102 protein-coding genes, 3 rRNA genes and 7 riboswitches (2 of these 112 only partly in view) are annotated in these 115,343 nt (G+C 48.1%); of the genes, 33 read left to right on the top strand and 72 right to left on the bottom strand.

The features are described from left to right. Both K6T22_RS02850 and K6T22_RS02845 read left to right on the top strand, forming a co-directional pair. Positions 1–147 carry the final stretch of a YkyA family protein gene (locus K6T22_RS02850; protein WP_238238814.1) on the top strand. 495 nt of this gene lie to the left of the window's left edge, so only the last 147 of its 642 coding nucleotides appear in the window; its start codon lies off the left edge, out of view; the stop codon is at positions 145–147. Positions 148–247: 100 nt separating this feature from the next. Next, complete coding sequence (locus K6T22_RS02845; RefSeq protein ID WP_238238813.1) at positions 248–1,150, top strand: EamA family transporter; 903 nt, start codon at positions 248–250, stop codon at positions 1,148–1,150. 23 nt (positions 1,151–1,173) lie between these two features. Here the strand turns inward: K6T22_RS02845 and nagE are convergent, their stop codons facing one another. The 3 genes from nagE to K6T22_RS02830 form a co-directional block, all read right to left on the bottom strand. Continuing rightward, a complete protein-coding gene (gene nagE / locus K6T22_RS02840) occupies positions 1,174–2,682 on the bottom strand; it encodes an N-acetylglucosamine-specific PTS transporter subunit IIBC (RefSeq protein WP_238238812.1) in 1,509 nt (502 codons plus the stop codon). Positions 2,683–2,895: 213 nt separating this feature from the next. After that, entirely contained in the window at positions 2,896–3,093 is a 198-nt protein-coding gene (locus K6T22_RS02835) for a CsbD family protein (RefSeq protein ID WP_238238811.1), read from the bottom strand. Between the two features lie 151 nt (positions 3,094–3,244). Next, a complete protein-coding gene (locus K6T22_RS02830) occupies positions 3,245–4,447 on the bottom strand; it encodes an ornithine--oxo-acid transaminase (RefSeq protein ID WP_238238810.1) in 1,203 nt (400 codons plus the stop codon). A gap of 186 nt (positions 4,448–4,633) precedes the next feature. On the opposite strand from K6T22_RS02830, the gene K6T22_RS02825 reads away from it, so the two are divergent. Beyond that, a complete protein-coding gene (locus K6T22_RS02825; protein ID WP_238238809.1) occupies positions 4,634–6,661 on the top strand; it encodes a sensor domain-containing phosphodiesterase in 2,028 nt (675 codons plus the stop codon). 56 nt (positions 6,662–6,717) lie between these two features. Here K6T22_RS02825 and K6T22_RS02820 read toward each other — a convergent pair whose 3' ends face one another. Beyond that, positions 6,718–8,115, bottom strand: a complete 1,398-nt coding sequence (locus K6T22_RS02820) for a basic amino acid/polyamine antiporter (RefSeq protein WP_238240009.1) — start codon at positions 8,113–8,115, stop codon at positions 6,718–6,720. Between the two features lie 111 nt (positions 8,116–8,226). On the opposite strand from K6T22_RS02820, the gene K6T22_RS02815 reads away from it, so the two are divergent. Together K6T22_RS02815 and K6T22_RS02810 are read left to right on the top strand one after the other, a co-directional pair. After that, entirely contained in the window at positions 8,227–8,910 is a 684-nt protein-coding gene (locus K6T22_RS02815; RefSeq protein WP_238238808.1) for an MgtC/SapB family protein, read from the top strand. A 109-nt stretch (positions 8,911–9,019) separates the two neighbouring features. Further along, on the top strand, positions 9,020–10,654 hold the full coding sequence (locus K6T22_RS02810) for a peptide ABC transporter substrate-binding protein (protein ID WP_238238807.1): 1,635 nt from the start codon (positions 9,020–9,022) through the stop codon (positions 10,652–10,654). A gap of 113 nt (positions 10,655–10,767) precedes the next feature. Here the strand turns inward: K6T22_RS02810 and K6T22_RS02805 are convergent, their stop codons facing one another. Beyond that, positions 10,768–11,025 carry a hypothetical protein gene (locus tag K6T22_RS02805; protein ID WP_053452309.1) on the bottom strand — a complete coding sequence of 86 codons (258 nt, stop codon included), beginning with the start codon at positions 11,023–11,025 and terminating at the stop codon, positions 10,768–10,770. Between the two features lie 263 nt (positions 11,026–11,288). After that, positions 11,289–13,022 carry an adenine deaminase gene (gene ade, locus K6T22_RS02800; RefSeq protein WP_238238806.1) on the bottom strand — a complete coding sequence of 578 codons (1,734 nt, stop codon included), beginning with the start codon at positions 13,020–13,022 and terminating at the stop codon, positions 11,289–11,291. Positions 13,023–13,146: 124 nt separating this feature from the next. On the opposite strand from ade, the gene K6T22_RS02795 reads away from it, so the two are divergent. Both K6T22_RS02795 and K6T22_RS02790 read left to right on the top strand, forming a co-directional pair. Continuing rightward, the gene (locus tag K6T22_RS02795; protein ID WP_238238805.1) at positions 13,147–13,686 is read left to right on the top strand and encodes a gamma carbonic anhydrase family protein; all 540 of its coding nucleotides are present in this window, start codon (positions 13,147–13,149) and stop codon (positions 13,684–13,686) included. A gap of 111 nt (positions 13,687–13,797) precedes the next feature. Then, positions 13,798–13,983 carry a hypothetical protein gene (locus K6T22_RS02790; protein ID WP_029340780.1) on the top strand — a complete coding sequence of 62 codons (186 nt, stop codon included), beginning with the start codon at positions 13,798–13,800 and terminating at the stop codon, positions 13,981–13,983. A gap of 145 nt (positions 13,984–14,128) precedes the next feature. Here the strand turns inward: K6T22_RS02790 and K6T22_RS02785 are convergent, their stop codons facing one another. Then, positions 14,129–15,712 carry an ABC transporter permease/substrate-binding protein gene (locus tag K6T22_RS02785; protein ID WP_238238803.1) on the bottom strand — a complete coding sequence of 528 codons (1,584 nt, stop codon included), beginning with the start codon at positions 15,710–15,712 and terminating at the stop codon, positions 14,129–14,131. Next, a complete protein-coding gene (locus K6T22_RS02780; protein ID WP_053452313.1) occupies positions 15,709–16,836 on the bottom strand; it encodes an ABC transporter ATP-binding protein in 1,128 nt (375 codons plus the stop codon). Before K6T22_RS02780 ends, K6T22_RS02785 begins: the two co-directional genes overlap by 4 nt. Before the next feature lie 192 nt (positions 16,837–17,028). Here K6T22_RS02780 and K6T22_RS02775 point away from each other — a divergent pair, with 192 nt between their 5' ends. Further along, complete coding sequence (locus K6T22_RS02775) at positions 17,029–18,024, top strand: LysM peptidoglycan-binding domain-containing protein (protein ID WP_238238801.1); 996 nt, start codon at positions 17,029–17,031, stop codon at positions 18,022–18,024. Positions 18,025–18,133: 109 nt separating this feature from the next. Here K6T22_RS02775 and lysA read toward each other — a convergent pair whose 3' ends face one another. From lysA to K6T22_RS02715, 12 genes are all read right to left on the bottom strand, one after another. Then, on the bottom strand, positions 18,134–19,450 hold the full coding sequence (gene lysA, locus K6T22_RS02770) for a diaminopimelate decarboxylase (RefSeq protein ID WP_238238800.1): 1,317 nt from the start codon (positions 19,448–19,450) through the stop codon (positions 18,134–18,136). Positions 19,451–19,463: 13 nt separating this feature from the next. Beyond that, entirely contained in the window at positions 19,464–20,522 is a 1,059-nt protein-coding gene (alr, locus tag K6T22_RS02765) for an alanine racemase (RefSeq protein WP_238238798.1), read from the bottom strand. Beyond that, positions 20,519–21,451: a branched-chain amino acid transaminase gene (locus K6T22_RS02760; protein ID WP_238238797.1), complete on the bottom strand. Its 933-nt coding sequence runs from the start codon at positions 21,449–21,451 to the stop codon at positions 20,519–20,521. Before K6T22_RS02760 ends, alr begins: the two co-directional genes overlap by 4 nt. Positions 21,452–21,476: 25 nt before the next feature. Then, positions 21,477–22,184, bottom strand: coding sequence for a 2,3,4,5-tetrahydropyridine-2,6-dicarboxylate N-acetyltransferase (gene dapD / locus K6T22_RS02755; protein ID WP_238238796.1), 708 nt, complete (start codon positions 22,182–22,184; stop codon positions 21,477–21,479). After that, positions 22,171–22,917 carry a 4-hydroxy-tetrahydrodipicolinate reductase gene (dapB, locus tag K6T22_RS02750; protein WP_238238795.1) on the bottom strand — a complete coding sequence of 249 codons (747 nt, stop codon included), beginning with the start codon at positions 22,915–22,917 and terminating at the stop codon, positions 22,171–22,173. The genes dapD and dapB overlap by 14 nt, the downstream gene beginning before the upstream one ends. After that, positions 22,914–23,795, bottom strand: a complete 882-nt coding sequence (dapA, locus tag K6T22_RS02745; protein WP_238238794.1) for a 4-hydroxy-tetrahydrodipicolinate synthase — start codon at positions 23,793–23,795, stop codon at positions 22,914–22,916. Before dapA ends, dapB begins: the two co-directional genes overlap by 4 nt. A 17-nt stretch (positions 23,796–23,812) precedes the next feature. Further along, positions 23,813–24,805 carry an aspartate-semialdehyde dehydrogenase gene (locus K6T22_RS02740; RefSeq protein WP_238238793.1) on the bottom strand — a complete coding sequence of 331 codons (993 nt, stop codon included), beginning with the start codon at positions 24,803–24,805 and terminating at the stop codon, positions 23,813–23,815. 13 nt (positions 24,806–24,818) lie between these two features. Next, positions 24,819–26,018: an aspartate kinase gene (locus tag K6T22_RS02735; RefSeq protein ID WP_047395005.1), complete on the bottom strand. Its 1,200-nt coding sequence runs from the start codon at positions 26,016–26,018 to the stop codon at positions 24,819–24,821. A 112-nt stretch (positions 26,019–26,130) separates the two neighbouring features. Then, a riboswitch (Lysine riboswitch) is annotated at positions 26,131–26,308 on the bottom strand. 70 nt (positions 26,309–26,378) lie between these two features. Then, complete coding sequence (gene argH / locus K6T22_RS02730) at positions 26,379–27,749, bottom strand: argininosuccinate lyase (protein ID WP_238238792.1); 1,371 nt, start codon at positions 27,747–27,749, stop codon at positions 26,379–26,381. Then, positions 27,746–28,951, bottom strand: coding sequence for an argininosuccinate synthase (locus K6T22_RS02725; protein ID WP_238238791.1), 1,206 nt, complete (start codon positions 28,949–28,951; stop codon positions 27,746–27,748). Before K6T22_RS02725 ends, argH begins: the two co-directional genes overlap by 4 nt. 118 nt (positions 28,952–29,069) lie before the next feature. After that, positions 29,070–29,498, bottom strand: coding sequence for a GNAT family N-acetyltransferase (locus K6T22_RS02720; RefSeq protein WP_029340768.1), 429 nt, complete (start codon positions 29,496–29,498; stop codon positions 29,070–29,072). Next, positions 29,495–30,643: an alanyl-tRNA editing protein gene (locus K6T22_RS02715; RefSeq protein ID WP_238238790.1), complete on the bottom strand. Its 1,149-nt coding sequence runs from the start codon at positions 30,641–30,643 to the stop codon at positions 29,495–29,497. Before K6T22_RS02715 ends, K6T22_RS02720 begins: the two co-directional genes overlap by 4 nt. Before the next feature lie 128 nt (positions 30,644–30,771). Between K6T22_RS02715 and phnF the strand changes: the two genes are divergently transcribed. Continuing rightward, positions 30,772–31,506: a phosphonate metabolism transcriptional regulator PhnF gene (gene phnF / locus K6T22_RS02710; protein ID WP_238238789.1), complete on the top strand. Its 735-nt coding sequence runs from the start codon at positions 30,772–30,774 to the stop codon at positions 31,504–31,506. Positions 31,507–31,562: 56 nt separating this feature from the next. Here phnF and K6T22_RS02705 read toward each other — a convergent pair whose 3' ends face one another. From K6T22_RS02705 to K6T22_RS02685, 5 genes are all read right to left on the bottom strand, one after another. Then, positions 31,563–32,675 carry an LCP family protein gene (locus tag K6T22_RS02705; RefSeq protein WP_238238787.1) on the bottom strand — a complete coding sequence of 371 codons (1,113 nt, stop codon included), beginning with the start codon at positions 32,673–32,675 and terminating at the stop codon, positions 31,563–31,565. A 299-nt stretch (positions 32,676–32,974) separates the two neighbouring features. Then, positions 32,975–33,736, bottom strand: a complete 762-nt coding sequence (nagB, locus tag K6T22_RS02700) for a glucosamine-6-phosphate deaminase (RefSeq protein WP_238238786.1) — start codon at positions 33,734–33,736, stop codon at positions 32,975–32,977. Then, positions 33,733–34,890 (bottom strand): N-acetylglucosamine-6-phosphate deacetylase, encoded by a 1,158-nt coding sequence (gene nagA / locus K6T22_RS02695; protein WP_238238784.1) that lies wholly within the window; start codon positions 34,888–34,890, stop codon positions 33,733–33,735. The genes nagB and nagA overlap by 4 nt, the downstream gene beginning before the upstream one ends. 184 nt (positions 34,891–35,074) lie before the next feature. Continuing rightward, positions 35,075–37,633, bottom strand: coding sequence for a bifunctional lysylphosphatidylglycerol flippase/synthetase MprF (gene mprF, locus K6T22_RS02690; RefSeq protein WP_238238782.1), 2,559 nt, complete (start codon positions 37,631–37,633; stop codon positions 35,075–35,077). After that, complete coding sequence (locus tag K6T22_RS02685) at positions 37,630–38,985, bottom strand: MATE family efflux transporter (protein WP_238238781.1); 1,356 nt, start codon at positions 38,983–38,985, stop codon at positions 37,630–37,632. The genes mprF and K6T22_RS02685 overlap by 4 nt, the downstream gene beginning before the upstream one ends. Before the next feature lie 92 nt (positions 38,986–39,077). On the opposite strand from K6T22_RS02685, the gene K6T22_RS02680 reads away from it, so the two are divergent. Further along, positions 39,078–39,866: a CHAD domain-containing protein gene (locus K6T22_RS02680; RefSeq protein ID WP_238238780.1), complete on the top strand. Its 789-nt coding sequence runs from the start codon at positions 39,078–39,080 to the stop codon at positions 39,864–39,866. On the opposite strand, the gene glsA is transcribed toward K6T22_RS02680, so the two are convergent. The 3 genes from glsA to K6T22_RS02665 form a co-directional block, all read right to left on the bottom strand. After that, positions 39,857–40,789, bottom strand: coding sequence for a glutaminase A (gene glsA, locus K6T22_RS02675; protein ID WP_023467099.1), 933 nt, complete (start codon positions 40,787–40,789; stop codon positions 39,857–39,859). The two genes, K6T22_RS02680 and glsA, sit on opposite strands and share 10 nt — an antisense overlap. Positions 40,790–40,917: 128 nt before the next feature. Continuing rightward, positions 40,918–43,494, bottom strand: coding sequence for an ATP-dependent chaperone ClpB (clpB, locus tag K6T22_RS02670; RefSeq protein WP_238238779.1), 2,577 nt, complete (start codon positions 43,492–43,494; stop codon positions 40,918–40,920). Between the two features lie 6 nt (positions 43,495–43,500). After that, positions 43,501–44,358, bottom strand: a complete 858-nt coding sequence (locus K6T22_RS02665; protein WP_238238778.1) for a DnaJ C-terminal domain-containing protein — start codon at positions 44,356–44,358, stop codon at positions 43,501–43,503. 195 nt (positions 44,359–44,553) lie between these two features. On the opposite strand from K6T22_RS02665, the gene K6T22_RS02660 reads away from it, so the two are divergent. Next, entirely contained in the window at positions 44,554–44,748 is a 195-nt protein-coding gene (locus K6T22_RS02660) for a YwbE family protein (RefSeq protein ID WP_023467094.1), read from the top strand. 56 nt (positions 44,749–44,804) lie between these two features. Here K6T22_RS02660 and K6T22_RS02655 read toward each other — a convergent pair whose 3' ends face one another. The 3 genes from K6T22_RS02655 to K6T22_RS02645 all read right to left on the bottom strand — a co-directional run bounded on the left by K6T22_RS02655 (position 44,805) and on the right by K6T22_RS02645 (position 48,314). Then, the gene (locus tag K6T22_RS02655; RefSeq protein WP_238238777.1) at positions 44,805–45,980 is read right to left on the bottom strand and encodes a M20 metallopeptidase family protein; all 1,176 of its coding nucleotides are present in this window, start codon (positions 45,978–45,980) and stop codon (positions 44,805–44,807) included. Positions 45,981–45,993: 13 nt separating this feature from the next. After that, positions 45,994–46,848: a MurR/RpiR family transcriptional regulator gene (locus K6T22_RS02650; RefSeq protein ID WP_238238776.1), complete on the bottom strand. Its 855-nt coding sequence runs from the start codon at positions 46,846–46,848 to the stop codon at positions 45,994–45,996. A 287-nt stretch (positions 46,849–47,135) separates the two neighbouring features. Continuing rightward, positions 47,136–48,314, bottom strand: coding sequence for a CamS family sex pheromone protein (locus K6T22_RS02645; protein ID WP_238238775.1), 1,179 nt, complete (start codon positions 48,312–48,314; stop codon positions 47,136–47,138). Positions 48,315–48,448: 134 nt separating this feature from the next. Between K6T22_RS02645 and K6T22_RS02640 the strand changes: the two genes are divergently transcribed. After that, positions 48,449–49,030, top strand: coding sequence for a class D sortase (locus K6T22_RS02640; RefSeq protein WP_238238774.1), 582 nt, complete (start codon positions 48,449–48,451; stop codon positions 49,028–49,030). Between the two features lie 73 nt (positions 49,031–49,103). On the opposite strand, the gene ligA is transcribed toward K6T22_RS02640, so the two are convergent. From ligA to mtnK, 35 genes are all read right to left on the bottom strand, one after another. Next, positions 49,104–51,098, bottom strand: a complete 1,995-nt coding sequence (ligA, locus tag K6T22_RS02635; protein ID WP_238238773.1) for an NAD-dependent DNA ligase LigA — start codon at positions 51,096–51,098, stop codon at positions 49,104–49,106. A gap of 14 nt (positions 51,099–51,112) precedes the next feature. Continuing rightward, entirely contained in the window at positions 51,113–53,338 is a 2,226-nt protein-coding gene (gene pcrA, locus K6T22_RS02630; RefSeq protein WP_238238772.1) for a DNA helicase PcrA, read from the bottom strand. A 45-nt stretch (positions 53,339–53,383) separates the two neighbouring features. Continuing rightward, positions 53,384–54,067: a heptaprenylglyceryl phosphate synthase gene (locus tag K6T22_RS02625; protein ID WP_238238770.1), complete on the bottom strand. Its 684-nt coding sequence runs from the start codon at positions 54,065–54,067 to the stop codon at positions 53,384–53,386. 74 nt (positions 54,068–54,141) lie between these two features. Next, a complete protein-coding gene (locus K6T22_RS02620; protein WP_035398958.1) occupies positions 54,142–54,366 on the bottom strand; it encodes a hypothetical protein in 225 nt (74 codons plus the stop codon). A gap of 13 nt (positions 54,367–54,379) precedes the next feature. Next, the gene (locus K6T22_RS02615) at positions 54,380–55,759 is read right to left on the bottom strand and encodes a TrkH family potassium uptake protein (RefSeq protein ID WP_238238769.1); all 1,380 of its coding nucleotides are present in this window, start codon (positions 55,757–55,759) and stop codon (positions 54,380–54,382) included. Positions 55,760–55,795: 36 nt separating this feature from the next. Further along, the gene (locus K6T22_RS02610) at positions 55,796–56,110 is read right to left on the bottom strand and encodes a YerC/YecD family TrpR-related protein (RefSeq protein WP_238238767.1); all 315 of its coding nucleotides are present in this window, start codon (positions 56,108–56,110) and stop codon (positions 55,796–55,798) included. Between the two features lie 68 nt (positions 56,111–56,178). Continuing rightward, the gene (locus K6T22_RS02605) at positions 56,179–57,918 is read right to left on the bottom strand and encodes an adenine deaminase C-terminal domain-containing protein (protein WP_238238765.1); all 1,740 of its coding nucleotides are present in this window, start codon (positions 57,916–57,918) and stop codon (positions 56,179–56,181) included. Positions 57,919–58,129: 211 nt separating this feature from the next. Continuing rightward, the gene (gene purD, locus K6T22_RS02600) at positions 58,130–59,392 is read right to left on the bottom strand and encodes a phosphoribosylamine--glycine ligase (protein ID WP_238238764.1); all 1,263 of its coding nucleotides are present in this window, start codon (positions 59,390–59,392) and stop codon (positions 58,130–58,132) included. A 15-nt stretch (positions 59,393–59,407) separates the two neighbouring features. After that, positions 59,408–60,928, bottom strand: coding sequence for a bifunctional phosphoribosylaminoimidazolecarboxamide formyltransferase/IMP cyclohydrolase (purH, locus tag K6T22_RS02595; RefSeq protein ID WP_238238762.1), 1,521 nt, complete (start codon positions 60,926–60,928; stop codon positions 59,408–59,410). Then, a complete protein-coding gene (gene purN / locus K6T22_RS02590; protein WP_238238761.1) occupies positions 60,925–61,500 on the bottom strand; it encodes a phosphoribosylglycinamide formyltransferase in 576 nt (191 codons plus the stop codon). The genes purH and purN overlap by 4 nt, the downstream gene beginning before the upstream one ends. After that, positions 61,497–62,531 carry a phosphoribosylformylglycinamidine cyclo-ligase gene (gene purM / locus K6T22_RS02585; protein ID WP_238238759.1) on the bottom strand — a complete coding sequence of 345 codons (1,035 nt, stop codon included), beginning with the start codon at positions 62,529–62,531 and terminating at the stop codon, positions 61,497–61,499. The genes purN and purM overlap by 4 nt, the downstream gene beginning before the upstream one ends. 16 nt (positions 62,532–62,547) lie before the next feature. Next, positions 62,548–63,957 carry an amidophosphoribosyltransferase gene (purF, locus tag K6T22_RS02580; RefSeq protein WP_238238758.1) on the bottom strand — a complete coding sequence of 470 codons (1,410 nt, stop codon included), beginning with the start codon at positions 63,955–63,957 and terminating at the stop codon, positions 62,548–62,550. Next, positions 63,933–66,152 carry a phosphoribosylformylglycinamidine synthase subunit PurL gene (purL, locus tag K6T22_RS02575; protein WP_238238756.1) on the bottom strand — a complete coding sequence of 740 codons (2,220 nt, stop codon included), beginning with the start codon at positions 66,150–66,152 and terminating at the stop codon, positions 63,933–63,935. Before purL ends, purF begins: the two co-directional genes overlap by 25 nt. Next, positions 66,133–66,816, bottom strand: coding sequence for a phosphoribosylformylglycinamidine synthase subunit PurQ (gene purQ / locus K6T22_RS02570; RefSeq protein ID WP_238238755.1), 684 nt, complete (start codon positions 66,814–66,816; stop codon positions 66,133–66,135). The genes purL and purQ overlap by 20 nt, the downstream gene beginning before the upstream one ends. Beyond that, positions 66,813–67,061: a phosphoribosylformylglycinamidine synthase subunit PurS gene (purS, locus tag K6T22_RS02565; RefSeq protein ID WP_238238753.1), complete on the bottom strand. Its 249-nt coding sequence runs from the start codon at positions 67,059–67,061 to the stop codon at positions 66,813–66,815. Before purS ends, purQ begins: the two co-directional genes overlap by 4 nt. Beyond that, complete coding sequence (gene purC, locus K6T22_RS02560; protein WP_238238752.1) at positions 67,058–67,765, bottom strand: phosphoribosylaminoimidazolesuccinocarboxamide synthase; 708 nt, start codon at positions 67,763–67,765, stop codon at positions 67,058–67,060. The genes purS and purC overlap by 4 nt, the downstream gene beginning before the upstream one ends. A 59-nt stretch (positions 67,766–67,824) precedes the next feature. Beyond that, complete coding sequence (purB, locus tag K6T22_RS02555) at positions 67,825–69,120, bottom strand: adenylosuccinate lyase (RefSeq protein ID WP_023467067.1); 1,296 nt, start codon at positions 69,118–69,120, stop codon at positions 67,825–67,827. Next, entirely contained in the window at positions 69,117–70,220 is a 1,104-nt protein-coding gene (purK, locus tag K6T22_RS02550) for a 5-(carboxyamino)imidazole ribonucleotide synthase (protein WP_238238750.1), read from the bottom strand. Before purK ends, purB begins: the two co-directional genes overlap by 4 nt. Then, positions 70,217–70,708, bottom strand: a complete 492-nt coding sequence (purE, locus tag K6T22_RS02545; protein WP_238238748.1) for a 5-(carboxyamino)imidazole ribonucleotide mutase — start codon at positions 70,706–70,708, stop codon at positions 70,217–70,219. Before purE ends, purK begins: the two co-directional genes overlap by 4 nt. Positions 70,709–70,797: 89 nt before the next feature. Continuing rightward, a riboswitch (purine riboswitch) is annotated at positions 70,798–70,899 on the bottom strand. Positions 70,900–71,108: 209 nt separating this feature from the next. After that, a complete protein-coding gene (locus K6T22_RS02540) occupies positions 71,109–71,306 on the bottom strand; it encodes an NETI motif-containing protein (RefSeq protein ID WP_029340738.1) in 198 nt (65 codons plus the stop codon). A gap of 99 nt (positions 71,307–71,405) precedes the next feature. Next, positions 71,406–71,521 (bottom strand): 5S ribosomal RNA (rrf, locus tag K6T22_RS02535). Between the two features lie 47 nt (positions 71,522–71,568). Beyond that, positions 71,569–74,482 (bottom strand): 23S ribosomal RNA (locus tag K6T22_RS02530). Positions 74,483–74,647: 165 nt separating this feature from the next. Next, positions 74,648–76,209, bottom strand: a 16S ribosomal RNA gene (locus K6T22_RS02525). The 16S, 23S and 5S rRNA genes sit together here, the layout of an rRNA operon. Positions 76,210–76,529: 320 nt before the next feature. Then, positions 76,530–77,441 (bottom strand): proline dehydrogenase family protein, encoded by a 912-nt coding sequence (locus tag K6T22_RS02520; protein WP_238238747.1) that lies wholly within the window; start codon positions 77,439–77,441, stop codon positions 76,530–76,532. An 83-nt stretch (positions 77,442–77,524) separates the two neighbouring features. Continuing rightward, a complete protein-coding gene (locus tag K6T22_RS02515) occupies positions 77,525–78,829 on the bottom strand; it encodes an NCS2 family permease (protein ID WP_238240008.1) in 1,305 nt (434 codons plus the stop codon). Positions 78,830–78,964: 135 nt separating this feature from the next. After that, a riboswitch (purine riboswitch) is annotated at positions 78,965–79,066 on the bottom strand. 69 nt (positions 79,067–79,135) lie between these two features. Continuing rightward, complete coding sequence (locus K6T22_RS02510; protein ID WP_238238745.1) at positions 79,136–80,167, bottom strand: acyltransferase family protein; 1,032 nt, start codon at positions 80,165–80,167, stop codon at positions 79,136–79,138. Between the two features lie 107 nt (positions 80,168–80,274). Further along, positions 80,275–81,795, bottom strand: a complete 1,521-nt coding sequence (guaA, locus tag K6T22_RS02505) for a glutamine-hydrolyzing GMP synthase (protein WP_050677135.1) — start codon at positions 81,793–81,795, stop codon at positions 80,275–80,277. Positions 81,796–81,924: 129 nt separating this feature from the next. Then, positions 81,925–82,026: riboswitch (purine riboswitch) on the bottom strand. A 40-nt stretch (positions 82,027–82,066) separates the two neighbouring features. Further along, positions 82,067–84,139 (bottom strand): transglutaminase TgpA family protein, encoded by a 2,073-nt coding sequence (locus K6T22_RS02500; RefSeq protein ID WP_238238743.1) that lies wholly within the window; start codon positions 84,137–84,139, stop codon positions 82,067–82,069. Then, positions 84,136–85,218 carry a DUF58 domain-containing protein gene (locus K6T22_RS02495; RefSeq protein ID WP_053452595.1) on the bottom strand — a complete coding sequence of 361 codons (1,083 nt, stop codon included), beginning with the start codon at positions 85,216–85,218 and terminating at the stop codon, positions 84,136–84,138. Before K6T22_RS02495 ends, K6T22_RS02500 begins: the two co-directional genes overlap by 4 nt. Further along, positions 85,215–86,171: an AAA family ATPase gene (locus K6T22_RS02490; RefSeq protein WP_238238742.1), complete on the bottom strand. Its 957-nt coding sequence runs from the start codon at positions 86,169–86,171 to the stop codon at positions 85,215–85,217. The genes K6T22_RS02495 and K6T22_RS02490 overlap by 4 nt, the downstream gene beginning before the upstream one ends. A 365-nt stretch (positions 86,172–86,536) precedes the next feature. Then, positions 86,537–87,541, bottom strand: coding sequence for an ABC transporter permease (locus tag K6T22_RS02485; protein ID WP_238238740.1), 1,005 nt, complete (start codon positions 87,539–87,541; stop codon positions 86,537–86,539). Beyond that, entirely contained in the window at positions 87,538–88,989 is a 1,452-nt protein-coding gene (locus K6T22_RS02480) for a sugar ABC transporter ATP-binding protein (RefSeq protein WP_337927098.1), read from the bottom strand. Before K6T22_RS02480 ends, K6T22_RS02485 begins: the two co-directional genes overlap by 4 nt. A 53-nt stretch (positions 88,990–89,042) precedes the next feature. Continuing rightward, the gene (locus K6T22_RS02475; RefSeq protein ID WP_029340727.1) at positions 89,043–90,125 is read right to left on the bottom strand and encodes a sugar ABC transporter substrate-binding protein; all 1,083 of its coding nucleotides are present in this window, start codon (positions 90,123–90,125) and stop codon (positions 89,043–89,045) included. 11 nt (positions 90,126–90,136) lie between these two features. Next, on the bottom strand, positions 90,137–91,186 hold the full coding sequence (mtnA, locus tag K6T22_RS02470) for an S-methyl-5-thioribose-1-phosphate isomerase (RefSeq protein WP_238238737.1): 1,050 nt from the start codon (positions 91,184–91,186) through the stop codon (positions 90,137–90,139). Further along, on the bottom strand, positions 91,183–92,349 hold the full coding sequence (gene mtnK / locus K6T22_RS02465) for an S-methyl-5-thioribose kinase (RefSeq protein WP_238238735.1): 1,167 nt from the start codon (positions 92,347–92,349) through the stop codon (positions 91,183–91,185). Before mtnK ends, mtnA begins: the two co-directional genes overlap by 4 nt. A 79-nt stretch (positions 92,350–92,428) precedes the next feature. Next, positions 92,429–92,532, bottom strand: a riboswitch (SAM riboswitch). 205 nt (positions 92,533–92,737) lie between these two features. Continuing rightward, a riboswitch (SAM riboswitch) is annotated at positions 92,738–92,839 on the top strand. Positions 92,840–92,909: 70 nt separating this feature from the next. Here mtnK and K6T22_RS02460 point away from each other — a divergent pair. From K6T22_RS02460 to K6T22_RS02435, 6 genes are all read left to right on the top strand, one after another. Continuing rightward, positions 92,910–94,100 carry a 2,3-diketo-5-methylthiopentyl-1-phosphate enolase gene (locus K6T22_RS02460; RefSeq protein WP_238238733.1) on the top strand — a complete coding sequence of 397 codons (1,191 nt, stop codon included), beginning with the start codon at positions 92,910–92,912 and terminating at the stop codon, positions 94,098–94,100. Further along, a complete protein-coding gene (locus tag K6T22_RS02455) occupies positions 94,097–94,756 on the top strand; it encodes a 2-hydroxy-3-keto-5-methylthiopentenyl-1-phosphate phosphatase (RefSeq protein ID WP_238238731.1) in 660 nt (219 codons plus the stop codon). Before K6T22_RS02460 ends, K6T22_RS02455 begins: the two co-directional genes overlap by 4 nt. After that, positions 94,753–95,373 (top strand): methylthioribulose 1-phosphate dehydratase, encoded by a 621-nt coding sequence (locus K6T22_RS02450; protein ID WP_238238729.1) that lies wholly within the window; start codon positions 94,753–94,755, stop codon positions 95,371–95,373. The genes K6T22_RS02455 and K6T22_RS02450 overlap by 4 nt, the downstream gene beginning before the upstream one ends. A 16-nt stretch (positions 95,374–95,389) precedes the next feature. Beyond that, positions 95,390–95,926: a 1,2-dihydroxy-3-keto-5-methylthiopentene dioxygenase gene (locus K6T22_RS02445; RefSeq protein WP_058703766.1), complete on the top strand. Its 537-nt coding sequence runs from the start codon at positions 95,390–95,392 to the stop codon at positions 95,924–95,926. Positions 95,927–96,052: 126 nt separating this feature from the next. Beyond that, positions 96,053–96,541, top strand: coding sequence for an arsinothricin resistance N-acetyltransferase ArsN1 family A (locus tag K6T22_RS02440; RefSeq protein WP_238238728.1), 489 nt, complete (start codon positions 96,053–96,055; stop codon positions 96,539–96,541). A gap of 60 nt (positions 96,542–96,601) precedes the next feature. After that, positions 96,602–97,357, top strand: a complete 756-nt coding sequence (locus tag K6T22_RS02435) for an MBL fold metallo-hydrolase (RefSeq protein ID WP_238238726.1) — start codon at positions 96,602–96,604, stop codon at positions 97,355–97,357. 63 nt (positions 97,358–97,420) lie between these two features. On the opposite strand, the gene K6T22_RS02430 is transcribed toward K6T22_RS02435, so the two are convergent. Further along, positions 97,421–98,059: a pentapeptide repeat-containing protein gene (locus tag K6T22_RS02430; protein ID WP_238238725.1), complete on the bottom strand. Its 639-nt coding sequence runs from the start codon at positions 98,057–98,059 to the stop codon at positions 97,421–97,423. Between the two features lie 175 nt (positions 98,060–98,234). Here K6T22_RS02430 and K6T22_RS02425 point away from each other — a divergent pair, with 175 nt between their 5' ends. From K6T22_RS02425 to K6T22_RS02390, 8 genes are all read left to right on the top strand, one after another. Beyond that, on the top strand, positions 98,235–99,557 hold the full coding sequence (locus K6T22_RS02425; RefSeq protein ID WP_238238724.1) for a Y-family DNA polymerase: 1,323 nt from the start codon (positions 98,235–98,237) through the stop codon (positions 99,555–99,557). Next, entirely contained in the window at positions 99,541–99,870 is a 330-nt protein-coding gene (locus K6T22_RS02420) for a YolD-like family protein (RefSeq protein ID WP_238238723.1), read from the top strand. The genes K6T22_RS02425 and K6T22_RS02420 overlap by 17 nt, the downstream gene beginning before the upstream one ends. 51 nt (positions 99,871–99,921) lie before the next feature. Then, a complete protein-coding gene (locus K6T22_RS02415; RefSeq protein WP_023467025.1) occupies positions 99,922–100,734 on the top strand; it encodes a ZIP family metal transporter in 813 nt (270 codons plus the stop codon). 337 nt (positions 100,735–101,071) lie between these two features. Beyond that, the gene (locus K6T22_RS02410; protein WP_238238722.1) at positions 101,072–101,908 is read left to right on the top strand and encodes an undecaprenyl-diphosphate phosphatase; all 837 of its coding nucleotides are present in this window, start codon (positions 101,072–101,074) and stop codon (positions 101,906–101,908) included. Between the two features lie 109 nt (positions 101,909–102,017). Next, positions 102,018–102,611, top strand: coding sequence for a LemA family protein (locus K6T22_RS02405; protein ID WP_238238721.1), 594 nt, complete (start codon positions 102,018–102,020; stop codon positions 102,609–102,611). Next, positions 102,608–103,345, top strand: coding sequence for a TPM domain-containing protein (locus tag K6T22_RS02400; RefSeq protein ID WP_238238720.1), 738 nt, complete (start codon positions 102,608–102,610; stop codon positions 103,343–103,345). The genes K6T22_RS02405 and K6T22_RS02400 overlap by 4 nt, the downstream gene beginning before the upstream one ends. A gap of 18 nt (positions 103,346–103,363) precedes the next feature. Next, the gene (locus K6T22_RS02395) at positions 103,364–103,627 is read left to right on the top strand and encodes a DUF1294 domain-containing protein (RefSeq protein ID WP_425293143.1); all 264 of its coding nucleotides are present in this window, start codon (positions 103,364–103,366) and stop codon (positions 103,625–103,627) included. A gap of 179 nt (positions 103,628–103,806) precedes the next feature. Beyond that, on the top strand, positions 103,807–104,769 hold the full coding sequence (locus K6T22_RS02390; protein WP_238238719.1) for an EAL domain-containing protein: 963 nt from the start codon (positions 103,807–103,809) through the stop codon (positions 104,767–104,769). Positions 104,770–104,820: 51 nt separating this feature from the next. Here the strand turns inward: K6T22_RS02390 and K6T22_RS02385 are convergent, their stop codons facing one another. Further along, positions 104,821–105,849, bottom strand: coding sequence for an iron-containing alcohol dehydrogenase family protein (locus K6T22_RS02385; RefSeq protein WP_238238718.1), 1,029 nt, complete (start codon positions 105,847–105,849; stop codon positions 104,821–104,823). Positions 105,850–105,981: 132 nt separating this feature from the next. On the opposite strand from K6T22_RS02385, the gene K6T22_RS02380 reads away from it, so the two are divergent. After that, entirely contained in the window at positions 105,982–106,797 is an 816-nt protein-coding gene (locus K6T22_RS02380; protein WP_238238717.1) for an aldo/keto reductase, read from the top strand. 111 nt (positions 106,798–106,908) lie between these two features. On the opposite strand, the gene K6T22_RS02375 is transcribed toward K6T22_RS02380, so the two are convergent. The 3 genes from K6T22_RS02375 to K6T22_RS02365 all read right to left on the bottom strand — a co-directional run bounded on the left by K6T22_RS02375 (position 106,909) and on the right by K6T22_RS02365 (position 108,424). Then, positions 106,909–107,652 carry a general stress protein gene (locus tag K6T22_RS02375; RefSeq protein ID WP_238238716.1) on the bottom strand — a complete coding sequence of 248 codons (744 nt, stop codon included), beginning with the start codon at positions 107,650–107,652 and terminating at the stop codon, positions 106,909–106,911. 128 nt (positions 107,653–107,780) lie between these two features. After that, entirely contained in the window at positions 107,781–108,098 is a 318-nt protein-coding gene (locus tag K6T22_RS02370; protein WP_238238715.1) for a DMT family transporter, read from the bottom strand. Continuing rightward, positions 108,095–108,424, bottom strand: a complete 330-nt coding sequence (locus K6T22_RS02365; protein WP_238238714.1) for a DMT family transporter — start codon at positions 108,422–108,424, stop codon at positions 108,095–108,097. Before K6T22_RS02365 ends, K6T22_RS02370 begins: the two co-directional genes overlap by 4 nt. A gap of 269 nt (positions 108,425–108,693) precedes the next feature. Here K6T22_RS02365 and K6T22_RS02360 point away from each other — a divergent pair, with 269 nt between their 5' ends. Both K6T22_RS02360 and K6T22_RS02355 read left to right on the top strand, forming a co-directional pair. Continuing rightward, the gene (locus K6T22_RS02360) at positions 108,694–109,248 is read left to right on the top strand and encodes a GNAT family N-acetyltransferase (RefSeq protein WP_238238713.1); all 555 of its coding nucleotides are present in this window, start codon (positions 108,694–108,696) and stop codon (positions 109,246–109,248) included. A 148-nt stretch (positions 109,249–109,396) separates the two neighbouring features. Continuing rightward, on the top strand, positions 109,397–111,952 hold the full coding sequence (locus K6T22_RS02355) for an SH3 domain-containing protein (protein WP_238238712.1): 2,556 nt from the start codon (positions 109,397–109,399) through the stop codon (positions 111,950–111,952). Positions 111,953–112,009: 57 nt separating this feature from the next. Here the strand turns inward: K6T22_RS02355 and K6T22_RS02350 are convergent, their stop codons facing one another. After that, complete coding sequence (locus tag K6T22_RS02350) at positions 112,010–112,303, bottom strand: putative quinol monooxygenase (RefSeq protein ID WP_238238711.1); 294 nt, start codon at positions 112,301–112,303, stop codon at positions 112,010–112,012. Positions 112,304–112,380: 77 nt separating this feature from the next. Here K6T22_RS02350 and K6T22_RS02345 point away from each other — a divergent pair, with 77 nt between their 5' ends. From K6T22_RS02345 to K6T22_RS02330, 4 genes are all read left to right on the top strand, one after another. Further along, complete coding sequence (locus K6T22_RS02345; RefSeq protein WP_238238710.1) at positions 112,381–113,559, top strand: M20 metallopeptidase family protein; 1,179 nt, start codon at positions 112,381–112,383, stop codon at positions 113,557–113,559. Between the two features lie 62 nt (positions 113,560–113,621). Continuing rightward, positions 113,622–113,725, top strand: a riboswitch (SAM riboswitch). Between the two features lie 94 nt (positions 113,726–113,819). Beyond that, on the top strand, positions 113,820–114,350 hold the full coding sequence (gene msrA / locus K6T22_RS02340) for a peptide-methionine (S)-S-oxide reductase MsrA (RefSeq protein WP_056063762.1): 531 nt from the start codon (positions 113,820–113,822) through the stop codon (positions 114,348–114,350). A gap of 237 nt (positions 114,351–114,587) precedes the next feature. Next, on the top strand, positions 114,588–115,184 hold the full coding sequence (locus K6T22_RS02335; protein ID WP_238238709.1) for a winged helix-turn-helix domain-containing protein: 597 nt from the start codon (positions 114,588–114,590) through the stop codon (positions 115,182–115,184). Positions 115,185–115,195: 11 nt separating this feature from the next. After that, positions 115,196–115,343, top strand: partial view of an MFS transporter gene (locus K6T22_RS02330; RefSeq protein WP_337927096.1) — the 5' portion only. It continues 1,076 nt past the right edge of the window; the window shows 148 of its 1,224 coding nt (coding positions 1–148); it begins with the start codon at positions 115,196–115,198; its stop codon lies beyond the right edge, outside the window.

The following is a 115,343-nucleotide window of genomic DNA, read 5'->3' as shown; positions in this document are numbered from 1 at the left end:
TTCGTTAAGATTGATGAGTCAACAGCGGATTTAAATCGTTTAACTCGGAAAGCTACCGCGTCATTAAAGAAGTGGAACACGCTGACCGTCCAGTACAACCAAACGAAAACCCGACTGTATCGTTTGCTCGACACATCAACTCAATAAATCACACAGGTTGCAACCAAACCCTGTCCAAAAAACCTGGACAAGGCCCTGTTGCAACCTTTTTTGTGTGGTTTTTACTAAAAATGGAGGGAATTTATTCATGCATCGTTCAAAAGCAACCTTATTCGTTCTGATTGGCGCTATCAGTTATGGTGTCCTCTCAACGATCGTCAAACTCGCTTATGCCGCTGGATTTAACTCAGCAGCCGTTTCCGGTAGTCAATTTTTCTTCGGCTGGCTCATGATTTTCGGACTTGCCTTGTTCACGAAAAATCTTCGTCTCGATATCAAGACAGCTGGTCTCCTTATGCTAATCGGTATCTCAAGTGGTACAACCGGTTACCTGTATTATCAAAGTCTTCAGACCGTATCCGCATCCGTTGCGATCATTCTCTTATTCCAATTCACTTGGATTGGTGTCATCATTGATGCGCTAGCATTCAAACGTTTACCATCTCGCGCGCACTTCCTGTCCGCGATTCTACTAATTGGCGGAGCAATTCTCGCGAGCGCTGCTTACTCAAGCCCCCTCGACCTACGCGGAACGTTGTTTGGTCTTGGAGCGGCTGTTAGTTTCTCGATTTTCTTACTCGCTAGCGGACGCATTGCTAACCATCTACCCGTCATCAAGAAGAGTTTTTATATGATGACAGGTGGTCTTGCTTTCGTCATGATTATGTACCCACCGACGACGTTTTTATCTTCTGCGAATTTCGAAAATGGTCTTCTCCTGTATGCGATTCCACTCGGTCTATTCGCCTTGATTTTGCCACCGCTCTTATTTGCCGCTGGTGCGCCTCATCTGTCTCCAGCAAGTGTCTCTTTGCTTGGAGCGGCAGAACTACCGACAGCTGTCATCTGTTCCGTGTTAATTTTAGGTGAACATCTGATGAGTTCTCAATGGATTGGGATCGTCATCATCTTGATTGGAATCTTTTATCCGATCTATCGTTCGAGTAAAACAGCACCTATTGCGAACGTACAGCAAAACGACCTTTCCTGAGCTCAGGAAAGGTCGTTTTTTCTTTACTTCTGTCGCTTCATCGCATCTGCAACGAATTCGACATCCGTGCCAATGATGATTTGAACACTTGTTGCCCCCATCTTCATGACACCTTTCGCTCCAGCTGCTTTAATCGCCGCTTCATCAATGATGCTCGGATCTTTGACTTGTAGACGTAAGCGTGTCGCACAGTTGTCGATCGATGTAACATTTTCAGTTCCTTGCAACCCGGCAAAAATTTGAGCTGCTTGTTGCTCATATTTATCGTCTGAATCCGTCAGAACGACTCCCGTGTCTGTGACGAGCGATTCATCTTCACGACCTGGTGTCTTCAAATCGAATTTCGTGATCATGAAGTAGAACAGGAAGTAATAGACGACCGCAAACGCGAGACCAACCGGAATGATGAGCAATGGTTTTTTGGCAATACCGAAATTCAAGGCGTAATCGATGAAACCAGCCGAGAAGGAGAAGCCGTGTAAAATACCGAGCAAGTTGACGATTGCCATCGATAGACCTGTCAATACAGCATGGATGACGTATAAAACAGGTGACAAGAACATGAACGAGAACTCGATGGGTTCCGTGATTCCTGTCAGGAAGGACGTGAGTCCAAGACCAATCATCGCTCCGGCAACCGCTTTGCGATTTTCCTTACGTGCAGCCATGACGATCGCAAATGCTGCAGCAGGTAACGCAAACATCATAATCGGGAAGAATCCCGCTTGATAAATTCCTGCCGTCGGATCTCCAGCGAAGAAGCGCGCAATGTCTCCGTTCGCAACTGTACCATCTGCTTTTTCATATGAACCGAAGACGAACCAGAAAATATTATTCAAGACGTGGTGTAATCCGACAGGAATCAAGAGACGGTTAAAGAATCCAAACAGAGCAGCGCCTCCTGCGCCAAGACCAACCATCCATTCACCAGCACCATTGATGCCTTGCTCGATGAACGGCCAGATATAACCAAAAATGAAAGCTAGTACGAGCATGACTGCTGATGTAATGATCGGAACGAAACGACGACCACCGAAGAAGGCTAACCAATCTGGTAACTTAATGTTATAGAACCGATTGTATAGAAGTCCTGCGACGATACCGGCGATGATTCCACCGAATACTGCCATATTGACGGTCGAACCGAGTGTCGCCTGATTCGCGATCGAACCAAGTGTCGCTCCGTCGACCTTGGTCGAGGAATCATTGACGATCGCAGCGATCGCATCATACTTCGCCTGAATCTGTGCACTCGAATAATCCTTGTTCATCGAGTCGACACCATTCTTTAAGACAAGATACCCAATGGCTCCTGCAAGACCCGCTGCCCCGCTTGCATCAATCGATAGACCAATCGCGACACCGATGGCAAATATTAATGGAAGGTTATCAAAAATAGCCCCTCCTGCTGCTACCATCAACGGAATATCCAGCATATCCGCTGAGCCTAATCGGAGTACGATTCCTGCAGCCGGCAAGACTGCGATTGGTAGCATCAAGGCTTTACCAATTCGTTGTAGAAACTGCAACATACCTTTCACCCTTTCCTGAATAAACGATAATGACAGAACAATGTAAACGCTTTTACGTTTTTTATTATTCCACATAAACAACTAAATGACTAGACCTTTAGACAAATTATTTTTTCATCTTTTTAGTTGATACAAAATTTCATTATAGCAGACACTAAAAACCGGACTAGAGTGATGATCTAGTCCGGTCTTGTTTATTTAATTAGAACATTCTTAACGACGATTCGTATCTTCAAAGTTCTGTTGGACGTTTCCTACTGTTTTCTTCGCGTCACCTTTAACTTGATCTTTTTTACCTTCGCGCTCTGTCGATTTATCACCTGTTGCTTTACCGAGTGTTTCTTTTGCTTTACCGGCTACTTTATCGACGAGACCATCCACTTTTTTATTGAGACCACTGTTATTTGACATACTCATTACCCCCATTTAAAAGTTATTTTTGCGATAGTTGTATGTTCCCTTGTTACTGATTTTCAAACGTTTCTCTCATTAAAATCGATACTTCTCCAAACCAAAACAACAGTGAACGGACTGTCCACTGTTGTTCGATGAATCTATTCATTTACTGGGCGACGGAAACACCTAACACTTGTTCAATCCGTTCGAACGCCCAATCCAACTCTTCTTTTGTGATAACAAGAGGTGGTGCAAAACGAATGACTGTCTCGTGCGTTTCTTTACAAAGTAATCCTTTTTCTTTTAACGCTTCGCAATATGGTCGCGCTGCTTCTGTCAACTCAACACCAATGAATAATCCGCGACCGCGCACTTCTTTAATCATCGGATTGTTGATCTGTTTCAATTTGTCCATAAAGTACGTACCGAGTTCGAGTGAACGCTCCGGAAGTTTTTCCTCTTCTAACACTTCAAGTGAAGCAATCGAGACGGCGCATGCAAGTGGGTTTCCACCAAACGTCGATCCGTGTGATCCTGGATTAAAGACAGAAAGGACATCTTTATTCGCAGCCACACACGAAATCGGGAATACACCACCACCGAGTGCTTTACCGAGAATATACATATCTGGCGTTACTTCATCCCAGTCAGATGCAAACCATTTACCAGAACGACCAAGTCCAGACTGGATCTCATCGGATACAAGAAGGACGTTTTGCGCACGACAAACTTCTTGTGCATCTTTTAGGAAACCATCGTAAGGAATTAAAATCCCTGCTTCTCCTTGAATCGGTTCAAGGATAAAGGCAGCTGTATTTTCAGTGATCGCTTGTTTTAACGCATCGAGATCTCCGTACGGAATCGTTTTGATTCCAGGAAGAAGCGGACCAAACCCCCGTTGATATTCTGCTTCTGTCGACATTGAGACAGCTGTCATTGTCCGACCGTGGAAGTTTCCTTCACAAACAATAATTTCAGCATCACCCGGAATCTGTTTCACTTCGTATGCCCAACGACGTGCTGCTTTAACCGCTGTCTCGACTGCTTCTGCACCCGTGTTCATCGGTAGCACCATGTCTTTTCCAGTCAATTGCGCTACTTTCTCATAGAAAAAGCCGAGTTGATCATTGTGGAAGGCACGTGACGTCAATGTAATCTTATCTGCCTGACGTTTTAGAGCCTCGATGATCTTTGGATGACGATGCCCCTGGTTGACCGCTGAGTAGGCACTCAGCATATCCATATAACGGCGTCCTTCCGGATCCGTGACAAAGACACCTTCTGCTTCTGAGATGACAATCGGGAGTGGATGGTAGTTATGTGCTCCGAACTGTTCTGTCTGTTGAATGATTTTCTCTGTTTGATTCATCGAGATTCCCCCTCATAACTCTTTAGAAAACGCTTTCAATTTTATTATAGCAGATTCTTTCACAGAATCTTCATCTAAAAAATGTCTAATCGAAAGGATTCTAGTGCGTAAGAATTGAATATATTGGGAAAAGACAAGACAAGTGAACCGTCATCTCTTTTCATTATAAAGGAGCGTGCGCACGTAATGGACCGTTCGACCATTGATTCCTATGAAGTCGTCATTCAAGAATTCCCTTTACCCGCTTTCATACTGAATACTGACTTGACCATCCGATCTTGGAATGAGCTAGCCGAACAGCAATGGGGCTGGACACAACAGGAAATCGTGGGTCAGATCGTCCCACTTCTTGAACGGGAAGACATAGCATTCAGCCAACAGATTTGGCATGCCTTCTTGGAGCGCCGTCAATCCGTCCAATTACCGAATGCCTCCTTGTTGCATAAGACGGGCACTTCTGTAACATCAACACTTCTTTTATCTCCTTTACTTGATGATACAGGAACCGTCATCGCTGCTTTCGCCTGCTGTATCCCTTCGGCTGAGCAGCAAACAAATATGAAACCACTCTTTCAAGGATTAATGGATTTGCGTCATGCATTTGATCAGATTGCTTCTGTCGCTGTCTTCGATGCCAGAGGAACGATCACGTACGTGAATGATCAACTCATCGACGTGACAGGATATTGCTCTGAGATGCTTATCAAGCAGCCTTGGTCACTCATTTTAGATAAATCCAGTTCCGTCGTTTCGGAGATTCGTGCACAACTTCGTGAACGAAAAGCCTGGTCTGGTCGCCTTAGCCTCACTTCGCAAACTGGCGAACGAAAACATCTACAAGCGACGCTCATTCCAATCTATGATGCGAACGGTGTTCGCTTCCAACATTTGTTCATTGGGAACGACATTACGGAAACAACAGCACTTGAAGAAGAACTTGATTTTTTAGTGCACCATCATGAGATGACGCATTTATTGAATAAACGTGGATTTTTACGCGAAGGTGAAGCATTATTCCGCTCTGCTGCGTCGCATGATCCGATCGCACTCATCTTGTTCGATATCGACCGCTTTAAAGTCATCAACGACTCGTTCGGAACACATGTCGGCGATCAACTTCTGCAAGCAATGGCGACACGCCTTTTACAACATACGACAGGTGTACTCGCCTTCCATCCGACAAGTGATCTATTCGGTGTCTTGTTACCTGCACCATCGAGTAACCTGCTCTTCCAATATGCTCGAAAATTGCAACAAGCGCTGCAGCGTCCTTATTACATCAACGGTCACTCACTCATCGTTTCTTGTACATTCGGTATCACCGTCTATCCATCCGAAGCGAAAACACTCGAGGACTTATACCGCCGTTCGGAAACAGCTTTATATGCAGGAAAATCAATTGGCACTGGAACGATTCAGTACTTAACACACGAGATGGACACGCAATTCACACGGAAAATTCAACTCGAGCGTTCCCTCTTCACGGCACTTGAAGATCAATCGCTTTACCTTGCTTATCAACCAATCATTGAACTTCAAACACAAGCCGTTAAAGGATTCGAAGCTTTATTGCGCTGGAATCATACGGCGCTTGGGAGTATTCCACCCGATGAGTTCATCCCACTCGCTGAAGAAGCTTCATTGATTACGCCAATCAACAACTGGGTCATTATTGAAGCATGTGAGCAGCTCGCAAGATGGCAACAGACGATTGATCCTGAACTAACGATGGCAATCAACATCTCACCGCATCAGTTCCAAAGCGACTCCTTTATTCGTACGTTGCAGCATATCGTGACAGAACGACTCGTTTCACCCTCTTCAATTACGTTGGAGATGACAGAAAATATTGCGATTCTTCAGACGCAACGAACGGTCGAACGCATGCACCTCATTAAGTCGCTCGGTTTCCGCTTATCGATTGATGATTTCGGAACCGGTTATTCTTCTTTACAGTATCTTAGTGCTTTTCCAATTGATGAATTAAAAATCGATAAAGTCTTTATTGATGGATTGGCAACAAATGATCATGCCTTGCTGGATTCCATCATTCAACTCGGTCACAATCTAGAATTGAATCTAGTTGCTGAAGGAGTCGAGACTGAACACGCGTTAGCTTATCTAAAAACGACATCTTGTCAGCACATGCAAGGATTTATTTTCTCTGAACCACTCTCCGTACAAGATGTAGAAACGCGATTTTTAAAACCTTAATCAAAAAGGAAGTCACGGTAGATTAAAACTACCGTGACTTCCTTTTCGTAGCATTTTTATAATTGAATCTCTCCTACGACCATTCCGTAAACAGCTACTCCAGCTAATACGACAAGAATCATGCTCGCAATCCATTCATACCGTGACATGCCCGTCCGTTGCTGTTCTCGTTCTGCTAGTGCATAAGCGAGAATTCCTGGCGCATAGACTAATGCCGCAATGACGATATACCAGATTCCCGATGCATAGACGAGCCAGATGGAATACGCCGATGCAATGATAGAGAAGAGCAACATTTTTCGATTGTGTTCTTCTCGCGATGTTCGAATGCTGTACAACGCTGATAACAAGTACGGTAACAATGCACAAATCCCAGCGATACTCGATAGGACAAGATACGTTTGTGCTGAGAAGAGTGCGATACCTGCAACAACTTGTGTCGCGATTTGTGTAATCAGTAATGCTCCGACTGGTGCTCCTTTACGGTTCGTCTTAGCGAATGCTTTCGGGAACGCACCGTCTTTGGCAACAAGGTATGAAATCTCTGATGCTAAAATTGTCCATCCAAGAAGGGCACCGGATAGTGAGATAATCAAACCAATCATGATGATTGTCGCTCCAACTGGTCCAATCGCCGCCTCTAATACATACGCCATCGTTGGTTCCTTCAGTCCAGCCAGTTTTTCTTGGCTGAGGACGCCAAGGGATAAGACTGAAATGAGGATATAGATAACTAAAACCCCAACGAGCCCCGTTACCGTTGCCTTACCGACATCACTCCGATTTTTAGCACGACTCGATAAAACGACTGCTCCTTCGATGCCGACGAAAGCCCAAAGTGTAACGAGCATCGTTCCTTTGACTTGGTCGAAAATCGAACCGAGTTCTGTTCCCTCTCCCCAAATATCTAAATTAAACGTCTTTACATTAAAGGCAATTCCAACGAGAAGAATGAAAATCAAGATTGGAACGAGCTTCGCGATTGTCGTAATCAGATTGACGAGTGTCGCTTCCTTAATCCCACTCGAGACAAGCCAGAATAATCCCCAAATGACGACCATACTCATAAGGAGCAGGAATATCCGATTTTCTGCTGCAAAAATCGGGAAGAAATAACTAATCGCATTGAAGACGAGCGTGATATTCGCAACTGTTCCAATCCAGGCTGATACCCAGTAACCCCACGCACTGTTAAACCCGACAAAACGTCCGAATCCTTCACGTGCGTAAGCGTAAATCCCGCCTTCAAGCTCCGGTTTACTATTTGCGAGATGCTGGAAGACGAGCGCGAGCATGATCATCCCAATCCCTGTGATACTCCATCCAATGAGGATAGGTCCTGCACTTGCACTTTGGGCCATTGCACCAGGAAGGTTAAAGGCACCTCCACCGACCATTGAACCGATGACCATTGCAGCAAGCGCAAAGAAACCGATTTTTTGCTGATTCATGATGAGACACTTCCTTTTTTCGTATATCTATTACATCTTACGTATATTCATTCGAAAGACACAAAAGTCATTATAACAAATCACCTTTTAAAGTAAAGAAAGGATTTGAGACGAATGAACTGGATTCATGTATTTCAGCTCGAAGACTTCTTAAAACTCCTATTAGCCGCTATACTTGGAATTTTCATCGGATTCGAGCGTGAAATTAAAAATAAACCGGTCGGTATACGCACTAGCCTCGTAATTACCCTGATCAGTTGTTTGTTAACCATCGTTTCCATCAAATCGGTCTTACTCTACCATGACATGGCGACGAATGTTCAGATGGATCCGATGCGTCTCGTCGCCCAAATCATTACTGGAATCGGTTTTATCGGCGCTGGTGTCATCTTACGTCGACCGCATGATATCGTCAGTGGGCTGACGACTGCCGCCATTATCTGGAGTGCGAGCGGGATTGGGATCGCTGTCGGTGCAGGTTTCATCTGGGAATCGATTTTTCTAGTCCTCTTTCTCTTTTTCTTATTGGAAGGCTTAACTCGGATAATGAGTCGTATCAACAATAGTCGGTTCGAAGCAAATGTCCTCGTTGCGCATCTCTTACTTCCTTCTGGACTTGATCCGACAGACATCGTTCTTGCTCTTGAGCGTAAAGGCGTTCGTATCACGAACATGCGATTACGCGGAGATCCTGTTCGCTTGACTTTACGAATGTATTCCCCGCATACGTTGACCTTATTCCTACTTTATGACTATTTGAAATCGCTTGGAATTGAGAATATAGACCTTGATCAGTAAGAATTATCTGAAAATTTATGTTGCATTTTTAATCACTTTCACTTAAATTAACAATATGTTCACATTTTTCTGAAATATTTAACTCTAACTCTCGGGGGGTCATCGTTCCATGAATAAACCATCGAAAATCGCTTTTGCTGGACTATCCAGCATCGCGCTACTTGCTGTCGCTGCATGCGGGCAAGGAAATGACGATAACACAAGCGGATCGGATTCGAAAAACAAGAAAAAGGAAGTCACGCTCGTTTCGACGACGGATGTACCTCAGTTAGATCCGACGAAAACGACTGACTCGACTTCCATCATCGTCACGAACAACGTCTTTGAAGGACTGTATCGTCTTGATGGCGATAACAAACCAACACCTGGAATCGCGGAAAGTGTTGAAGTGTCAGATGATAAAAAAACATATACGTTCAAACTGCGTAAAGATGCGAAGTGGTCAGATGGATCAGCCGTCACAGCAGATGATTTCATCTATGCTTGGAAACGTGCACTTGATCCAAAGACTGCAGCAGAATACGCATACATTTTACAAGATTTAAAAAATGCCAACAAAATCATGTCTGGAGATGCTGAACTCGATGAGCTCGGTGTTAAAAAGGTCGACGATCAGACACTTGAAGTACAACTCGAAGCTCCAGCCCCTTACTTCCTTGGTCTGACGAGTTTCCCAACATACTTACCACTGAAACAGTCCTTTGTTGAAGATCAAGGTGATAAGTTCGCGACAAGCGTTGATACAATGGTCTTCAACGGACCTTTCGTTCTCGATAAGTGGCAAGCGAACGCTGGTTGGACATATAAGAAAAATCCAGACTACTGGGATAAAGCGAATGTCAAGATGGATAAAATCGATGTCAAGGTCGTCAAAGAGATCTCGACTGGTGTTAACCTCTTTGAAGCGAAAGAAGTCGACTTCGCACCGATTACATCTGAGTTCGTTTCGCAGTATGAAAAATCAGATGATTACAAAACGCGTCCAGATGCTCGGATCAACTTCCTTCGCTTTAACCAAAAGAATAAAGCATTGAAAAACAAAAATATCCGAAAAGCACTCGCGCTTGGCTTTGAGAAGCAAGGGATCACAGATGTCATCCTAAACGATGGATCAAAACCAGCAAACTTCATCGTTGCGAAGGACTTCACGTTTACACCAGATGGAGAAGACTTCCGTGCGAAGTATCCTGATTTACAAAGCTACGATGCTGACGCAGCGAAAAAAGCTTGGGACGCTGGCTTGAAGGAACTCGGTGTTAAGACAGTTGAACTCAGTATGCTCTCACGTGATGAAGATGCCTTCAAGAAAGTCTCTGAGTACTTAAAAGGAGATCTTGAGAAACACCTTCCTGGTTTGACGATCAAAATCAAGCAACAACCATTCAAGAACTTCCTCGAGCTCGAATCGAAGGGAGAATACGATATCTCTGCAGCTGGATGGGGACCTGACTACCAAGATCCAATGACATTCCTCGATATGTGGTTAACGGATGGAAGCTTCAACCGGATGGAATATTCGAACAAAAAATTCGATGACCTCATCAAAGGGGCAAAACAACAAGCAGATGAAGCAAAACGTTGGTCTGACATGCAAGAAGCTGAAAAAATGCTGTTGGCAGAAGACTATGCTATTGCACCAATCTACCAAAAAGGTGAAGCTTACTTACAACGGACAAACATTGATAAACTATACCGTCACCCATTCGGTGCCGATATGAGCTTTAAATGGATGGAAGTAAAGTAAATCTTTAAACGATCATGAACAAGTAGTGGGCATTGTCCCCTACTTGTTTTTTTGTTTTTAGCGCATTCTCCAAAAACAACAAAGACCCCTTCTGACGGAGCCATCGGGGGTCTTTACTGTGCAATTTGTTTGTAAAAAGCAATCTCTTCATCTTGTCCTTCTTCCACAGCTCGGAAGAATTCCGCGAAGTATGCATAGAGTACGGTACGTTCTTCATACGTCGGTCTAGCTTGACGAATGACGGAAAATGCAAGATTTCGTAACTGACGCTTTGTCCGTCGATGTGTCGGTAGTGCATGGAACTGACGAGTGAATGAACGATAGACGTCCGCAATCAAAGCTTCATGTCCTTCAAAATAAGATTTATCCATTAATCATGATCTCCTTTCTAATCTTGTTGTTCTACTATCTTCTACGATATTTCTAGATAAAAGTTTCATCATAAGTGAGGTTTCTCACAAATGATATAGAACATACTATAACAAGCTTTTCAAAATGATTCAATATCCAAACTATTAAGTTTCATTAAGGATTTCTAGTCGTTTTGTAAAGTAGCTTTCCTTGATTTTATCTCAACGCTTCCTGATAAAAAACGGTCTGAGTCCCGGAACGAGACTCAGACTCGCGACGGACATTAATCCGCCTGGACCGAAATATGCTGGAAGTGTTTCACGTCGAATAACCCACTGTCGGTCAGTTTCAACTCTGGAATGACGGGCAAGCAAAGGAAAGACATCGTCAAATACGGATTGAACGAACGATCGGCTTCTAACACATCGAGCGCATCGTTTAACGCTTCGAGTGTATCTCCGACTTCTTGGAACGGACGATTCGTCATCAGCCCAGCGATTTCAAGTGGTAACTCAGCAAGAACCTCTTGACCGTTAACAGCGATGACACCGCCACCTGCTTGAACGAGACGTTCTGCAGCGAGTTGCATCTCTTCGTCCGATGCACCGACGATGACGAGATTATGCGAATCATGAGCAACGGTTGCTGCAATCGCGCCGCGTTTCATCTTAAATCCTTTCACGATACCGACTGCCGAGAAGGCTGTCCCGTGATGACGTTCAATGACAGCGATCTTCAATAGATCCTGCTCTGGGACTGGTACAAAATGTCCGTCTTGAAGCGGGACGTCGAGAATCAAGTGCTCCGTGACGATACTTTTCGGAATAACTCCGATGACATGGGCACGTGATGATTCAAGCGGGAGTGCAAACACTTCTGGCGTAATCGGTTTTGTATTCAATGTTCCACGTAAGGATTCCGGGACATGCGCACGTCGCACTGGTCGGATCGTCTTCCCTGCTCGTGCGACACAGTTCCCTTGAATATAGACCTCGTCAATTACGACGTTATCTGCATCCGATAACAAGACGAAGTCCGCCCGGCGTCCTGGTACGATGGCTCCACGATCGTCTAAACGATACGCATTCGTCGCGTGCAATGATGCCATTGCATATGCTGTCTCGCGTTTAATCCCATGACGGATTGCATAGCGGATATTGTAGTCAATCGTTCCCTCACGTAATGTATCGTCCAGATGCTTATCATCCGTACAGAAGAGGAAACGACTCGCATTGCTTTCTGTCACGGCATCGAGTACTTCTTTTAAGTTTCGGGCTGCCGAACCTTCACGTACCTCAACATATAGACCGCGACGAGCTCGGGCAATCGCATCTTCCTTACTGACGGACTCATGATCCGTTCGAATCCCAGCGACACCATAAATATTGATTTCGCGTGGTCCGAGTCCTGCTGCGTGACCATCGACGAGTTTTCCTGCGTCTTCAATCTGTTTGATTTTTTGAAGCATGTCACGATCAGCTCGTTCAACAGCTGGATAATCCATGACTTCTCCTAAACCATGGACACCCGGGTGATCGACGAACGGCGCAAGTGCTGCCGCGTCAAGTGATGCCCCTGCATGTTCAAACGAAGTCGCTGGTACACAGCTCGGTAACATCATGCGGACATCAAGTGCGAGTCCCTCTGCATCATCTAGCATGAAGGATAATCCTTCCGCGCCTTTAACGTTTGCAATCTCATGCGGATCGGCGATGATCGTCGTCACTCCTAACGGTAAAATTGCTTGCTCATACTCACTCGGTGGTACCATCGATGATTCAATATGGACATGGGCATCGACGAAACTTGGCGCGATAAAGAGACCCTCTCCCGGACGATTCTCGATTCCTTCGTATCCTTCCCCGACAGCAGCGATATAGCCTGAATCAATCGCTACGTCCGCTGTATAGGTCTCACGTGTCATGACATCAATGACTGAAATATTCTGATAGACGATAGCCGCTTTCTCTTTTTTCGCAGCAATCGCTATCAATCGTTCGCGCACTGTTTGTTCCATCCTGTCTCCTCCTGTTGTAAGCGTATTTTTACCATCTTACAATTAGTTTGGAAGCTGTTGCAATTTATTTTTTGTAACGTCAAGATGAAAGAGTATCGATTTAATGTCTGAGGGGGAAAAATGTATGAAATACCGTGTCGGTTCACTTGTTCCAAACATCGATCCATCCGTTTATTTAGCTGACGGATCAAAAGTCATCGGCGAGGTAACGATCGGAAAAGACTCATCCGTCTGGTTCAATACGGTCATCCGGGGCGACGAAGGTCCGATTCACATCGGAGAACGTGTCAACATTCAAGATGGTTCGATGATTCATCAGTATGAAGGGTATCCGACCATCATTGAAGATGAGGTGACGATTGGTCATATGGCAATGATCCATGGTGGAATCATTCGAAAAGGCGCATTGATTGGGATGTCGGCGACGATTCTCGATGAAGCCGAGATCGGAGAAGGTGCATTCGTCGCTGCGGGGAGTCTTGTTCCACCGAAAATGAAAGTCCCAGCAGGCGCGATGGTCATGGGCGTTCCTGCAAAAATCGTCCGCGATATCAGTGATCATGATCGCTTCATCATGGAACGCACGGTGCGAAAATACGTCAAACGAGGTCAGCAGTATGCCGATAGTTGCGAAGTAATGAAAGAGGATTTGACAAGTTTGTGAGAACGTTTACAAAGTTCACGGGTTCTTAACACCTCCCCTCTTCCGTCTTTACAATTCTTCCGTACACTAAAGATGTAAGAGATGAATCAAGACACAGAGAGGGGATTTTATATGATTCCAGTATACGAAGAACGCATCATGTCTGATTTGTTTTCATCTACGAATAACCCAAGTTACGGTTTGCCGACGTTGCCTGAAACGGAAACAGATTGGTTGACAGTCGAGATTCAAGCACGTATCGTTAAAGATGCCGAGCACCGCCTTGGAACATTAAACCGAGAGGAAGAACGTGTATGATTCAGCAACGCACTGTTCGCGCTTGGCTCGCTAGTCGCATCAAAAAATAATTTAATCACTTGATTACGTATTTTCCAAAACGATATAGCGCGTCAGCGCGCATTCAAAAAGAGCCGAAGCGGATTCCCGCCTCGGCTCTTACTCATTATTTTGAAATCAATCCTTCTTCAATCAAGAAATCACGCGCAACTTTTTCCGGGCGCTGTTTCTCAACGTCTGCTTTGTAGTTCAATTCTTGCATCTTCTCATCCGTGATTTTATCCTTCAACGTGTTGAGGACTTTTTCAAGTTCTGGATGTTCTTCAAGTGTTTCTTGACGAACAAGTGGTACCGCATAATATGGCGGGAAGAATTTCTTATCATCTTCTAGTACCGTCAAATCGAATTTTTGCAACAGACCATCTGTCGAGAAACTATCGATGACGTTCGTTCGACCATTCGTCAGTGCTGTATAACGAAGCCCTCCATCGACTGGTTGTACATCTTGGAATTTCATATCTGGATACTTTTTCTTCAGACCAAGATAACCGTCTTCACGATTCGCGAATTCGATTGTTGATCCGAGAATCAAGCGATCACTGACTTTTGACATATCGGACACCGTCTTCAAGTCATATTTTTCGATGTCTTCTTTCGTCATGGCAAGAGCGTACGTATTATTGAATCCGATTGGATCAAGAACGTCGACCTGACTTTTCTCAGGAATCATCTTCCCAACTTTTGCATAGACTGTTTCCGGATCTGTCTCGACATCTTGCTTTAGAACATCGATCAACAAGGTTCCTGTGTACTCGACATACGCATCGATTTCGCCTTTTTCAAGTGCTCCGTAAGCGACTTTCGTCCCCCCGAGATTTAACTGACGTTCGACTTCTAAATCTGTTTTGTCTTCGATTAAATCCGCTAACATATTTCCGAGAATCAATTGTTCCGTAAAGTTCTTCGATCCGATGACAATCTTATCTTCCTTGAGGAAAGAATAAGCGACTGTTCCACCGATCAATAAGAAGACAATACTTGCAATCGCAATCTTACGTCCGGCTGGAATCGCCTTGCGACGCTTACGTGCTTTGTTCTTGATTCGACCATCCGCAAGTGGAATCCCGTTCGGTGCCACCGAATATTCAATCCGACTGACGACGAAGTCGATGACGAGTGCTAAAATACCGGCTGGAATCGCTCCAGCAAGAATCTGATTATTATCGACGGTCTGAATACCCGAGAAGACGAGGTAACCAAGACCACCGGCACCGATGAACGCGGAAATCGTCATTAAACCAACGGCTGTAACCGCTGAAATCCGAATCCCTGCCATCATGATAGGCAAGGCAAGTGGAATCTGAACCTTACTGAGAATTTGACGATCCGTCAAACCAATCCCTTTGGCTGCTTCGAGCGTGTCCCCTGGAATGCTCGACAGACCCGTGTACGTATTTTTAACGATTGGTAAAAGTGAATAGAGCACGACCATGATGATCGCCGGTGTTGATCCGATACCGATGAACGGAATCAAGAAACCGAGTAAAGCAAGACTTGGAACCGCTTGAACAACACTCGTTAATGCGAGGACCGGCTTTGCAAACTTTTGATAACGGGTGATTAATATACCGATCGGAATCCCGAGGACGACAGCGATGACGACGGCAAAAACCGTCAACTGCAAGTGCTCAAGCAATAAGTCACCGATCTGATCGGTGTTGTTTTTTACATAATCAAAGAATCCGTTCATTGGACTTCCTCCTCGTGAATGAATTGCTCACTCAGGACGGAAAGTAAGCTACTACGTGTAATCAATCCTCTTAGTTTTCCAGTCGCATCCGTTACCGGAAGATAGCCTGTCTCTTCCTGATTCATGACCTCAAGGACATCGAGTAACGAATCATGTTCATTGACGGCAATGATTTCGCCTTCCATGACTTCTTCGATCCGTTGACTCTTATCCGGAATCGTCTGGATATTCTTCAACTTAATTAGACCTTGTAAGACGCGGTCACGATCAGTGATCAACAGGCTGTCGACTTTTCGACCGCGCATGATTTCAATTCCCTGTAGCAACGTGCGTTTGCCACTGATTGAAACCGGATCCTCGATCATGATATCCTCTGCCTTGATGAATTCTGGACTACTCCAGATTTTATTTTTCCCAATGAACGATTCGACATATTCATCTTTTGGATGACGGAGAATTTCTTCTGGTGTATCGAACTGAACGATCTCCCCGTCACGCATGATACATATCCGATCCGCTAACTTGATCGCTTCATCCATATCATGGGTGACGAAAACGATCGTCTTTTTCACTTCTTCTTGTAAGTTGAACAGTTCTTCCTGCAGATCGTTTCGAGTAACAGGATCGAGTGCACTGAACGGTTCATCCATCAAAATGACATCTGGATCGTTCATCAAAGCTCGCGCAAAACCGACACGTTGTTGCTGACCACCACTGAGTTCGCTCGGATAACGATCGATGAATTGTTTTGGATCAAGTCCGACCATCGTCAATAATTGTTCTGTCCGTTGATCCATCTCATCGTGGTCTTTCCCTTCAAGTCCCGCAATCAACTGGATGTTTTCTCGAACTGTCATATGAGGGAACAAACCTGTTTGTTGAATGACATATCCCATATGACGTCGTAATTCGATCGTATCCGTCTTCATGATATCTTTCCCATTGACTAAAATCGTACCTGAAGAAGGTTCGATCAAGCGATTAATCATCTTAAGTGACGTCGTTTTCCCACAACCACTCGGTCCGATGAAGACAACGAGTTCACCCTTTTGAATCTCGAGCGATAAGCCTTTCAAGACGACGTTGTCCTTGAACTGCTTACCGACGTTTTTGAATTCGATCATTCCTTCTCACTCCTTTTTACTATTTCCATATATTATGATTTCCCAAAAAGATTACGGTTTAAACAAATTTTCTATAATTCAGTTTTATTTCTTTGCAAAACGGGAATTTCTTAGTTCTTTTTTTAAAATAAAGGGAATACTTTAATAAAGAGTACTTGTAAAGCATGTTTTTGATGAAGGAGGTACTAGACGATGAACATCAAGAAACCCACCATCATGATGATCGGACTGCTTCTCCTCACCCCATTTTCGATTCCTTCACAGGTTGATGCAGCGAGTTCTACGTTTGTGACGAAAGGAACGACGACACAAAAAGTCGTCGCATTGACGTTCGATGACGGTTCAGATGGAACGAACATTGCAAAAATCTTAAGTATCTTAAAAAGTAACCAAGTGAAGGCGACTTTCTTCTTAACAGGCAGTGGCGCAACGAACCATCCCCAATCGATTAAAAACATCACAACCGCTTCTCCTACACACCAAATCGGTAATCACTCGTATTCGCATCCGGATTTCACGACATTAACAGCAAGTCAGATGACGAGTGAATTATCCCGGACGGAGTCGCTCATTCGATCCTTGACCGGAAAAACGACGAAACCGATTTTCCGGGCACCGTTCGGTGCAAGCAACAGTAAAGTGTTAAGTGCCGTCGGAGCCGCAGGATATACGAAAACAATTCAATGGAATATTGACACGACGGATTGGAAGGGCATCTCTTCAACAGCTATCTTGGATCGTGTGTTACCAAAAGTCGTTCCCGGTTCGATCATTCTGATGCATACCGGCGCTGGTGCAAAAGGAACACCGACCGCCTTGCCAACGATGATTTCGAAACTCAAAGCAAAAGGTTATTCGTTCGTCACGATTTCGGAATTACTTCGTTCACCAACTCCGACTGGTACGACGTATACCGTCAAAGCTGGCGATACACTCTATTCGATCGCCCGAAAATATAATGTCACGGTCTCTGCACTTGCGAGTGCAAACAACATCACGAACTGGAATCTGTTGAACGTCGGTCAAGTCTTGAAAATCCCGACAACGACTTATACGGTTAAAGCCGGTGATACACTTTACTCGATTGCGACACGCTACGGCGTCACCGTCACGGCATTGATGCAGGCGAACGGTATCACGAATCCGAATCTCTTACTCATCGGACAAGTCTTAAAAATTCCAAATTAAACACAAAAAGCGACCCTCTCAATGAAGAGAAGAATCGCTATAAATCGTATGCTTGAAACCGACGCGATCGCGTCGGTTTTTTGATCCTCTATCGCTTGACCCCTATCTCTTACGACTCTGACCGAACCCCGTTAATCCCAAGATCACACTGAATCAAATCCGCATACGTTTGCCGGCGGACGACTTCACGAGATTCCCCGTCCCGAACGAAGACAAGCGCCGGACGTAAGAACTGGTTGTAGTTGCTTGCCATCGAGAAGTTATATGCCCCTGTTCCAAACACAGCGAGTGTATCGCCACCGTTCGGTTCAACCAACTGCGCTTTTTCAGCAACCAAATCACCTGATTCACAAGCTGCTCCGACGACTGTCACTTCCGTCGTCTCTCCCTTCATCCGGTTCGCGATGACTGTCTCATAGACAGCCCCATAAAGCGCTGGACGAATGTTGTCCGTCATCCCACCATCGACGGAGAGATACGTCCGGACGCCTTCGATTTCCTTGATTGCGCCGACCGTATAGAGTGTCGTACCTGCATTCGCGACGACCCAGCGTCCTGGTTCGATACCGATTCGTGGACGTTCGATACCAAGTCGCTCCGTTTCCGTCTCGATCACGTCCATGACGCGCGCAATCGTCGCTTCAAAATCAAGCGGCTGATCGTCCAGTGTATAGGCAATTCCGAATCCACCGCCAACGTTGACTTCGCTGACGGTAAAACCATGATGGGCACGAATCGTTTCGACGAAGCCCATCATCGTCCGAGCCGTCTGTTCGAACAGTGACGGATCTTGAATTTGCGAACCGACATGACAATGGATGCCGAGTAGCGACAGATGTTCTGATGCTAAAATCGCTTCGATTGCATCTAAGTAGTCTGATGCATGCGTCGAGAAACCGAATTTCGTATCGACGCCACCTGTTTGGATTTTCGCATGTGCCCCACCGATGACTTGTGGCACGATCCGAATCAAGACATGAACCGTTTGACCGGCTTGTGCCGCGATCGCTTCCAGTTGTGCGATCTCTGCAAAGTGATCTATGACGATTCGTCCGACACCTTCCTCAACGGCATACTGAAGGTCAGCTGTTGATTTATTCGAACCATGGAAATAGATTCGTTCTGCTGGAACACCCGATTGACGGGCGATGAAGAGTTCCCCGCCTGTGACGACGTCAATTCCAAGACCATGACGAACGACTTGTTCATACACCGCACTAACAGTCAGTGCTTTTGAGGCAAAGGAAGCATACGTATTCGGATACTTATCAAGGAAGTGTTCCCGGACGGTCGCCAGTCGATCCGTCAGCTCCCGCTCTGCCATCACGTACAACGGTGTTCCGTACTGTGTTGCAAGATCGGTCGCTGCAACACCATCGATGTGCAACGTATTGTTTTCTTCTGTCAGGTATTGACTTCCATACATAATAAGTTCCTCCTTATAGATACTGATGCGTCAATCGCCACGATCGGGCACACATCTGCTCTGAATTGTTCGCTGCACCCGTCCGAGTGATATCGTCAATTTCAACGCCATCCCCGTATAGCACGACTTCGTCTCCGACCTCAACCGTCCCGTCGACGGCGACGAACGTATGACTCATGAATAATTTATTGATGACCGGATAAGGTTTTTCTTTAATATGAACAGGCAGAGCGGCACGCCCACGGACGACACCGTCTCCATAGCCGACGGGTAAGATAGCGATCCGCATCGGTTCTGTACTCGTGAAGTTCGTCCCGTATCCAACATGCTCACCCGGTCCAATTTCGCGGATTTCAACGACCTCCGTTGTCATCCGGAGCGAAGGAACGAGCCAGTCCATCTTTTCAATCGGTGAATAGCCGAATAAGAAGATTCCCGGACGGACATAATTACAAAATGCGAGACGCGGATCGTGTTTGACGATTGTTGCACTGTTTTCAGAATGGATATACGTGAACGTATGGTGCTTTCGTAACACATCGGCAATGGCGACGAAGCGTTCGACTTGTCCGTCGTGATCCGCATCCGGTTCATCGGCAAGCGGAAAGTGTGTGTATAACCCTGTTAAAGCGAGCGAGTCGGCTTGCACAAGCGCAAGGACAGCTTCTGCTTCTTGAAGCGAACTGACACCAAAACGGTTCATCCCGACGTTGATCTTCAAATGTAACTCGATTCCTTGCAGCTGTTCACTGTGGAGAGCGAGCCATTCTAGCGATGAGACACCGAGTGCAATTCCGAAACGTCGTGCTGTTTCAAAATCCTCCGTCGGATTCATCACCAGTACATAACTGTCTGGAAAATTCGTTTTGATTTCAATGGCTTCGTACAACTCAGCGACAGCAAAATGATGGACATCAGACGCCATCAGCGTCTCGACCATCTCAAGCATACCTAAGTTATACGCATTGTTCTTGACCACGGCAAAAATACGTTTACGTGACCGAGCGAAGACCGATGCGACGTTCTGTCGCACCGCCTTCCGATCGATCGTGACGAGTGTACGCGTCGTCATTCCGCGACGGCTGGTGTCACATACGTCAACCAGTCCGCGTATTGCGGCAATTGACCTGTGACGGCTTGACGGTAAAGACCGAGCAACTCATCAGCGACGTTCCGTGTTCCGCCATTGATCGAGATATGATCGATTTCACCGACACTCGTGATTTCAGCAGCTGTTCCTGTTAAGAAGATCTCATCGGCGACATATAACTCGTCGCGTCCGATATGACGTTCAACGACAGGATAGCCTTGATCTTGTGCCAAGCGGATGATAACTTGGCGTGTAATACCGTCGAGTACCGAACAATCGAGCGACGGTGTATGAATCGTTCCGTTTTTCAGAAGGAAGAGGTTCGCAACACTCGCTTCACTGACGTTTCCGTTCATGTCGAGTGCGATTGCTTCATCAAATCCATCACGGATCGCTTCACCTTTTAATAATTGTGAGTTCATATAGTTCGCAGCCGCTTTCGCTTGCATCGGCATCATCGTTGATGAGACGCGGCGATATGATGCGACTTTGGAACGAATGCCGGCACCTTTATCGAAGTATTCCCCAAGCTCCCAGCAAGAGATTCCGACATGAACTGTCGTATCTTTCGCCATCAATGCTTGCCATGGCGTACCGAGGAACACGAATGGACGGATGTAACACGATTCAAATCCGTTTTTCGCAACCAAATCGATCGTTGCTTGAACAAGTTCGTCGACAGTGTACGGAATCGTGACATGGTAATACGCACAACTGCGGAAGAGACGCTCGATATGTTCCTTCAATTGGAAGATCGCCGGTCCGTCCGGTGTGGCGTACGCACGAATTCCTTCAAAGAATCCACTACCATAGTGAATCGCATGTGACATAACGCTTGTGTTCGCATCTTTCGGATCATGAAAGACTCCATCTAACCAAATTGCTTCTCCATACTGTGTATCCACTGCCATGTGTTTTCCTCCTCTTCGACGTCAATCAGAGTGAACGTAAGTCATCCACCAGTTGCGTCTTCTCTTCTGTTTTCGCATCTTTCTGTTTGATGACACGTGCAGGTGTTCCAGCAACGACGCTTCCAGCAGGTACGTCTTCTGTGACGACACTACCAGCAGCGACGACGGCATCTTTACCTACTTTGACGCCTTCAAGGATGACTGCATTTGCACCAATCAAGACACCGTCTTCAATGATGACAGGTGTTTTTGAAGGTGGTTCGAGGACACCCGCGACCACGGCACCTGCGCCAACATGAACGTTTTTCCCGATCGTCCCACGTGCACCGACGACAGCGTTCATATCAATCATTGTACCATCTCCGATTGAGGCACCGATATTGATGATCGCACCCATCATGACGACAGCGTTATCACCGATGACGACATGATCACGAATCCATGAGCCTGGCTCGATGCGCGCATTCAAGTGACGTGTATCAAGCATTGGTACCGCACTGTTGCGACGGTCATACTCCACGTGAACATCCGTGATGCGATTTGAATACTTTTCTAAGAAAGTAGACGCAAGTCCTGCATCTGCGAAGAAAATCTTTGATTCATCTGATCCGAATGCTGTTGCGCCTTCGATCGTCAAGCCAGCCAAATCACCATTAACGTAGAGTTTAACCGGTGTTTGTTTTTTTGCATCTTTAATGAATTTAGCAATTTCGTAAGCATCAGTGAGTAACATGTGAATCCTCCTGTGTGTAGAGCGTCTCTAGTGTATAGAGTCCCGCTGTTTTTTGAATGAGTGCTTCAGCTGCTTTGATTGCACCAGAAGCAAATACTTTTTTCGATAACGCCGTATGTTTGATTTCAATCAATTCGTCGACACCGGCGAATAAGACTTCGTGTTCTCCGAAGATCGTTCCACCGCGCATCGCGTGCATCCCGATCTCATTCGTCTCCCGCTTCTGTCGCGTTTGCGACCGGTCATACACCGGTGTGACGTCACGTGCCGTCTGAATTGTTTGCAACAGCAACTCGGCCGTTCCGCTTGGCGCATCAACTTTTTGATTATGGTGTTTCTCGAGCAATTCGATGTCATACGCACCTGCTAGTGGCACAAGTGCCTTGAGCAGTTGCTGCACCATCGCGATACCGTATGACATATTGTACGACTGGAAGATTGGAATTTCTTTCGCAGCGTCCTTGATCGACGCCAGTTCCGCTTCAGAAAAACCAGTCGTTGCGATGACGAGTGGCGTTTTTGTCGCAAGGCCATAGGCAAGTAGATCCGGTAGCAAACTCGGATGTGAGAAATCAATGATCGCATCGACTGTCTCCGACATCTCCGTTAGCTCCGCATATGAAGCAATCGTATCCGATGACTTCGTCCGGTCAACGATTGCAACAACACTTTGTGGTGCTAGTTCGACGACGTATTGTCCTGTCGCCCCATAACCGTGTAACGCGAGCTTCATCGAACCACTCCTTTGTAAGCATGCATCGTTTCGAGTAAGTGGGCGTGACCCGCTTCCGATTGACGGACGAGCGGCAAGCGCGGTGCACCGACAGCAAAACCAAGTTCTTCAAGCGATGCTTTGACTGGAATCGGATTGACATCGCTGAACAAGGCACCGATGACTGGTAACAAGTCAGCTTGAATCCGACGCGCCGTCACGAGATCTTGCGCCAGTAACGCTTCAGCAAGTGCTTGTGTCTCTGCTGGGTACGGATTCGAAAGGACTGAGATGACACCTTGTGCGCCCCATGCCATGTACGGCAGGATTTGATCGTCATTTCCACAGAAGACCGCGAAGTCTTCCGGAATTGCTGCCATCAGCTCTCCCATGAAGCTGACATCTCCACTCGCTTCCTTAAAGGCTTGGATCCGTGGATGACGTGCTAACGTCACCGCTGTTTCGACGGCGATTGCAACTCCAGTCCGTGATGGAACGTTATATAGCATGATTGGCAATTCGGTTGCATCGGCGACTGCCGTGAAATGCGCGACGAGACCGGCTTGTGATGTTTTGTTGTAGTACGGTGTGACGAGCATCGCTGCGTCCGCGCCGAGACGCTCAGCGAGTAACGTCTTCTCGATCGTTGCTGCCGTATTGTTCGAACCTGTACCGGCAATGACCGGTACTCGTCCTGCCGTGATTTGAACGGCAGTCGTCAGGAGTTGTTCGAATTCAGCATTCGTCAGGGTTGACCCCTCTCCTGTCGTCCCACCGACGACAAGCGCCTGAATCCCTGCTGCGAGTTGTTGCTCGATCAAGCTTTCGAATACGTGTAAATCTAACTCGCCTGCTTCATTAAATGGTGTGACGAGTGCTGTACCTGCTCCTTTGAACATGAAGAACTCCTCCTTTGTTATGAATGAATCGACTGTTCGATGGCTTGACGTGCGACTTGTACGGCATTTGATGCAGCACCTTTTCGGATGTTGTCAGCGACACACCAGAGATGGAATGTGTTCGCAAGACTATCATCTTGTCGAATCCGTCCGACATAGACATCGTCCGTTCCACTTGCATCGAGTGGCATCGGGTAACGCGTGTTTGCGACATCATCGATGAGGACGACGCCCGGTGCCCCTTCTAATGCTTCACGGATTGCTGCAACCGTCGTCGGTTGCGTAAACGTGACGTTGATCGCAACCGAGTGAGAATTCGTGACTGGAACACGAACGCACGTCGCGCTGACTGGTAATGCTGGAAGATTGAAGATTTTCCGTGTTTCATCAATCATCTTCTGCTCTTCTTTCGTATAACCGTTTTCTAGGAACACGTCGATATGCGGCAAGATATTGTCGTGAATCGGGTGCGGGTAATTGACCGGTTCTTCTCCGCGTGCCCCGCGTGCCAAGTCCTCGATCCCTTTTTGACCTGAACCCGATACGGCCTGATACGTCGTGTAGTTGATCCGTTCGAATCCAAGTGACTGGAGCGGTGCTAATGCGACGACCGATTGAATCGTCGAACAGTTCGGATTTGCGATCAGACGGTCCGTCGTTTGAATCGCTTGCGGATTAACTTCTGGTACGACGAGTGGAATCGTATCCTGCATCCGAAAAGCACTTGAATTATCAACGACGAGTGTTCCGTTTTCCGCTAGTAACGGTGCATATTGCTCACTGATTGTTCCGCCCGCCGCAAACAACGCGACGTCAATCTCGTCTTCCGTGATACTTGGTGTCAGTGCTTGGATCGTAATGTCTTCTCCCTTGAACTGTACCGTACTCCCTGCTGAACGAGCAGAAGCGTAAGCGGACAAGCGGCTGACTGGGAAGTCCAGTTCTGCTAGTACTTGTAACATTTTTTGACCGACAGCGCCGGTTGCTCCAATGACTGCTACATGATACATCCTGTTCTCCTCCTTATAACTCGAACGCGTTTGCAATCGCTGCAACCGTCCGTTCAATGTCTGCTTGTGCAATCGTGTATGAGATGCTGATTTCTGATGTCGTAACTTGATAGAACGGAATGTTCTCTGCTCGGAAGATTGCGAATAATTTTGAAGCAACACCTGTTGCATCACGCATTCCGATTCCGACGACAGATAATTTCGCGTGTTGATTATGGCGATCAACCTTCACTGTCGTAAAGCGATCCATGATATCTTTTAAAGCTTCATCGAGGAATTCTTCCTCATCGAGTGGACATGAGAACGATAAGAAAATGTCACTGTCGAACGTCGTTTGACTGATCATATCGATGTTGACGTGGCGATTGGATAACAGTTCGAAGATATCGGCTACTGCTGCATTTGTTTGCGGTACGTGTTTGATCGATACCGTCAAGACGTTCTTCGTGACGCTGACACTCGTCACTGCTTTTTGTTCCATTGTTTCCGTCGCTTCCATGATCCATGTTCCCCTTTTCGATTCAAGTGTTTTCCCGACGAAAATGTGTACGCCGTATTTTTTTCCTAACTCGACACTCCGCATTTCCATGACCTTCGACCCGAGAGCGCTCATCTCCATCATCTCGTCATACGAGATGTGTGGAATCGGCTGAGCAGCGGCATGGATTCGTGGATCAGCCGTATAGACACCGTCAACATCGGTATAGATTTCACATCGTTTATCAAGGACCGCAGCGAGTGCGACTGCCGTCGTATCCGATCCACCTCGTCCGAGCGTCGTGACGTCACCGAGTTCGTTAACCCCTTGGAAACCGGCGACGATGACGACATCATACGTTTCGAGTTTTTGTCGTAACAGATCTCCATCGATCTGTTTGATCTTACTTTTCGTATGCACGCCCATCGTGCTGATCCCTGCTTGTGCGCCAGTTTGCGATAACGCTTTGACGCCGAGTGAGTTGAGGGCGATGCTGAGTAATGAAATCGTCTGTTCTTCTCCGATGGCAAGCAGCCGATCGAGTTCTCGCCGCTCTGGGCGATCCGTAATGGCTTGCGCCTGAGCGATCAAAGAATCTGTCATCTTGCCCATCGCCGAAACGACGACGACGAGTTTTTCACCTTCGGCTGCGCGACTCTTCAAATAATTCGCAATAGACTGAATCTGTTCGACAGTCGCAACCGAGCTTCCACCAAATTTAAGTACAGTTGTCACAATCCTATCTCCTTTGTCCCGATACAGAAAAAAACGACGGGCCGGTAGGAGCGTTCCTACGGCCCGTCGTTATCACGATCGGACAAACGAAGACGAAGTCATTCGTTCTTTTACGTAAGATAGCGCTCCGAAACATCGGTTTCGGCAGTACAACGGATCTTAACCGTTGTACCAGCAAACAAGAAGAAGCATCTTCTCATTCACTTCGGCGGACTTCCCCTTTCACATCATTCGGCATGCTTGCCTTCAAGAATGATGCTACTCATGTCATCCGCGCCTCTATCTGTCGGTTGTTAGTTACAGTTATAGCAGACATCTTTTGTTAAATCCAGTCATTTGACTGATTTTTTTCAAAATTCGTCAATTCGCAAGATGCTGTTTCGCGAGTTCGAGTTGCTCCGAAACGGCAGCAAACCCTGTCCCGCCGTAGCTTGTCCGGCGTGCTACTGCTTGAACCGGATCGAGGAGCGGATAGACATCTTCTGTGATATCAGGATGGAATGTTTGATACGTCTCAAGGTTCAAATCTTTCAAGAAACAGCCATTCTGTACACAGTAAAGGACAGCCTTCCCAACGATTTCATGTGCTTCCCGGAATGGTATGCCTTTCGTCACGAGGTAGTCGGCGAGTTCCGTTGCATTCGAGAAGTCTTGCATTGTCGCCTTCTTGAGCGCTTCGGTCTTAAACGTCGCGGATTCAATCATCCCGGTGAAGATTTGAACGGACTGGAGGACGGTATCCGCTGTATCGAAGACCCCTTCTTTATCCTCTTGCATGTCTTTATTGTAAGCGAGCGGTAATGCCTTCATCGTCGTCAAGAAGCCCATTAGATTGCCGTAGACACGCCCTGTTTTCCCACGAATCAATTCCGCGAAATCAGGATTTTTCTTTTGTGGCATCATGCTCGATCCTGTCGAGAAGGCATCGGACAACTCGATGAAGCCAAATTCTTGCGACGCCCAGATGATGATTTCTTCACAAAAACGTGATAGATGCATCATGACGGTCGAAGCGATTCCGAGATATTCGATGACAAAGTCCCGGTCGGAGACGGCGTCGAGGCTGTTCGGATAGATCGATTCAAATCCGAGCAACTCGGCAGAACGGAAACGATCAATCGGGAATGTCGTACCGGCGAGCGCGCCTGCCCCGAGCGGTGATTTCCGGATTCGTTTTTGGTTGTCCGTCAACCGTTCAACGTCTCGTTCAAACATCCAGAAGTACGCAAGCAAGTGATGCGCAAGCGAGATCGGTTGCGCCCGTTGCAAATGTGTATAGCCCGGCATGACCGTCTCGATATGTTGCTCGGCTTGTTCCGTGATGACCGATTGGAGCTCACGTAATGCCGTCGTCAACGCTTCGACGTGTTGCTCCATCCATAGATGCAAATCGGTTGCGACCTGGTCGTTTCGACTCCGTGCCGTGTGCAGTTTCCCTGCGACTGGACCAATCTGTTCCGTCAACAACCGCTCAAGGTTCATATGAATGTCTTCATCTGCTAGCGTATACACATGATCCGTTACTGTCGCTTCTAGTTGCATTAGTCCTTGCTCGATTTGTGTCCACTCGTCTTGATCTAGGATTCCTTGTTCAAATAACATCTGCGCGTGCGCAAGACTTCCTTTCAAATCGACACTCGCTAACTTTTGATCGAACGTGATCGATGCTCCGAAGGCTTCCGCTTGAGCGGAAGCACTTTCCGTAAAACGTCCACCCCAGAGTTTGGTCATTTCGTCACACCCGCCTGACGATGAACACTTGCATGCGTCGAAACAGCAAGACCGTGTAATTTGATGAATCCTTTTGCTGATTCATGATCAAACGCATCTTCTTTCGTGTAAGTTGCAAGCTTCTCATCGTAGAGCGAGACAGTAGACTGACGACCTGTCACGGTTGCGTTTCCTTTGAACAGCTTGACCCGAACTTCTCCTGTGACGTCCTGCTGTGTTGCTGTCAAGAACGCTTTCAGACCTTTCGTCAATGGTGCGTGGAAGAGACCGTTGTAGATCGTTTCTGCATATTGCTTGCTGAGTAACGGTTTAAAATGCGCGACATCTTTCGTCAATGTGATCGTCTCAAGCGCCGCGTGTGCTTTCAGTAGGACAGTCGCGCCAGGGCACTCGTAGACTTCCCGTGATTTAATTCCGACGAGACGGTTCTCGACGTGGTCAATCCGTCCGACACCATGCGCCCCAGCGATGATGTTGAGTTCCGTAATCAGTTTTGCAAGTGGATATGTCGTGCCGTTAATTGAGACTGGAACGCCTGCTTCAAAGCCGATGATGACTTCTTCCGCCTGATTTGGAGCGTCTTCAGGTGCTACCGTCAACGCGTAAGCATCTTGTGGTGGTTCTGTCCACGGGTTTTCTAGGACGCCACACTCATTACTCCGTCCCCAAAGATTCATATCGATCGAGTAAGGGCTGTCGAGGTTGATTGGAATCGGCACATTGTTCTCTTTCGCATAGGCGATTTCTTCTTCCCGTGACCACTTCCACTCCCGAACTGGTGCGATGACTTCGAGTGATGGATCAAGCGCTGCGACGGAAACTTCGAACCGGACTTGGTCGTTCCCTTTTCCGGTACAGCCGTGCGCGACAGCTGTTGCACCATACTGATGCGCGACTTCAACGAGTTTTTCTGCGATCAACGGACGCGAAAGCGCCGAAATCAACGGATAGGCATTTTCATAATGCGCACCATATTGAAGGGCCGGTAAGACGAACTCTTGTGCGAATTCTTCTTTCACATCGAGAACGATTGATTCCATCGCACCGACGAGGAGTGCTTTTTCTTTAATGACGCTTAAATCTTTCCCTTCTCCGACATCCATGCATAATGCAATGACGTCATAATCCTTGCTTAACCATTTGATGGCTACCGATGTATCAAGTCCCCCAGAGTACGCTAAGATCAATTTTTGTTTCGACATGTATAATTCCCTCCTGATTTTTAATTCATCTGTCTGTATAAAAATTCATTATGAATTATATATATACATAGAAAACAAAAAAAAGAAACCCTTTTTGCAGGATTTCTTTCAAATTTGATTACATTTTCTTCTCCATCGTCCGGTGCGGGATGCCTGCATCGTCGAATTCATCGGAGACGATCGTATAGCCAAGCCCTTGATAAAACGGGATCGCTTGGACTTGTGCACCGAGCGTTAGCAATTGTTTGCCTTCGCGACGTGCCACACGTTCCATCGCCTGCATCAACTCGCCACCGTATCCTTTTCCTCGCGCTGTCGACAGCGTCGCAACACGCTCTACCTTCATCCGTTGGTCGTCATATGGACGTGTGCGCCCCGTCGCGACTGGGCGGCTCTGCTCATCTAAGACAAGCAGATGAATCGCTGTTTCATCATGTGTATCGTATTCAAGATGGCGTGGTACGCCTTGTTCCTCAACGAAGACCCGTTCACGAATCATCCGAACGGCTTGATGTTGTTCTGCTGTACGTACTTGAATCACTGTCATAACTGATATTCCTCCCGTAATCGATCGACATATGCCATCGCATCATCCCGATTCGTAAATTGTGCTTGTGCTTGGATTGCACTTCCACCACCACGTCCATTAAATGATTGGACATGTGCTTTGGCGAATTTTCCGAGATGTGGTTCGCCCGTGCTACTCATTAATAACTTATTCGACGTTTCGTTCCAGACGACGCCGACGCGTCCCGCTTCTTGAATCGCTTTAGCGAGTAGCTCAGAAACCGTGATTTCTTCATCCAGATGTTCAAACACAAGAATCCCTTCTTGTTGATCTAGAGCGTTCGCAAGTGTGAGAGCAGCGATTTGCGCATGAGCTTGTTCAACTTGTTTCGTTAATCGTTTCTGATCGTCCTGTAACGCTTGGACTGCTTCTAGGATCTGAACTGGTTTAATCGATAAGGCTTGTGATGCTTCTCGCAAGGCATGACGTTCTGCTTGCAAAAGTTGATAGGCTCGTTCCTTTGCGACGTAAGACAGACGAATGTTCCCACGAATCCGTTCGACTCCAGTAAAGAGAATGAACTCGAGTTGTGCCGTTGAATCAAGATGTGTTCCACCACAGGCACTATAATCGAGTGTCCCGATTTGAACAACTCGAATCCGTCCTTCAACTTGTGGTGTCTTTCGTAATGGTAATTGAAGTGCTTCCGTCTCGTCATACTCGGTCGCCGTGATCGGCAACCCTTGTTCAATCACCTGACGTAACCGTCGATCTAACTGTTCTTGTTGCACAGCTGTCCATTCGGGTGTCTCGATATCAAGCGTCGAGACCTCACTTCCCGTCCGAAAGCTGAGCGTTTTAATCTGAGACTCATCTTGTAAGATCGCAGAGATGACATGTTGCGCCGTATGCTGAGCTGCATGGTCGATCCGGACCGCATCATCCACGATTCCTGTGACGTCACCTGTAAGTGGAGTCGCCAGTTGATGCCAGACGACGCCATCTTCGATTTGAACGTCAAGGACAGGCTGATCGTTTAAGGTACCACGATCCGCTGGTTGTCCACCACTCTCCGGATAAAAGTAACTTTTCTCTAAAGCAACCCAATAGCCATCTACTTGTTTTGTTGCGCGAATGGATGTCTGAAAGGTCCGGACATCGGATTCTATTTGTTCGGGGCGCATGCCTCGACCACCTTTCTCTGTCAGTTTCACTCTGTATTATGCCATATTTCATCCAGAATCGTTTGTCGGCTTGGCTTTTTCCTAGTACACTAGATGAAAGACTACCGATCGCGAAGGGACGAAATGCCGTGATTCAGCATATCAATAAAAATTCACCACTCCCCATTTACTATCAAATCGAAGCAGCCTTAAAACAACAAATTGAAAGCGGCGCCCTTCAACCTGGCGATTTGATTCCGTCCGAACGCGAATTTGCCGAGGCGCATCAAATCAGCCGAATGACGGTTCGCCAAGCTATCTCGAACTTAGTCAACGCGGGTTACTTGATTCGTCAAAAAGGACGGGGAACATTCGTCGCGAATAAAAAAATCGTCATGCAACTATCCGGATTAACGAGTTTTTCAGAAGAGATGGAACACCTCGGACTTGAGCCAACTAGTGCGCTCCTTTCGTATCAAATCATCGACGCCTCGATGACGATTGCGAATAAATTAGGAATTCGTGAAGGGGCAACTGTTTATGAACTGAAACGTTTACGAATCGCTGATGAGCAAGCGCTTGCTCTTGAAACCGTCTATATTCCAGAACAACTCCTACCTGGACTTGATCAAGACGTTGCGACCGCTTCGTTATATGCTTTTGCTGAAGCAAGCGGATTAAATCTCGGACGCGCAAGTCAAACGTTCGAATCACGCCTTGCAACAAAAGAAGAGGCTGGTCATCTTGGATTATCGACCGCTTCGCCTGTCCTATCTGTTGAACAACTGACCTATCTTGCAACGGAGCAACCATTCGAATACGTTATCTCTGCTTATCGGGGAGACCGTTATACCTTCACTGTCGAAATGGAACGACAACGCTAAAAATCCCTTTGTATCGTCGTACAGTGACGATGATACAAAGGGATTTTTAACGTTAATTATTGTGCAGGAACCGCTTCTGTTTCCGTCACTGGTTCTTCTGTCGTACTTTGTGCAGGATCCGTCTCTTCCTTGATTGGTTCAACTTCTTGACCTTGCATTGCTTTTGCTAAGTTACTTTTCACTTGCTCTAGTTGGTTCGGGTCGAGATGATATTCCCATTTCCCGCTGATCCCGATATATCCTTCTCCAGCAAGTTGATATTCTGTCGTATTCCGTAGGGCTGCCGTGAAGTCCGCTAAACGGGTGTAATCATTTGGACCTAAGTTCGTTTCGACGTTATCGCCAACAGCATCTAAAATATCACGGTACGCACTGAGTGAACGGAAGCTTGCCGCTTCTTTTGCGACCGCTTGAATGACTTGCATCTGTTTTTGACCCCGACCGATATCACCGAGTGGATCATCATGACGGTTTCGGACGTAAGCGAGTGCTTGTTCGCCTGTTAGATGTTGCATGCCTTTATCAACAGTGACGGTACCCGCTTTACGTTTAGAGTCTTGCTCTTTGAACGCATAACGCACATCAATGTCGACGCCGTCCAATGCATCAATCAATTGAACGAATCCTTGGAAGTTGACTTTGACGACGTGATCGATTTGAATACCAAGCAGATTCTCTGTCGTTTCACGCGCTAACTTAATGCCATTATAAGAATTCGATTGATCCATCGAACCGAAATAATGGGCATGAGTGATTTTATCTTGCTCTACACCTGTTTTACCGTACGGTACATCGTATTTTGAATAATCAATGTTGACGAGTGAATCGCGTGGAATACTCGTTAGCACCAATTGTTCCGTTTTTTTATTCAAAATCCCGACAATCATGACATCTGATCGCGCCGGTTCATTCCGTTCTTTACTTTTTTTCGTTTCATCCGTCCCAAGAATCAAGAACGATTCAGACGGGACATCATCATATTTAGAACTCACTTTTGAGCCGGGAATGTTAATCTGCGTCTTTGCCAATGTTTCTTGCGTTTTAATAAAAACAGCTCCAGCGTAACCAGAACCGATGATTGTGACAAGCAGGACGAGTGCAGCGATGACTTTCATGAACATCTTGCCAGCACTTGGCTGTCTCTTTCGTGCGGATCGCGTTTCCATCATGTAAACCCTCATTTTCATGTAAATTTTCCGTAAAGTTCGCTAATCTCCATTATCCGTACATTTAATGAAATGTCAATTTACGTTTCGATTAAACAAATCGAATAGAATGACTGTACTGAAGAAATCCTTGATTCCGAGTGCTTCGCATCATGAGAAGGTATGTTTTCGATATATGTCTTAATGATTCCTTTCTGTCAAAATAACAAATCGCATAAGACTAGGCTCAACAGAATCAAAAAAAGAGATCGAGTCAATCCATTGATTGGCTCAATCTCTTTTGATTCATTGCCCTCTCATCGTCACACTTTCATGAAATTCAGATAAGCTGCTCGTCCCGTACGTTTAGCGTCATCTGACAATAAAGATGCGGCTTCTTCGTCCAAGATCACCATGACATCCGCATGACGTTTGAGTACGGTCGCCGGGCAGTCCGTTGTGGCGATCCCTTCCATCATATCGTGGACTGCTTCTGCCTTCCGTTCACTAGATGCGACGAGAAGAATCTTTTTCGCCTCCATGATCGTACCGATTCCCATCGTGATCGCTTTTGTTGGTACTTCTTCGAGTCGATCAAAGAAACGTTGGTTCGCTTCTCGCGTCGACTCCGTTAATTCTGTTACGTGTGTCTTAGCATCAAATGGCGTCCCTGGTTCATTGAACGCAATATGTCCATTCGCCCCGATTCCAAGCAATTGAATATCGATTCCCCGATTGCGAACGAGTGATTCATATCGTTCACTTTCTTGAACCGGATCTTCCGTGTTGCCGATCGGAACGAATGATTCCTTAAACGCAACATCGTTAAATAGATGCTCTTGCATGAACGTATGGTAACTTTGTGGATGTTCTGGACTGAGACCGACATATTCGTCTAGATTGACCGTCGTCACATGTCGGCAGTCAAGCGAATCCTTCCGCCATTCTTCATAAACGCCGACTGGTGAACTGCCTGTTGCCAGTCCTACCGTCAAACCTTCCGGGTGCCGTTCAATTTCCTGTTTTAAAAATTGATATGCCACCTGCGCTAATTCTTCTCCTTTTTCTACGATCATCCATTTCATGAGGTAGACCCCTTTCCGTTCGTGATCCGATGACGCGTACCACGATGAATCGTTTCTTTAATCTGTAACGCCTCGTCGAGCAAGACGATATCTGCATCTTTACCGACCGCAAGACTTCCCTTTTGATTTAATTGAAGCTCTTTTGCCGCATTGACCGATGTCATGCGGACGGCTTCTTCAAGCGAACAGCCGGTATAGGCGATGATGTTTCGTAATGCAGCGTCCATCGTCAGGACGCTTCCAGCTAAACTACCGTTTTCAAGGCGTGCTGCACCGTCTCGAACGAATACAGCCTGACCACCTAACTCATATTCACCATCAGCTAATCCTTTTGCACGCATTGCATCCGTTATGACGATCAGTCGGTCTGCACCTTTCATTCGATAGGCGAAATCCACCATCTCCGGTGCACTATGAATCCCATCCGGAATGATTTCTGCATAAACATCCGGGGTCAGGAGACAGTACCCGACCGTTCCCGGTTCTCGATGATGCAGTGCCCGCATTTGATTATAGAGATGAGTACCATGCGTGACGTGACCGGCTTGATTTTGTGCGTACGTCGCGTCCGTATGCCCGGCTGACGGAATCGCACCTGTCAATCGTACTGCTTCCTCGAACGCACGTGCTCCCGGACGCTCCGGGGCGTATGTCACGAACTTGATTGTGTTCCCAGAAGCTTGCTGCCACTTTAAGAACTGCTCGACATCCGGTTCAACGATATGTTCATGCGGCTGTGCGCCCGCATAATCGGGATTGATGAATGGTCCCTCGAGGTGGACGCCGACAATCGTTGTATCGTCTTGCGCAACGACTTCTCGGACCGTCTCAAGCGCTTGCGTAATGTTTTCCCAGTCCTGCGTGATCGTCGTCGCTAAAAACGAGGTCACGCCTTCTTGTAACATCTGCTGGCTGAAATGACGCAAACTCTTAGCATCTCCATCCATGACATCGACATCATATCCGCCATGAATATGCACATCGATCATTCCAGGAATGAGCGATTGATGGTGCGCATCGATCGTCTCTTCTCCTGCCATTTCCTCGAATACCGACATTGGACCAATCGCCTCAATTGTCCGTTCGAAACGAATGAAGCCGTCTTCGATCGTCTGCTCTCCCGTATAAATTCGGGCATTGATGATTACTGTCATCTGTCGTCATCCTTTCTCTATCCGTACCATGACTTGCTTCCGTATTTAGTATAACGCGATTAATTCTAGTTGTATAGACCTTTGTACATTTCATTATAAAATACAAAAGGACGATTCCGTTTGTCTGTAGACAAGCGGTCGCCCTTTGTATACCCGTCGACAGTCGTCTTCATGCGTCAGTCGATCACGGTAATAAAATTCGGTCTTTTTTTCGGGAAATCAGACGTGTTGCTTTTAGAATCGCCATCGGTAACGATTGACGCTTCCGGTAAGCCAGGTATCGTCCTTCCCATTTCGGATCGTACTTTTCTTTGTAACGTCGTAGACCCGTAAAACTGTACATGTAGCGAATATTATTGAAAACATCCGCTGCTACACGTTCTTGCCAGAAGGACGTCTCGTCCTCACCGACAGACGAGAGCGGAGCCATTCCCATGTTGAACGTGTGGTAGCCTTCTTCCTTCGCATACTCGAACAATCGGATGAACATCGCATCCATGATTCCGTTCGGTCCGTCTGGTCGAAAACGCATCAAGTCGATCGATAGAACACCTTCTTGGTACGCAGGCATGAATGTCATGAACCCAATCAATCGTCCTTCCGCCTCACGCATGATGCCAATCGGTGCTCGGTTTAAGTACGGCTCATGAAAATAACCGAGCGAGAAACCCTTCTCAGACTTATCCCCTAACCACTCATCAGAGACCTCCTGAAGTTCCGCTAACAACGTATCCGAGAATGGAGGCTCGATTACTTCAAACGTCATACCTTCTCGTTCGAAGCGATTTTTGATCGACCGAAGTCCAGCCCGCTTTTTCCCTGACACAGTGAAGGACGGAATGTCGACAATCGCTTCTTCTCCAAGCTTAAAGAAGTTAAAGCCAAAATCATGATAGAGCGACATATTTTGTGCTTGGATCTGATAGATGTTCGGAATATATCCAAGATCTTCGACCCGACGCAGGAAGGACGCAATGAGTTGCGAATGTTCCTTCGGATATCCACTCGGATCGCCGAGCATCATAATTCGATTTCCTGTCTGACTGAACTGGATGAATGAACGTCCTGACTCTGAGAAGAAGAAACGTTTATCTCCTAGAAACGCGAGATGGCTCAAATAATTCCCACCTTGCTCGTGTAATACCGACTCGATTTTTTCAGCATCGAAACGTTCACCAAGTACCGGTTGATTAAATGTGTTGAATAAGCGGATGAAGACGAGAACATACACGAGTGCAAAGATAGAGGCACTCGCTGCAAACATGAAGATTTCGTGTGCCGGATACACTTTTGTTCCGTCTGCTGATCCCAGCGTATAAAACGCATATCCGAAGAAAACGAAGCCACCGATGTAAAGGAGCCCAACGAATGCAACACGGATGAAGCGCGTCGTCGTAATGAGCGTCCGTTCCCTGTGAAATGCCTTACGCGACATGAGTAGCAACACGAGGACGATGACGACAGCAAGGAAGGAAATCAAGTTAAAGCCGCGTAGCGCCATTCCGACCAAAGCGAAGAACGCTGCACCGTACGTCATGTACAATGCACGTTTCGTTCGACGATACAGTGCTGTCGATAGGAGAACAAACAACAATCCTCCCATTAAAAAGAAACTATTCGCAAGCAACAGCGCTTCGTGTGGTAATTTCGATTCCAAATATTCATATTGCGTCGAGACCGGCGGTAAAATGGCTAGTCCCCAAATCGTAATTCCGGCAACGAGCGTGATCAACGCGAGTGTGAAGTGACGAATTTTACTAAGGAATCGCAGTTGCAAACGCCAAATGACGCCTCCGACCTCAAACGACGGACCAACGATTGGTTTGTCTTCGATCATCTTGACGACAGGACCACTGAATTCCCGAGCAGAGAAGACAACCCCGATCAGGAACGGAATCAAGTAGTAGACAAGGCGGTAAATTAATAATCCCGTTAAGACGATGCCTTCTTCAACACCGGCACGCTGCATGCCGATTAAAAAGACTAAGTCAAACGAACCAAATCCACCAGGTACCATCGAAATCAATCCCGCTGTCGCGGCGATGATGAAGACGCCGATGACTTTTGCAAAACTGACATCCGTTCCGAGCGCCGCCAAAATAAGATAGACGACAACACCAGCACTGAACCATTCTGCTAATGAAACAAGCGAGTATAACGCAATTGATTTCGGATGGATACTGCTATTGCCTCGTCGAAATGAGAACAGCAAATAGAGTGGAAAGAAAAAGGCGACACCAATGATGACAGGCCACAGCCATTTTTTTAAATCGAGTACTTCGAACGCTGGAAAAACGTGTAACAGGGATAAGGCAGATAAAATCGATAATCCACTGATCAACGTTGGTGCCATCCAGCCAATTGCCTTTAACAAACGACCGCCTTCAACAAATGGTCGATAAAGGGCGGACCGGATTGCCATCCCAGCGAGACCACCAAATCCGATGATGCCGTTAAAAGAGTTCGCAATCCAGGACGCTCGGAAAATTAGTCCGATTGGTGCTTTCGCCTCTAGCGAGCGTAATAAGAAGAAGTCATAAAAGAACATCGTCGAGACCGCTGCGAGACCGGCAAAAATCAACAGGATGAACTGCCAGGATGGGACTTGACGAATCGCTTGAATCGATTCTTGTAAAGAGAGACTTCGTAATTCATTTTGACCTTGATAAAAAATGAATCCAATCAAGACGATTGGCAAGATGATCTTCGCAATCGTCATGATCCGTTGTTTTGAGAATTTCAAGCTGCCATCCTCCTTGATTTACGGATTAAATGCATAAGACGAACAAGCAATAGTGTCGCTCCGACCGCAAGACCGATGATCAGTCCCCACCAGTAACCATCTGGTCCGAGCGTCGTATAGCGTTCGAGATAAAAGCCTAATGGTAGTCCAATGACCCAGTAGGCAGCAATCGTCAACAAGAAAGTGACGTTGACATCCTTGAATCCACGTAATGCACCTTGCGTCGGTGCAGCAACGGCATCCGACAGTTGGAAGAAAATCGCTAAAATCATGAAGTGTGCGGCTGCTTCGATGACTTGAGGATCACGACTATATAAAGCGGCAAGTTCTTCATTCTTTAAGTACAATAAAATTCCGGAGAACAAGGAGACGGCAACACACATCGTCAATCCAATGACGACGTACTGGACAGCGTCCTTGATTCGTTTGGCACCGACCTCAAAACCGACTGTGATCGTCAAAGCGGACGCAGCAGATAATGGAATCATATAAACGAAAGAAGCAAAGTTGATCGCGGCTTGATACGCGCCGATGATGACATCCCCGTATGCTCCGAGCAGTAACGTGACTGCTGAAAAAATACTGACTTCAGAAAAAATCGCGAGACCAATCGGGGCACCCAGTAGAATCAACTCTTTGATTCGTTTCATGTCTGGGCGATAAAAGCGCCGCAGAATGCCGAGGCGTTGGAACAACTCTCCTTTGAAGACGACAGCAATGATTGCTAGACAGAGAATCCAGTACGTGATGGCAGTCGCAACTCCCGCGCCCACTCCACCAAGTTCCGGAAAACCGAAGCTTCCGAAGATGAATAGATAATTGAAAAGGACGTTAATGGGTAAAGAGATTAGTAGTAAGACCATCGTGATATTTGATTTACCTAATGAATCGACGAGTGTTCGTAAAACGAAGAAAACGAACATCGGTACGATCCCGAGTGCTAACATCACGAGATAATTTCGCGCGACTTCACGCGCCTCTGCTGATAACTCCATCCGTTCGAGAATCGGATTGACAGCAATAAGTCCGATGACTACGGTCAAACCAATGATCACGACAGCAACGTACAACGCCTGCATGACAATCCGTTTGACTTCCCGCTCGCGTTTCGCTCCCATCGCTTGGGAAACGAGCGGTGCGACGGCAAGTAGAATACCGGTCAGTCCTGTGTAGACGGGTGCCCAGAGACTTGCTCCGACACCGACTCCTGCTAAATCAGCAGAACCATATCGACCGGCCATGACCGTATCGAAAAAACTAATTAAGTAAAACGCGACTTGCGTTACGAGGATGGGAAAGAAAATTTTCATGAATTGCTTCATCTTTCCTGAGAACGTAACTGTTTCTAACATGTTTCCACCACATTTCAGGAGGAGTCCTCCTTAATTTTAAAACCTAGCACTCTTGAACTCTTACGAAAATAATCCGAGGAGGGATTCATCTCATGAACCATCGAGATACTGAAAAGCTGACTTTCGAACTGCTTGAGACATGGTCTACCTTCAATCATTATGCCAAAGAGGCTCAAACGTTTGAAAATCCGGAAGATGTCCATCAAGCGCGGATTCGGTTACGGAAACTGATCACATTCGCCCGATTGGTCGATTTAACGGAGGAACCCGTGTATTTGATTTGGAAGCGGCTGATGCATGCTTTCGGCGAAGTCCGTGACCTCGACGTACAACTGGAAGCAACCTCAAACAAAACAGAAATCGATCAGTTGTTCGCAAACCATGTCGCTCTGCAACTTCAAGGGAAACGTTCAACTTTAATCGAGACCATGCATCTCTTGATCTCAAATGAACTGGATCGATCCGTTCGTCGCTTTTTAGCCGGTCCGATGACAAAGCGCCTCAAACGGATGTCAGAAAAAGAGCTGATTCAGGCCGCCGAGAAACGCTATGAAAAAAAACGTGAACAATTTGAAAAAATGCAACGAAAGGATGGAACGAAGCGTGTCGAACGGATGCATGAATTACGGCTTGCTACAAAAGCATACCGTTATACGGTCGAGTACCTTCGTCCCTACACGCATCAACCGAAGTCTGCTGTCGATCGCCTAAAAGCAACCCAGACACAACTTGGACAGATCAATGACACGTATCAACGACTCGAAAGATGGCGGTCATTTGAAGTCCCAACCGCTTATCAAGAAGAACGGTTGCGTCAGATCAAGCGCTTAGAAGACGAATTGCGTACTGAGCTTGATCAAATTAAAATCGCTCATGGATGACGTTGAACGAGTAGTTCAAGCATCTTTGTACCCGCAATTGAATTCCCTTTTGCGTCAAGGGAAGGACCAAACACGCCAATCCCGAGATCTGCCATATCAAAATCACTTCGACCACAGGCAACGACGGCACCGGACACACCACTTTTTCCAGGAAGCCCGACTTGGACGGAAAACTCTCCGGATGCATCGTACATGCCGCATGTCGTCATGATTGCTCGGATGATTCGTGCATTACGACGTGAGATGACTTGACGCCCAGATGGTGTTTTTCCAGATGTACTCAAAATTTTACCCATCATGGCAAGTCCTTTACAGTTCGTCAAAATCGCACATTGTTTCGTATAGACGTCGATGATCTCTTCGACGTTGCCTTCGATGACGCCATGATAGCGCATGAAGTAGAGCAGCGCCCGATTCAAATCCGTCGTTTCGAATTCTGATTCGGCAACATCTGCGTCATATTTTACCATTTCTACTTCAATATCCAATAGTTTTGCGATGAATTGACGTAATTGCAGTAATTTATCCGCAGCATCCGTTCCTGGTAACATGCTCGTTACGGCTAATGCTCCTGCATTGATCATCGGGTTCAACGGTTTTGTTGGAATCGTTTCTTCGAGCTTGGCAATCGAATTGAACGCATCACCGGTCGGTTCCATACCAACTTTTGAAAAGACATAGTCTTCTCCAAACGTCTCGAGAACAAATGCGAGCGTGATGATCTTCGAAACACTCTGTAGTGTAAACATCGTATCCGCATCACCTGCCGAAACGAATGTTCCGTCAGCATTACAGACAGCAATCCCGAGTTGTGTCGGGTCGACTTTCGCAAGCTCTGGAATATAACTGGCAACTTGTCCAAGCACCGTATACGGACGGCATTCTTCAATCAACTCCTCGAGTTGGGCTTGTGTAACATTCATGGCGTTCCCTCTTTCTCTTTTTTTTCTAGCTTATCACGCATCTGACGAATACGGATATGGTTCTTCCTTAAACGCTAAAAGGAGTCGACTCGTTTCAGCCGAGTCGACTCCTTTTTCTAGCATCTGCTTCATCCGTGTACGACTAGTTCGCCGTCTTCTACGTCAATCGCAATCCGGGCACCATCTTGAATCGCTCCACTGATCAAGGCACGGGCAAGTTTCGTCTCAATCGTCCGCTGGATATAACGATTGATCGGACGCGCACCATACTGTGGTTCAAACGCTTCTTCAAAAATCAATGTCTTCGCAGCGTCCGTCACATCAATCGTGATGCCACGTCCCGATAAGCGCGAGGTCATCTTCTCGACCGCTTTATCGATGATTCGTTCAATTTCCGTCCGGTGGAGCGGATGGAATAAAATCGTATCATCAATCCGGTTCAAAAACTCCGGTCGGAAGTGGCGCTTCAATTCTTGGCGAACGGCTTCCTCTTCCGCTGCATCGATGACACCATCTTTGGCGGCTTCAAGCAGGATGGGTGCTCCGATGTTTGACGTCATGATGACGATCGTGTTCTTGAAGTCGACGACCCGTCCTTGCGCATCCGTCAATCGACCATCGTCGAGCAACTGAAGCAAGATATTAAAGACATCCCCGTGAGCCTTTTCGATTTCATCGAACAACAGAACCGAATATGGGCTCCGTCGGACTGCTTCCGTCAATTGACCGCCTTCTTCATAACCGACGTATCCTGGAGGCGCACCAACAAGACGAGAGACATTGTGTTTTTCCATATACTCCGACATATCAATCCGAACGATATGATCTTCACTATCGAACATCGCGGCTGCTAAGGCTTTTGCGAGTTCTGTCTTCCCGACCCCTGTCGGACCGAGGAATAAGAACGAACCAATCGGGCGATTCGGATCCTTGATGCCTGCTCGCGCGCGAATGACAGCGTCTGCAACAAGACGGACCGCTTCGTCTTGACCAAAGACACGCTCATGAAGCGTATCCTCGAGATAGAGCAGTTTTTCTCGTTCGCCTTGCGCAAGACGCGTCACCGGAATGCCGGTCCATTTGGAAACGATATCGGAGATCTCTTCTTCCGTCACCGCTTCCCGAACAAGTTCGTGTGAGACGTTTTCAGATGATTCTTCCGCGACTTTCAGACGTGCCTCAAGATCCGGAATTTGACCGTACTTGATTTCCGAAGCGCGGTTCAAGTCATAACGCCCTTCCGCTTCTTGTAACGCCAGTTTCGCTTTCTCAAGATCCGCACGTAACTGTTGGACACTTTGCGAACTCTCTTTTTCCCGCTCCCATCGTGTCCGAAGTGCGCTTTCATCTTCCCGGACAGAACTGAGTTCTTGTTGTAAGACGGCAAGTCGTTTCCGGGATGCCTCATCCGTTTCTTTCTTCAATGCCGCCTCTTCGATTTCGAGCTGCATGACCCGACGCACGAGCGAATCGAGTTCAGCTGGCATTGATTCCATATCGGTCCGAATCATCGCGCATGCCTCATCAACAAGGTCGATTGCTTTATCCGGCATGAACCGATCCGTAATGTACCGATCAGACAACATCGCTGCTGCAACGAGCGCATTGTCATGGATTCGCACACCGTGGTGAATCTCGAACCGTTCTTTTAGTCCACGCAGAATCGAGATCGTATCCTCGACATCCGGTTCAGCGACGAGTACTTGTTGGAAACGTCGTTCGAGCGCTGGATCCTTCTCGATATACTTCCGGTACTCGTCAAGCGTCGTCGCGCCGATACAGTGCAATTCACCACGTGCAAGCATCGGCTTGAGCATGTTTCCGGCATCCATTGCGCCGTCTGTCTTCCCGGCACCAACGATTGTATGCAATTCATCGATGAATAAGAGAATCTGTCCCTCGGCTTCCTTGACTTCATTCAAGACTGCCTGCAAGCGCTCTTCGAACTCACCCCGGTATTTCGCACCAGCGACGAGTGCACTCATGTCTAGACTGAACAACTGTTTATTCTTCAGACTTTCCGGTACATCGCCCCGGACGATCCGCTGTGCTAACCCTTCAACGATCGCCGTTTTCCCGACACCTGGTTCTCCGATCAAGACAGGGTTATTCTTTGTCTTCCGACTCAAAATCCGAATGACACGTCGAATCTCATCATCGCGACCGATAACCGGATCCGTTTTCCCAGAGCGGAAGTCGGCTACGAGATCACGTCCATATTTTTTCAGGACATCAAACGTCTCTTCAGGATTTTTCGTCGTGACTTTTCGATTTCCTCGCATGCTGACGATTGCTTCCCGAAGTGTCTCTTCCGTGATACCTTGACGGCGTAAATATTGAGATGCTGGACTCGACTGTTTGATCAGTGACAATAACAAGTGTTCGACGGAGACATAATCGTCCTGCATGAGACGGGCTTCCGTTTCCGCTTCCGTCAACACGTTCAGCAACGAACTGCCAATCCGTGGCGTCGTCGCTTGTGATAAAGCCGGAAGCTTCCCGATTGCATCGTCAATCGCTGCATTCAACGTCTCAATTCGTTGATTTAGCTTTTCAAAGACGACCCGTGCGATTCCCTCTTCTTGAGCAAGTAAGGCAAGCAGCAAATGCCACTCTGTGATTTCGCTGTGACGACGTTGTTTCGCAATCGCTTGGGCAGAGACGATTCCCTCATGTGCCCGATCTGTTAAACGTTCAAAATCCATCTTTGATCACTCCTTCACTGCAAGTTGACGTTCCCACTCTTCATAAAAGGCGCGGTCCATCTCAGGTAACTTCACTTCGAGTTGGACAAGTAACGCCCCACGATGACCGTTTGATTGACTGAGACCACGATTTGGAATCCGAAGTCGGGCTCCTGGTTTTGTACCCGGTTTGACCTTCAGTTTGATTCGTTTTCCTTCGAGCGTATCTGCGACGACTTCTCCTCCGAGTACAAGCGTCGTCGGATGAACACGGACGGTCGAGATGACGTCTTGATCGACCCGGCGGAACTGATCGTCATCCTTTAGATGAATCGTCACGTAGACATCTCCAGCAACACCTTGCCGGTTACGCATCGAACTTTTTCCACGCAATCGTACTTTTTTACCATCATAGACGTCTTTTGGAAGCGTCAATTGAATCGAACCGGTCGCAAGACGTACCGTGACTTTTTCGTTTGTACTGAGATGACTCAGCGGAACTGTCAATTCAAGCTCTTCATCCGTCGACATCTCTTCCTGACTGAAGAACGAACCGAACATATCTTCAAATCCGAACGATTGTCCAGGTCGTGTCCGTCCACCACCTCCGAACTGTCGGAACAGATCTTCGTAGTCTCCAGCGCCACCAGCTCCAGCACCTGCCATCTGGTCGAAGTTACTGCCGTATCGATCATACTGCGCTCGTTTTTCCTCATCTCCAAGCACATCGAAGGCTTCTTGGATATCCTTGAAACGCTGGTCCGCACTCGCCTCTTTATTGACGTCTGGATGATACTGCTTCGCCAGTTTGCGGTACGCGCGCTTAATATCTTGATTCGATGCATCCTTTGCGACACCGAGTGTTTGGTAGTAGTCTTTTGCCATTCGAATTCACTTCCTTTTCCTATACTTCATTACCTTAATTATAAAAGTCGTCTTCTAATTGGTCAAATATAGTCAAACTTTTTTCTGACATTCTGTTCTCTTTTCACTTTACGTCCTTGCGACAAACAAGTTTCACCGACTGAACCATGTTATACTGATAGCCAAACAGAAAATGAACGATGGGAGGATCTACAGATGGATGGTAAAACACGTAAAAATATCACGCCTGGTCTTAAAGTCAGCATCGTGCTGAAGCAAGATCAACGAACAGGGAAACGAACAGAGGGGATCGTCAAAGATCTTCTCACAAAATCACCGCAGCATCCGCACGGGATTAAAGTACGCTTAGAAGACGGACAAGTCGGTCGTGTGCAAGAAATTTTAGGTTAAGCAGAACAACAATCGCTCGTCTTGAGTCCTTTTGGAAGTCAAGACGAGCGATTTTTTCATACTTCAGTAGCTTGTTCTAAATATCGCCATGTTGCTTCGACGAGAATACGTGCGGCGTCGAGCATCGCCGGCTCTTTAAAATCAAACTGTGGGTGATGATGCGGTGGATACGACGCATCGCCGGCTCCTGTGAAGAAGAAAGCGCCCGGTACGTGTTGCAAGTAATAAGCGAAGTCCTCACCACCCATCGTCGGTTCTATCTCAAATACACGCTCGTCTCCTAGAACTTCTCGTGCGACAGACTCGATCAATGCGGTAGGTGCAGCATGGTTAACGACAGCCGGATATCCTTTTTCGTATGTAAATTGATACGTCGCTCCGACCGCCTCACAGATTCCTTTGATCGTCCGTTCCATCCGCTCAATGATCTCATCCGCTGTTGCTTCATTAAATGTCCGGACCGTTCCTGTCAACGTCGCTTGGTCCGCGATAACATTAAACGTATTCCCAGCATGTAACGTTCCAACGGTCACGACTGCTGGCTCTAGTGGATTGAGTTGGCGACTGACAATTGATTGTAATTCCTTGACGACCGTCGCTCCGAGTAAGACAGCGTCAATCGTCTCGTGTGGCTTTGCACCGTGTCCACCTTTTCCATAAAGGATCAGCTCGAACTTATCAGCTGCCGCCATGATCGGACCCGTCCGAACACCTACGTGTCCCAGATCGATCGTTGACCAAAGATGCGTTCCGAAGATGACATCGACGCCTTCGAGACAACCATCGGCAATCATATCACGCGCACCACCTGGGACGACTTCCTCCGCATGTTGATGAATCAAGATGACATTCCCCGGTAACGATTCCCGCTGTTGCATGAGTGTCTCCGCGACAGCAAGTAATGTCGCAGTGTGACCATCGTGTCCACACGCATGCATCACCCCTGGTACTGTTGACCGATAGGCAACATCTTTTCCATCCGTAATCGGTAACGCATCAAAGTCAGCCCGTAATGCGACGGTTTTTCCTGGCTTCCCTCCACGAATGTACCCAACGACACCACGTCCGCCGACCTCCGTCTTGACTTCGATTCCGAGCATTTCTAGATGTTGCGCGATATAACGTGGGGTCTCGACTTCGTGAAACGACAACTCTGGGTGCTGATGTAAATAGCGACGTCGGTCAACCATCTCCGGATACAAAGCGTCTAGTCCGGCTGTTCGTTCTGACATATATGTATCCCCCTTATTTCTTTTGGTGCAATGTCTTGACGCTCTCCCGTGTGTATTGAAGACGTTCGAGTGTGTCTTCATAATGTCCCGCAGCATACGATAAGAACAAGACGTCGATCGCAAACAATTGGGCAAGTCTTGAGCTGAGCGCTGCACTACGAAGCGGTGCTTCCGGTGCACGTGACGTCCAAAGGGCGATATCCGCTAGTTGACTGATCCGGTTGTCTCCGAAACGTGTCAGACTGATGACCTTTAGTCCTTGAATTTTCGCCAAACGAATCAACTCGACGACTTCTTCCGTTTCCCCGCTATAGGAAATTGCAAAAAAGACATCTTCCGGTCGTGCATTCGCTAAGATCGTCGCAAGCAGATGCTGATCCGCTTCTTGAATCGCTAGTTTTCCGACACGCGTCCATTTTTGCGCGGCATCTTCTGCCACGACATGCGATGCCCCGATTCCGTAAAAATAAATCGCCCGTGCCTGATCAATCACATCAATCGCATCCGCAATCCGTTCATCATTTAACTGCTTCGCAGTATCCTGTAACGCTTGAATACTGTTACTCAGCGTTTTTTCAATCAAGTCGACGGGACGTTCACCCTTTTCGATATCGTGATAGCCTTTTAGATCCGTCCGTGCCGTATCAGCAGAAATACGCATCCGCAGTTCTGGATATCCCTTTAATCCGAGCGCGCGGCAGAAGCGGACGACTGCAGCGGCACTTGTATCCGACTCCTCTGCGAGTTGGTGAATCGTCATACGTGCGATTTGGTTCATATGCGTCAATACGTAGTCTGCGACTTTTCGTGAGGACGATGGTAGTTCCTCTCGAACTGCACCGATTTGTGAATAGATACCGCCTTTCATCTAAATCTCCCCTTTATCATCTTCTTTTTTAAAAGAACTGACGATTCATCAATCACCGTGTCGTCCCTATATATAGAACTGTTCTTCTTTTATTATGCTCTCTCCTACTGACTTTCGTAAATCTAAAAAATGGGAAAGTGAAATAAAATGTCATTCTTCTTCCATACCCTTCCTTTCTTATTCATACGCTTCTCTCTTTCTACATTGGTCATACAAAAAAGCGACATTCCACTAAACAGGAAATGTCGCTTCGTAAAGTTGATAGAGAGACTAGTGAAATGAAGGAATCAGCGAATCTTGACAATCGGTTTTTTTGTATCCGGATCAAGGAACAGCATTGCTTCTGTATCACCGTTCAAATTCGTCACGGTGATCGTCGTCGGAATGTTTCGGTTGTACTCCCAACGATTCTCAAGCAGATAGGTCACATACTGAACAAATGCGACGAGCTCTGCTTTCCCGTAAAATTGAACCGGAATCTTCATCTCTAGCTTTTTGAGCTCATCTTCTTGATAGAAGCCTTCCCCCATCATACCAGTGTAGTTCGGGAAGTAGTCTTCTAGACGGTCTTTGAACAAATCAAACTTCGCGGCATCATCGCGCACGTCATTCGTTGCGCGCGCTGACGGATAATAGTAATACCGCTCATCGTAGTTCTTCCAGTCGTTCGCGCTGATTTGATTCCCGCGACCGATGAAAGCAGACGAAAGGTAATGACCAGAAACCGGTGAACCTTCTTTTTCTTGGAGGTAAAGCGCCACATGAATCGGTGTTGTCTTCATCCCTTGTGTCTTACGCATTTTCTTGACTAAATCGTTCGCCATCCGCTTTCCTTCAGCGACGACTTTCTTTTCATCGAGTTTAACGGTATACGTTGGTCCATAATTTTCATCTTGGAAGACATACTCACTGTTTAGGACAAGCGCAATCGATGTTCCACCTAGTTCAAGTTTCTTATCTTCTTCCAGCATATAGTCTTGTTCTAAGATATGCGATAGAATCATAGGTGACTTTTGGTTTTTCTCTTTATACGACTTACCAGACGTATAGGCAGGGTTCAGACCTTCTGGATCGCTGACGCCATCGCCTGCTTTTCCTTTTCGTAACAACCATTTCGCGATTTGGTCGGCTTCGAGTAACTGACCTTCTTGATAATAGTATTTTTCCGGATCAAAAAATTGTGTCGAGTGACGCATTAAACCCGTTTCAATTTCATCGAGCTCAAGACGTGAACTGACACGTTTTTGCGTCATTCCACGTGCAACACTCGGACGAAACGGTAAGACCGTCCGGTAATACGAATCTGTCGTATCGATGGCTGGACTGACGACGGCTTGGACTTCTTTACCTTGTTCACTTTCGGTAATGACTTCTTTTGTATCGCTCGTTGGCGAAAGGTCGAACGAACAAGCACCTAAAAATAACGTGCTTGATAACGTCAACGCTACTGCTGTTTTATAGTTCATCTCTATTTGCACCCCATGTTTTTAAATCGTTCTCTTTATCATAACAGAATCGTTTTCCATCGGGGAAGGACAAGTTTTCCCCTGATTTTCAAAAAAGATGATGCGCCCTCGCGTATTCGAAAGGACTTTTTCTCATGACACGTCGTAAATTTATCGGTCTGCTGTTTCTACTGGCAGGCATCGCTCTGATCGCTTGGCCCTTCATCAGTGACTATCAGCGCGAACAGGAGGCAGCCAATTTAAAAGAACAATGGACGAAAAGTCTAAAGACCGTCGATGCGAAAGAGACGAAACAACCGCTCGCGAAATCAGGTGTTGGACTGCTTTCGATTCCAAGCATTGATTTCGAGCAAGTCATCTTAGAGGGCTCGACAACAGCTGTCCTAGACCGAAGTATCGGTCATATTCCAAAGACTGGCTCACCCGGGAAAGGCAATTACGCACTCGCCGGACATCGAAGTTTTACGGAAGGTCTCCACTTCAATCGTCTGCCTGACGTCAAGAAAGGTGATACCGTTATTGTCACGACAAAAACGCATCGCTATACGTACCGGATTACTTCGAGTCGCCTCGTCACACCAACGACATTGTCCGTCCTCGACCAATCCGTCGCTTCTCCAACGATTACATTGATCACGTGTGATCCGCCGGAAACAGCAACGAATCGTCTCATCAAACAAGGTACTTTGATTCGGAGCGAGACGATTGCTTCGTGACAAGTTCTCTAACACGAAAAAGGAAGGCGGAATCCCGCCTTCCTTTTTATTTGATTGTTCTCATTCATTCTTCTCATGCTTCGTGTTTAGCTAGTTCTTCTAATAGACGGGCTTCATCCCAAATTTCAATGCCAAGCGATTCGGCTTTCGTCAGTTTAGAGCCTGCCTTTTCCCCTGCGACGAGGACATCCGTCTTTTTACTGACGCTTCCTGTCACATCGGCACCGAGTGCCTCAAGTCGTTTCCCAGCCTCTGACCGTTTTAAGCTCTCGAGCGTTCCCGTCAAGACGATCGTTTTGCCACCGAGCGGTGCATTCGTCTGATCGACCCGTTCACCAAGGAAACGTTGATTGACACCGAGTTGTTCTAAATCTCGAATCAATGCCTGCGCTTCCGGATGTTCGAAGTACTTCACGATCGAATCCGCGATTTTTCCCCCGATACCATCGATTGCGACGATTTCCTCGTAGCTTGTAGCTGCAATCCCTGCTAACGAATCAAAACGTTCCGCTAGAAGATACGCCGCTTTTTGACCGACGAGTCGGATTCCGAGACCAAACAGTAGACGTTCGACCGAGTTCTGTTTCGAGGCTTCGATCGCTGCAAGCAATTTATCAACGGACGTCTCACCCATCCGATCAAACGTCAATAACTCGTCACGGTCGAGTCGATATAAATCGGCAATCGTTCGAATTGCTTCATGATCATACAATTGACGAACGACTTTTTCCCCGAGACCATCGATGTTCATCGCTTGACGCGAAACGAAGTGAATGATCCCTTCCATCAATTGCGCTGGGCATTCCGGACTGACACAACGAATATCGACTTCACCTTCGAGACGGACAAGTTCCGATTGACAGGCAGGACAATGCGTTGGGAAGACAATTGGTGTCTCTTCCCCCGTCCGTTCTGCTGTGACGACCTGTACGACTGCCGGGATGACATCGCCCGCTTTTTTGATGATAACTGCGTCCTGAAGGCGAATATCTTTTTCAGCGATGAAGTCAGCGTTGTGTAGTGTTGCATACGTCACTGTCGATCCCGCGACGACGACCGGTGCAAAACGGGCACGAGGCGTGACTTTCCCCGTCCGCCCAACACTGAAATCAACGTCTTCGACTGTCGTCATGACTTCTTCCGCCGCGAACTTATATGCTGTCGCGAAGCGGGGGCTTTTTGCCGTGAAGCCGAGCTCTTCCTGATCATCATAGCGATCGACTTTCAAGACGATTCCGTCGATCTCATATGGCAGGCTCGCGCGTGCTTCCGTCCAATGTGCGATGTAGGCAAGAATCTCTTCCACTGTCTCACACGTCTGCATATGTTGATTCGTCGGCAAGCCAAGTGATGCCAGTTGTGCCATCGCTTCGCTATGTGAACGTGCCGTCAACGTATTGACGCCGACGCCATACACGAACAACGACAGATTACGCGACGCTGTAATCGATGAATCGAGCTGACGCAGACTACCTGCTGCTGCGTTACGTGGATTCGCGAACAATGTCTCTTCTCGGCTAGCCCGGTCTTCATTCAAGCGTTCGAACGATTGTTTCGGCATGTAAGCCTCACCGCGGACTTCAACTGTCTCTTCTGCCTGCAAACGAAGCGGTAACGCTTTGATTGTCCGTAGATTCTGCGTGATGTTTTCGCCGACTGTTCCATCGCCACGCGTTGCCCCACGGACGAATCGGCCGTCTTCATATTTCAGTGAAATCGCAAGTCCATCAAATTTCAGTTCGGCGACATACGTCGTCGAACGTCCGAGCGACCGCTCGATCCGAGCGACCCATTCGCGAATTTCTGTCTCATCAAAGACGTTTCCGAGTGACAGCATCGGTAAATCATGCGTCACCTTCTCGAACGCTTCGAGCGGTGCTGCTCCGACGCGTTGTGTCGGCGAATCCGGCGTGATCAGTTCCGGATGCTCTGTTTCTAACTCCGTCAGTTCACGAAGCAATTGGTCGTACGTCGCATCCGGTACCGTTGGTTGATCCAGTACGTAGTATTCGTAGCTGTATCGGTTCAATGTTTGACGAATCTCATCTATACGCTGGCTTGCGTCCATCTGTGGACCTCCCGTCATACCTTTTTAATCGGTGCAAATTTTGCAAGCAATCGTTTGATTCCGACTGCTGGGAATGCGATATCAATTTCAAGATTATCCCCTTCACCACGAGTCTGGACGACTGTACCAAGTCCCCATTTCCCGTGCTCTGCCTTATCTCCGACGGACCAACCAAGTGCCTCAGCACCTGACGTCTTCATTGCTGTTGGTTTGCTGATCGAGCGACCGATGACGGCTTTGCCTTGTGGGACAGGACGGTCTTCCCATGGGAGTGGCTTCGCTTTTTTACCGGTCCGCTCGATGACGACTTCTGGCAGCTCCGCTAGGAACCGTGATTCTTGGTTCGCGTTCGTCCGTCCGTACAGAGAACGCATCCGCGCGTGTGACAAGTAGAGACGTTTCTCAGCACGTGTAATTCCGACATACGCGAGGCGACGTTCTTCTTCCATCTCGTCTTCATCTTGAAGCGAGCGGCTATGTGGGAACAAGCCTTCCTCCATCCCGATCAAGAAGACGACCGGGAACTCGAGTCCTTTTGCTGAGTGGAGCGTCATCAACGTGACTTGTTCCTCTGGATCTGTCTCATCGAGTGAATCGACATCGGCGACGAGTGTCAAATCGGTCAAGAAGGCGATGATCGTCCGATCTTCCGGATCCGCTTTTGCCGTCTCCTTCTCGAAATTCTGCGCAACGGTGATGAACTCATTGATGTTCTCAAGACGACTCTGTGCTTCAAGCGTCTTATCTTCCTTCAGTACTTGACGATAGCCTGATTTCTCGAGCACTTCTTCGACCAGTTCCGACAGACTGATGAATTCTTGCATTTGGCTAAGTCCGAGAATCATCGTCCGGAAATCCGTCAGTTTCGCTGCTGTCTTTGGTGCGATACTCGACAATTCGATATCGCGAATCGCTTCCATCAATGACACGCCTTGTAGATCAGCGAAATCACGCAGCTTATCAATCGTCGTTGCGCCAATGCCGCGTTTTGGTTCGTTGACGATCCGCGCAAAGGACAAGTCCTCGTTCGGATTCGAGATTAAACGGAGATAAGCGAGCACGTCCTTGATTTCTTTACGATCGTAGAACTTCGTGCCGCCAATCATTTTGTACGGAACGTTCGACTTAAGAAGCGTTTCCTCGATCGCACGCGATTGTGCGTTCGTCCGGTACAAAATCGCGATATCGCTCAGTTTCATCCCGTAACGAAGCGAGTTCCGGATCTCTTGGACGATATAAAAGGCTTCTTCACGCTCATTCTCCGCTGTATGGACGATCAGCTTTTCACCTTCATCATTATCCGTCCAAAGTTTTTTATCTTTGCGTGTCGAGTTATTTTGGATGACATGGTTGGCTGCTTCCAAGATTCGTTTGGAAGAACGATAGTTTTGCTCGAGTAAGATGACGGCTGCATTCGGATAATCCTCTTCGAACGAAAGGATGTTCGCGATGTCAGCGCCACGCCAGCGATAGATCGACTGATCCGAGTCCCCGACAACACAGAGATTCTGATGTCCCGACGCCAACAGGTTGACGAGATCGTACTGAGCTTTGTTCGTATCTTGATACTCATCGACATGAATGTAGCGGAACTTCTTCTGATAGTAAGCTAGGACATCCGGACTCTTCTTAAACAATTCCGTCGTTTTTCCGATCAAATCATCAAAGTCGAGCGCATTGTTCCGGCGTAAGACCGCTTCGTATCCTTTATAGATTTCAGCAACCGTCTTCTCATAAGGACTTGTCACGATCGAAGCGTAGAATTCAGCACTGCGTAATTCATTCTTTTGCGACGAGATGATTGTCAGCATCGAACGCGGATCCCATTTTTTCGGATCCAAGTTTTGTTCCTTTAAGACGAGCTTGATCGCTGATTGCTGATCACTCGAATCAAGAATCGTGAAATTCCGGTCATATCCAAGTTGGTCGATATCACGACGTAACATCCGGACACACATCGAGTGGAAGGTCGAGACCCAAATATCGTTTGCGACACCACCAACTAACCGACCGATCCGGTCTCGCATTTCCCGCGCCGCCTTGTTCGTAAACGTAATCGCGAGGATGTTCCACGGTGCGACTTGTTTAGCCGCCATCAAATAAGCGACCCGATGTGTCAGGACGCGTGTCTTTCCGGAGCCCGCTCCTGCCATGATCAGCAGTGGTCCTTCCGTATGCTTGACTGCTCTCGCTTGCTCGGGGTTTAGTCCGCTGACGAGCTGTTCGCTCAAATTAAACATATTAGTATCCTCATTTCTTATATTCCGAACTTTTGTTCCTATATTTTATCGTGTCGCTGCGACTGTCGCAAGCGCTGCTTTTAAATCCTCATAAATGATGTTCCCGACGACGATCGTATCCGCATATTGCAGCATCTCACGTGCACGTTCCTCGGAGTCGATTCCTCCACCGTAAAACAGGCGTGCCTGCTTCAAGACATCGCGAACGGCTGCTACTCGTCCCGGGTCCCCGTAGACACCACTATACTCGAGGTACACAACCGGCAAACGGAAAACGCTATCGGCTAGCTGTGCATAAGCGACAGTCTCATCTAACGTTAATGGTTTTGCTTGCGTCACATGCGCAACCTTCGCATCAGGATTCAGGACGATATACCCTTCCCCGACAAGATCAGCGTGCGCGAGCATATGACCGACTTGTTCTAACGCTTCGACCTGTTTTTCAACGACATATTCTAACGTACCGGCATTCAGGACCGTTGGTGTCAAATACGTATCGAATCCCATCGTCGCGGCTTCAAGTTCTGAAATTTCGAGTGCTACTGCAACGGGATACCGCCGTAAACGCATCAAGAGATCAAGCGTCGCATCGAGGGTGATATCATCTGTTCCACCGACAAGGATCGCATCCGTCCCGGACGTCGCAATCGCCTGTAGGCTAGCATCATCGATTAGTTTTGCTGGGTCTAGTTTAAAGACATGTCGCCATTCATTAAAAGGTAATAACACGGTTCGCCCCATCCTCTCTTTCTCATTCCACATTCAGTATAAAACAAAAAACCATCTCGCGCAGGGCGAGATGGTCAGACGTGTGTCCGTCGTTTCGTCAAGAGTGACGCCAGTAACAACGCAAAGACGGCATATACCGGAACGAACGCCCACGGTTCTGCTAAAAAGAAGCCGAGTACCGGGACGTCCAGTAACGGTGAATCCGGCGAACAGAGTGCTCGTCCGTTGACGAGCGCCAAAAACGGTAGGACAGGAACAGCAAAGATGTACGCGAAGTTGATCCAAAAGGCACGTTTCATAAAAAGAGCCCCCTTATCCGATGATGACGGATTCCTTCGGATAGTTGTAGTTTCGTTTCGGTTGGTTCGCCTTCAGGAGCAGGACGAACGAGATGACTCCGATTCGACCAATGAACATCAGGACGGACAACGTCCACTTCCCAATATCCGACAGTTGATCCGTAATGCCGAGCGATAAACCGGTCGTTCCAAATGCCGAACATGCTTCAAAAAAGAGGACAAGGAACGGTGCATCCTCGACAAGTAACAAGACGATCAATCCGACCATCGTCACCCCTGTTGAAACAACGATGACGACGAACGCTTTCCAAATATCCGATTGACCGATTTCACGACCGAAGATTTTGATCCCGTATTCCCCTCGTATGAAGGCAATGACACTCAAGACGGCAACAGCAAACGTCGTCGTTCGAATCCCACCACCAACGGAAGACGGGGATGCCCCAATGAACATCAAGAGCGATAAGACGAAAATCGAGGCTTGTGAGAAGGACGTGATGTCGACCGTCGTCAATCCACCATTTCGGGTCGTGACGGATTGGAATAAGGCGTCAACGAGTTTCTCATCGACTGGTAAGCCTTTAAAGGACTGGTTCCATTCAAATAGTAGCAATGACACCGTTCCGAACAGAACGAGAATGAAGAACGTCGATGCTGTTAATTTCGTAAAGAGTGAAAAATGATACGGTTGACGTGTTGCCTGACGTGTCGCTCGGTACGAAATATAACGCCGGACTTCAACGAGTACCGGAAAACCGATCGCGCCGAGCGTCAGTAGCAAAATTTGCATGAAGACGACGAATAAATCACCGCGAAACGGTAGTAAGGATTCGCCGGTGATATCAAAACCGGCGTTCGTCGTCGCACTGACCGAGCCGAACAGTCCTTGGAGCATCGCTTCTCCGAGCGTCGGAAAATACTTCGTGTAATAAAGTCCAAGAATCAAAGCCCCAATCAATTCAATCGAGACGATGATCAAGATAACTTCCCGAATGTATTTGACGACACCTTGCATCGTCGTCTGGTTCTGATCTCGAACGACGAGTTGACGTTCCCGAAAGCCGATTCGTTTTCCAAGGATAACCCACATCGCGATATGAAGCGACATCAAACCAATCCCGCTGACTTGCACTAAAATCATGATCATGAAGTAGCCGAACGTCGTGAATGTTTCCGAGACCGAGACCGTCGTCAGACCGGTTACACTGACACAACTGACCGCCATGAAGACGAGGTCCGTGAAATCCCAGTTATAGTCTCCCTTGGTCGACCACGGCAAACCGAGCATGATGATCCCAATGATGACAGCAACGAAGTAGATGATGACGAGCGACTGGATGGGCGTCAATCTTCGAATGAAATGTTGAATTTTATGTTGTAACGCAAAATCCAATGTGACACGCCCCCTTCATAGAAGTAGCGGATAACATTAGTTATCCGCTACTTCTTGCTCTACAAGACCTAAACGGGCGAGTGCTAAGTCATAACCGCCAGAACCGTAGTTCAAGCAACGTTTGACACGCGAGATCGTTGCCGTTGAAGCACCGGTCGCCTTCTCGATTTTGTGATACGTATTGCCTTCACGTAATTGACGTGCGACTTCAAGACGTTGGGCGAGCGCCTGGATTTCGTTGACGGTCGCTAAGTCTTCGAACAACGTATAACAATCTTCTAATGAATCCATCTTCATGATGGCTGTAAATAACTGATCTAATTCTTTTCCACGCAATTTATCGAGTTGCATCTTGTGACTCCCTTTCCCATTCAATTGCTCTTTAATAGTTTAAAGCGCGACGTTTTAAAATTCAAGCGTCATCGCAAAATCGCTGGGAAAAGGACTTTTTTCCGAAGGACTTCGTATATTCCCTGCGGTGTGATCCGCACATATGGCAAGTGAGTCGACGCTAGGAATAGCAACGTATAGACAGGATCTTCAAACGCATAACCGCGCTCAAACAATGCTTCCCGTAAAGCGGTTTCCTGAACGATCAAATCCTCGAGTGGTAAGTCGGATGTCTGCCCCATTAAGGTCAATGGAACTTCAGCGATAACTTCCCCGTCTTCGACGAGAACGATCCCACCTCCGAACGCTTTCATTCGATCAAACGCGACTTGCATATCTCGTTTTGATTTACCAATCATCAGAATATCACCACTGATTGAGTACGAACTAACAAGACCGCCAACTTGTGTCGCAAAGTTTTTCAGAACGGTATTCAAACGCCACTTTCCTTCCCGATCGAGTAACATTAAGAAGGATTCATCGCAACCCGCTGGTAACACAGGCACACTTGTATCATGCTCGACTTGATACAGCTTCATGATGACGGAATTGACCATTTCAAGACCAACCGGCATGCTGAATGAAAAATCCTGTTCCGTTAAGGAAACCTGGACTTCCGAGCGTGGCATGAGTGCATAGACAGCATCGAGCGCTTCTGCCGGGTAACACGGAATATCCGCTTGGCGCACCCACGTTCCGCGTGCAAGGACAGCGACTGGTGTCGGAGCATCTTTTGCTTCGAGGAAGTTGAGATGGGCAATCCGTCCTGGTGCGATACTTCCGAGTAGATGATCGAGATTAAAATGACGTGCTGCATTGTATGAAGCAATTCGGTATGCTTCTTCGACGGGAATTCCTGCCTCAAGCATCAGTCGGATCGTCTCATCCATCATGCCCGCTTTATAGAAGGACGGCGTCGAACCATCTGTCGTCACTAGTACCTTATCGAACTGCGTCAATCCTGCTTCGACGAGACCTTTAAAGATATCCGGTAGATCTGGACGAATCGACGAATAACGAATCGTCGTCGTATAGCCAAGTTCAAGACGTGTCATCGCCTCTTCGACCGTCATTGCCTCATGATCACTCGTTACGCCGTAAAGCGCCATCTTCGTCAACGTCTTTGCTGAAGCGCCAGGGAAATGACCTTCGATTGGTTTTCCGAGTTTGATCGCATCTTGCATCCAGTGGAGCAGTTCATCGTCTCCTTGCGAGAGACGTGGCCATCCCGTCAACTCACCCGCTTGGATGACTTGTGGATGCTTAAGCCACGCTTGAATCCGACGGTTATCGATCGAGATGCTATCCGCATCAAGTTCCGTCTGCGCGTCGAGTCTTGCCCACCAGTACATCGAGGTCGGTAAGTCCGCTAGCGCCTCAACTTGAGCAAACGCTTGCTCCGTCGGCTCTAATAATAACAACATATTATCGTTGACGAGTGTCGATGTTCCCCGCTCTGCCGCAAACTTTGCAAGACTCGCTGGGTTATAGAGTTGGAATGGATGCGCATGGGGTTCAATGTAACCAGGTACGATATATTGACCTGTCGCATCATGGTAGGCATCGGCTTGTTCCGGCATTTCTGGACCGACGTAGACGATTCGGTCGCCGCTAATCCAGATGTTCGCCGTCCGCCATGCTTTGACTCCATGATTCAGGTATGTGGCATTCTGTATGACAAGTGTCGGTGCAAGCTTTCCGCTGATGACCGCTTGGTGTGTCCGTACTTCAGATTTCGTCCAAGGGGATCTTCCACATTTTTTTTTCACGAAAGCTCGACCTCCTTTGTTTTATTGAAAACGCTTTCTTATAGTTCTTATACTAAAATGTTACTAAGTAAGTTTCAAGAAGTTTTGCCCCGTTCCGGATTCATTTGGTCAAAATAACACAAATTCGCCATGGAAGACAAATCTTTTCGTGCACTTCGCCAAGAAACCAAAAAACCAGACGCAACTCTTTCGAGCACGTCTGGTTTAGATGTTACGATTCATGTGAAGCACGAAAGGCTTTTTGAGCGATATCGGTCCGGTAAAAGAACGGTTGATCCGTCACGTCTGGCAAGTTGGCATAGACCTGTTCGACCGCTTGCTCGATTGTCTCAGCACGGCTGACACAAACGAGGACACGTCCACCTGCTGAGACAAGCTGACCAAATCGTTCTGCCGTTCCGGCATGAAAGACGAGAAGGGCGTCCCCAATCTGATCAAGTGGAATCGCTTGTCCCGTTTGAGGCGCTTCCGGATATCCTTTTGCAGCGACGACGACACCAACAGCTGCTTGATCCGTCCAAACGATTTCCGGCGTCTGTCCGTCCATTAGCGGCATGATGACATCAAGTAATGGTGTCTCCAGGCGTGGGAGAATGACTTCTGTTTCCGGATCACCAAAGCGGGCATTGAACTCGATGACGAATGGTCCTTGTTTCGTCAGCATCAGACCCGCATAGAGGAACCCAGTGAACGGAATGCCTTCACTAGCCATCTGATCGACGAGCGGCTGGATGATTCGGTCAACAGCTTCTGTCGTCAATGCTGCTTCGTCCCATTGCGGAAGTGGAGAATAAGCTCCCATTCCACCCGTGTTCGGACCGAGATCACCGTCAAACGCCCGTTTATGATCTTGTGATAACACCATTGGAATGACCGTATCTTCGTGGACGAATGCCATTAACGAGCACTCTTCTCCGACTAGACACTCTTCGATGACGACACGGCTTTGCTGCCCGTATTCCCCAGCAAACGTATCGTGGATTGCTTCAAGTGCCTGATCAACTGTTTCTGCGACTGTGACCCCTTTTCCGGCAGCGAGTCCATCCGCTTTGATGACAATTGGTGCCCCCGCTTGACGAACATACGCTATCGCTTCTTCTGCTGAAGTGAAGACAGCGTGAGCAGCGGTCGGAATACCAGCACGCGCCATTAATTCCTTCGCGAACTGTTTACTCCCTTCGATGGCTGCTGCTTCTCGCGTTGGACCAAAGATCTGCAGTCCAGCTGCCTGAAACGCATTGACGACCCCAAGAACGAGCGGTCCTTCTGGTCCAACAATTGTCCAATCGATCTGTTCGTCTTTTGCGAACGTTACGAGTTCATCGATGGCATCTTCGGCGATTGGAACACATGTTGCTTGTGTCATCCCGGCATTCCCGGGCGCAGCATATACCGTCTCAATCCGTTCATCCTGTGCCAGTTTCCAGACGAGCGCGTGTTCACGCCCTCCTTTACCAATCACCAATACCTTCATTCAAATCGCCTCCGCTTAGTGTTTGAAATGTCGAACGTTCGTAAAGATCATCGTAATGCCGTGCTTGTTACACGCATCGATTGACTCTTGATCGCGAATCGAGCCACCTGGTTGAATGATTGCGGTAATACCAGCCGCTGCTGCTGCTTCGACTGTGTCCCCCATTGGGAAGAAAGCATCGGAAGCAAGGGATGCGCCAACCGCTTTTTCTCCGGCTTGCGTGATCGCGATGTTTGCCGAACCAACACGGTTCATCTGTCCTGCACCAACACCAACGGTTACTTCGTCTTTCGCGAGAACGATCGCATTCGACTTGACGTGTTTAACAGCGCGCCATGCCAGTTTCAAATCTTCCCATTCCGCTGCTGTCGGCTTGCGGTCCGTGACGACGCGTGCTGCCGCATCATCAAGCGTCTCATCGTCACTGTCTTGGACAAGCATGCCGCCGGCAACTGCCGTATAGCGGATCGCTTGGACACGTTTGACGTCGAGCTCGAGCAGACGAATGTTCTTTTTCGCTGACAATAAGGCAAATGCTTCTTCCGTGAAGGACGGGGCAATGATAATTTCAAGGAAGATACCACTTAGTTGTTCTGCTGTTTCAAGATCGACTTCGCGGTTCAAGGCGACGATGCCACCGAAGATTGAGATAGGATCTGCTGCATGCGCGCGGCGGAAAGCCTCTCCGATCGTTGGACCGACGGCAACGCCACATGGGTTCATGTGTTTAACGACGACGGCTGCTGCTTCGCGGAACTCGTCGAGGATTTCAAGAGCTGCGTTTGCATCTTGAATGTTGTTATACGACAACTCTTTACCGTGCAACTGCTTCGCGGAAGCAAGGGAAGCCCCACGGTAAATCGGTGTTTTATAAAAGGCTGCTTCTTGGTGTGGATTTTCTCCGTAACGGAGGTCTTGGACCTTCTCAAGCGTAATCGTCAACTGATCCGGGAACTTCTCTCCTGTTTGCGTCAAGAAATAATCCGCGATCAACGCATCGTACGCCGCTGTATGACGGAATGCTTTCGCTGCAAGACGTTGACGTGTCTCAAACGTCGTTCCACCTTCACGAACCTCCGCAACGACGGTTTCGTAATCAGCTGGGTCGACGACGACCGTCACAGCCGCGTGGTTCTTCGCTGCTGAACGCAACATGCTTGGTCCACCGATGTCGATGTTCTCAATCGCATCCGCATAGGCAACGTCTTCTTGTAAGACTGTCTGCTTGAACGGATATAGATTGACGACGACGAAATCAATCGGTTGAATTTGTTGCGCAGCCATCTGTTCACGATGGGATTCGAGATCACGACGACCAAGTAATCCACCGTGGACCATGGGATGGAGCGTCTTGACACGTCCGTCGAGCATCTCTGGGAATTGTGTGACTTCACTGATACCAATGACCGGAAGCCCAGCTTCCTCTAATGCTTGATGTGTTCCGCCTGTCGAGACGAGCTCGATACCTGCTTCGTGAAACGCTCGTCCTAGTTCGACGATCCCTGTTTTATCCGACACACTAATTAACGCTCTCATACGTTTGCCTCCTCTTTCATCCACTCTTCGATGACTTGCGGATACAGTCTATGTTCGACGCGCTGAATCGCTTGTTGCAACGTTTCACGCGTCATCTCTTCTGTAATCCGAACGGCTTCTTGAGCCATGATGGGTCCAGTGTCCATTCCTTCATCGACTATATGAATTGTAACACCTGTGATTTTAACTCCGCCACGAAATGCTTGTCCGATCGCATCTTTTCCTGGGAACGCCGGAAGTAGCGACGGATGAATGTTGACGATCCGCCCTGCGTATCGTCCGAGCAACTCTTCCCCGATCAATCGCATGTAACCGGCAAGGATGATCCGTTCAATACCTTTTGCTTCAAGACGAGCGATGATTTCCCGCTCAAAACTTGGTTTATCCGGATAGTCCTTCGCCCGAAAGACGAAGACGTCACATCCACGTCGTTTCGCCCGTTCAATGACTGCTGCGTCCGGTTGATCGCAGACGATCAGTTCGATCGAGGCATGTAACGTCCCTGCCTCGATTGCTTCAAACAGTGCTTCGACATTACTACCGCTACCTGATGCAAAACAAGCGATCTTCATGCGTCGACTCCTTGAATCCGGACACCTGCTTGATCGGTCACCTGACCAATCACGTACGCCGTCTCATTTTCACGAGCGAGGCGTGCTGTTACTTCCGCAACATCTTCCGGTTTGACGATCAACATGAAACCGATCCCCATGTTGAAGACATTATACATGTCATGTCGTGGCAGATCACCTGCTTGTTCAAGCCAGTCGAAGACCGGTAACGTCGGCCACCTTTTCGGATCAAACGATGCGCCGAGACCTTCTGGCAAGACGCGTGGTACGTTCTCGTAGAACCCGCCACCTGTAATATGGACCATCGCTTGAATCTTTTCCGTCTCAAGGGCAGCTTTGACCGCTTCGACGTAGATACGTGTCGGCATGAGAAGCGCATTACCAAGCGTATGACCGAGCATCATGACTTCATCTTCGTAGCTAAGTCCACTCTCGGCGACGATTTTACGAACGAGTGAAAAGCCGTTCGAATGGACACCGGACGAAGCGAGCCCAAGAATGACATCGCCTGCTGCGACCTTGTCACCGGTGATCAATTTTTGTTTTTCAACGGCACCGACGGCAAAACCAGCGATATCGTATTCGCCATCCGCGTACATCCCTGGCATTTCTGCCGTCTCGCCACCGATCAACGTACATCCGGCTTGAACACATCCTTCAGCAACACCTGCGACGATGCGTTCGATCTTTGCTGGAATCGCCTGACCGAGCGCGATGTAGTCAAGGAAATAAAGCGGTTCTGCTCCTTGGACGATGATATCGTTCACGCACATCGCAACACAGTCGATCCCGATTGTATCGTGTTGTTCGAGTGCGAAGGCAAGCTTGAGTTTCGTACCAACACCATCCGTTCCGCTGACGAGAACCGGTTCTTTCAACTGCAATTGGCTGAGGTCGAACATCGCACCAAAGCTACCGAGTCCCGTTAATACTTCTTTGCGCATCGAACGGGCGACGTGTTTTTTCATTCGAGTGACGGACTCATATCCTGCCGTCAGACTCACACCTGCTGCTTCGTAATGTTTGCTCATGTTCTTCCCCCATCTATCAAAGTTTAGCTTCTAACTCGAGCGAACCGAGTGGTGTCGGGTACTCTCCTGTGAAACAAGCGGTACATTGTCCTTTTAATGGTCCTTCAAACGGACGATCGATTGCATCGACCATACCCGGTACAGTTAGGAACTCAAGTGAATCAGCACCGATTTCTTGACGGATCTCTTCCGGCATCAACCGGGCAGAGATTAGCTCGTCTTTTGACGATGTATCAATCCCGTAATAACATGGATTCGTAATCGGTGGTGCCGTGATACGGACATGAACTTCCGTTGCACCGGCTTCACGTAATAAACCGACGATCCGACGACTCGTCGTTCCCCGAACGATCGAATCATCGACCATGATGACACGCTTGCCTTGTACGACGCCGCGTAACGCGGACAACTTCATTTTGACCCCACGTTCCCGCAACTCCTGTGACGGCTGGATGAACGTCCGTCCGACATACCGGTTCTTGATCAATCCCATTTCATACGGAATCCCACTCGCTTCCGCGTAACCGATCGCTGCCGAGATACTTGAATCCGGTACCCCGGTAACGACGTCTGCTTCGACCGGTGCTTCTTCATACATCTTTTTCCCAAGTGCTTTGCGAGCCGTATGGACGTTGACACCATCAATGATTGAATCCGGACGTGAGAAGTAGATATATTCCATCGAACACATCGCCCGTTCACGTGGCTCCATGTATTGACGAGACGACATGCCGTGTTCTGTGATCGTCACGAGCTCCCCCGGCTCAATATCACGAATGAACTCTGCACCGACGATATCAAAGGCACATGTCTCTGACGCAAACACGATGCCGCCGTCCGGTGTCTTCCCGAGTGACAGTGGACGAAGTCCGTGTGGATCAACTGCCACGAATAGCGTATCTTCCGTTAAGAAGAGGAATGCAAATGCCCCGACAAGACGCGCGAGACTATCGGCAATCCGATCTTCGAGTGTCTCGAGCTTGCTGCGTTTGACAAGGTGAGCGACGACTTCCGTATCACTCGTCGTCTGAAAGATGGCACCTTCTGCTTCTAGTAGATGCTTCAGTGAATCGGCGTTAACGAGGTTTCCGTTATGCGCGAGGGCAAGATCTCCCGTCCGCGATTTGAAATGAAGCGGTTGGGTATTCTCAAGCGTATTTCCCCCTGCTGTCGAATACCGGACGTGTCCGATCGCGTGATGTCCTTTAAGGTCTGTCAGTGTCTCTTCCGAAAAGACTTCCGTCACGAGTCCTTGCCCGCGGTGCGGGAAGAGGTCTTCGCCGTCACTCGTGACGATTCCTGCCCCTTCCTGTCCCCGGTGTTGCAAACTATGCAAGCCGTAATAGGCGAGTTGCGCTGCATTCGGTTGTCCGAAGATCCCGAAGACGCCACACTCCTCATTTAGTCCTTTGATGTCATATAACACGCGATTGCTCCTTCCCAGTCTTCCTGTAAGGTCGAACGGTCTGCTTCGATCCGTGTCTCTGCCGTCTCGATGACAAGAAGCTCATCGTTCGTGACGACACCGATCGCTTGAGCACCGGTCCGTTGTTCGAATGCTGCAGCGTGTGCTTGTGGCACAGTGACGACGAAACGTGATTGCGATTCACTGAACAGGTGTAACGTTGGTCCATCAAACTGAACTGTCAATCCGAGGTTCGTCCCAAATGTCATCTCAGCGAGGGCGATTGCAAGACCACCTTCTGACACATCATGCATCGCATTGACTTCACCTGCTTGTACTGCTTGTTGTAACAATTGTAAGCGTGCGTGTTCGACTGCTAAATCGATCTGCGGTGCGCGACCGAATGATTTACCGAATTGCATATATTGAAGCTCACTACCACCAAACTCGGCTGTTGTTTCACCTAACAGATAAATCTGGTCACCTGCTTGTTTGACGTGTTGTGTCGTGATCCATTCTGTCTGCTCGTGTAATCCGACCATTCCGACGACCGGTGTCGGGTGAACCGCTTGACCAGCTGACTCGTTGTAGAGTGAGACGTTCCCACCGATGACGGGTGTCTCAAGGACACGACATGCTTCCGCCATACCGGCTGTTGCTTGCTGCAACTGCCAGAAGCCTTCTGGTTTATCCGGATTTCCGAAGTTCAGGCAATCCGTTATGGCAAGTGGTGTCGCACCACTCGCGACGATATTACGGGCTGCTTCCGCCACGGCAATCTGTCCACCGACGTATGGATCCAAGTAGACGAAACGACTGTTGCAGTCGGTCGTCATTGCGAGCGCTTTGTTCGTACCGCGGACGCGGATGACGGCTGCGTCTGATCCTGGTGCGACGACCGTCGATGTCTGAACCATATGATCGTACTGATCGTAGACCCAGCGTTTTGACGCGATCGTCGGCTGACGAAGTAGTGCTCGCCATGTCTCAACGACGTCCTCGACGACTGGGAGTGTCTCTTCCATCGCTTGGAATTCTTCATAGTACGCAGGAACGCGGGATGGTTTTTCATAGACTGGTGCTTCTTCCGCTAACGCGTCAACCGGAACTTCCGCCACGATATCCCCATGATGGATCAAACGTAAGACTTTCTCTTCAATGACTTCTCCAACGTGAACGGCATGGAGTCCCCATTTGCTGACGATTGCTTCAATCTCTGCCTCACGACCACGCTTGACGACGAGTAACATTCGTTCTTGTGATTCTGAGAGCATCATTTCGTAGGCTGTCATCCCTGTCTCCCGTTGCGGGACGTCATCGAGGTGCATCTCGATGCCCATGCCTGCTTTTGAAGCCATCTCTGCTGAAGAAGATGTTAGTCCAGCAGCGCCCATATCCTGCATTCCGACAAGTGCTGGATGACCAACGATCTCAAGACAAGCTTCAATCAACAGCTTTTCCATGAATGGATCACCGACTTGAACAGCCGGACGTTTTGCTTCTGTATCCTCTCCGAGATCCTCCGAGGCAAACGTCGCACCATGAATGCCGTCGCGCCCAGTAGCTGCACCGACGTACATGACTGAGTTACCGACACCTTTTGCCTGACCTTTTTGAATATCGGCATGGTTGATCAAACCGATACACATCGCGTTGACGAGCGGATTGCCTTCATACGAACGATCAAATCCGATTTCGCCACCGATCGTCGGGATACCGACACAGTTGCCATAACCCGCGATCCCAGCGACAACTTGTTCGAACAGTTGATTGACACGTGGTGTACCGAGATGACCGAAACGGAGCGAGTTCATGAGAGCGACCGGGCGGGCGCCCATCGAGAAGATGTCGCGAATGATTCCGCCGACGCCGGTTGCAGCGCCTTGGTATGGTTCAACGGCTGATGGGTGATTGTGGCTTTCAATTTTAAAGACGACAGCCTGCTCATCGCCGATATCAACGACACCTGCTCCTTCACCCGGTCCCTGCAAGACACGTGGTCCAGTCGTCGGGAATTGACGAAGGACGGGTTTAGATGTCTTGTACGAACAATGCTCAGACCACATGACCGAGAACAAGCCTGTTTCTGTGTAGTTCGGTTGGCGTCCCAGTAAATCGACGACCATCTGGTATTCCGTATCGCTTAAGCCCATCGTGGCATAAACGCGTTGCTCTTGAATCAATTCTGGTGTTGGTTCAGACTGTTGTTTTAGCATGGTGTGCCCCCTGTTTGACGAGTGAAGTAAAGAGTTTCAATCCATCTGTTCCGCCAGTCAATAGCTCGACCGCTCGTTCTGGGTGTGGCATCATCCCAAGAACATTTCCGGCTTTATTCGTGATCCCGGCGATATCGCCGCGCGAACCGTTCGGATTGTCAACATATGTGAAAGCAATTTGCCCGTTTGTTTGGAGCATCGCATAAGTTGCATCATCACAGTAGTAGTTTCCTTCACCATGCGCGATCGGAATCGAGATCGTCTCGCCTGGCGTATAATCTGATGTAAAACGTGTCTTCGTATTCTCAACCTTCAGTTCGACCGTTCGGCACATGAACTTTAAACCGTTGTTCCGGTGCAAGACACCTGGTAAGAGTCCCGCTTCGACAAGAATCTGGAATCCGTTACATACCCCGAGAACCGTTTTCCCTTCTGCCGCGAAGCGTTTAACTTCTTCCATGATCGGTGAGAAGCGCGCGATCGCACCGCAACGAAGATAGTCTCCGTATGAGAACCCACCTGGTAACAGGACACCATCGTAGCCTTCAAGTGATGTTTCGGTATGGAAAACGTATTCGGCTTCTTCTCCGAGCGCATCCCTAACCGCATGATACATATCTAAATCACAGTTCGATCCCGGAAAGACGATGACCGCGAACTTCATGCTGGCGTCACCTCTTCAATCGTAATCTGGTAATCTTCCATCACCGTGTTAACGAGTAGTTTTTGACACATCTCATGAATCATCGCTTCTGTCGTTTCCGTTTCAACGAGCAGTTCAATCTGTTTTCCGATTCGGACACTCTCGACACCGTTAAAACCAAGCTGTTGCAATCCGCCTTTTACAGCAACTCCTTGTGGATCTAAAATGCTTTCCCGTAATGCAATCGATACGATGACTTTTTTCATTGTGTGTTTCCCCCTAGGCGATTGAATAGTGTTTGGTATGTCTCTGTCAGTGAACCGATATTACGTCGGAAGACATCTTTATCGAGATGTTCTCCAGTTTCCTGGTCCCACAAGCGGCATGTATCAGGTGAAATCTCATCAGCCAGTAGAATCGTTCCATCTGCCGTTTTGCCGTACTCTAGTTTAAAATCAATCAACGTGATTCCGTTTTGACGGAAGTACGGTTGCAAGACTTCATTCACGCGAAGTGCTTTGTCCGACAGCTCTTCTAGCTCTTCAGAAGTCGCAATCTTCAGTAAATTAATGTGTGATGAGGTGACGAGTGGATCGCCTAACGTATCATCTTTATAGTAGAACTCAACGATTGGTGTTTCGAGCACTGTACCTTCTTCGATACCGAGCCGTTTACTCAAGCTTCCTGCGACGACGTTCCGGACGACGACTTCGAGTGGAATGATAGTGACACGACGTACGAGCTGTTCGCGCTCCGAAACACGCTCAATGAAATGTGTCGGAATGCCCGCTTGTTCGAGGATTTCAAAGAAATGACTCGTCAATCGGTTGTTCAATTCGCCTTTTCCAGCAAATATTTCTTTTTTCTCGCCGTTGAATGCCGTGGCCTCGTCTTTATAGACGATCCGGAGCACATCCTGCTCCTGCGTCGTGTACAATCGTTTTGCTTTTCCTTCATAAAGTGGTTGCATCGCTTTCGTCCCCCATGATCCTAAGATGTAGACGGGGCAAGTGCCCCGTCTCAGGTTGATTAGTTCAAGCCACACCGTTCAAAAATTTCATCGACACGACTCGTATGGTACGTCGGATCGAAACACGCATCGAGCTCTTCTTCTGTGAACAGCTGTTGAATGTCCTGTTCTTGCCACAATAAGTCACGGAACATGATTTGTTCTTCCCACGCCTGCATCGCACGCGGTTGAACGAAATCATACGCTGCTTCACGAGACCAGCCTTTTTCGATTAAAGCGAGTAAGACATGTCCCGAGAAGATGACCCCAAACGTCCGGTCCATGTTCCGTTTCATGTTGTCCGGGAAGACCGTCAAGTTCTTCACAATGTTTCCGAAACGGTTCAACATGTAGTTGAGCAGTCCTGTTGCGTCTGGAAGAATGATGCGTTCTGCCGAAGAATGCGAGATATCGCGTTCGTGCCAGAGTGAGACGTTCTCGTACGCCGTCACCATGTGTCCACGGATGACTCGGGCAAGACCCGTCATGTTCTCAGAGCCGATCGGATTCCGCTTGTGCGGCATCGCTGATGATCCTTTTTGACCTTTAGCGAAGAATTCTTCGACTTCACGTGTTTCTGTCTTTTGTAGACCCCGGATCTCCGTTGCCATCTTTTCAATCGATGTCGCGATCAAAGCCAGTGTCGACATATAGTGTGCATGACGATCGCGCTGTAACGTCTGTGTTGAAACCGGTGCTGGTTTCGTTCCTAATTTTTCGCAGACATACTTTTCAATGAACGGATCGATATTCGCGAATGTTCCGACGGCACCGGACATCTTGCCATATTCGACCGTCTCACGTGCAGCTTCGAAACGGACCTTGTTCCGTTTCATCTCTTCATACCAAAGCGCTAGTTTCAGACCGAACGTCGTCGGTTCTGCATGTACGCCATGTGTGCGTCCCATCATGACCGTATATTTATGTTCGTTCGCTTTGACTTTTAAGATTTCGATGAACCGATCGAGATCAGCAGCAAGAATATCGTTTGCTTGCTTTAACAGATACGAGAGTGCTGTATCGACGACGTCCGTTGACGTTAGTCCGTAATGCACCCACTTGCGTTCTTCTCCGAGTGTCTCAGAGACAGCACGCGTGAAGGCGATGACATCATGACGTGTCTCTTGCTCGATTTCAAGGATGCGGTTGACATCAAATGAGGCATTATCCCAAAGCAACTGGACGTCCTCTTTTGGGATGACCCCTAGTTCACTCCATGCTTCACACGCAAGAATCTCGACTTTTAACCAAGCTTCAAATTTGTTTTGTTCGGTCCAGATCGCTTTCATCTCAGGACGCGTATACCGTTCGATCATTGAACTGTCTCCTTCCATATCGACAGGCGTTCGACTTCTGCCAAAGCATCGTCGACGGTTTCCGCAAGGATGTTTAAATGTCCCATCTTGCGACCTGTCTTGGCTTCTGCTTTTCCATATAAGTGAATTTTCGTCCGAGCGTTCAGTCTCGGCAGTTCCTCGTATAATGCTGTGACATGCTGACCCAGGATGTTCGCCATGACGACCGGTGTCGTCAGACGGGTATCACCGAGTGGGAGACCACTGATGGCACGGATATGTTGCTCGAATTGAGATGTTTCACAAGCATCGATCGAATAGTGACCCGAATTGTGTGGTCGGGGTGCTAGTTCATTGACGATTAGTCGAGAACCAACGACGAACAACTCGATTGCCAGTGTACCGATCAGCCCGACGGCATCCGCGATCGATTCAGCGAGCGTAATTGCTTCTTGTTCGAGTGATTTTGAAATGCGAGCCGGTACAATCGATAGATGCAAAATGTTCTCCTGATGAATGTTCTCGCTAACAGGGAAAACACGAGTCTCGGTTGCGCTTCGAGTCACGATGACGGAAATTTCCTGATCAAACGGTAACCATTGTTCTGCGACATACTCAGTCGGTTCGAATTGTTTGATTGCCGCTTGGAACTCTTCTTCCGTCCGAATGACGGTCTGTCCTTTTCCGTCGTATCCGAATCGTGCTGTCTTCAAGACGAACGGTAATCCGAGTTGTTGCTTCGCTTCCTCTAAGTCAGCAGGATGTGTCACCGGATAGTATGGAGCGACGGAATGCCCGATGCGTTCAATCATCTCTTTTTCTCGAACCCGATGTTGCGTTTGAAAGAGGAGATCGGTTCCGTGAATCAGTTTCGTTCCGATTGCTTCAGCGACTTCCGTCGAGATATTCTCGAATTCGTAGGTGACGACATCCGATTCAGCCGCAAGTTGCTTTGCTGCTTCAACATCCGTGAAAGCTGCCTGAATGTGTTGATCCGCTACTTGCGCACACGGTGCGTTGTCTGTTGGATCAAGCGTCAGAATCTCAAAGCCCATCTCACGGGCAGACAGTGCCATCATTCGACCGAGTTGACCGCCACCTAATATTCCGATTCGCTTCATAGTAGGTTCCCTCCGGATGCAATGACGTCCCCTTCGAGTTCAACACGCATATGATCGAGCTTGCGGGCAAGTCGTTCATCTTGAATCGAAAGAATTTGAGCGGCTAGCAATCCAGCGTTTTTCGCGCCTGCCTCTCCGATCGCGACTGTTGCGACCGGTACACCGCCTGGCATTTGAACGATCGAGAGCAAGGAGTCGATTCCTTGTAGCGCCCTACTCTTCACAGGAACACCGATGACCGGTAATGTCGTTTTAGCAGCGACCATGCCTGGTAGATGAGCGGCACCGCCTGCGCCGGCAATGATGACCTTTAGTCCTCGTTCACGTGCTGACTCAGCATAACGAAACATTAGATCTGGTGTCCGGTGTGCGGAGACGACCTTCTTCTCAAACGGAATTTCGAGTTGCTCCAACACATCACATGTATGTTTCATCGTTTCCCAATCCGATTGACTTCCCATGATGACGCCGACTTCTACATTTCCCATCGCTGTTTCCTCCTTTATGCATAAAAAAAGCCCAAACCACGGCTAAAAGGGTGGCTTAGGGTATAAAAAGGTACGCCAAAGAAATATCGACGAACATCCATATACCCCATAGTCCAACGATTTAGGGTCGTTGGGTAGAAACTTGCAAGCCATATCCCTGCTATTATACGAGGTGTTTATATTCAATCATCCTGTCACGACTTCATCTTAACAAGTCCATCCCAAAGCGTCAACCAAAGGCGAACAATTTAATTATCTGAAAATTTATCGTTCGGTTTTAAAAGGTGTTTTTCTGATTTCATCCAGTGTCCATTCGGAGTTTATTTTTGGATATACCTCAGAAGCGTTACAGCATAAAAAAAGCACCCTCCAAGGTAACAGGAGGGTGCTCGCGACGTTGTCATTCGCTTTCTTTCACTTTACAATCAAAGACGATTTGCTGACGAATTGGATACGGTTCGCCATTGGCATCTAATCCAAAGATCGGCTCTTCTCGTCGGACCGTCGGGCGGTATCCCATGGCATCGATACGATCCAAACAAGCACCAATCGTCTCGTTCTCTTCGACGGCTACACGTAGTTTCGTTTTTTTCGCCATATCCCTGTTCAGTCCCTTCATTAAAATAGATACATGTCTTTCTACAAAAAGACACAAAAAAGCGGCGGCCCTTGAGCGTATGCTCCAGAACCACCGTTTGCCTGGCAACGTCCTATCCTCACAGGGGGAAGCCCCCAACTACTTTCGGCGTTCAAGTGCTTAACTTCCGTGTTCGGCATGGGAACGGGTGTGACCACTTGGCTATCGTCACCAGACGATCGGGCTCGCGCCCTCAAAACTGAAGTCATCAACAAGCATCTGCTAGAACAAGGCCTCGACCGATTAGTATCACTCAGCTCCACATGTCGCCATGCTTCCACCCGTGACCTATCTACCTCATCGTCTCTGAGGGGTCTTTCTTGATTACTCAAAGGGAAATCTCATCTTGGAGGGGGCTTCATGCTTAGATGCTTTCAGCATTTATCCCGTCCGCACGTAGCTACCCAGCGATGCTCCTGGCGGAACAACTGGTACACCAGCGGTGCGTCCATCCCGGTCCTCTCGTACTAAGGACAGCTCTCCTCAAATTTCCTGCGCCCACGACGGATAGGGACCGAACTGTCTCACGACGTTCTGAACCCAGCTCGCGTACCGCTTTAATGGGCGAACAGCCCAACCCTTGGGACCTACTCCAGCCCCAGGATGCGATGAGCCGACATCGAGGTGCCAAACCTCCCCGTCGATGTGGACTCTTGGGGGAGATCAGCCTGTTATCCCCAGGGTAGCTTTTATCCGTTGAGCGATGGCCCTTCCATGCGGAACCACCGGATCACTAAGCCCGACTTTCGTCCCTGCTCGACTTGTAGGTCTCGCAGTCAAGCTCCCTTCTGCCTTTGCGCTCTACGAATGATTTCCAACCATTCTGAGGGAACCTTTGGGCGCCTCCGTTACTGTTTAGGAGGCGACCGCCCCAGTCAAACTACCCGCCTGACACGGTCCTCCAGCCGGATTACGGCTGCGAGTTAGAGACTCTATGCATGAAGGGCGGTATCCCAAGGGTGACTCCTCCGAAGCTGGCGCTCCGGGCTCGACGTCTCCCGCCTATCCTGTACATCATGCACAAAGCCTCAATATCAGGCTGTAGTAAAGCTCCATGGGGTCTTTCCGTCCTGTCGCGGGTAACCTGCATCTTCACAGGTACTATGATTTCACCGGGTCTCTCGTTGAGACAGTGCCCAAATCGTTACGCCTTTCGTGCGGGTCGGAACTTACCCGACAAGGAATTTCGCTACCTTAGGACCGTTATAGTTACGGCCGCCGTTTACTGGGGCTTCGGTTCAAAGCTTCGCTTGCGCTAACCCATCCCCTTAACCTTCCAGCACCGGGCAGGCGTCAGCCCCTATACGTCATCTTGCGATTTAGCAGAGACCTGTGTTTTTGCTAAACAGTCGTTTGGGCCTATTCACTGCGGCTCTACTCATGTAGAGCGTCCCTTCTCCCGAAGTTACGGGACCATTTTGCCGAGTTCCTTAACGAGAGTTATCCCGCGCGTCTTAGAATTCTCATCTCGCCTACCTGTGTCGGTTTACGGTACTGGCGCCTTCCCCCTCACTAGAGGCTTTTCTTGGCAGTGTGAAATCGTGACCTACGTCCCTACGGGACTCCGCATCGTTCCTTGACTTTGATGCCTGACGGATTTGCCAATCAGACGGTCTTGAAACTTGCACATGCACTTCCATCCGCATGCGTCACTATCCTCCTGCGTCCCCCCATTGTTCAAACGGTGGATCGGCGGTACAGGAATATCAACCTGTTATCCATCGCCTACGCCTTTCGGCCTCGGCTTAGGTCCAGACTAACCCTGAGCGGACGAGCCTTCCTCAGGAAACCTTGGGCTTTCGACGGAGGGGATTCTCACCCCTCTTTTCGCTACTCACACCGGCATTCTCACTTCCAAACGCTCCACTGCTCCTTCCGGTACAGCTTCACAGCGGTTTGGAACGCTCCCCTACCATTCCTTACGGAATCCGCAGCTTCGGTGGTATGTTTAGCCCCGTTACATTTTCGGCGCGGCGCCACTCGACTAGTGAGCTATTACGCACTCTTTGAATGGTGGCTGCTTCTAAGCCAACATCCTAGCTGTCTAGGCAGCGCCACATCCTTTTCCACTTAACATACACTTTGGGACCTTAGCTGGCGGTCTGGGCTGTTTCCCTCTTGACTACGGATCTTATCACTCGCAGTCTGACTCCCGAGTATAAGTTGCTGGCATTCGGAGTTTAACTGAATTCGGTAACCCTGTGGGGGCCCCTAGTCCAATCAGTGCTCTACCTCCAGAACTCTCAACCTCGAGGCTAGCCCTAAAGCTATTTCGGGGAGAACCAGCTATCTCCAGGTTCGATTGGCATTTCACCGCTACCCACACCTCATCCCCGCACTTTTCAACGTGCGTGGGTTCGGACCTCCAGTCAGTGTTACCTGACCTTCATCCTGGACATGGGTAGATCACCTGGTTTCGGGTCTACGACAACGCACTGAACGCCCTGTTCAGACTCGCTTTCGCTACGGCTCCGCCTCATCGGCTTAACCTCGCGCGTTATCGTAACTCGCCGGTTCATTCTACAAAAGGCACGCCATCACCCGTTAACGGGCTCTGACTACTTGTAGGCATACGGTTTCAGGATCTATTTCACTCCCCTTCCGGGGTGCTTTTCACCTTTCCCTCACGGTACTGGTTCACTATCGGTCACTAGGGAGTATTTAGCCTTGGGAGATGGTCCTCCCGGATTCCGACGGGGTTTCACGTGTCCCGCCGTACTCAGGATCCACTCTGGAGGGAAAACAGTTTCAGCTACAGGGCTGTCACCTTCTTCGGCCGACCTTTCCAGGTCCTTCACCTACTGTCTTCCTTTTTGACTCCGTATAGAGTGTCCTACAACCCCGAAGAGCATGCTCTCCGGTTTGGGCTGTTCCCGTTTCGCTCGCCGCTACTCAGGGAATCGCATTTGCTTTCTCTTCCTCCGGGTACTTAGATGTTTCAGTTCCCCGGGTCTGCCTCACGCTACGCTATGTATTCACGTAACATGTCCCATCCCATTACAGATGGTGGGTTCCCCCATTCGGAAATCTTCGGATCAAAGCATACTTACTGCTCCCCGAAGCATATCGCTGTTCGTCGCGTCCTTCATCGGCTCCTAGTGCCAAGGCATCCACCGTACGCCCTTCATACCTTGATCTAGCGTTGGTATTCTAAGAACACACGTCTAATGACATGGTTATAAAAAGTTTGATGTCTTGTTGATGTCTTCAGTTTTCAAGGTGCGAGTGTCTCTTTCGAGACGTGAGAGACGAGCTCTCAAAACTGAACGATGGGCATGTCCCGTAAGGGACGTTTTCCTTAGAAAGGAGGTGATCCAGCCGCACCTTCCGATACGGCTACCTTGTTACGACTTCACCCCAATCATCTACCCCACCTTCGACGGCTGGCTCCTTGCGGTTACCTCACCGGCTTCGGGTGTTGCAAACTCTCGTGGTGTGACGGGCGGTGTGTACAAGACCCGGGAACGTATTCACCGCAGTATGCTGACCTGCGATTACTAGCGATTCCGACTTCATGCAGGCGAGTTGCAGCCTGCAATCCGAACTGGGAACGGCTTTATGGGATTGGCTCCACCTCGCGGTCTCGCTGCCCTTTGTACCGTCCATTGTAGCACGTGTGTAGCCCAACTCATAAGGGGCATGATGATTTGACGTCATCCCCACCTTCCTCCGGTTTGTCACCGGCAGTCTCCCTAGAGTGCCCAACTAAATGCTGGCAACTAAGGATAGGGGTTGCGCTCGTTGCGGGACTTAACCCAACATCTCACGACACGAGCTGACGACAACCATGCACCACCTGTCACCATTGTCCCCGAAGGGAAAACTTGATCTCTCAAGCGGTCAATGGGATGTCAAGAGTTGGTAAGGTTCTTCGCGTTGCTTCGAATTAAACCACATGCTCCACCGCTTGTGCGGGTCCCCGTCAATTCCTTTGAGTTTCAGCCTTGCGGCCGTACTCCCCAGGCGGAGTGCTTAATGCGTTAGCTTCAGCACTGAGGGGCGGAAACCCCCCAACACCTAGCACTCATCGTTTACGGCGTGGACTACCAGGGTATCTAATCCTGTTTGCTCCCCACGCTTTCGCGCCTCAGCGTCAGTTACAGACCAAAGAGTCGCCTTCGCCACTGGTGTTCCTCCACATCTCTACGCATTTCACCGCTACACGTGGAATTCCACTCTTCTCTTCTGTACTCAAGCCTTCCAGTTTCCAATGGCCCTCCCCGGTTGAGCCGGGGGCTTTCACATCAGACTTAAAAGGCCGCCTGCGCGCGCTTTACGCCCAATAATTCCGGACAACGCTTGCCACCTACGTATTACCGCGGCTGCTGGCACGTAGTTAGCCGTGGCTTTCTCGTAAGGTACCGTCAAGGTACGAGCATTACCTCTCGTACGTGTTCTTCCCTTACAACAGAGTTTTACGATCCGAAAACCTTCATCACTCACGCGGCGTTGCTCCATCAGACTTTCGTCCATTGTGGAAGATTCCCTACTGCTGCCTCCCGTAGGAGTCTGGGCCGTGTCTCAGTCCCAGTGTGGCCGATCACCCTCTCAGGTCGGCTATGCATCGTCGCCTTGGTGGGCCGTTACCCCACCAACTAGCTAATGCACCGCAAGGCCATCTCAAGGTGACGCCGGAGCGCCTTTCATCAGCGGACCATGCGGTCCGTTGAACTATCCGGTATTAGCTCCGATTTCTCGGAGTTATCCCAATCCTTGAGGCAGGTTCCTTACGTGTTACTCACCCGTCCGCCGCTCATTCCACTGCCTTCCCTCCGAAGAGTTCCGTCAGCTTCCTGCGCTCGACTTGCATGTATTAGGCACGCCGCCAGCGTTCGTCCTGAGCCAGGATCAAACTCTCCATGAAGTGTTTGACTTGCTCGTTGTTGTGACCGAAGTCACGATTGACGAAGCTTGCGCTTCATTCGTTTTTGTATTCCGTAGAATACGATTTTTGCCTCATCGTTCAGTTTTCAAAGTTCGTCCGCCGCCTTAGCGACTTTAATAGATTAACAGGTTGTTTTGTTTATGTCAACCATGCTTTTTAAAAAAACTTTTCAGCCCCAACGAACCGTTTATAAAAGGCGTCTCGCTGGAACATTTATTAATATAACAACAAAATTCGACAAACACAAGCATTATTTCAAAAAAACTTTGCAAAGAGTTTAAATCCTCTTCGCAAAGTCTTTACCTTCTTAACATGGCGCCTACTGTAAAAGCGATATTGGCTGGGCGTTCAGCCAGTCGTCTCATCAAATACGTATACCAGTCGACACCGTGCGGAACATAGATGACGACACGGTAGCCTTGTCGAACGAGCTCTTGTTGTCGCTTCGGTCGCATACCTTGAAGCATTTGAAATTCAAACTGTGTTCGATCAATATTTTTCATTTGAGTAAAGCGAATGATTTGTCGAATAATCTGTTCATCATGTGTCGCGATCTGAGTATAGTTGCCTTCTAACAAATTAATCTTCACTAATTGAAGATACGTCTCATCTACGGTCTTCTTAGGTTGGATATAGGTTTCATCATCTCCGTCGTATGCCCCTTTAACGACACGTACTGTTGATTGAAGACGTTCTAGGTCAAAACGACTGCGGTATACATTTGCCTGTAATGCAATCCCAACGTTCGGATATCGATCGTGCACCCTTTCAAATACTTGCACAATCGACTCGACCATCGCCGCTTCTTCCATATTGACGGTCACACGCATATTTCTTTGGTCAGCAACCTCTGCAATACGACTTAACTGCTGATAGGCGATATCCGGATCAATTCTTAACCCGATTGATGTCAGCTTTAAAGATACTTGTGCGTCTAGATCATATGCTTTGATCTGTCCGATGACTTTAATACATTCATTTGCGATGTCTACCGCGTCTTGTTCTGTCTCGACGAACTCACCCAAACAATCTACTGTGGCGGCTCGTCCATCTTGATTGAATTGTCTCACCGTATCGAGTGTTTCTTCTGCGCCCTGCCCTCCGACGAATAACGTTCCACCAAGTGGTAATCCGACTTTTCTAGCTAATTGAATCAACAGTCTATTCTCAGCCAAGTATTCAAATGCAGGTCCAGTAATTTGTTGTAACATCTGAATCATCCTCTCTCTTCTTCCTTACCCTCTCCTAATAAAAAAACGTCTTTCTTCTATATAGAAGAAAGACGTAGTTTGGATTAATGCAACCAGATGAAGTAACCGAGGAATCCGAGTGACAACACATACATGATTGGATGCACTTCTTTCGCTCGTCCTTTAGCGATCATCGTGACCGGATAGAAGAGGAAACCGAATGCAATCCCTGTTGCGATCGAATACGTTAATGGCATCATGATGACCGTCAAGAAAGCCGGAACCGCGTACTCGAATTTCTTCCAATCAATCTGAAGCAATGAAGCTGCCATCAACACACCGACGATGATCAATGCGGGTGCTGTGACCGGTGCTGTAATGATTGCAAGTAATGGTGAGAAGAATAAAGCGAGACCGAAGAACAATGCTGTGACGATCGCTGTCATACCTGAACGACCACCTGCTGCGACCCCTGCGCTGGATTCAACGTAAGAAACCGTCGTTGATGTTCCAAGAATCGAACCTGCTACCGTCGCTGTTGAGTCAGCAATTAATGCGCGACCCGCACGTGGTACTTTATTTTCTTTAATCAGCCCCGCTTGGTTTGCTACTGCAACCAGCGTACCTGCTGTATCAAAGAAATCCACGAAGAAGAATGTCAAGATGACGATCATCATTTGAACCGTGAAGATTTCATCAAAGTGAAGGAATGCCTGTCCAAATGTTGGGGCGATACTCGGTGGTGCTGAAACGATCTCACCAAGACTTGTCGGAACTGGAATCAAGCCGAAGATCATACCCGCAATTGCTGTTAAAATCATTCCGAAGAAAATCGCGCCTTTGACACCGCGTGTCATCAAGACTGCCGAGACAACAAGACCGAATACCGCGAGGAGTGTCGTTCCCTTACTTAGATAACCAAGTGAGACGAGTGTTGCTTCGTTCGCAACGACTAAACCACCTGTTTTTAAACCGATGAAAGCAATGAATAATCCGATTCCTGCTGCAACCGCCATTTTCAGTGGTTCTGGAATCGCATTGATGATGACCTCACGAATGCCTGAAGCCGTTAATACCATGAAGACGAGACCTGAGACGAGAACACCCGAAAGTGCGGTTTGCCATGGAATACCCATTCCGATGACGACACTATAAGCGAAGAAGGCGTTTAAGCCCATACCCGGTGCAAGCGCAATCGGATAATTCGCGAATACTCCCATCGTGATGGAACCAATCATTGCAACGAGCGCTGTTGCTCCGAAAACTGCTCCTGCATCCATTCCCGCATCTGCTAATGTGTTCGGGTTGACGAATAGGATGTACGCCATCGCAAAGAATGTCGTCATGCCGGCGATGAACTCTGTACGCATGTTCGTACCAAGCCCATTGAAATCAAAGAAACGCGCGATCGCATTTTCTTTTGCTTTCGGTTGGTGTGGCTGTTTCAATTGTGTGCTCATGATTGCCTTCCTTCCAAATAAGCCGTCTCCTTGAAAACAAAAAACGGCCCTTACCTAAGCGGTAAAAGCCGTTTCAATAAGCGCACGATGCTGCGTGTGCGCCGTAGTAGGAACCTTTACGGTGTTCCTGTAGAGACTTCCGGGCCCTATCCCCAGAATTATACGGCATTATTTATGTTTTTTTAGTGGTATGAAAAATAAGAACAGACACATCGTAGCACGGTCAAATTCAGGGGTCAACCATAATAACGAAATTTAACTACTTATTTTATCCGAACGTTCGGTTTTGTAAGCGCTCTTCTGTTCGGAATCTACTATAATCCATTTCGATAGTTGTAGTGTCATTGGGAATTTTCCGAGTAAAACCAAAATCAGAATGGTCATCACACTAACCCATATGCTATGCCAAATCCCGACATTATCATAGAACGATGTAGCAACTAATACTTTTACGATAAAACCGTGTCCGACATAAATCGGTAATGTATGAGCCCCAAGTGTTGTTCCAATCCCATTTCGCCTTGGTATCCAAGCAAAAAAAGCGCAGATCAAAAGAAGTTGTAAACCATACAAAGAAAGTCGAATACCTGCTCCTTCTACACCTAGATCCATAGCAGCATAACCGGTTGTACCACTCAACAACTGAAAGTTCAAAATCTCTGGGTAACGTAACAATAGGACGATTGCGATTCCTCCCATCCCTAATCCAAAAATCTTTGCACCACCCGATGTCGGAAAGGTTAACTGGTGTCGGCGGAATATATAGCCTAGTAAAAAGAACGGGAAAAACACGATAATCCGTGAAGCACTAAGTGTCCAGCCGATCGCTTCAAAAAAGCCGAGATAAACACTAATTACGATGCTTCCTGCGACAAAGTACCATAATGACACTTGTAGAAAGTGATTTATCCAGACGATTACCCACAACACCAACGTCCATATAAACACCGCAAACAGATACCAATAGATATAAGCTGGTTGCAGCGTCCAAAACGCATATTGTGTAAGTCCCAACCACTTTGTTACTGCGACGAATACCGTTTGCACAAGCAGAAACAACAGAAGATAATCTAACGTCAGTCGAAGAAGACGAGATGTCGTCATGCGTCCTTTCGTAAAGTAGCCGGAGATGAAGACGAAGGCCGGCATATGAAACAGATAAATGAAATGAAACAGGTTCGTAATACCGACATCTTTTGAAATCATCGGTTCAATCAAATGACCGAATACGACGAGCGTAATCAATCCGAATTTCGCATTATCCCAATATGCATCGCGTTTGTTCATAACGAATGTCCTTACCTATCCTCTATAGTAATAAGCTCCATCTCATAGTGTAGCAGGAGATAACAAAAAAGCACCACGTTTCTGTAAAAGAACGTGGTGCTGATCGTTTATTCCCATTCGATTGTTGACGGTGGTTTCGACGTCACATCGTACAGGACGCGGTTGACGTTCTGAACTTCATTGACGATCCGGACCGAAATCTTCTCAAGTACGTCCCATGGGATACGTGCCCAGTCTGATGTCATCCCGTCAATTGACGTGACGGCGCGGATTCCGACTGCATAGTCGTATGTTCGCTCATCACCCATGACACCAACCGAACGGATCGGAGGAAGGACTGTGAAGTACTGCCAGATTTCGCGCTCGAGTCCAGCTTTTTTAATCTCATCACGAAGAATGAAATCAGATTCGCGAACGATTTCGAGTTTCTCATCTGTGATTTCACCAAGGACACGAATTCCGAGACCTGGTCCTGGGAACGGCTGACGCCACACGATTTCATCGGAAAGACCGAGTTCTTTCCCGAGTTCACGGACTTCATCCTTGAACAACGTGTTGATTGGTTCGATCAATTCAAACTGCATATCTTCCGGCAATCCACCGACGTTATGGTGTGATTTGATTGTTTGTGCCGTATCCGTACCACTCTCGATGATATCCGTATAGAGTGTACCTTGCGCAAGGAAGTCCATATCCGTCAGCTTCGAAGCTTCTTCGTCAAAGACGTAGACGAACTCGTTACCGATGATTTTACGTTTCTGCTCAGGATCCGAGATACCACGGAGTTTATCGAGGAAACGATCTTGTGCATCAATCTTGATGACGTTCATGTGGAAGTGATCCGCGAATGTCTTCATGACGCTCTCTGCTTCTCCCTTACGCAGTAAACCGTGATCGACGAACATACATGTCAATTGATCACCGATTGCTTTGTGAATCAAAGCTGCGACGACAGACGAGTCGACACCACCTGAAAGGGCACAAAGAACTTTTTTATCGCCGACTTGTTCTTGGATCTTCGCTACTTCGATTTCGATGAAGTTCTCCATTGACCAGTCGCCCGTACATTTACAGACTTCAAAGAGGAAGTTCTTGAGCAATTCTTTCCCGAAGACCGTATGGTTCACTTCTGGGTGATACTGCACACCATACATTTTCAACTCTTCGTTCTTGATCGAAGCGATTGGACATGACACGTTCGTTCCATCGACAACGAATCCGTTTGGCACAGATGTGACGAGGTCGCTGTGGCTCATCCAAACTGTTTGTTCGAGCGGCAGGTTTGCATACATCGGTGACGGGTCTTGTAACGTCAATGTGGCTTTTCCATATTCACGATGTCCCGCACGTTCTACTGTTCCGCCGAAATGTTGTGACATAAGCTGCATGCCGTAACAGATCCCGAAGATTGGAATACCAAGGTCGAAAATTTCTGGGTCACACCGGTACGCATCCTCTGCGTAGACGCTACGTGGACCACCTGAGAAGATGATACCAGCAGGTGCGATTTCTTTTACTTCTGCTGCAGTGATTTTATGCGAATGCAACTCACTATAGACACCAAGGTCCCGAATACGACGTGTGATCAATTGATTGTATTGTCCTCCAAAATCGAGGACGAGAATCATTTCCTGGTCCAAATGTGCTTCCAAATCTGTTCCCGCCTTTCTGATTTCATGCGTACCCTATGAAAAAAGCCCACTCTTCGCCCATAGATAAAATGGAAAAAGAGCAGGCCGCTTCACAAAAAAATGTATACGAAGGGTCTGCTCCTTCATAGTCAGGTCGTTTAAGGTGACCCGGTAGAGACTCTCGCGCCATATTCGCGAGTATATACAAAGGAGATTGCATGTGTGTGATTTACGTTGTTCCCATTGTAACTGTATCGTTTCGTAAATATCAACCCTCTACATGACGAATGATATTTTCGAAATATTCACGTTTTTTCTCAGTCGATAGTGATTCTCCACCATAGACCATCCGCTCATAAGCATCCGTTAGTGGTCGCATCGCGTACGTCTCGTAATATCCATCGACTTCGTGAGCGAGTTCAGCAAGCGTCCGCCCATCTTTATAATGGAATCCTTTTTTATCAAGACGTCGTAAGAGATACCGGTACATCCGGCGGAATCCTTCCGGTCGCTCGATTTGTCTCCGGAAGAAGAGGATCGCGAGTGTCCGAATGAGTGGTTTTCGGAACAGGTAGAGGAACACGAGCGCAAGTGCCGTCAAGAAGATTGGCCAGAAGGGAATCGACTTCTGTTCCGTCTGTCCGGCTCCAGTCGTTTGCTCTTCGTCAAGGAGATTTTCCTGCGGACGATTCGGCGTCGTTGTCTCCGTATTGTCTTCTGTCTCGCGTTGCGGGTTCGCTTGTTCCGTCTCATTATCCGTTTCCCGATCGATCGTGTATTGACCTGCGCCATCGAAACTGACTGTCGGCTCAAGCGGTACCCAGCCTGGTCCTTCGATATAGACTTCGACCCACGAATGGGCATTTTTATTCCGTACCGTATAACTCGTTACGGCAGCTCCGATGACATCGGATTCGCCTCCTGTGAACCCTTTCACCCAGCGAGCTGGTAACCCAGCTGCCCGTAGTAAAACAGCAGCTGACGTCGAGAAGTTATCACAGTATCCGAGTTTTGTCTCGAACAGGAATTGATCGACGTAATCCTGGTTTTCTCCTGGTACGGCAACTTCTTCCGTATTGTATTCAAAGTTCTCTTCTTCGAAATAATTTTCAATCGCCCGTGCTTTGTCCCACGGTGTTTCTTCACCTTCAACGATTTGTTCCGCTAAATCACGGACACGTTGTGGTAAGCCTTCCGGCAGTTGTAGATACCGCTCCGTTTCTCTATCCGATAAATTGACGGGTTCATCTGTCTGAAGTTGTTCTTCCGTAAAGAGCGGATACGAATAGTTAATTTGGTAATTACGTTGACGATCCGCCTCGTCCAGATACGATATTTTTTGATTCTCCGGATCAACTAATACATTTTGTCGTTGTTGATCGACCGAGACCCGGACGTTGTCTCCGTTATATGGCACGAACGGTAATTCACGTGCCATCTCAAACGTCGCTGTTTCCTCGCGCGTCTTGACTTCTCTTCCGAAGTGCGAGAAGAAGCCTCGTGCATCAATTTCCGGGTTCGACTCCGACAGCACCCAGCCTTTGCCGGTGTAAATATCTTTCGTCTCGACTCGCCAGTACCGATTTCCTTCACTTTCGACTTGGAAGACTTCCCGGTCGTCCATCTGGAACGGTCCTCCGAGTTGCTCATCATTATTGCCATAGCCGACCTTTTGAATCGCATTTGACGGTTCTCCTTCACCTTCAAGACCAGACGTCAAATCGTACCAACTGTCTTGCCATGTCGCATTGATAACAGGACTTTGGACAGCAGCGACGATGACAGCCCCCATGATGAATAAGGCACTCAGCGGACGAACGTACGAGGCACGCGGTCGTTCGTTGACTTCCGTCGCATAGAGCAATAACAAAGATAAGATGATCGGATAGAGAATGAACGTCTCTCCCGAGTAATCCGTCCACGTATCACAATACGCGATGAAGCCGATCACTCCGAAGGCAAGTCCGAAGACGAATCCACGATTCGGGAATGTCCGGCGCGCCAGATACGCGATCAAGAAACTAATCAATCCGATCGACAGCGCGAAGGCTGGTCGTCCCGGCAATTCACCATTGATGACGCTCTGAATATCCGAACTGATTTCCGTAAAGATCCCCCATGGTGCCGCTCCTGGTGTCAAAATCAGATAAAACGACAACAGCAATCCACCGAGACTTCCGAGTAAAAAGTAACGTCGCGGTAGATGCGACAACAGCAAGGGCAGAAACAGCATCGGTAAGAATGACGAGAGGTGCTCAAATGTCGTCAGTTCAAGAAGTGGTGGCATAAAACAAGTCAGAACGGCTGCCGCGATGGCGTTCCAAATCAATCGTCGCATCATCGCACTCCCCTCCGTTCTGGTGTATAGACATGAACGGTTGCTTCTTGATTAATCTTTGAAATCCATAATTCATTGTTCGACTCAAGATCCGGTGTGATGAAGAGGACGTTCCCGCTCAGTCGAAGTGCTTTTGACGAGTACTCCCACGATTCGATGAACGTCCGCGTCCGACTCGGCTGCGCCGTCATCAGATAATGCGTAAGTTTCGCCCCTTCGAGTGGTAACGATAACGATTGAACAGCATGTCCGACAAGGTGGATCCGATAACTTAAGCGTCGCTTGTTCAGCTGATCCGTCGCTTCTGCGAGCATCGAGATGACACGTTCGAACGCTTCGCCTGCTTCCGTTCCCTCATCGAAAACGATCGTTGTTTCCCGTTCTTGCTCCCGTTCGAATGTCTTCGTCATCAAGCCTTGACGCTTCGCCGTCGCTTTCCAGTCAATCTGATTCATCCGGTCACCACTGACATATTCCCGGACACCCACGACAGTAAAAGACGACTGCCGAAGATCAATCGATACGGGTGAGATGCCACCATCGCCACGATCCTCCTCATGCGGAAGTTGAACGGCAAGTCGAGCCGGTTCAATCGCAAGATACGTCTCGACTGGAAACATCCGCTTTCGCTTAAACAAACCGAACGGATCCGTGATTTCGACGATACAACCTGGAATCTGGTAGACTCCCCGGCGAATCGATGGAATCGTATAATCGATTTGCTCCGTCTTCCGGTAATGGGCTCGGAGCGGACGGCTGATATCAAGTTTTTCTTCACTGAGTTCATTTGGAATCGCCTCCGTCACTTCAACGGCTCCAACAAGAAACGGGAAACGTCGGCGAACATGTAAGGAGACCGGGATATCCGTTCCAGCAACGAGCATTTTATTTGAGACTTCTCGTGTCGCAAGTGCCTGCGTGACAGGCCAGATCAGAAAGAGCGTCCAGTAGACGGTCAAGCCAGCCATGACGTAAAACAGCAAGGAAGCGACATTTCCGCCATCGACGCGCGCATATGTCCATAAGGCAGCCGTCGTCAAAAGTAATACAGCGTAACGCCAACCAATTTGCCACTTCGTCATAGGGACTCCACGTCTTGTTGGATCGGTACAGCAATCTCTTTTTTGATTTGTTCTAAAATCCGTTCTGACGATTGCCCATGATAACGGGCATCTGCTGTCAAAATCAGACGGTGTGACAGGACTGGAATCAGGAGGTGTTTGACGTCATCCGGCAAAACGAAACTTCGTCCTTCCATGTATGCCCACGCTTGCGCGACTTTCATCAAAGCGATCGAAGAACGAGGGCTCGCGCCGAGATACAGTGACCCATTCGCCCGTGTCGCTTGGACGAGATTGACGATATATTTTTTAACGGGTTGCGAGACATGGACGTTCTTGACGTCTTCTTTCATCTGGAGCAATTGCTCGCGACCAATCACCGCTTCAAGCGTTTCAATTGGTTCATCCCGTTCAAAACGCGTGAGTAACTTCATTTCTTGCTGGAAATCAGGGTAACCCATTTTGACTTTGACGAGGAAACGGTCGAGTTGTGCTTCTGGTAACGGATATGTTCCTTCATGTTCAATCGGGTTTTGTGTCGCCATGACGAAAAAGGGATTCGGAAGCGTATGAATCTCACCATCGACGGTGACGTTCGCTTCCGCCATTCCCTCGAGTAAGGCAGATTGAGTTTTTGGTGATGTCCGGTTGATCTCATCGGCTAAGACGATGTTTCCCATCAGCGGACCCGGTCTATATTCGAACTGACTTGTTTTTTGGTTATACATCGATACACCCGTCAAATCTGACGGAAGTAGGTCTGGCGTGAACTGAACACGTTTGAAGGTCAACCCGATCGATCGGCTGAACGCACGGACGAGCATCGTCTTCCCGACTCCCGGTACGTCTTCTAATAGGACGTGACCGCCCGCTAGTAATGCTGCCAATGATTGTGTGATGACATCTTCCTTACCGATGATGACTTTCTCTACGTTGTCGATAATCGCTTGAATCTCCTTAGTGTATGTTCGCATTGTCAGGCCCCTTGCTCTCGTAGTAGTTGAATTTTCTGACTTTTTATATCATCTCATATTCCGCTACGCTTTTAAAGAAATACGAGCAGTTTGTAGCACATGAAAAAGGGGGAACGCCGTAGCGTTTCCCCCTTATTTGTTTCAGGAACGAACACATGCCGTGATCCGTTCTTGAACCGTGCAGTTGCACGTAAAACACGAATACATCCGTGTCAATGGACAACGTTCGTCAAGTCCGGTGATCCTCTTCTTTCAGAAGCGACATGCGATCGTTCCCTCTACATTGGTAATCATTCATGTGCATCACCATCCTTTCATATATTGAATATTACCGAATATGTTATAAACGAAACGTCGAATTTTAATTATTTTTTCCGATACCGCGCATAGGTCGTCGCGAGTGCCAGTGCAAGAACGAGTCCCTTGATAATATTCAAGGAATAGTATGGTACCGACAGCATGACGAGACCATTTTCAAGAATCCCGACGAGACATGCGCCGACAAGTGTACCAAGTGCATTCGGTTTCCCTTGTCCTGCGAACGAGGAACCGATGAATGCAGCTGCGACCGCTGGCATCAAATAACCGGAACCCGCATTGATTTGCGACGATCCAACTTGTGAAGCAAGTAAAATCCCACCGACCGCAGCAAACAATCCAGCAATCAGATAAGCAAGTGCCCGGTAACGGTTCACACGAATTCCTGTCAGTCGTGCGGCTTCTGGATTTCCACCGATGATATAGAGAAAACGACCATGTCGCGTATGACTTAAGAAGACATGGGTCACAGCGACGACGACGAGCATGATGACGATGATCCAAGGCGCCTGGCTGATTTTCGCGAATGCCTCCGGAATCGTGCCGACTGTTGGTGTACCGTCTAGGCGCGGCATCCCAGCACTGATTGAACCACCACCCGTATAGGTCATTGCTGCTCCTTCTACAATGAACATCGTCGCAAGCGTCGCAAACAAATCCGGAATCTTAAACCAAACAATGAGCAAGATATTCAACAAGGCGACACTTAAAGACAGAATGAGTGCCAGACCAATCGAGACACCGAGTGGCAGACTATACCAGACGAAGAACGAGACCACGAATGAACTTGCAAGAGTTGCGGTTGATCCTACGGACAAGTCAAATCCATTGATCGTCAATGAGACCGTCAAGCCAATCGCAATGATTGTCACGATGGAGATACTTCGTAAAATATTGATTAAATTCGTCCCTTGTAGGAACGTCGGAGCCGTCGTCGCAAAAAACAGGACGAGGGCAAGAATTGCGAGGACGATCCCCCAGTCGTTCAAGAACCCAAGGACAGGACGTAAGCCTTTCCCCCGATTCGTTTGTTTCGATACTACCTCATTCATCGTTGCCCTCCTCCTGTCGCATACCACAACAAGGTTTCTTCTGATGTATCTGACGTCTTCGTTTCATGAACGATTCGACCATCGAACATGACGTAAATCCGGTCCGTGACGGTCAAGAGTTCATCCCATTCACTCGTCGCGTAGATGATGCCTTTTTGCTGTTGTGCGAGATCGTCAATCAGACGATAGATATCTTGTTTCGCTCCGACGTCGACGCCTTTTGTCGGCTCGTCCAAGACGAGTACAGAAACATCCGTCAGTAACCATTTTCCGATGGCGACTTTTTGTTGATTCCCACCGGATAACTGTCCCGCCTCCTGCGTCACATCTGCTACTTTGATGCCGAGTTCCTTGACCCATTTAGACGCTTGATCTGCTTCTTTACGACGATCCATCAGCCCCCAGCGGTTGACGAAATCATGAGCTGCCGCTGCTGTCAGATTTTCTGCGACAGAATCGGCAACGAGAACCCCTTCTTTTCGCCGTTCTTCAGGAACGAGACCAATTCCCGCTTGAATCGCAGCTTGCGGATCGCGCAGGCGATGGGCCGTTCCATTTAAGCGAACTTCTCCTGCTTGAAACGGACGGTCGCCGAACAATGCTTTACATAATTCGGTTTTACCGGCGCCGACAAGACCCGCGATCCCAACGACTTCCCCAGCTTGAACCGTCAAGGAGATGTCATGGACGTCCGCATTCGTGGCACTTTCGACCGTCAGTACATTCGTCGCGTTTGCTCGTGACGTTTTGGCGACAGACGTAAGCTGACGTCCGAGCATCTGCTCGACGACGGCTTCCTTCGTGATATCCGTTAAAAGATGTCGTGAGATGAGTTGACCGTCGCGCATGACCGAGATGGAATCACAAATGTCATATAGTTCTTGTAGGCGATGCGAAATGAAGATGATCCCAAGTCCTCGTTTCGCTAAACGTCGCACGACTGAAAAGAGATGGATCGTTTCCGCCTGACTGAGCGGTGCCGTTGGTTCATCTAAAATCAAAAAACGACGTTCCTGAACGAGAGCACGAGCGATCAACACGAGTTGCTTTTCAGCAAGACGTAATTCTTCGACACGTGTCTTGACGGAAATATCCGCCTGTAATGTCGCTAACGCTTCTTTCGCACGTTGTATGTAACGACGTTGGGATACGAAGCCGGTCATCGTTCCGTCCGTCAACAGATCAAGACAGATATTCTCAGCGACCGTCAGATACGGAACAAGTGCCACATCGACCTCTTGTTGGACGAGATCGATTCCGATTCGTTTCGCATCCCGAGGTGACGTAATCGACAGCTCTTCTCCGTTAAGACGGATGACGCCTTCGTCCGCCGTTTCTGCTCCGGATAAGACTTTCATCAGCGTCGACTTACCGGCACCATTCGCACCAACGAGCGCATGAATCTCACCGGATTTCACTTCAAACGAGACCTGTTTTAAGGCTTGCACTCCCGGAAACGCCAGTGAAACCCCAGTCATCTCCAGGTGATGATTGATAGACGTCATTGTTTTTTATGGACGTCACGCAACCGGTCCATCCACGGCTCATTGAATTTATCCGACGTACTCCATCCTTTGATGATCGTATCGAGATTGTACATCGTTGTGTCCTGCTTCAATGCTTTCTGCTCAACGAGTTTCGCATCGAGATCAAAGCTATCCGGCGTCTTCTCTCCGGCGATTTTCTTAGCTAGTAATCGCATGTCCGTTTGTCCAATCAAGAACGGATCCACCGCACTCGTCGAGACCCAGTTACTGCCTTTTTCACGCATCAGATTGATATCCTGATTCGAAACATCGATCGAGATCAGCGGGATTTCTTGACGTTTATTATCCTTAAGCGATTTGTAAGCCCCTTTTGCAACTTCATCCCACGCTCCCCAGACGGCGTCAATGCTTCCTTTCGGATATTTCGCGAGGATGGCATTCATCTTCGTTGCGATATCACCTTGGACATCTTGGAAGTTCGTCGGTCCGACTGTCTCAAGCGTTTTGATTTTGCCGTCTGCTTCGTATGTCTTATAGATTTCCTGACGACGATCGAGCGGGGCAAAACCTGGTCCGAACCAGAGTTTGATGACACGGACCGGCTTCTTGTCCGTCACCTTCGTCACTTCGTCGAGCGATAGCTTCGCGAGCTGATGATCGTTTTGGAATGTTTCCGTCACACCTTTTAACGCCGTTCCTTTTTTCTTCGTGACCGTATCAAACGTCACGACCTTCAGTCCTTTATCGACCGCTGGTTTGATCATGTCATAGGCGTAATCTTCCTTGCCGTGCGAGATGATGAGACCATCATAATCTTGCTGAATCGCTTGGGCGACCAGTTCCTTGAACTTGACGTCGTTCCCTTCTGAGATGAACGTACTGACTTTGAAGCCAAGTGCTTCTCCTTCACTGCGGGCGCCATCGAGGAATTGTTTCGTATGATCATCCGATGCGAGGTTACGGATGACAGCGATCTTCACGTCCGATTGAACTCCTTTTGGCACATCTTTGACGACTTTTGTCGTCGTCGCTTCTCCATTCGCACAAGCAGCTAGTAACAGTGCCGGTGCTAGGACGGCGTAAGCTAATTTTTTCATGACATATCTCCTTATCCGAGGGGTTGAAGCCCTGTTAATTGTTCAATCGTTTCTTCATTCGGTTGCGTGATGACACCGAGTTCGGTGATGATACCGGTAATCAATGTATGTGGAGTGACATCAAACGCTGGGTTGAAGACAGCGACTCCTGCTGTTGCTGTCGCGACGCCTTGGATTGCCGTCACTTCCTGCGGATCACGCTCTTCGATCTCGATCGCGTCACCGGAAACAAGTGAGAAATCAAACGTCGAGAGCGGTGCCGCGACGTAAAACGGAATATCGAAAGCTTGAGCGAGCAATGCCAATTGGAACGTCCCGATTTTGTTCGCCGTATCTCCGTTTCGTGTAATCCGGTCTGCCCCGACGATGATTGCATCGATTTGTTTTTCTTTCAGCGTATGAGCGACCATGTTGTCCGTAATTAACGTGACATCAATTCCAGCGCGTTGTAATTCCCATGTCGTCAATCGCGCACCTTGCAAGAGTGGTCGTGTCTCACTCGCAAAAACGGATAACTCGATGCCGCGTTCTTTTGCAATATAAAACGGAGCGAGTGCCGTTCCGTAAGCAGCGGTCGCAATCGATCCCGCATTACAAATCGTCAGGATCCGGTTGCCTGACTGGAACAATTCCAGTGCATGAATCCCGATTTGTCGTGACGTCTGTGCATCCTGGTCGTATAAAGCGACCGTCCGTTTTTCCAACCGTTCGCGGATCTCTTCTACGGACGTGCCGTCTTGAATGATCGGGTTCAGTTGATTAAGAACATTTCGCAGATTGACGGCTGTCGGGCGTGTCGCGAGTAACGTCGAAGATGTCTCAAGCAAGGCCTGCTTATAGACCGGAAGCGATGCTTCGAGCCGGTACGCTTCCTGAACGAGCACGAAACCACCGAATAAACTGATCGCAGGTGCTCCCCGAACGCGTAGTTGTTTAATCGCCTCGACCGCTTGCGCGAGATCGGTGATCACTTCATAGTGTTCTTCCTGTGGTAGACGCGTCTGATCAAGAATCGTCAACACACGGTCTTCGTAACGGATACTTTGGACGAATGTACTCATCGGCTTAACTCCTCCGTTACGTCAAAGTTTCGTAAATCATCAAATGTCCGGCATTCCGTCCGGCGCTTGATTAAAGCGGCTCCTAAACGGAGGGCGTGACGTTTCCGCTCTAGACGTTCCGTCGTTGAAGCGATTGATTCTAGATCAGCGACTGGCGCAAGACCAATCGTCCGCCGAATCAATTCACACCCTGCAAAGCCAAGTGCATCTTGCAAAATCGTACTCAGTACATCATCAACAAGTCCCGATGTCTGGAACGGTTCGACCGCTTCCCGCTCCCATAAGGCACGGAACGTCGAAGCAAATGTCAGCCAGAACGTGTCGATGTCCCGAATTCGTGCATCACGAAGTGCTGGGTAATCCGGATATGCCGCAAAGAATAGATGGGCGATGAATTGTCCGACATCGAATCCGAATGGACCATAAAAGGCGAATTCCGGATCGATGACTTTTGTTTCCGTTGCCGAGGCGAAGATGCTACCTGTATGTAGATCACCGTGTAACAAGGCGTCGCCTTTTGTGATGAAAAGGGCTTCGAGTTTCGCGACTTCGCGTTTGAGTGTGTCGTCTGCCCAAAGATGCGCTACTTCTTCTTCAAGCCCGGCTTCAATCTCGTTCGTCTCCGCGTCATGGAACGGATCCGTGAAGATTAGTTTTTCTGTGATGTCGCACAAGTCTGGATTGTAATACGTTCGGGCGACGCGTTTCTTTTCAACTGGACCAAGTGCAAAGTCCGATGTATGGAATAAAGTCCGGGCGAGGTAGGAACCGATATGTTCTGCGAGCAACGGATATTGTTCACCTGCAAGCAGTCCGCTCCGAACGATCGTTAGATGTGAGAGATCTTCCATGACCGTGTACGCTTCTTCATGACTCGCATGAAAGACACGTGGTACGAACGGTACGGCATGTCGCGCGAATTCACGGAGTGCGGATTGCTCAATCCACGCTCGTTCGAGCGATAACGGCCAGCTTTCCCCGACGACCTTCGCATATGGTAATGCTTGTTTTAAAATCAACCGATGTTCGCCTTCTCGAATCCGAAAGACGAGGTTGAGGTTCCCATCACCAATTTCTTCTGCTTCGACAGGACCGTTCCCAATCAGTCCGAGTGTTCGAACACGATCAATCGCGTCCTGTTCTGTAAATGCTTTGTATGTCATGTCAGTTTCCCCCTAATGTAATACACGAAAAAGCGCCTCTTTTCGTCATCGAAAAGAGGCGCAGGAAAGTCACTGCGTCCTCTTATCTCTCAGACGAAACGTCTGTTGGATGTAGCACCGTGCCTAGTGGTCGGTTGCTGCGGCGTCATCGGGCCAATTCCCTCTGCCAACTCGCGATAAGAGTCGTATGTAGTTGTCGTGTGTGATATTGATTTGAATCTTACGCAATCGACTTCCCTGCTGTCAAACTAAAATCAAGGAGAAACGGACATCGTTTTCACGCCATCTATAGAAAGAGTATTTTCAAAAAAATAAATTTTCTAAAAATAGTTTGACAAGTCACGACTCTCATGTAAAAATTGCAATTAGATTTCACAATTTCATCCAATTCTTATCAAGAGCAGACGGAGGGACAAGCCCTACGATGTCGCAGCAACCGACCTTTTGGCACGGTGCTAATTCTTGCAGCTACTAAGCTGACAGATAAGAGTCCACGTTCGAATCATTCATGGTCTCTTGTCGCTGACAAGGGACCATTTTTTTGTTGAAGGAGGAAAGACATGGCTTATATTACTGCTACTTATCAACTGACCGTTCGCGATCGACTCGAGCAACGTGCTGAACAACTCGCACTTGGTTTGACGGTCGGTTCTTGGACGGAACTGAATCATCTCGAACAACAACAACTCGCCTCGTTCAAAGGGGAAGTCTTACATACCGAAGAGCGTGATGGCAAAGGCTACATCACGATCCGTTACCCGGAACATAACGTGTCGCGTGATTTTTCCGCGATTCTGACGACCGTCTTCGGGAAACTCTCACTCGACGGTGAAATCAAACTAACGGAATTGCTACTACCCGATACATTTACGTCGGACTTTCCTGGTGCGAAATTCGGGATTGAAGGGGTCCGTTCCTTAATCGGTGTCGAAGATCGTCCCTTGTTGATGAGCATTTTCAAAGGAGTCATCGGACGCGATTTATCGTTCCTTCGTGACCAACTCGAAGGACAACTCGCGGGTGGGATTGATCTCGTTAAAGACGATGAGATTCTATACGATAATCCATTGACACCAACGATTGATCGGGCACGAATCGGACGAGAGGTCATCGACGCTCATTTCTATCGGACCGGTAAACGCGCGCTGTATGCAATCACACTCAGCGGTCCCGTCTTTACACTCAAGGATCAAGCTAAGCGATTAATTGACGCTGGGGCAACTGCCTTCTTGCTGAATACTTTCACGTATGGACTTGATGTCTTACGTGAATTAGCACGTGACCCGGAGATCAACGTTCCGATTTTCAATCATCCAGCTTACAGCGGTGCGTTGATTGCTAGCCCGAATCATGGAGTCGCAGCTCCTGTCTTACTTGGTACACTACCGCGCGCTGCCGGAGCAGACTTGACGTTATTCCCGTCTCCTTACGGCAATGTCGCTTTGCCGAAGGATGTCGCCCGCGGCATCGCGGTCGAAGCGACTCGCCTCGGTCAGACGAAAGCGATCTTCCCAGTACCTTCAGCTGGTATTCACCCAGGACTCGTCGCCCAACTCGTTCGCGACTTCGGGATCGATTCCGTCATCAATGCGGGTGGCGGCGTACATGGTCATCCGCAAGGTGCTGCGGCCGGTGTCATCGCTTTCCGTCAAGCACTCGATACGGCACTCGCAAATGAATCCCTATCGACGGCAGCATCTCGTCATGAAGAATTACGGATTGCCCTCGACGCTTGGGGGATCAAGTCATGACCGTACGGATTCTTTGCGATTTCGACGGCACGGTGACGACACAAGATAATATCATCGCACTCATGCAGGCCTTTGCACCGGCTGATGCCTTCGAACCGTTGAAACGCGGCGTACTCGACCGGACGCTATCGATTCAGAGTGGTGTTGGGCAGATGTTCGCACTTCTGCCGTCTGACGGTAAAACGGCCTATCTTGACTTTTTGCTGGAGCGTGCGGTCATTCGTGACGGATTCTCGGAGTTGCTGCAGTACAGTCGTCGTCAAGGAATTGATTTTTCGATCGTCAGCGGTGGAATGGACTTTTTCGTCGAACCGATCTTAGCGCCGTTCCTTGAACAAGAACAGATTTACTGTAACGTCGCCGATTTTAGCGGTCCGTTCGTCCATATCGATTGGCCAAACGCCTGCGATGCCCATTGTACGAACGGTTGCGGCTGTTGTAAAACGTCCGTTGCCCGTACATTGCGCAAAGACGGTGACGTCATCATCGTCATCGGTGACTCGGTGACGGACTTCGAACTCGCGAAACAAGCGGATCGTGTCTATGCCCGTGATTATCTAATCGTGTTGTGTGAAGAGAACGATATCGCCTATACGCCCTTTGAGACATTCCACGATATCGTCGAAGATTTAGCACGAGCGGAGGTGACAACATGACATTCATGCGACGTTATGAAGAACTACGCGCCGTCAAACAAGAACTCGCGGCACGCGATTGGTTCCCTGGTACGAGTGGTAATCTCGCCATTCGGACGTCTAATATTCCGGTCGAATTCCTCGTCACAGCAAGTGGGAAAGATAAACGACAGACGACTCCTGACGATTTCGTCCACGTCGATGCGACCGGTCAATTGATCGGTGAGCAATCCGGGCGTCCTTCCGCTGAGACATTGCTCCATGTCGAAGTGTTCAATCGAACGGACGCCGGTTGTTCCCTGCATGTCCATACGATTGCGAACAATGTGATTTCGGAACTCTATGGCGATCAAGGCAGTATCACTTTTTCCGGGCAAGAAATCATCAAGGCACTCGGACACTGGGAAGAGGATGCGACGGTTACAATACCGATCATTCCGAATCACGCGGACATCCCGACGCTTGCCGCTGCTTTTGCACCGCACGTCACAGCGGATAGTGGTGCCGTTCTGATTCGCAATCACGGAATCACGGTCTGGGCACCGACCGCCTTTGAAGCAAAGAAACACCTCGAAGCCTTCGAGTTTTTATTCAACTATACGTTGACGTTGCAATCATGCCGTCAATCCATTCATTAAAAGGAGGAATCATCTCATGGCAACAGTCTTATTCCAAGAAACAAACACACGGTATACGGATCAAACGGAAGTCGCTGACTTCCTCGCGTCACGCGGCGTTCTTTACGAACAGTGGGACGTTTCGAAACTTCCAGCGCATCTCGTCGAGAACTTCACACTGACGGATGCAGACAAACAAACGATTCTCGATACGTTCGCTCCCGAAATCAAAGACGTATCAGAACGTCGTGGGTATCAGACAGCTGATATCATCTCACTTTCGGACACGACACCGAACCTTGATGAGTTGCTCGTCAACTTCCAGAAAGAACATCATCACACGGATGATGAAGTTCGTTTCATCGTCAGCGGTCATGGCGTCTTCGCGATCAAAGACGAAGAAGTCGGCTACTATAACATCGAACTCAATCCTGGTGATTTAATCTCCGTTCCTGTTAACACACGCCACTACTTTACGCTTCAAGACGATCGTAAAGTCGTTGCTGTTCGAATCTTCGTCACGACAGACGGCTGGGTTCCGATTTATGAAAACGAGACGTCAACTGTCTCTTAAGAACGACAAAAGCGGCGATTTTCTTCTATATGAAGAGAATCACCGCTTTTTCTTATTGCACAAACATATCACTACATCGCTACGCAACCGATATAATGAAGGAAAAGCGATGAGGAAGTGAGCGTCATGCATATTCGTCCCGTAACGGAACACGACTTACCAGCGATTCTCGCCATCTACAATGAAGGCATCGAAGATCGGATCGCAACGCTTGAGACCGACCAAAAGGACTTATCCTTCATGACCCAGTGGTTTGCGGAACGAACGGAGCGATATGCCGGATATGTCGCTGAAGATGAAACAGGTGTCCTCGGCTTCATCTCCCTCGACCCTTACAATCCGCGTCCTGTCTACGCGACAGTCGGTGAGATTTCGGTTTATATCACCCGGACCCATCGCGGACAAGGGATTGGAACACGGTTGCTTGAAACGATTGAACAACATGCCCGTGATCATCAGATGCATAAGCTGATCCTCTTTACCTTCCCGTTCAATAAAATCGGACAAAAACTCTATATCCGTTCCGGCTTCCGGATTGTCGGAACGTTTAAGGAACAAGGGAGATTGAACGGCGAATATGTCGACGTCATGGCGATGGAGAAACGCTTGCGATAGGATTCATCGAATGCCAGATGGGGAATAGTTAACCCGAGTCATGTAGAGAGGATGAACCTGATGGATATTCAACAAATTCGCAATGCAACACTCGTTATTACGTATGCCAATCAAGTCTTACTGATCGATCCGTTTCTCGGCGATAAAGGAAGTTTGCCTCCGTTTGGACAGACACCGAATGCTGTCGCCAACCCACTCGTCGACTTACCGGTCGATGTCAACACACTGCTCGATCCCGATGCCATCTTCGTCACCCATTTGCATGCTGATCATTTCGATGATGCCGCAAAGCAACTTCTACCCAAGCATTTACCTCTTTATGCCCAGCAAGAAGAGGACGCACAGCAGATTCGAGAAGCCGGCTTCACGAACGTCTCTTCCTTCGATTCCGGTGTGACGATCGGGGATATCCAGATCCATCGAACAGGCGGACGACACGGTGTCGGGGAAATCGGGGAACGGATGGGACGTGTGTCTGGACTTGTCCTCACCCATCCTGACGAACCGACGCTCTATATCGCAGGTGATACGATTTGGTGTGATGAGGTCGCACACGCGATTGAACAACATACACCAGACATCATCGTCGTCAACAGTGGGGCTGCCCAGTTCCTGACTGGAGAACCGATTACGATGTCACAGCGCGATCTCCTTGCGGTACACGAAGCGGCAGCGGAAGCAACGATTATCGTCTCGCATCTTGAGTCCGTCAACCATTGCCTCTTGCGGCGTGATATGATTGCTGATTTTTTAGCTGCTTTCCACCTTTCTGCTCATTTCCTGATTCCGGACGATGGCGAAACGATGTCGTTTTAATAGTAGCTCTAATGAAAAAGAAGTCCTTTTTCGAATCATCCATCGAAAAAAGGACTTCTTTTGTTATGGGATGACGAGACCTAATAAACGAGCAAAGGCGACTGCTTGCTCTTCCGTAATCACAGCACCCGGTAAAAAACGTGGATCGACGGTGATGCCGGATAAATCAGCTTGCCGAAAATCAAGACCTTTTAACGGTGTTTCAATCCATTGGCTATCCTGTAGCCGGAGGGTGTCGAGTTTCCAATTCATCGCCTTCACTTCGAAGAACTGTGCTTCCTTCATCGTCGTTTCGCTCCAGTGTTGATGACGGACCGTACTGCGAATGAACTGTGCGTAATCCGCAAGCCCTTCCTGAATCGTCAAATGATCTAGCGTACAATCTTCGAATTGTATGCCTGTCATCCGGCATCCGACAAAGGACACGCGATGAAAACGTGTTTCTTGGAAGTGACATCCTGTTAAATCGCACTGCTCGAACCGGATATCTTCGAACGAACCACGATCAAATGTGAGATTAGCAAACGAGACATTTTGAAAATAGACTTGATAAGCATCGATACGTTCTGTCAGTTCAACGGGTATCGGTTCCTTCTCGTAGCGCACTCCTTTTAAGTACGGATCATCGATTTCAACTTGATTGAATGTTTCTGTCTGAAGTGTCTTCGGTAATTCTGGTAAACGGATAATCGTCTCTTTCATGGAGATTCCCCCTTTTTTCTCTATCCTAGTGTATCAAACTCCGTTTGCATGAAGGTAAATCGTCCAAATCTCCCTCTTTTCAACAGTTTTTATTTTGAGACACTTTGAGACCATGCTATAGTCAAGGAAAATCAAAATAAGAACATACGTTCTTTTGTGTAAAGGAGTGATTCACATGTTTCCTTCCGTTGTTTTACCACAAGATAAACGGATTTTTTGCGTCGATAGCGTTTCCTTCTACGCCAGTTGCGAATGCCAATATCGTAACCTCCCTCCTTTGACGACACGCCTTGCGGTCGTCTCCGATTTAAAACGCAGCGGGTCCGTCATTCTCGCTGCCACCCCTGCCCTAAAAGCACTTGGAATCAAAACAGCCGGTCGCCTGTATGAAATCGAGCAATTGCCGTACGCTATCCGTCGCACGATCAAGCTTGTCGAACCGCGCATGCTCGCTTATATGAAGACGTCGATTCGTGTCCTTGATGTTCTGCATCAATTCGCCCCACCGGAAGCGATCCGCGTCTACTCGATTGATGAAAGTTTCATTGATATGACTGGAACCAATCGCTTGTTTGGCTCCGACTTTCAAGCTGCCCGTCGTATTCAGGAAGCGGTTTTTAAGCAGACCGGTATTCACGTTCGTATCGGAATTGGACCGAACAATGTCATCGCAAAACTGACCCTGGATTTGATCGGTAAAAAAGAAGGGATTGCGCGTTGTGGTTATGCTGATATCGCGCGACTCCTGCACGATTTTCCGATTCGAAAGATGTGGGGCGTTGGACAGCGAATGGAGCAACACCTACAGATGATGGGTATCGAGACGATTGGTGATCTTGCCATGCGCCCGGTCGAAGAATTACACGAGCGCTTCGGTATCATCGGCGCTGAACTGTGGCATCATGCTTGGGGTCTCGACGCTTCACCGACACTTCTTCCTCCTCGTCATCTGTTCGAAAAAGCTCCTCAACGGACGATCGGACATGGTGTGACCTTGATGCAGGACTATTATCAATTCGACCGAATTCGAAATGTACTCAATGAACTCGTTCAGGATGTTGCCGCACGTTGTCGCTTTTCAAATCAAGTCGGCTGGACCGTCCATATCGGTGTCCGCTATTCCCGAAACGTCGTCCGAAGTGGCTTCTCACGTCAAGTCCGGTTGCCTTATCCGACATCGGATGAGCGAATCATTCTTCGTCATGTCTTACAATTATTCGAACCGAATTGGCTCGACGGGGAACCTGTTCGGTTCCTTTCCGTTTCGCTCGGTCACTTGACTGCTGATCAAGGTACTTTACAGCTCTCACTGTTCGAGGACAATACGCGCAACTGGAAGCGGCGACGTCTATTAAAAGCAATGGACATCGTCAACCTCCGCTACGGGAAAGGAACGATTCGCCTCGCCGTCTCATTTCTCGATACGAGTGTCGCCAAGCGTCGTCTCCGTTTCGTTGGCGGTCATCCTGGAGGTGACTTGAATGACAGCGTATCGTGACCGGGGAAATTTAAAATGGATTCCTTTTCTCATGCCAGAGCACTTACAACTATTACGAGAGTACTATATCCAGATGCACCAACTCGACTTACCTGAAATCGATGAACAACTACAAGAATCGTGGCACTTTCTACTTCAAGAAGCTTTAATAGAAGGAAACGAACTCGAAATCACGTATTATAAGGAAAGTAGCTACGTGACGGTCGTCGGTTTCGTGGAACGGCTAGAACCTGAACGTTCCGTTCTCTTTTTGCGTGGTCGTGAAGTAGTGGAAATTCCTTTCACACGAATCGTCCGGATTGAAAACGGGTAAGCTCTCATACAGATAGTCGTTTCAAATCGTGCCTGGAAAGAAGGAATAGTCATGTTAGATTGGTTTACTTCCCTCCCCGTCGTCGTGCAAGCATTACTTGCTGGTATGATGACATGGGGGTTAACCGCACTTGGTGCGGCACTCGTCTTCGTCTTTACGACGATTGAAAAACGCGTCATGAACATGATGCTCGGTTTTGCAGCCGGTGTCATGATTGCCGCGTCATTTTGGTCTCTACTCGCACCAGCGATCGAGTTCACGGAGCAAGACGGTGGAATTGCTTGGATTCCGGCTGCAATCGGCTTCCTCGCTGGTGGTTTCTTCGTTCGTTTGCTTGACTTCGTTACACCGCATTTGCACTTATCCGCACCACTCGAAACAGCTGAAGGTCCTTCAACAGGACTCAAGAAAACAACGTTACTGTTTCTTGCGATTACGTTGCATAATATCCCAGAAGGTCTTGCGATTGGGGTTGCCTTCGGAGCGGCAGCACTTAATATGGACGGTGCGACCGTCGCTGGTGCGTTGACACTCGCACTCGGTATCGGAATTCAAAATATGCCGGAAGGTGCGGCATTATCGATTCCACTACGCGGCGAAGGCATGTCGCGCCGGCGCGCCTTTCATTACGGTCAATTGTCAGCGATCGTCGAACCGATTGCTGCGATGGTCGGAGCAGCTGCCGTCTTCTTCGTTCAACCACTTTTGCCATATGCATTATCGTTCGCTGCTGGCGCAATGATTTTCGTCGTCGTCGAAGAATTGATTCCAGAATCACAAGCAGAGAACGGATCCGACTTAGCAACACTTGGTCTGATGGTCGGTTTTACCGTCATGATGATCCTCGATGTCGCTTTAGGATGAGCGCGTTACGAAACGAGTAGTGGACACAACCGTCTATTGCTCGTTTTTCTCTTTTTACATTCATGAATCCCTTATTAGTTTGAAGTTTTTCTGACCTTGTGTAACAACAGAAGGATTCCCCTTCTCAAAATGCTATCTTACTATCAATAAAAATGACTGAATATCCTATGAAATGCAGGTAACTGCTCACTCTTAAACAAACGAATCTAGGCATCAGGTTTCGTCTGAGGCGTATCATACCTTCTCAGACCTGCGCCCGATATTCCAATTAGTTCTATCTCACAAGAATAAAACATGATATGTTTTTAACTAGCACAACATACAGAAGGAGATTATCATGACAATCATTGAACTTTTAAAAGCGCTCTTACTCGGTTTCGTCGAGGGGATGACGGAATTTGCACCGGTCTCTTCAACGGGTCATATGATCATCGTCGATGACATGTGGTTGCAAACAACGGAATTTCTCGGTAAGTATTCCGCAAATACCTTTAAGATCGTTATCCAGCTTGGATCGATTCTTGCTGTCGTCGTCGTCTTTTGGAAACGTCTCTTCAGCTTAATCGGTTTGTATAAGATTGAAGGAGAACACGATGCATCAGGTACACACAAATTAAAACTACGCCACGTCTTGATCGGTCTTCTACCAGCTGGTATTCTTGGATTGTTATTCGAAGACTTCATCGATGAGAACCTCTTCTCGATTGAAACAGTCATCATCGGTCTTGCAGTTGGTGCTCTCTTGATGATCGCAGCCGATAAACTCGGACCAAAGGAACCAAAAACAACATCACTTGATCAGATTACATACCGCCAAGCAGCACTCGTCGGTCTGTTCCAATGTATTTCACTCTGGCCAGGTTTCTCCCGTTCCGGTTCAACGATTTCCGGAGGGGTCTTCCTCGGGATGAATCACCGGACGGCAGCTGACTTTACGTTCATTATGGCTGTACCGATCATGTTCGGTGCTAGTTTCCTTTCGCTCGTTAAGAACTGGTCGGACATTCAACCGAACCACTTCGCATTCTATGCTGTCGGTTTTGTCGCGTCGTTCGTGTTTGCCCTCTTATCGATCCGCTTCTTCTTGAAGCTCATCAACAAGATCAAACTCGTGCCATTCGCGATCTACCGCCTTGTCTTAGCAGCTGTTCTTGCTGTCATCGTCTACATGTAATTTTTCAATCGCCAGCTATTTTAGCTGGCGGTTTTTTAATTTTTTTGAAACTAATTCACTTAGTTAAGGGTATATAGGGATGAGACACATATAAAGGAGTGAATGCCGTATGGCACGTAGAAGTCGGAGTGGATCAAAACTCCCATTAATCATCGGAGTCGTTGTCGTTGCCGTGATTGCCTTTTTAGCAATCGGACAATACAATAGCCTCGTCAATGTAGAAGAAGATGTATCGAATAAATGGTCGCAAGTCGACAATCAAATTAAGCGTCGTGCGGACTTGATTCCGAACCTCGTCGAAACTGTCAAAGGTGTCGCGGGTCAAGAAGAAAAAGTATACGGTAAAGTTGCCGAAGCCCAAGCGGGTCTTGCGCGTGCTGCGTCAACTGAACAACGGATCGAAGCCGACCAACAAGTCACGTCTTCGCTTCGCGGATTGATTGCCTTACAGACGACGTATCCGGAACTAAAATCTAGCGAACGATTCCAATCCTTGATGGATACGCTGGAAGGAACAGAAAATCGTCTCGGGATTGCCCGTAAAGATTACAATGATGCTGTAACCCTCTACAACAAAAAACGTCGGAGCTTCCCAACGACACTCTATGCATCTGAATTCGGATTCGAGAAAAAACCATATTACGAGATTTCAGACAGCGACCGGGAAAATCCGACCGTCGACTTTAACAGTGATTCGAAATGATTCGGCGATGGACGCGACTTCTGTTGAGCGCGTTCTTCGTCTTCTTCCTCTTCGTTCCAACAGCTAGTGCCGTTTCAGAACGGACAGGAGCAGCCTTCTTCATTCAAGATGATGCTCGGTTGCTCACATCGTCGGAAGAAGCCGAACTCGCGCAACTCGGTCAGGAACTCGAACAATATACGACGGCACAAGTCGTCCTCAAGACGGTCCCCGATTTAAAAGGACAAGATTTAAGCTCTTACGCCAACGAAACGTTCCGGCGTCAAGGTATCGGTCAAGAAGGAAAAGACAACGGTGTCCTCGTCATCGTCGCACCGAATGAAAAAGATCGCCAGTTCCGCATCGAGGTCGGTTATAAACTCGAAGGGATTCTAACAGATATCACAGCCGGACGTATTCTTGATCAATATGCTGTTCCCTACAAGGAAAACGGTGAGTATGGAAAAGCAGCGTCCGAAACTTATAAGGCTGTCGTCAGTGTCATTTCAAAGGATCAGTCGCTTGAGTCACAGGATCCTCCGAAGAACCAAAATGACGACGGACTTCCGCTTTGGATGAAGATTCTGATTGGCGCCGCACTACTCCTTCTCCTATTCCTTGATATGAAGTTCACTGGCGGTATGTTCTTCTTTGCCATTTTGAATATCTTCTCCGCAATCATGCGGGGTGGCGGTGGAAACGGTGGCAGTCGTGGTGGCGGCGGTAGTTCCGGTGGTGGCGGTGCCGAACGTTAGAAAAGGAGTCGTTTTCTCATGAGGATCATTTTAGGCTATTACCTCCTCCTGACACTCATCGGCTTTGGCTCGATGTGGCAGGATAAACGCCGAGCGCGGCAACATGCTTACCGGACACCGGAAGCGACACTGTTGACGATCGCTTTTCTCGGTGGTGCGCTCGGTTCTTGGATCGGTATGTACACTGTTCGTCATAAGACACGGAAAGCGAAGTTCCAATGGCTCGTTCCAATAGCCGCTATCTTGCATCTCGCTTTCTGGTTTGTTTACACTTCACAATAAAAGAATGTAACCGATAGAGAAGAGAACGTACGGAAATGTGTCCGTCGTTCCTTCTCTTTTTTTTATGAGGTCAATGATTATGAATAACAGGTTTAATTTCTTTTTTGTTCAGGGTAAAGAATTTAACCAATTTAATAAATACATCTTTTTTTGATGTACTGAGAGGTGGACATCCCTTTATGTGGCATCCTTGCGCCGAATGTACGACATCGATCCGTTTCGTTGAAGCGGGAGCACTCCATATTCAATCACCAACGCCAGAAATCTATTCCTATCAATCATTCGAACAACTTGAGCAGTTACTTACATCGCTCTTACGTGTAGCAGATTATCCTGTATCTTGTCGCGCTACACAATCACGCTACGTAACAGCACCTATTTTAGCTTCAGTGCTTCTAGAACAATTGAAGCATCGGTCGGCGATCGATTTCATCCAGAACGGTGTCATGACAAGTCACCTGCAACCGATTTATGATATTCAGCAGAATCTTCTCGTCGCGAACGAAGCGCTACTACGCGCAGCAGATGACAATACCCCGATCTCACCTGGTGTCCTATTTTCGACGGCATCTAAAATGGGACTCCATTCTCGACTCGATCAGCGCGCACGTGAAGAAGCGATTCGCGCGACACATCATGTTGGGGGTACGTCAAAAACGTTCATTAACTTTCTTCCATCGACGATCTATAATCCGGAGTATTGCCTGCGTCATACGTTTGAAATCGTCGACCGTTATCAAGTTGATCCAAGTCGACTTGTTTTCGAAGTCGTCGAGACGGAAAAAATCGAAGACGTCAATCATTTGAAACATGTCTTTGAACAGTATAAAAAACAAGGCATTCAAGTGGCACTGGATGATGTCGGTGCTGGTTTCTCGACGCTTGATATGCTGTCCTTGCTTCAACCAGACTATATTAAAATTGACCGTTCGTTCATCGATCATTGTGACACGAATGCAGAAAAGGAAGCCTTTTTACGCAAAGCCCGTCATCTGACGCGTGAAATGGGGATTCAAATCTTAGCGGAAGGCATCGAACGGCAAGAAGAACTCGATCTCTGTCGCGAACTCGGCTTCGACCTCGGTCAAGGATACTTGCTTGGTCGACCTGCTCCTTACGCTCGTCTTGCGAAAGCACAATGAAAAGACGCACATGTCACCGATGTTGTCGGCACATGTGCGTCTTTTCTTTTTTTAAGAAGTGATTGAAATGGAAGTCGTCTCGTTCCGCGTGATAGCATCGACTAGTTGTTCCACTGACACGATCGGACGCAACAGACGACACAGTTCCTCTTTCGATGTCCGTAAAGCAAGTGTTTCGACGACATCGAGCGACAATGCGAAGTCTGCGAGCGTCGTCGGCTGCTCTTGTGCAAGAAGATAGTCACGCAACTCTGCATAATCATCATCATGTCCGAGTAACTTCTCCTGAACGAGTAGTCCGTACCCGACCTTACTACCATGCAAGAACGGATGCGTTTCCCGGTAAGGAGACAGAGCATTATGCACAGCGTGTCCAATCGCACCGCGGGTCGCTGCGTCACCAAAACCACCAATGCTCCCAGCTAACGGAATGACGGTTTCGACGAGATATTGAATGTCAGCTGGATATTCACGAAAGCGCGTTTCCGTTATATTCGTCGACAAGATGAGATCCTTGCAACGTTCAGCCGTCCGAAGTGCGGTTTCGATGACGGGATCTTCTGCTAAAGAGCCACTTAAGGCACGGGCTTCATACCACTTCGCTAATGTATCGACGAGCCCCGCTACGAAATAATCATACGGACTGGCGGCGATAATCCGATGATCGAGTAAAAGAGCTTCAATCACGACCGGGAACGTATCAAAACGGAGATACTGCCCCTCTTCGTTATACATAACACTGAGCGGCGTCCAAGGAGCACAGTTCGAAACGATCGTCGGAATGACGATAACCGGAAGTTGCAATTGAAACGCGACCTGTTTTGCCGTATCGATGACACTTCCTCCTCCGAGAGCGAGAATCACATCGTATGGAGCGCATGACAGTTTCAAGGCTTCCACCTGTCGATCTGTACAATGACCTTCAAATAAAAAGTGCGGGACATCAGGTAAAGCAAATGCTGCTGCTTCATAGGCTTGACGTCCATGAATCAGGACTGCTGATCGGTTACCTATGATCTGTTCTAGTTGGTCGAGTGCATTTTCTTCATGTATGTATTGCAAAACGGCTTGTCGAATCACGAAATCGCCTCCTAATATTTGTTATCGCCCAGTATACGCAAAAGAACTCGATTCGGCAATCATTCGATTTTTAGAGAAGGAGCGCGTACACTAGAAAAGAGAAGAATTCACTAAAAAGGAGTCGATGAATCGATGCAACAGATCACGTTAAACAATGGCATTAGCATGCCCCAACTCGGATATGGTGTCTTTAAAGTACCGGAAGAAGAAGTATACGAGGCTGTCAGTGAAGCACTCCGTGCTGGGTATCGTTCAATCGATACGGCAATGATCTACGAGAACGAAGAAGGCGTCGGTCGCGCTCTGCGTGACTCGGGCATTCCTCGTGAAGAGATTTTTCTGACGACGAAAGTCTGGAATTCCGATCAGGGTTACGACGAGACACTTGCCGCTTTCGAGACAAGTCTACAAAAGCTTGGTGTCGATTATGTTGATTTGTATCTGATTCATTGGCCGATGCCAAAAGAAGATCGTTATGTCGAGACATGGCGGGCGCTCGAACATCTCTATGCAGAAGGAAAGACGCGTGCCATCGGTGTCTCGAACTTCCATATCCCTCACCTAGAACGGATTTTAGCTGAAGGGTCGATCGTTCCTGCTGTCAATCAGATCGAACTCCACCCGTTTCTTAGTCAAGAAGCGATTCGAGACTTTTGTCGTGAGCATGGTATCGTCGTTGAAGCATGGAGCCCGTTGATGAAAGGACGCGACGCGTTGACGCATCCGATCATCGTCGATATTGCCGATCGTCATCAGAAAACGCCGGCTCAAGTCGTCCTCCGTTGGCACTTGCAACACGATATCGTCGCGATTCCGAAATCCGTCACGCCAAGCCGTATTCGTGAAAATCTTGATGTCTTCGACTTCAGCTTGTCAGACGTTGATATGAAAGCGATTGATCAATTGAACGCCAACGTGCGTACAGGATCAAATCCGGATCATAAATAAGACGAGACGATTCTCGTTTAATCTCCATACAAAAAGAAGGTACTTTTCGGATTTGGTCCGGAAAGTACCTTCTTTGATTATGATCCTAACGCGTGATTCCAATCTATTATTTTAGCGGTCTAAATTATTTCCATGGTCTTGCTTGGCGATGTCATCCGATTGATGTTTCGATTGACGATGTTCTTCGCCGTCTTGCGTTGCATTATGGTCCTTTTCCTCGCGCTCTGTTTCCGGACGTCGGAAGTCATCATCCCGACGCATCGCGATATCTGGTTCACGGTTACCATCGAGCTTTTTCGAATGATCGATGGCCTGCTCGTCTTGCGGCATCTTATCGGTACCGGCACGATGTAGGTCGATCTCTGCATGCTCTTCTTTTGAATCTTTATCGATATCAAGTGGATTACCTGTTCCGAGCTGTGCATTGGAATTGGCATCCGATGACGTATGCGTCTCTTCGCCACTACCATAACGGACCTTTACGTCAGGATGTGTATTGTCTGTATTTAAATGTGGGTCGAACTGGATGTCCTGGACTTCAAGTAGAAGAACAAATCCTCCGCCCTCAACTTCCGTTTTCCGTTGCTCGATTTCATTGTCCGGTAATTCAAGTGACGCGAACAAATCATCGACCTCTTGATCGCGTCCTTTGTTTCCCCGAATTCGATCAATCCAAGACGGTTTCGTCGTCGCAATTTCTGCATCCATCTGGCTACGAACGAGTGCGATGTTCGACTTTTCCTTAACGATGACGTAGAAATCTTCCTCTCGGTGTCCTTGAATGTGTAGTTCGTCCATTTTTGAGATCAATTCTTCTTCTGAATAGAATGTTCCGACATATTGTTTCGTTTTCATGGATGTTCTCCCCTTATCGACACGATTTGTCATGCGTGACTTCTATAAGGAGTATTTCCTCTTTTGCGTTAAAATATGCCAATAAATATGCGTTCTGCCAAAACGTCATCTGTTTGACATGTAAACGATCATTCGCCGACGAGTTTTAAGCCGATTGTCGCACTTAAGACGAGACCGATACAGACAAGCCGTTTCCAATCTTTTGATTCGTTATAGAGCACCATACTGAGAATCGCACCACCGGCCGCTCCAATTCCTGTCCATACCGCGTACGCCGTTCCCATCGGTAAACCATTCATCGCCAGCGTCAAAAATAAAAAACTAAGACCGAATCCTGCTCCCATCAACAGTAGATTCTTGGCATTCTTATTCTGGTTGAACGTATTGATCAACACGACACCAAACATTTCAAAGATCCCGGCAATGATTAAATAAATCCAACTCATGCTGACTTCTCCTCTCCACTGACTAACTTCAGACCGATGACGCCGACGAGCAAGACAGCAATCAATGTTAATTTTGTTACAGATGCGCTTTGACCGAACAAGACGATGTCCGTCACGACTGTTCCTGCTGTTCCGAGACCAACGAAGACGGCATAGACCGTTCCGACGGGTAAATGATTACTTGCTTTGATCAACACGGTAAAACTGACGATGATACAGACGATCGTCGCTCCCCATTCGAGTGGTGTTGTTGCATGCTTTAATCCGATGACCCAGCCGACTTCAAAACAAGCCGCGAGCATGATCCCAATCCAATACTTTGCCATAGTAATTGCCTCCTGATAGATAAATTCAAATGAAAAAGCCCGGGAGCAAGCGAGACGATTCGCTTTACTCCCGGGCTTTTATCCCTCCGTTGCATGGACAAATGTCCACGTTCCTCCCTCGGTCCAGCCGTACGGAACCCTAGAGGATACTCCCTATTCCATTCGATACAACCACCCTAGCACGCCCTTTTTCTCGTGTCAAACAGGAATTCGCCTACGATTCGTCTAATAGAATTAAAGTGACTTCATCTGAAAGAGGAGGATGCTGCATGCGTTATAAAATCAATGATCAACTTCGGATTCGTCGTTTTACACCAGAAGATGTAGAAGCCGTCCACGCCTATGCATCACAACCCATCGTCAGTCAGTTCCAGTCATGGGGACCGAATACCGAAACGGATACAAAACAATTCCTACACGATGCGCTCGAAAGTGAACTCGAGACACCAAGACGTCGTTATGTCTTTGCCGTGACGTTCCCGAGTGACGTCGTCATCGGTGCTGGTGAACTCGTCATCACAGACGTTGAGAATAAAATCGCCGAAATCGGATACGTCCTCTCCCCAGATGAATGGGGGAACGGATATGCGACGTCGATTGCCTCTTTCCTTCTCCAATTCGGTTTCGAAAAACTAGAACTACACCGAATCACCGCAACGTGTGACCCACGCAACGTCGCTTCCGAACGCGTGTTGCAAAAAGTCGGCATGACGAAAGAAGGACAGCTCCGCGAGACCGTCTATCTCGAAGACCACTGGCGCGATTCCTTGATTTACGGCATGCTCGACTGGGAATGGCAAGTCGATCACGAGGAAGATCACTAATAGTTGATTTCAAACGATGTGCCTCGGCATATCGTTTTTTTATGACTAACGACCAATCTCCTATTTTTTTGATTTTTATCAATTTTTAAACAAGCGCATGCTACACTATTCATAATGACAAATTTTAAGAATTGGAGTGAACCTCTTGATGAAAAAATGGACTGCTCATGTTGCTGGACTTGCCGCAACGTTGATGTTGAGCTCGGTTTTACCCGCACCTGCTCTCGCCGAATCGCCACCTGCTCAAGCGACAGCAGAAACGCAAACGGTCACCGAGACGACGGGAACTGCGTATTTGAAAGAAGATGTCGCATTGCTACAAAATACCGATCTCGCAACGGTCATCCAACAACTACCAGCCGGAACGACACTAAAGACGCTCGGTACAGACGGTGACTTCACTCGTATCAGTTGGCAAGGAGGAACTGCCTATGTTGCAACGAACGCGTTAACGCAAACAGCGCCTGTCTTTCAAAAACAAGCAACGTTGATGTCAAAAAGTGCACTTTCATTAGTTGCTTCACCTTTTGATTCTACTGCCGTTGCGACACTTCCCGCCTATCAGCGAATCGATACATATGGCACCTTTGATACGTTCACGCGTCTAAAATGGAAAGAGCAATACGTTTACGTATCCACAACACAACTCGAGCAACTTCCGAACTTAGTTGGAACGCGCTACGCCAAACGAGCGTCTTCCCTTTTTGTTGAACCGAAGACAACGAGCGCGAAGACAGCCGTTGTTCAGAACCAAGCGTTCGAAACGTTTGGCACGATGGGCGTCTTTACACGCGTGGCAACTAATACAGGTTATGCGTTCGTTCTGACGACTGAGTTAGTAGATGCGCCAGTCGAAAACTATCCGAAAACAGGACTGCGTTATGCCAAACGAGCGACTTCTCTTTTCGTTGAGCCGAAGACGACGAGCACAAAGTCAGCCGTCGTTCAAAACCAAGCATTCGAAACGTTCGGTACGACGGGTACGTTTACGCGTGTCGCAACTAAAACAGGCTACGCCTTCGTATTGACGGCTGATTTAGCTGATGCGCAGGTCGTGAACCATCCGGAAACAGGGCTACGTTACGTCCAACAGCAGACGACGGTCTATACTACTGCGACTACGAAAGGAAAAGTCGTACAATCACTTCCTGTGAATACCTCTCTTCAGACATATGGAACAGATGGTTCATTTACACGGATTAAACGAAACGACGAGTATGCCTATGTATTGACGGCACATCTCGGCACGTTGAAATACTATCCGAAGACCTCACGTTTGTACGTCCAGCGCGCTACACCAATTTATTCGGATGCCAAATCGTCAAGTCCTGTCTTGAAGCATCATCAAACGAATACACTGCTGACGGTCTATGGTACAAGCGGTACCTATAGCCGAATCATCTTCCGCGGGGTTCATGCTTACGTCAAGACAGCTGATCTCGGTACTGGAAAAGTTTATGCATCAACCGGGACACGATACGCGAAACGCAACTTGTCCGTTTACACGTCGGCTTCGACAAGTAGTAAAACAGCCTATTCTGTTAAACGAGCTGATAAATTAACGATTTACGGAACGAGTGGTAGTTATACGCGACTAAAAAAAGGCTCCGTCTACGGTTACGTTAAAACGAGTGATCTCGCCACGAAAAAACCGGATCTGTATGACGTCACTGGTCAACGTTACGTGACAGAAGACGATGTCGTCATTCGCTCACAAGCAAAACTGTCGAGCAAAAAAATCGGAACGTTGAAAAAAGGCACTTCGATTACGATCTACGGAAAAAGTGGTTATTATACACGCGTCAAATATAAAAATGTCTTTGGTTTCGTTGATTCGAGTCGCATTGGACTAAACAAACCGACAGCAAAAGCAAAAAAAGGCACGACATTTTATGTCCACCTAGACCAAACACCACTCTTTTCTGCTGACGTCGCTTACAGTCGTCCCGCTGCTTATTTAAAGAAAGGGACGAAGCTGATTGGTCTGAAATCGATTGATGATGATTTTTGGCAAGTCCGCTTAGTCAGTGGTCAAACCGGTTATGTCCTCAACCCTTATATCAGCACGAGTAAACCGGATATGAGTCTGACGCAAAAGGCAATCGACCGGGCGAAAATCTATACCGTCAAACAGACGACATCCTTCTTCGCGAGTCCGACGAGCCCAAAAGGCAGCGGACTCGTTGAACAAGGCAAACGCGTTTATCCACGGCACCGGGTCGGAAACTTCTATGTCATCCAATCCGGCTGGACACCTGTTTATCTTCCAGTATCCGCTGTGACGATCACGTCCGATAAACGGGTCGTCAAAAAGAACAATACACGTGGTGAAAAGCTGATCCAGGCAGCAGTCCAACATATCGGCACACCCTACACATGGGGTTCGCAAGATGCCGTGAACGGTGGTTTTGACTGTTCCGGACTGATTCACTACACGACGAACAAGGCTGGAAAATACGGTGGTCGAACGAACGTCCGTGGCTACTGGTATGGGGCCTTCTTTACGAACCGCCGGACGAGCATCTCAAGCGGTAAACGCTCGGATATCGTCTTCTTCCAGAACACCTATACGGATGGTCCTTCGCATATCGGAATCATGCTCGATAGCGAACATTTCATCCACGCGGGCGGTTCACAACTTCAAATCAATTCGATTTATGAACCGCGTTGGCAGGAGCACTTCCTCGGCTTTAAATCAATGTAAGCCAAAAAAGACGAATCCGTCGATTTCGACGGGTTCGTCTCTTCTTATCGCAAAACGTCAGAATGTCATCTCGACGTATTTCGTTACTTGTCGATCCATCAAGTATAATTCAATCTGTTCGCGGTATGCTTTATAGTGGTCGGATGCGATATGCGCTTCGAGCGCCTCTTCGTCACGATACACTTCATATAACATGAATTGATGCTCATCTTCGATCGATTGATGCAAGGAATAACGCAAGCATCCGTCTTCTTTTTGTGAGGCATGATAAACCGTTTGTAGAATCGGGAAGACTTGATCCGCGAGTCCTGCTTTGATTGTAAGTACAGCGTTGACGACGATTTCTCCCATGTTTCATTATCCCCTTTCGTGATTACCTGTATCTGTACCCATTTTCACGAAAAGACACACGTTAAAGGAGCTTAAAGATGCAAACTCAACTTTTTGAAGCACTTGAACAATTCGAACCAACGATGATCGCGTTACGCCGTGATTTCCACCGCCATCCGGAACTCTCTTTCCAAGAAGTCCGCACACCAGAACGGATTGCCGCCTTTTACGCAGAACGGGACATCCCTTATCAAACAGCCGTCGGAGGTCGTGGTGTCGTCGCGACGATCGAAGGCAAACAACCTGGTCGAACGATTGCGGTCCGCGCAGATTTTGATGCCTTACCACTTCAGGAAGAGACGACGCTTGCCTTCCGGTCAATCCATCCCGGTATCATGCATGCTTGCGGGCATGATGGGCATACGGCGATGGTGATGGCACTTGCGGCTACACTCTATCCATTACGCGATCAATTGCAAGGAACGATTCGAATTATTCATCAGCATGGTGAAGAGGTCTTTCCTGGTGGAGCGATTCAAATGATTGAAGCCGGTGTCCTCGAAAGTGTCGATGCGATTTTTGCGACACATCTCGAAAATGATTTACCCGTTGGCACGATTGGGTTTCGAGAAGGACATACGCTATGCGCAATCGACGAATTCGAAATCATCGTCCATGGTCAAGGTGGGCACGCCCAGGCACCACATAAAACAAAAGATGCGCTCGTCGCCGGGGCACAACTCGTCTGTAACCTACAACACCTCGTCAGTCGACGGGTCGATCCGTTTGAGCCTGCCGTTCTCGCAATTGGTTCTTTCCATGCAGGAACGGCTCCAAACATCGTCACAGGTGAGGCACGCATCGTCGGAGAGATCCGGACGTTCAACGAGACACTGCGACATCAGCTCAGGCAAGAAGTCGATCTTGTCGCCAAAACGACGTGTGCCGGCATCGGTGCTACCTATTCGATTGATTTCACGACTGGTTACCCTGCGCTTTGGAATCACCCGGATGAGACAAAAATCGTCCAAGAAGCTGCTGCTTTCTTACCGGAAGCATCTGTCCGAGCACTGACTCCGATGATGGCGGCAGACGACTTCGCACATTACTTAACGCACGTACCGGGTAGTTATTTCTTCACTGGCTCTGGATATACGGACGGTCGCGTTAACTATCCACAACACCATCCGCAGTACGAGATCAATGAACAGGCATTGTTGATTGGCGCGAAAACACTCGGAGCGACCGTTTTACGCGCCTTGAATCCTAGGGATTGACTTTATTTCTTTTGGAGTGGTATCATCACAACAATGATAACGAATGACATCAACTTCATATACCCTTATCAAGAGTGGACCGAGAGATCTGGATCGATGACGTCCCAGCAACCTGCGCATAGCAAGGTGCTACGACCAGCAAAGCGAAAGCTTTGGTTGATAAAAAGCGGCGACTCCTTTTGCAACCAAGCGAAGGAGTCGTTTTCGTTTTCTCGCTGTCAGATATACAATGGGGATTTCCCACGGAGAGGAAGAGACAGATGGAAAAAGCAACATTTGCAGGTGGATGTTTTTGGTGCATGGTGACACCATTTGAAGAATTACCAGGAATCGAGGGAATCGTATCAGGTTACATGGGCGGACACGTCGATAACCCGACATACGAGCAAGTTAAGACTGGAACGACAGGACATCTCGAAGTCGTCCAAATCACGTTTGATCCGAGCCTATTCCCATACGAGCGTCTGCTGGAACTCTACTGGCCACAAACGGATCCGACGGATGCAGAAGGTCAATTCCAAGATCGCGGCACGCAGTACGCGCCAGCAATCTTCTATCATACGGATGCGCAGCATGAAGCAGCGATTACTTCCCGGGACGCCCTTGCTGCAAGCAATCGTTTTAAACAACCGATCGTGACACGAATCGATGCCGCTTCTGAATTTTATCCAGCGGAAGAGTATCATCAAGACTTCCATAAGAAAAATCCAGAACACTACAAAAAAGATCGTGCTGCTTCTGGTCGTGATGCGTTCATCGAACAGGAATGGAAAGACACGACAACGGTCTAATCTAGCCTTGAACCACATCTAACAGCTGAACTGACTTCAAACATTTCGCTTATTCTCACACCTGCTTTTGCAGGAGGTGAATGAGAATGAGCGAGTATGTCAATGGAGTCAGTTTTTTGTATGGAAACAAACAGCCCTCATTCACCGTTACCCTTACATTATTTTGTAATTGTTTACAAAATAACCTTTTTGATTTATGGTTAATAAAAGTTAACCGGTTAAAAAGGAGATGATTGGATGGAACAAAAAGCGATTCACATATTAGAGAACTATGAACAGTTGAAGGTGATCAGTGATCCGTTACGAACAAAAATCCTTATGTTTCTCGTTGAAAAACCGCATACGGTACATCAGTTAGCTCATTTGCTGACGTTATCGCGCGCAAAGGTGCTCTATCACGTGCGGGAACTTGAAAAGCATGCTTTGATTCGCCTCGTTCGAACGGAAGAACAAGGCGGCAACCTTTTAAAATATTACCAAGCTATCGCCCGAGGATACATTCCTGCCGATCATCTTCTGAACTTCGTCGAGACGAAAGAGGCGACCCGCCAATCGTATCTTGAGGTACTAGACCGGGCAAAGACACGTGTCCTCACCGCTCCAACGACTGCTTTTTCTCCCGTGTCTTCGAACGTCGAGGACTGGATGAGCTTATCGCTTCAAAAAGAATTGACGATGTCTGAAGCCGACTTTCAGCGGTTTGCTACAAAATATCGTGCTTTATTAGACGAGTTCACACAATCTCCACCTGACGAAAAAGATCGAAAACACTTTTACATCATGACGACTGCTTTTTCGATTGATGAACGATTGTTTGATCGCGACGATATCTAATCTGGAGGTGTATGATGCTACCTATTGAAATGAATACAGAACGATCCTTATTTAAAAATCGATCCTTTTTATTTTTATGGGGATCCGGCATGTGCTCTGCCCTTTCGCTATCAACCTATCTGTTTGTCGAACAATGGTATGTCATCCATACGTTAAACC

The sequence above is a fragment of the Exiguobacterium acetylicum genome (assembly GCF_022170825.1).
Taxonomy (GTDB): domain Bacteria; phylum Bacillota; class Bacilli; order Exiguobacteriales; family Exiguobacteriaceae; genus Exiguobacterium_A; species Exiguobacterium_A acetylicum_B.
This window is presented reverse-complemented; position numbering and strand designations above follow the sequence as displayed.

Coding starts and splice junctions, on each gene's coding strand:
- K6T22_RS02845 (WP_238238813.1), top strand. CDS start 248: ATGCATCGTTCAAAAGCAACCTTATTCGTTCTGATTGGCGCTATCAGT.
- nagE (WP_238238812.1), bottom strand. CDS start 2,682: ATGTTGCAGTTTCTACAACGAATTGGTAAAGCCTTGATGCTACCAATC.
- K6T22_RS02835 (WP_238238811.1), bottom strand. CDS start 3,093: ATGTCAAATAACAGTGGTCTCAATAAAAAAGTGGATGGTCTCGTCGAT.
- K6T22_RS02830 (WP_238238810.1), bottom strand. CDS start 4,447: ATGAATCAAACAGAGAAAATCATTCAACAGACAGAACAGTTCGGAGCA.
- K6T22_RS02825 (WP_238238809.1), top strand. CDS start 4,634: ATGGACCGTTCGACCATTGATTCCTATGAAGTCGTCATTCAAGAATTC.
- K6T22_RS02815 (WP_238238808.1), top strand. CDS start 8,227: ATGAACTGGATTCATGTATTTCAGCTCGAAGACTTCTTAAAACTCCTA.
- K6T22_RS02810 (WP_238238807.1), top strand. CDS start 9,020: ATGAATAAACCATCGAAAATCGCTTTTGCTGGACTATCCAGCATCGCG.
- K6T22_RS02805 (WP_053452309.1), bottom strand. CDS start 11,025: ATGGATAAATCTTATTTTGAAGGACATGAAGCTTTGATTGCGGACGTC.
- ade (WP_238238806.1), bottom strand. CDS start 13,022: ATGGAACAAACAGTGCGCGAACGATTGATAGCGATTGCTGCGAAAAAA.
- K6T22_RS02795 (WP_238238805.1), top strand. CDS start 13,147: ATGAAATACCGTGTCGGTTCACTTGTTCCAAACATCGATCCATCCGTT.
- K6T22_RS02790 (WP_029340780.1), top strand. CDS start 13,798: ATGATTCCAGTATACGAAGAACGCATCATGTCTGATTTGTTTTCATCT.
- K6T22_RS02785 (WP_238238803.1), bottom strand. CDS start 15,712: ATGAACGGATTCTTTGATTATGTAAAAAACAACACCGATCAGATCGGT.
- K6T22_RS02780 (WP_053452313.1), bottom strand. CDS start 16,836: ATGATCGAATTCAAAAACGTCGGTAAGCAGTTCAAGGACAACGTCGTC.
- K6T22_RS02775 (WP_238238801.1), top strand. CDS start 17,029: ATGAACATCAAGAAACCCACCATCATGATGATCGGACTGCTTCTCCTC.
- lysA (WP_238238800.1), bottom strand. CDS start 19,450: ATGTATGGAAGTCAATACCTGACAGAAGAAAACAATACGTTGCACATC.
- alr (WP_238238798.1), bottom strand. CDS start 20,522: ATGACGACGCGTACACTCGTCACGATCGATCGGAAGGCGGTGCGACAG.
- K6T22_RS02760 (WP_238238797.1), bottom strand. CDS start 21,451: ATGGCAGTGGATACACAGTATGGAGAAGCAATTTGGTTAGATGGAGTC.
- dapD (WP_238238796.1), bottom strand. CDS start 22,184: ATGTTACTCACTGATGCTTACGAAATTGCTAAATTCATTAAAGATGCA.
- dapB (WP_238238795.1), bottom strand. CDS start 22,917: ATGAAGCTCGCGTTACACGGTTATGGGGCGACAGGACAATACGTCGTC.
- dapA (WP_238238794.1), bottom strand. CDS start 23,795: ATGTTCAAAGGAGCAGGTACAGCACTCGTCACACCATTTAATGAAGCA.
- K6T22_RS02740 (WP_238238793.1), bottom strand. CDS start 24,805: ATGTATCATGTAGCAGTCATTGGAGCAACCGGCGCTGTCGGTCAAAAA.
- argH (WP_238238792.1), bottom strand. CDS start 27,749: ATGACCAAACTCTGGGGTGGACGTTTTACGGAAAGTGCTTCCGCTCAA.
- K6T22_RS02725 (WP_238238791.1), bottom strand. CDS start 28,951: ATGTCGAAACAAAAATTGATCTTAGCGTACTCTGGGGGACTTGATACA.
- K6T22_RS02720 (WP_029340768.1), bottom strand. CDS start 29,498: ATGACAGTGATTCAAGTACGTACAGCAGAACAACATCAAGCCGTTCGG.
- K6T22_RS02715 (WP_238238790.1), bottom strand. CDS start 30,643: ATGCGCCCCGAACAAATAGAATCCGATGTCCGGACCTTTCAGACATCC.
- K6T22_RS02705 (WP_238238787.1), bottom strand. CDS start 32,675: ATGATGGAAACGCGATCCGCACGAAAGAGACAGCCAAGTGCTGGCAAG.
- nagB (WP_238238786.1), bottom strand. CDS start 33,736: ATGAAATGGATGATCGTAGAAAAAGGAGAAGAATTAGCGCAGGTGGCA.
- nagA (WP_238238784.1), bottom strand. CDS start 34,890: ATGACAGTAATCATCAATGCCCGAATTTATACGGGAGAGCAGACGATC.
- K6T22_RS02685 (WP_238238781.1), bottom strand. CDS start 38,985: ATGTTAGAAACAGTTACGTTCTCAGGAAAGATGAAGCAATTCATGAAA.
- K6T22_RS02680 (WP_238238780.1), top strand. CDS start 39,078: ATGAACCATCGAGATACTGAAAAGCTGACTTTCGAACTGCTTGAGACA.
- glsA (WP_023467099.1), bottom strand. CDS start 40,789: ATGAATGTTACACAAGCCCAACTCGAGGAGTTGATTGAAGAATGCCGT.
- clpB (WP_238238779.1), bottom strand. CDS start 43,494: ATGGATTTTGAACGTTTAACAGATCGGGCACATGAGGGAATCGTCTCT.
- K6T22_RS02665 (WP_238238778.1), bottom strand. CDS start 44,358: ATGGCAAAAGACTACTACCAAACACTCGGTGTCGCAAAGGATGCATCG.
- K6T22_RS02660 (WP_023467094.1), top strand. CDS start 44,554: ATGGATGGTAAAACACGTAAAAATATCACGCCTGGTCTTAAAGTCAGC.
- K6T22_RS02655 (WP_238238777.1), bottom strand. CDS start 45,980: ATGTCAGAACGAACAGCCGGACTAGACGCTTTGTATCCGGAGATGGTT.
- K6T22_RS02650 (WP_238238776.1), bottom strand. CDS start 46,848: ATGAAAGGCGGTATCTATTCACAAATCGGTGCAGTTCGAGAGGAACTA.
- K6T22_RS02645 (WP_238238775.1), bottom strand. CDS start 48,314: ATGAACTATAAAACAGCAGTAGCGTTGACGTTATCAAGCACGTTATTT.
- K6T22_RS02640 (WP_238238774.1), top strand. CDS start 48,449: ATGACACGTCGTAAATTTATCGGTCTGCTGTTTCTACTGGCAGGCATC.
- ligA (WP_238238773.1), bottom strand. CDS start 51,098: ATGGACGCAAGCCAGCGTATAGATGAGATTCGTCAAACATTGAACCGA.
- pcrA (WP_238238772.1), bottom strand. CDS start 53,338: ATGTTTAATTTGAGCGAACAGCTCGTCAGCGGACTAAACCCCGAGCAA.
- K6T22_RS02620 (WP_035398958.1), bottom strand. CDS start 54,366: ATGAAACGTGCCTTTTGGATCAACTTCGCGTACATCTTTGCTGTTCCT.
- K6T22_RS02610 (WP_238238767.1), bottom strand. CDS start 56,110: ATGCAACTCGATAAATTGCGTGGAAAAGAATTAGATCAGTTATTTACA.
- purD (WP_238238764.1), bottom strand. CDS start 59,392: ATGAAGGTATTGGTGATTGGTAAAGGAGGGCGTGAACACGCGCTCGTC.
- purH (WP_238238762.1), bottom strand. CDS start 60,928: ATGAGAGCGTTAATTAGTGTGTCGGATAAAACAGGGATCGTCGAACTA.
- purN (WP_238238761.1), bottom strand. CDS start 61,500: ATGAAGATCGCTTGTTTTGCATCAGGTAGCGGTAGTAATGTCGAAGCA.
- purM (WP_238238759.1), bottom strand. CDS start 62,531: ATGAGCAAACATTACGAAGCAGCAGGTGTGAGTCTGACGGCAGGATAT.
- purL (WP_238238756.1), bottom strand. CDS start 66,152: ATGCTAAAACAACAGTCTGAACCAACACCAGAATTGATTCAAGAGCAA.
- purQ (WP_238238755.1), bottom strand. CDS start 66,816: ATGAAGTTCGCGGTCATCGTCTTTCCGGGATCGAACTGTGATTTAGAT.
- purS (WP_238238753.1), bottom strand. CDS start 67,061: ATGAAAAAAGTCATCGTATCGATTGCATTACGGGAAAGCATTTTAGAT.
- purC (WP_238238752.1), bottom strand. CDS start 67,765: ATGCAACCACTTTATGAAGGAAAAGCAAAACGATTGTACACGACGCAG.
- purB (WP_023467067.1), bottom strand. CDS start 69,120: ATGATCGAACGGTATACGCGTCCTGAGATGAAAGCGATCTGGACCGAA.
- purK (WP_238238750.1), bottom strand. CDS start 70,220: ATGAAGCGAATCGGAATATTAGGTGGCGGTCAACTCGGTCGAATGATG.
- purE (WP_238238748.1), bottom strand. CDS start 70,708: ATGGGAAATGTAGAAGTCGGCGTCATCATGGGAAGTCAATCGGATTGG.
- K6T22_RS02540 (WP_029340738.1), bottom strand. CDS start 71,306: ATGGCGAAAAAAACGAAACTACGTGTAGCCGTCGAAGAGAACGAGACG.
- K6T22_RS02520 (WP_238238747.1), bottom strand. CDS start 77,441: ATGTTACAACAAATTACTGGACCTGCATTTGAATACTTGGCTGAGAAT.
- K6T22_RS02510 (WP_238238745.1), bottom strand. CDS start 80,167: ATGAACAAACGCGATGCATATTGGGATAATGCGAAATTCGGATTGATT.
- guaA (WP_050677135.1), bottom strand. CDS start 81,795: ATGATTCTCGTCCTCGATTTTGGAGGACAATACAATCAATTGATCACA.
- K6T22_RS02500 (WP_238238743.1), bottom strand. CDS start 84,139: ATGATGCGACGATTGATTTGGAACGCCATCGCGGCAGCCGTTCTGACT.
- K6T22_RS02495 (WP_053452595.1), bottom strand. CDS start 85,218: ATGACGAAGTGGCAAATTGGTTGGCGTTACGCTGTATTACTTTTGACG.
- K6T22_RS02490 (WP_238238742.1), bottom strand. CDS start 86,171: ATGCGAACATACACTAAGGAGATTCAAGCGATTATCGACAACGTAGAG.
- K6T22_RS02485 (WP_238238740.1), bottom strand. CDS start 87,541: ATGAATGAGGTAGTATCGAAACAAACGAATCGGGGGAAAGGCTTACGT.
- K6T22_RS02475 (WP_029340727.1), bottom strand. CDS start 90,125: ATGAAAAAATTAGCTTACGCCGTCCTAGCACCGGCACTGTTACTAGCT.
- mtnA (WP_238238737.1), bottom strand. CDS start 91,186: ATGAGTACATTCGTCCAAAGTATCCGTTACGAAGACCGTGTGTTGACG.
- mtnK (WP_238238735.1), bottom strand. CDS start 92,349: ATGACATACAAAGCATTTACAGAACAGGACGCGATTGATCGTGTTCGA.
- K6T22_RS02460 (WP_238238733.1), top strand. CDS start 92,910: ATGGCTTATATTACTGCTACTTATCAACTGACCGTTCGCGATCGACTC.
- K6T22_RS02455 (WP_238238731.1), top strand. CDS start 94,097: ATGACCGTACGGATTCTTTGCGATTTCGACGGCACGGTGACGACACAA.
- K6T22_RS02450 (WP_238238729.1), top strand. CDS start 94,753: ATGACATTCATGCGACGTTATGAAGAACTACGCGCCGTCAAACAAGAA.
- K6T22_RS02445 (WP_058703766.1), top strand. CDS start 95,390: ATGGCAACAGTCTTATTCCAAGAAACAAACACACGGTATACGGATCAA.
- K6T22_RS02440 (WP_238238728.1), top strand. CDS start 96,053: ATGCATATTCGTCCCGTAACGGAACACGACTTACCAGCGATTCTCGCC.
- K6T22_RS02435 (WP_238238726.1), top strand. CDS start 96,602: ATGGATATTCAACAAATTCGCAATGCAACACTCGTTATTACGTATGCC.
- K6T22_RS02430 (WP_238238725.1), bottom strand. CDS start 98,059: ATGAAAGAGACGATTATCCGTTTACCAGAATTACCGAAGACACTTCAG.
- K6T22_RS02425 (WP_238238724.1), top strand. CDS start 98,235: ATGTTTCCTTCCGTTGTTTTACCACAAGATAAACGGATTTTTTGCGTC.
- K6T22_RS02420 (WP_238238723.1), top strand. CDS start 99,541: ATGACAGCGTATCGTGACCGGGGAAATTTAAAATGGATTCCTTTTCTC.
- K6T22_RS02415 (WP_023467025.1), top strand. CDS start 99,922: ATGTTAGATTGGTTTACTTCCCTCCCCGTCGTCGTGCAAGCATTACTT.
- K6T22_RS02410 (WP_238238722.1), top strand. CDS start 101,072: ATGACAATCATTGAACTTTTAAAAGCGCTCTTACTCGGTTTCGTCGAG.
- K6T22_RS02405 (WP_238238721.1), top strand. CDS start 102,018: ATGGCACGTAGAAGTCGGAGTGGATCAAAACTCCCATTAATCATCGGA.
- K6T22_RS02400 (WP_238238720.1), top strand. CDS start 102,608: ATGATTCGGCGATGGACGCGACTTCTGTTGAGCGCGTTCTTCGTCTTC.
- K6T22_RS02395 (WP_425293143.1), top strand. CDS start 103,364: ATGAGGATCATTTTAGGCTATTACCTCCTCCTGACACTCATCGGCTTT.
- K6T22_RS02390 (WP_238238719.1), top strand. CDS start 103,807: ATGTGGCATCCTTGCGCCGAATGTACGACATCGATCCGTTTCGTTGAA.
- K6T22_RS02380 (WP_238238717.1), top strand. CDS start 105,982: ATGCAACAGATCACGTTAAACAATGGCATTAGCATGCCCCAACTCGGA.
- K6T22_RS02375 (WP_238238716.1), bottom strand. CDS start 107,652: ATGAAAACGAAACAATATGTCGGAACATTCTATTCAGAAGAAGAATTG.
- K6T22_RS02370 (WP_238238715.1), bottom strand. CDS start 108,098: ATGAGTTGGATTTATTTAATCATTGCCGGGATCTTTGAAATGTTTGGT.
- K6T22_RS02365 (WP_238238714.1), bottom strand. CDS start 108,424: ATGGCAAAGTATTGGATTGGGATCATGCTCGCGGCTTGTTTTGAAGTC.
- K6T22_RS02360 (WP_238238713.1), top strand. CDS start 108,694: ATGCGTTATAAAATCAATGATCAACTTCGGATTCGTCGTTTTACACCA.
- K6T22_RS02355 (WP_238238712.1), top strand. CDS start 109,397: ATGAAAAAATGGACTGCTCATGTTGCTGGACTTGCCGCAACGTTGATG.
- K6T22_RS02350 (WP_238238711.1), bottom strand. CDS start 112,303: ATGGGAGAAATCGTCGTCAACGCTGTACTTACAATCAAAGCAGGACTC.
- K6T22_RS02345 (WP_238238710.1), top strand. CDS start 112,381: ATGCAAACTCAACTTTTTGAAGCACTTGAACAATTCGAACCAACGATG.
- msrA (WP_056063762.1), top strand. CDS start 113,820: ATGGAAAAAGCAACATTTGCAGGTGGATGTTTTTGGTGCATGGTGACA.
- K6T22_RS02335 (WP_238238709.1), top strand. CDS start 114,588: ATGGAACAAAAAGCGATTCACATATTAGAGAACTATGAACAGTTGAAG.